Here is a 108,527-nt window from a genome sequence, read left to right as displayed (position 1 = left end):
CGCACCGCGAGCCCCGCGTCCGCCGCCCGCGCCACCAGGACAGGGCCCGCGGGACCACCCGCCGGCAACGCGGCGATCACATGCAACCCCGCGGCGATCCCCGTCACCTCCGTCTCCGGCAGCTCCCTCTCCAGCGCCGCCACCAACGCGTTGCGCCGCTCCCGGTACGTCCGCAGACAGCGCCGCAAGTGCCGGTCGTAGTCGCCGCGTTCGACGAACCGGGCCAGGGCCTCCTGGTCGAGGACCGGATTGCCGAGGTCCATGAGGCGCTTGCGCGCCACGACCGCCTCCGCCAGATCCTCCGGCACCACGAGCCAGCCCAGCCGCATCCCGGGCGCCAGCGACTTGCTCACGGAACCGGCGTACGCCACATGGTCCGGGTCCAGGCCCTGCAGCGCGCCGACGGGCGCGCGGTCGTAGCGGAAGTCCCCGTCGTAGTCGTCCTCGATCACCAGACCGTCCACCGACCGCACCCACGCGAGGAGTTGGGTGCGCCGCTCGGGGGAGTAGCCGATGCCCGACGGGAACTGGTGCGAGGGCGTGGCCACCAAAGTGCGCACACCGTGCTCGCGCAGCCGCGCGAGGTCCGGACCCTCCGCGTCCAGCGGGATCCGTACGGTCCGCATCCCCGAGTGACCGAACAGCTCGGCGTGTTCGGGGCTGCCCGGGTCCTCGGCAGCCACGGTCCGCTCCCCGCGTGCGTACAGCACGAGCCCGAGCAGCGTCATCGCCTGCGACACCCCGGAGCACACCACGACCCGCTCGGGATCGGCGACCACGCCCCGACGGCGGGCGAGCATCCGCGCCACGGCGGTACGGAGCCGGGGCACACCGCGTGGATCCGGGTAGCCGAGCGCGGCGTTCGGTGCCTCGGCGAGCACCGCGCGCTGCGCCGCGGACCACGTCGCCCGCGGGAACAGGGAGAGGTCGGGCACGCCGGGCAGCAGGCTCAGCGGGACGTCGGGCGCCTGCTCGGGGGAGCGCGGCCCGCGAGCCGCCTCGTCCGTGACGGCCACCGCGCCGCCCACCCACGTGCCCGACCCGCGCCCGGCCCGCAGATACCCCTCGGCGGTCAACTGCTCGTACGCCTCCGTGACCAGGCCACGGGAGACCCCGAGGTCCGCCGCGAGCGCACGGCTCGCGGGCAGCCGCGTGCCCGGCGCGAGCCGCCCCGAGCGCACCGCCTCGCGCAGCGCGGCCTGCAGCGCCTTGCCGCGTGAGCGCGCGGGCACGGTGGCCGCAGGGAGCAGCAGCTCCCACGCGGTCGTCCACGCCGATGCTCCCGAAGTGGCGCCCGTCTGTGCCGAATTGGTCCCCGATACCGTCATGAAAGTGGACCTTAAACCGGACCGCACGGCTGCCTAACGTCGGCCTCATGCAACGACCGACCTCCTTCGCCCTCTCCGCCACGGCCCGTGGCGGCCTCCTCGCCGCCTTCGCCTGCTGCCTCGTCGGCGCCTCGTTCACCGCGAACAGCGTGCTCGGCGACTACCCGTACGCGGGTGGCCAGTTCCTGCGCTACGGGCTGGCCTGTCTGCTGCTCCTGCCGCTCCTGGGCCGCGGCGGCCTGGCGCCGCTGCGCCGCCTGACGCGCCGCCAGTGGGGACGGCTGGCCGTGCTCGCCGCGGTCGGCATGGTCGGTTTCAACCTGGCCGTCCTCTTCGCCGAGCGCAGCGCCGAACCGGCCGTGCCCGGTGTCTTCGTGGGCTGCGCGCCCGTCGTCGTGGCCGTCCTCGTGCCGCTGCTCGGCTCCCGCAGGCCGACCCGGCCCGTTCTGTACGGTGCGCTGCTCGTCGCGGCCGGTGCGTTCACGGTGCAGGGCTGGGGCCGCACCGACGCGGCAGGCATCGCGTTCTCGGTGTGCGCGCTGCTCGGCGAGGTGGGCTTCGCGGTGATCGCCGTCCCGCTGGTCCGCCCGCTCGGACCCAAGCTGCTCTCGGCGACGGTCTGCGGCATCGCCGCCGCCGAGTCCCTCCTGATCGGGCTCCTCGCACAGGGCGGCCAGGCGGTACGCGTCCCGACGCAGGCCGAGGCGCTCGCCCTGCTGTGGCAGGCGGTGATCGTGACGGTGATCGGGTTCGTGTGCTGGTACGCGGGGATGCAGCGGATCGGCGCCGAGCGAGCGACGCTCTTCTCGGGCCTCATCCCGGTGGCCGCGGCGGCCACCGCACCACTGGTCGGCACGGGCCAGTACGGCACCGCTCAGGCGCTGGGCAGCGTCCTGGTCGGGCTCGGAGTCGCCCTGGGATCAGGGGTGTTCACCAGGAAGCCCGCGCCCACGCCCGAGGGCGAGTCAGGGCCCGGGGTCTTCCGCCGGGCAGGACATGCGCGAGTGCGGCAGTGATCCGTACAGCAGGAACTCATTCACGTTCTGCTTCGCGCACTTCGACTGGACGTAAGCCACATGCCCGTCACCCTTGAAGTCGAGTACGGCAGCCTGGCCGCCCAGCCGCGCGGCGGTCTGTTCCGTCCATTGGTAGGGCGTCGCGGGGTCTCCTCGCGAACCGACCAGGAGCATGCGCGGAGTGTCGACGTCCTGGATCTGCCGGATGAAGGCGCTGCCTCTGGGCTTGCCGTAGCACATGGCGACCGCCGCGATCAGGCTGTCCCCGAAGACCGGTGAGGCCTGCTCGAACGCGGGCTCCAGGTTCTGGAGGTCCGCGAGGTTCTTGACGGTGAACGGGTCCGGATCGTCAGCACAGTTCACCGCGGTCAGGGCGGTGAGGGAATTGTCGGCGGGTATCTCGTCCGCCTCCGCAGCGGCGGCTTCGGAGGGGGCGCGTCGTAGCGCGGCGCCGTTCCCCTGCGCCCCGAGCATGTCCAAGAACGGCCCCGGGTCCTTCTGCTGGGCCAGCGGCTCCAGGGCGGCGGCCAGCGACGGCCAGGTGCTGCTGCGGTAGAGGCTCTCGCTGAACACACCGACCAGTGCCTCACCGCTCAGTTCCGCACCATCGCTGCCCTGAAACGGCTTCTCGTTCAACTCGGTGACCAACGCGGCCATACGGGCGCGGGCGTCGCGCGTATTGGTACCCAGGCCGCATTCGCCGCGGGCCACACACCAGTTGAGGAAGTCATCCAGCGCGCCCTGCCGGGCTCGGGCCGTGGCCATCCAGCGTTCCGGACGGGTGACGGTGAGCGAGTCGACACCGTCGAGGACCATGCGGCCCACGCGGTCGGGTGCCTGGGCGGCGTAGGTGGCGCCGAGCCGGGTGCCGTAGGAGAAGCCGAGGTAGTTGAGCTTCCTGTCACCAAGGGCCTGCCGGATGACGTCCATGTCACGGGCCACATGGATCGTTCCCATGTAGTCCAGCAAGGGCCCCGAGGCCTTGCGGCACTGCTCCGCGCGTTGGTCGAGGACGCGCGCCAGTCGTTCGGCCGCGGCGTCGTCCGTGCCGTCTGCGCTGTCCGTGTCGTCCGCGTCGGAGTCGACGTCGTCGGCGACCGCTCCGCTGCCGCAGGAGACCGGATGGCTGCGTCCGACCCCACGCGGGTCGAACGACACCACGTCGTAACCCTTGCGCAGGTCGCTGAATTCTTTCGCGCCGTCCATGAGCAGTCCCAGCCCCCGCTCGCCCGGGCCACCGGGGTTGAGCACCAGGGAAGCGCGCTGCGGGCCGGTCGCCGGCAGACGTCCGAGGGCCAGGTCAAGGCTGCCGCGGTCCGGTGTCGCGTAATCGAGGGGGACGGTGACCCGGCCGCACTGCATGTCCTCGGGGACCATGGGTTCGTCGTCGCATGCACCCCATGTGACGGTCTGCCGATAGAAACGGCTGAGGTCAGGGCCATCGTCAAGGGTTTCCGCGCCGAAGGCGGGCAACGCCGGCACCATCACGGCCAGGGAGACAGCTGCAGCAGTGCCTGCCAACGCACAGCGTCGACGCATCGGTGGTCCCTCCAGAGGGTGCCCCCGGACCACTTTAGGCCTGGCCCTATCGCTTCGCCCGTCGGCGCCGGACCGGGCCGGACCTCCTCACTTGACGGGCTGCGGCTTGAGATAGGGCTTGAGGAGCGTCGCCCAGGCCTTGGAGATCTTCTGGAACTCGGTCTCGCAGTTCCCCGCCCGTGAGCTCGGAAGGACGCCGTCAGGGTTGCTGTCGTTCCGCACCACACTCTCGTACGCGGCGGGGTCGGAGCCGTACAGCCAGCAGGCCCAGTTGAAGAAGCGTTGCGCGTTGAGGCTGTGCTCGTCGGCGTACTGGTCGAGCCGTTGGCCGGAGTCCTTGGCCTCGTCGGCGGCCGCGAATCCGCCCCAGGCGTTGATGGTGTCGATGGCGTAGCCGATGTGCTTGTCGTCGCTGGTGGCGAGCAGCAGCACCGAGAGCTGGTCGACGGCGTCCTCTTCCTTGCCGGTGGTCGGCAGGTCGTAGATGTCGATGACGGCGTGGCCCAGTTCGTGGAAGACGATGCCGTTGGTGAAGCCCGCGACAGAGTCGTCGACCTCCTTGGCGGCGGGCTTGTGGCCCTTGTCGTCGGGCTGTTGGAAGAGTTCGCGGGCTTTCGTGGCGAATTCGTAGCAGAAGCGGATCTGGCGCCGGAACGAGTCCCAGTTCGCGTTCTCCTCATCGCAGTTGGTGGCGACGATTCCGATCGGCCCCGGCACCTCGACGCGCGAGTTGGCGTAGGCGGCGATGTCGTCAAGGACCTTGGCCCGGGTGAAGAACTGCTCTTCCTTCTTGTTCTGCGGAGTCATACCCGGCTCGATGACCGGTACGAGCCCCTGCTCGTCGGCCGTGGACGAGGCTGTGCTGGGCGCGGCCTGGACGGCCAGTCTCCGGCTTCCGGGGTCGGCCGAGGCCGGCTCGCCTTGGCCGGAGGAGCAGGCAGTGGCCAGCACCAGCGTGATGGCGACCGCGGCCGGCGCGTACGGGCGATTCCTGTGGACCATGGCGTGCGACCTCGTGCTGTGGAGGACGAACCTGAAGAAATAGTGATGAATGAGTCACTCCACCATCCCTCACGCCCTCGAAGGCCGCCTCCGAAGCGTGGCAACAGATTGCTCAGACGGCCACGGCCCGTCGGCAGGTGTCCTCGATGACCCTCGCCACCAGGGCCGGTTCGTCGCCGTGCGGAACATGCCCGCAGCCGGGCAGCCGGACCAGGCGCGCTCCGGGCAGTGTCTGCTTGGCGCGGATGCCCTGGCGGCGCAGCAGCAGCCGGTCGCGGCTGCCCCAGGCGATCGTGACCGGGATGGCGTCCGTGTCCATGGTGAACGTGTCCCGCAACTGGACGGTCCGCCCGGCGGCGAGCGTCTGGTGGAAGCCGGTGGCCTCGCGCAGCGCCCGCGTCTCGGCGACCACCGCCTCGGGTGAACGGCGGCCGGGCCGGGCGTAGATGGTGCTGGTCAGCGCCGCACGCCCGGCGGCGGACCGCGCCAGCCGCTCGATCGCGGGCCGGGGCAGCAGCGAGGCGCCGCGGTGCATCGCGAGCAGCGTGCCGAACGCGTAGCGGCGTTCGGCCTCCGTCCAGAAGCCGGCCGGAGACAGCGCCGTCACGGACCGTACGAGCTTCTCGCGGCCCATCTCCAGGGCCAGCAGACCGCCGAGCGAATTGCCCACCACGTGCGGACGCTCGATGTCGAGCGCCGTGCACAGCGCGGCGAGGACCGGCACCACACCGGCCAGGTCGTACGCGAGCCCGTCCGGCAGCGCGGGCGAGGCGCCGAAGCCCGGCAGGTCGACGGCTATCACGTCCCGCTCGGCGGCCAGGATCCCGAACACCGGGTCCCAGGCCTGGTGGTGGTGGCCGATCCCGTGCAGGAGCAGCAGCGGATCACCCGCTCCGGCGCGGCGGTACACGACGCTCGCGTCCTTCGGTCCCTGTGCGGTGTCGACACTGAAGGTGACGGTGGCGGACATGCTGCTCCTCGTCGCTGGAGAACGCTGCACGGCGCGGCCCGGTACCGCCGCAGCCTTTTAGACATGATGTCAGCAACAACTACCGTTCGGTAACCCCTTGTTGAATCCGGCTGGACACGGCATGGGGAGCCGGGGTGGGATGGCAGGGTGCCGACCGACACCTTTGTGGACGAATTCGAAGCCTGCCGCCCGGTCCTGACCGGCGTCGCCTACCGCATGCTCGGCCGCGTCGCGGACGCCGAGGACGTGGTCCAGGAGGCCTGGCTGCGCTGGTCGGCGACCGACCGCGCAGACGTCAAGGACCATCGCGCCTTCCTCGTGCGGATCACCACCCGCCTGGCCATCGACCGGCTGCGCCAGGTCCAGGCGCGGCGCGAGGCGTACGTGGGGCCCTGGCTGCCGGAGCCCGTGGTCACCGAGTTCGGCGGGACGGTGCCCGACACCGCCGAACAGGCCGTGCTCGCCGACTCCGTCTCCCTCGCCGTCCTGGTCGTCCTGGAATCCCTGTCGCCCCTGGAACGCGCGGTGTTCGTGCTGCGCGAGGCCTTCGGCCTCCCGTTCGCGCAGATCGCCGAGACCCTCGACCGCTCCGAGCCGGCCGTGCGCCAGCTCGCGGGGCGCGCCCGCCGGCATGTCGAGGAGGGCAAGCCCCGCTATGACGTCGACCCGGTCGAACGCCGCGCGCTCACCGAGCGGTTCCTGGCCGCCGCCGGGGCGGGCGACCTGGACGGACTGATCGGCCTGCTCGCGCCCGACGCACGCCTCGTCGGCGACAGCGGCGGCAAGGCCAAGGCCCCGCTGCGGGTCCTGGAGAGCGCGAGCAAGGTGGCCCGCTTCCTGCACGGCGTGTCCGGGCCGAGCAGCGAGCTGATCGACTCCTTCCGTATCGAGGAGATCAACGGCGGACCGGCCGTCCTGGGTCTCATCGGCGACCGCGTGGAGGTGGTGATGCAGCTCGACATCGCGGACGGCGTCGTCCAGAGCGTCTATGTCATGCGCAACCCGGACAAGTTGGAGTCCCTGACGGCGCAGCTCAAGGGCTGACCCGCCCCGCCGGCCGACCCTCGCGCCAAGCCCCCGCCCAGCCGTGGCGGGGGCTTTGTCGTGCGTCGCTCTCTGTAACGGACCAGGGATTGGTCTTGACCAAGGGTGTGCGCCCACCTATCGTCGCGGATAGTGCAGGAACCTTTAATAAACAAGGCCACGTAAAAGCCGCCAGGGGCTGGGCATTTACGCCAGGGCGATTGCGGAGGACAGGGTGGGGACCACGCAGCTGGAGACGACTCCGGAGACGAAGTACTGGCATCTCAAGACCGTGATCGGTGAGGCGCTGGACTCCGAGTTCGCGGTCGGCGAGATTCTGCCCAACGAGCGCGATCTGGCCGCCCGCTTCGGCGTCGCGCGCGCCACGCTGCGCCAGGCACTGGAACAGCTCGAACTCGAAGGCCGTCTGCAGCGCCGCCGCGGCGTCGGCACCACCGTCGCCCCGCCCCGGATGGGCGTGGCCGTCGGAGCCGCGGGCAACGGCTGGCCGGGCAGCAGCGGTGACGCCTGGCAGGCCGCCGACTCCACCCGGGAGATTCCGCCCGCCACGGTCGCCGAGCTCCTCGGCACGGGCCTCGACGAGCACGTGCACGTGCTGCGCCGCTCGCGCACGTACGGCGGACAGCCCGTCGCCGCCGATCTGCTGTACGTTCCGGCCGGTTCGGTGCCCGACCTCACGGCGATCGACGTCCCGGACGGTGCCACGCGGGCCCGCGCCGTGCTGCGCGAGCTGCAGCGCCTCGGCTTCGAGGGCGAGGACCGCGCGGTCGAGCTCGGCTCGGCGCGCGCCGACGACGCCCGTCAGCTGGACCGTCTGCCCGGCGCGCCCGTGCTCCTCGTGACCACCCGTTACTTCGGCCCCGGCGGGCGTACGGCCGCGGTGTCGGTCGCCACGTACCGCGCGGACACCTGCCGGCTGACGTTCGGCGGCGATGTGGAGTTCCACTCCGGCCCCGAGCGCCAGGCCTCCTGAGCCACGGCTTCACTCCCCCCACGGACCCGGCCCGCCGTACCCCTTCACGGCGGGCCGTGGGGTGTCCGGGTCCCTGCCGGCAAAGAGCCCGGGTCAGCGCCCGGTGACCGTGCCTTCCACCGCGAACAGCTCCTCCTCGACGTGGTCGAGCGCGAGCCGCAGCGCCCCCGTCGCCACCGCCGCCTCGCCCAGCATCGACAGCGCCACCCGCGGCGGCCGCAGACAGAAACGGGTCAACTCGCGGCGCAGTGGTTCCAGTACGTCGTCGAGGCCCGCGGCCCAGCCGCCGATCACCACCAGCTCGGGGTCGAGCGCGAGCACCAGTGCGGCCACGTCGTGCACGAGGCGCTGGATGTAGCGCTCCACCGCGGCCTTCGCGCCCACATCGCCCTCGCGGGCGTGCCGGAAGACCTCGGTGACCGCCTGCTCGTCCAGCGGATGCAGCGGTTCGTCCGTCGTCGAGAGCAGCGTTTCCGGGGTGGCCTCGCGGCCGAGCAGATGCAGGGCGCCGATCTCGCCGGCCGCACCCCCGTACCCGCGGTGCAGCCGTCCGCCGATCAGGGAACCCGCGCCGGGGGAGAGGCCCGCGAGGACCACGACCACGTCGTCCGAGTCGCGGGCCGCGCCCTTCCAGTGCTCGGCGACGGCCGCGGCGTTGGCGTCGTTCTCCACCAGGACCGGGCACCTGAACGAGCGGCGCAGGCGTTCGCCGAGCGGCAGCCCCGTCCAGCCGGGCAGCGCTGTTCCGAGCCGTACGGTGCCGTCCGCCTCGACGATGCCCGGGCTGCCGACGCCGACCGCGCGCAGCGAGCCGCGGGCGATACCGGCGCGGCGCAGCAGCTCGGCGACACAGGTGCGCAGCCGCTCCAGACGCTCGTCGGACGAGGCGGTCTCGTCGACCTCCTTCTGGCCGGTGCCGAGCACCTTGCCGTCGAGGTCGGAAAGGACCGCGGCCACGCGATGCGGGCCGATCTCCAGGCCCAGCAGATGTCCGGCCTCCGCGCGGAACCGGAAGCGGCGCGCCGGCCGGCCCTGACGCCGTGCCGCGCCTTCCTCGACCGGCGCCTCGACGACAAGGCCGGCCTCGATCAGACCCTCGACGACGCCCTCGACCGTCGGCCGCGACAGGCCCGTGACGCGGGTGATCTCGGTGAGGGTCGCGGAGTCGGCGGTGCGCAGGGCGTGCAGCACCACGGCCGAGTTGATCCGTCGTAGGAGCGAGGGATCCCCGCCGGTCAACCGGCTCAACGTACATCCTCCCTGCTCGGCGAGCTGCTTTGGCCGGATCGTACTCGCCGCGCCCCGGCCACGGCGAGTGCCGGGAGGCCCACAGCCCGTGGTCCGAGGTCCGGTCCGGGGCGGGACTGTGATCCTGCGGACCCGATCAGTCCGGATAAGGGCGGCATAGGGGGTGAGCTGGGGCGCTGCGTTCACCCCGAATCAGCAGCACACCCGAGCCGAGCTCAGCCCGGCGACACGAACCCCGACTCGTACGCCGCGATGACCGCCTGCGTCCTGTCCCGCGCCCCCAACTTCGCGAGGACGGCGCTCACATGGGACTTCACGGTCTCGGCGCCGACGATCAGCTCGGCAGCGATCTCGGCGTTGGACATACCGCGCGCCATCAGCCGCAGCACGGCCGACTCGCGCTCGGTCAGCGCCGCGCGCTCCATCGCCGCACGGGCGGGAGCGGCTCCGTACGAGGCCGCGAGTGAGCGGACGGCCGACGGGAACAGCAGGGTCTCGCCCTCCGCGATCAGCCGGATCGCGTGCACGATCTCGGACGGACGGGCGCGCTTGAGCAGGAAGCCGTCGGCTCCGGCGCGCAGGGCGTCGTACACGTACTCGTCGTTCTCGAAGGTGGTCACCACGACGATCTTCGGCGGGTCGTCGACCGAGCGGAGCACGGCGCGGGTCGCCTCGATGCCGTCGAGCAGCGGCATCCGTACGTCCATCGCCACGACGTCCGGCCGCAGCGAACGGACCAGCGGCACCACCGCGGCTCCGTCCGCCGCCTCGCCGACCACCTCGATGTCCGGCTGCGCCTCGAGGACGGCGCGCAGACCGGCGCGGACCAGGGGTTCGTCGTCGACTAGCAGGACCGTGATCGCCATCGGGCCAGCCTAGAGCCTGCGGATCACCGGCCGAGCGGCAGTCCCGGGCAGGTCGCAGCGGTCCCGGGCACACGGTGGCGGTCCGGGGTACGGGGTCCTGTCCGGACCGTTCAATGCGGTCAGGTCCGTTCAGGACACCGGAAGGTCGACGTGCAGCAGCCATGTGCCGTCCTGAGGGCCCGCCTTCGCCTTCCCGCCGAGCAAGGTGGCCCGTTCGCGGATGCCGCGCAGGCCCGAGCCGCTGCCGACGCCGAGCGAGGTGCCGGAGAGCGGATTGCTCACGGTCAGGAGGAGACGCCGCTCCTCGGCCGTGATCCGCACTGTCACCGGCACCGAGCCCGCGTGCCGCAACACGTTCGTGAGGGCCTCCTGAAGAATCCGGTACGCCTCGCGTGTGACCGGACCGGGCAGCCGGTCGACCGGCCCGGTGATCTCCGCGTCGACCTTCGCGCCGGAGGCGCGCGCCGAGTCGAGGAGCCGGTCGGCCTCGGCGAGCGTGGGGCGCCGGTGCGCGGGCTCGCCCGGCTCGCGCAGCACCTTCAGGACCCGGTCGAGGTCCTCCAGCGCGGCCCGCCCGGTGTCCTCGATCGCGGCGAGCGCCTGGTCCGTGAACTCCGGGCTGTTGGCGGCCCGCGCCGCGCCCGCCTGCACGACGGCGACGGTGAGCGCGTGGCCGATCGAGTCGTGCAACTCGCGGGCCATGCGGTTGTGTTCGAGCAGGTGCTCGGTGCGCTCCTCCAGAACGGCGAGGCGTTCGGCGGGGGAGGGGCCCAACGCGCGCAGGGCGGTGCGGGCCATGAGGGCGCCGACGCCCGCCGCCACATACGCGAGCACGAGCAGCGGCAGCGGTACGAGGAAGAGGTACGCCCAGTGCGCGCCGTGCACCGAGACAACTGAGTCCGAGCCGGGGTCTTCGCCGACGACGGCGCCGGCGAAGGTCAGTGTGGTCGCGGCCGCCTGGACCGTCAGATAGGCGACCAGGCTGCCCGCTTCGAGGCGGAGCACCATCCACAGCGCCGTGACGGCCCGGTCGCGCCAACTCTGGGCCGGGCGCGCCACGATGACCGGCTCCGCGCTCTCCTCGCCGACGCGTCGCGCATGCCGGCCCGGGAACAGCATCAGCCGCGCCTGGTGCCCCTCGGCCAGCCGCATCGCCGGCACCAGGCCCACGGCGGCGACCAGCGGGATCGGCAGCAGGGCGAGCAGCGCCCAGCGCGCGGGCGAGTCGGTGTGCACCCCGACGATGAACGATCCGATCACCGTGGGGACGGCCCCCACGACCAGATGGACCCAGCGCGTATAGGTCACCGCACGGGTCAGCGGTCGCAGGAATCGAGGCATGACGCCATCGTGCCAGCCGCCTGTGACAGCCGGTTCCCCCGCGCGGGGGAGAAGATCCCCACCCGCGGGGGAAGCCCGGCGGCCCGCCGCTCGGGAGGCTTGAGCCATGACAAGCATCGAGGTCACAGCACTCACCAAGGAGTACGGCAGCACGCGGGCCGTCGACGGGCTGAGCTTCACCGTGGAGCCCGGCAAGGTCACCGGATTCCTCGGCCCGAACGGCGCCGGCAAGTCCACCACCATGCGGCTCGTCCTGGGCCTTGACCGTCCGACCTCCGGGACGGCCACGATCGGCGGCCGGACCTACGCCTCGCTCCCCGACCCGCTCCGCCAGGTCGGCGCCCTGCTCGACGCCCAGAACGCGCACGCCTCCCGCACCGGCCGCAACCACCTGCGCGCCCTCGCGGTCGGCAACGGCCTTCCGGCGGCACGCGTGGACGAGGTCCTGGAGCAGACCGGCCTCGCCTCGGCGGCGGGCCGGCGCATCAAGACGTACTCCCTCGGCATGCGCCAGCGCCTGGGCATCGCCGCCGCCCTGCTCGGCGACCCGCCGGTGATCATGCTCGACGAGCCGTCCAACGGGCTCGACCCCGAGGGCATCATCTGGATCCGCGAACTCCTGCGCCGCCTCGCCCGCGAGGGCCGCACGGTCCTGGTCTCCAGCCACCTCATGAACGAGACCGCGTCCTTCGCCGACCACCTGGTCGTCCTCGGCCGCGGCCGGCTCCTCGCGGACACACCGATGCGCGCGTTCCTCGAAGAGCACCGCAAGGACCGCGTCCACGTCCGCAGCACCGAGCAGACCCGGCTGCGCGACGCTCTGGTCAGGCAGGGGTACGAGGTCGCGTTCGGCGAGGACGGGCAGCTCACGGTCGAGAGCGCCCGGGCCGCCGACATCGGTCCCCTCGCGGCCCGGGAGGGAGTTCCGGTCCTCGAACTCGTCGATGAGCAGGCCTCGTTGGAGCAGGCCTATCTGGCGCTGACGGCCCAGGAGACCGAGTTCGCCGCAGCACCCTCCAGCTCCTGACGCCGCCCCCTCCAGCTCCTGACGCCGCCCCCTCCCGCTCCTGACGCCGCCTTGCCACCAGCCGCCCAACCCCCTCGCCGAGGAGACCGCTCCATGACCACGTCCGCCGTCCTGCACGCCGAATGGATCAAGATCCGCTCCGTCCGCGCCAGTTGGGGTTCCCTGCTCGCCGTGCTCGGCGTCACCCTCGCCATCACGCTGCTCGCGTTCCCGCTCATCGGCGAGGCCGAGGCGGACAACGCCGACTACGACACACTCCTCGGCGCCTTCTACGCGATGAACTTCGCCCAGATCGCCGCGATCAGCTTCGGCGCCACCGCGTTCTCCAGCGAGTTCGCCCACAACGCGCTGCGTGTCTCGCTCGCCGCGGTCCCGCGCAGAGGGCTCTTCTACGCGGCGAAGACCGCGGTGATCGGTGCCGCCGCGCTCGTCCTCGGCCTGGTCACGTCCTTCGCCACGTTCCTGACCGGTCAGCTCTTCATGGGGGAGTACGCAATCGGCCTCGGCCACCCCGGAGCGCTGAGCGCCTGCGTCGGCGGCGGGATCTATCTGGCCCTGATGGCGCTGCTCGCGAGCGGGCTCACCGCGCTGCTGCGCAGCGGGGTCGCGGTCCTGAGCATCCTCATCCCCTTCGTCCTGATCGTGGGCTTCGTCATCGGCGACATGTCGGCGGGCGTCGCCGAGTTCCTGCCGGACCGCGCAGGACAGGTCGTCCTGCACTCCGAGCACACCGGAACCCTCGGTCCGTGGACGGGACTCGGCGTCACCGCCCTGTGGGCGGCCGCCTCGCTGCTCGCCGGCTGGTGGGCCGTGCGGCGCCGCGACGCCTGAGCCGAAGGCCCGTTGTCAGTGGCGCTTGCTCTACTGGACGCATGACCGAAGCCCGCCCGGTGCACGACCAGTTGACCACCCTGGATCTGCTGTGCTCCCGCGCTCTCGACGCGGAGCACGGCGGTCCGGGGACCGGTGCGTCCGGCCCCGGTTACCGGATCGCCGAGCTGGCCCGCGAGGAGGCCGCGGCGGTCCTCGCGGCGCTGAGGGCACCGCTCGCCCACCGCTGGGGCGAGCCCGAGGCGCACACCCTGGCCGACCGCGACCGCTCGGAGATACCCGAACCCTGGGCGTTCCTGGGGACCTTGGCGGACGAGGCGCTGGTGTGGCGTCTCGTGTCGCACTCGGACGACCGCCGGCTGGCGCTCGCCCTCACCCACGACACACCGACCCGCCTCCTGGCCCTCGTCACCACGGCCGACCTGCCGTAGGACCGGACCGGGTCAGCCTGCGGAGGCCTCCCGGAGCCGTCCGTACTCCTCGGCCATGCGCTCCACCGTCCACTGCGCGTTCAGACCGCTGGGGTTGGGCAGCACCCACACGCGGCTGCCGCCGACCGTCCGCTCCTGCGGCCCGATCTGCGCCTTGCGCTCACCGAACGCCGCCCGGTACGCGGTCACGCCCACGACCGCGAGCCACTCGGGCGCGAGCCGCTCCACCTTCGCCGCGAGGATCCGGCCGCCCGCCACGTACTCCTCGGGGCGCAGCTCGTCCGCACGGGCCGTGGCGCGCGCGACGACATTGGTGATGCCGAGTCCGTACGAGAGCAACTCCCGCTGCTCGGAAGGCCGGAGCTGTCGCGGTGTGAAGCCGGAGAGGTGGAGGACCGGCCAGAAGCGGTTGCCGGGCCGGGCGAAATGGAACCCGGAGGCCGCCGTCAGGAGACCGGGATTGATGCCGCAGAACAGCACACGCAGACCGCCCGCGACCACATCGTCGACGATGCGGTCGCGGGCGGCCTCGAGTTCCTCGCGGCTGAACCTTGTCACTCGTGGCTGTACCAGGTCAGAGGATCGCGCCGGGCGTGTAGGCGGCGGCCTCGGGGTGCTGCTTGACCAGCTCGTCGATCCGGGAGACGACCACGCCGACCTGGCCGGCGGCCGCTCCCGTGAACGACAGCTTGTCCGCCATGAGCTCGTCGAGCTGCGTCCGGTCCAGCGGGATCCGCTCGTCGGCCGCCAGCTTGTCGAGCAGCTCGTTGCGCTCGGCGCCCTGCTCACGCATCGCGAGCGCCGAGGCGACCGCGTGCTCCTTGATCGCCTCGTGCGCGACCTCACGGCCCACACCGCCGCGCACCGCGCCCATCAAGACCTTGGTCGTGGCGAGGAACGGCAGGTAGCGGTCCAGTTCGCGGGCGACGACGGCCGGGAACGCGCCGAACTCGTCGAGGACGGTCAGGAAGGTCTCCAGGAGGCCGTCCAGCGCGAAGAACGCGTCGGGCAGCGCGACCCGGCGGACCACCGAGCAGGAGACATCGCCCTCGTTCCACTGGTCACCGGCCAGCTCACCGGTCATCGACGCGTAGCCGCGCAGGATGACCATGAGGCCGTTGACGCGCTCGCACGAGCGGGTGTTCATCTTGTGCGGCATCGCGGACGAGCCGACCTGGCCCGGCTTGAAGCCCTCGGTGACCAGCTCGTGCCCGGCCATCAGACGGATCGTCTTGGCGAGCGAGGACGGCGCCGCGGCCAGCTGCACGAGGGAGGTGACGACCTCGTAGTCGAGCGAGCGCGGGTAGACCTGGCCGACGGAGGTGAACGCCGTGGCGAAGCCGAGGTGCCGCGCGATGCGCTGCTCCAGATCGGCCAGCTTCGCGTCGTCGCCGCCGAGCAGGTCGAGCATGTCCTGGGCGGTGCCGACCGGGCCCTTGATGCCACGCAGCGGGTAGCGGCCGAGCAGCTCCTCCAGGCGGCCGTACGCGACGAGCAGCTCGTCGGCGCCGGTCGCGAAGCGCTTGCCGAGAGTGGTGGCCTGCGCGGCGACGTTGTGCGAGCGGCCCGCCATCACCAGCTCGCCGTACTCGGCGGAGAGCTTGCCGAGCCGGGCGAGAACGGCGACCGTACGGTCCCGCATCAGTTCCAGGGAGAGCCGGATCTGCAGCTGCTCGACGTTCTCCGTGAGGTCACGCGAGGTCATGCCCTTGTGGACGTGCTCATGGCCGGCGAGGGCGTTGAACTCCTCGATCCGCGCCTTCACATCGTGCCGCGTGACCTTCTCGCGCTCGGCGATCGAGGCGAGGTCGACCTGGTCGAGTACACGCTCGTAGTCGGCGAGCGCCTGCTCGGGCACGTCGATCCCGAGGTCCTTCTGCGCCCGCAGGACGGCCAGCCACAGCTGACGCTCCAGCCTGACCTTCTGCTCGGGGGACCACAGGGCGGCCAGCTCCACGGAGGCGTAGCGGCCGGCCAGAACGTTCGGGATACGGGGCTTCACAGTCACGATCGGTAAGTCTACTGGCCAAACGTGCAGGCCAACGCCGTCGGGGTTTTCGTCGGAAGATACGAGCGCCGTACGAGCGCCGGGCGAGGGCGGTCGCGCCCCCGTTCCCGAAGCCGCCCCCACGCCTCCGAGCACCGCCGCTCAGTCGTACGGCAGCAGCTCCGGCCGCTTCGCCGGACGCCCGTCGCCCGAGCTGCGGCCCGTGAGCCGCCGCCCGATCCACGGCAGCAGGTGCTGCCGGGCGAAGGAGACGTCGGCGGTCCTGCGTGCCATCCAGTTCGGCGGGGCCGCGGGGGCCAGCGGTGCGCGCCAGTCCTCCTCGGGCTCGTAGCCGAGCGCCTGCCAGACCGCCTCGGCCACCCGTCGGTGCCCCTCGCCGGTCAGATGCAGCCGGTCCACGTCCCACATCCGCTGGTCGGACAGGGCCGGGGCGCCGTACAGGTCGACGACGACCGCGCCGTGCCGCGCGGCCAGACCGTCCACGTGCGCGAAGAGCTCCTCCATGCGCGGCCGGAAGCGGTCGAGGACCGGGCCCTGACGGCCGGGGCTGCGCATCAGGACAAGCTGCTTGCACGCCGGGGCGAGCTTCTCGACCGCCTCGGTGAGCCGGTCGCGCACCATGTCCATGTCGCACTTGGGCCGCAGCGTGTCGTTGAGACCGCCGACCAGCGTCACCACGTCGGCGCGCATCGCGGCGGCCGCCTCGACCTGCTCGTCGACGATCTGGCCGATGAGCTTGCCGCGTACGGCGAGGTTGGCGTAGCGGAAGCCGGGTTCGACGCGCGCCATCCGCACGGCGAGCTGGTCGGCCCAGCCGCGGTAGCTGCCGTCGGGCAGGAGGTCGGACATGCCCTCGGTGAAGGAGTCACCGATCGCGACGAGACTGGTGTATGTGGCATTGATCTGCATGGCGCGAGTGATGCTATCCCGCTCCCTTGTGGGCGAGCACGCCGACCGTCTGGCCGCCGCTCGTCTCGCCGGTCGGCTCGAAGCCGAGGCCCAGGTAGAAGCCCTCGGGCCCGTCCGGACCCGGATGCCACGTCACGTACAGCCGCCGCTCGCCGCGCCTGCGCAGCTCGTCGGCCACGGCCTCCACCGCGAAGCGGCCGTATCCGCGGCCCTGGGCCCCGGCGGCGATGTTCAGCCGCCACAGCCCGGACCGTATGTCCGTGCCCTGCGGATCCTCGTCCCAGTGGATGTCGAGGAACGCCATCAGAAAGCCGACCGCCTCGTCACCGTCCATGATCAGCCGGGGCCAGGCCACCTCGCCGTGGACATACGCCTCGGCGAGGGACTTCACGACGCTCTCCACCAGGTGCTCCTGGTCGCTGCGCACCCGGATGGAGAGCGCCGTCTCGAGGTTCTGCGCGGTGACCGGTTCCAGGCGAAGGCTCATGCGGCTCACCCTAAGGACCAGGTCAACCGGTTTACGGCCTCACGCGGGCTGCCCGAACAGCTCCCGCAGTACGTCCTCCATGGTCACCAGACCGGCGAGCCGCCCGTCCGTGCCGATCACCGCGGCCACATGCGTACGGCTGCGGCGCATCGCCGTCAGCACATCGTCGAGCGGGGTCGTCTCGCGGACCCGGGCGATCGTGCGCATGTCCCGCACCTGGAACGGCATATCGCGCGGCTGCACCTCGAGAGCGTCCTTGACGTGCAGATATCCGACGATCCTGCGGGCCTGGTCCACCACGGGGAAGCGCGAGAAGCCGGACTCGGCCGACAGCCGCTCCAACTCCTCCGGCGTCACGCCGAGCCGCGCGTAGACGACCCGCTCCAGGGGCAGCGCGACGTCCTTCACGGGCCGGTTGCCCAGTTCGAGAGCGTCGTGCAGCCGCTCCGTGGCGCGGTCGTCGAGCAGGCCCGCGGCGCTGGAGTCCTTGACGATACGGGCCAGTTGGTCGTCCGAGAACGACGCTTCGACCTCGCCCTTCGGCTCCACCTTGAGCACCTTGAGCAGCGTGTTCGCGAAGGCGTTGATCGCGAAGATCACCGGGCGCAGCGCCCGCGTCAGCGCCACCAGCGGCGGGCCGAGGAGCAGCGCGGACTTCACCGGTTCGGCGAGCGCGATGTTCTTCGGGATCATCTCGCCGAGCAGCATGTGCAGATACGTGGCCACGGCCAGCGCGATCACGAACGAGATCGGATGCACCAGACCGTGCGGCACGCCCACGGAGTCGAAGACCGGCTCCAGGAGGTGCGCGATGGCGGGCTCCGCGACGATGCCGAGCACCAGGGTGCACAGGGTGATGCCGAGCTGGGCCGCGGCCATCAGATGCGAGACGTGCTCAAGGCCCCACACGACACTGCGGGCCCGCCGGTCGCCTTCCTCGGCGTACGGCTCGATCTGGCTGCGGCGCACCGAGATCAGCGCGAACTCGGCGCCCACGAAGAACGCGTTGACGACCAGGGTCGCCAGACCGATGAGGAGCTGTACGGCGATCATCGTCCGTCCTCCTCGGAGGTCTCGTGCAGGGGTGCGTGCATCAGGACGCGGGCGGCGCGCCGCCCCGTCGCGTCGACGACGTCGAGGCGCCAGCCGGCCACCTCGACGCGGTCGCCGACGGCCGGGATGTGGCCGAGCTCGGTGGCCATCAGACCGGCGAGCGTCTCGTACGGGCCGTCCGGGGTGCGCAGGCCGATCTTCTCCAGCTGGTCCGTGCGGGCGGCGCCGTCCGCCGAGAACAGCGCACGGCCCTCGTCGTCCTCGCCGGCCGGGGCCAGATCGCTGGTCTCGTGCGGATCGTGCTCGTCGCGGACCTCGCCCACGACCTCCTCGACGATGTCCTCCAGGGTGGCCACTCCCGCCGTGCCGCCGTACTCGTCGATGACGACGGCCATGGTCCGCTTGCCGGAGAGGCGGTCGAGCAGCCGGTCGACGGTCAGCGACTCCGGGACGAGGAGCGGTTCGCGCATCAACTGCGCCACCGACCGGCGGTGCCGCAGCTCGGCGGGCACCGCGAGGACGTCCTTGATGTGCACGACGCCCACGACCTGGTCGAGGGACTCGCGGTAGACCGGGAAGCGGGACAGGCCCGTCGCCCGCGTCGCCGAGGCGACATCCTCCGCGGTGGCCTTCACGTCCAGGGCCATGACCTGCACGCGCGGCGTCATCACGTTCTCGGCGGTGAGGTCGGCGAGGTTCAGCGTCCGCACGAACAGCTCGGCCGTGTCCGCCTCCAAGGCGCCTTCCTTGGCGGAGTGCCGGGCCAGCGCGGCCAGCTCCTGCGGCCCGCGCGCGGACGCCAGCTCCTCGGCGGGCTCCATGCCGAAGCGGCGTACGGTCCGGTTCGCCGTGTTGTTGAGGTGGTTGATCAGCGGCTTGAACGCCAGGCTGAACCAGCGCTGCGCGGTCGCCACGCGCTTGGCGACGGAGAGCGGGGAGGAGATCGCCCAGTTCTTGGGCACCAGCTCACCGACGACCATCAGGACGATCGTCGACACCATCGTGGCGAGAACCAGGGCGACGCTGTCGGCCGCGCTCCGGGAGAGACCGAGGGCGTCCAGCGGGCCGGCGAGCAGCTTGCCGAGGGACGGCTTCGAGAGCATGCCGATGACCAGACCCGTGACGGTGATGCCGAGCTGGGCGCCGGAGAGCTGGAAGGTGAGCGTGCGCACGGCCTTGAGCGCACTGTCGGCGCCGCGCTCGCCCTCGGCGGCGGCCCGCTCCAGGGTGGAGCGCTCGACCGTGGTCAGCGAGAACTCGGCGGCCACGAAGACACCGCAGGCCAGCGTGAGCAGCAGGGCCACGGCGAGCAGGAGCACTTCGGTCATCGGGTCACCTCCGTCCCATGATCGGCCAGGGACACGGGGAGTGCGCGATGTCGGGTACTGGGAGGCTCGCCCATGGGCGGACGCTCACACCTTTCCTCAGAACGGAACCGGCGCGGTGGCCGGCACGGAATCGGGGGTGCCGCTGTGGATCACAGAGGCACCCCCATCGTAAAGGAATCGCAAAAGGGGCAGAGCGTCACTCGGCGCACGTCGAGCCGCCGGGCGACGCCCCGAGTCGTCTCACTCCCCGAGGGGCTTCACCCAGCGCCGCCACTGCTCCTGCGGCGCGTACCCGCCGGCCTCCCAGGCCCGCTGCCCGGACTCGTTGCGCACGAGGACCATCGCGTCCGCCCGGCGCCCGCCGAGCGCCACGAACCGTTCCTCGGCCGCGGCCAGGAGCGCCGAGCCGATGCCGCGCCGCCGGCGGTCGGGGTGCACGGCGAGCCGGTAGAGGTGACAGCGCCAGCCGTCGAAGCCCGCGATCACCGTTCCCACCAGCTCGTCCGCCAGCTCGGCGAGCAGCAGCGCCTCCGGGTCGCGCTCGACGAGCCGCTCGATGCCCGCCCGGTCGTCGCTGATGCTGGTGCCCTCGGCCGCCGTCTTCCAGAAGGCGAGTACGGCGTCGAGGTCCTCCGGAGTCGCGGCCCGGATCCGCAGTGCAGTCATACGCGCATCCCACCACCGGCCTGCGCGCGCGAGCCACAGGATTCCGCGATACGGACACGGGGCGGGGCCGCGCCTACGCGTCCCGGTGCCGCGCCTACGCGTCCCGCAGCGCCTCGATGACCGGGGCGAAGGCCTCCATGTACGGCTCAAGGACGGTCAGATACGTGAGCCCGAACCGTTCGCGCAGGCCGAGGAGTTGCCGTACGACCTCGTCGAGCTCGCCGATCGCGAGGATCGGCAGGTCGAGGACCTGCTCCGGTGTCAGATGGGTGCTGCGTGCGGCGAGTGCCTCGACGGCCTTGGCGCGGTCATCGGTGAGCTGCACCATCTGCAGCAGCAGATTGCGCTCGGCGGGCTCCTCGGCTGCGCCCCGCCCGGCGCGCTCGAACTCCTCGTACCGCGCGATCCCGGCCGCGAACTGGTCGGCGGACAGGGCGAGAAGAGTGCCGGGCTCCTGGGGGTGCGAGCGCGCTCCGGTGAAGGCCGCGATCCGCGCCTCCTCGGCGGCGAGCCGCAGCATCCGCGTCCCGTTGCCCCCGATCAGGAGCGGCGGACCGCCGTCCTGGGCGAGCTGCCCGCGCAGCGGCTCCTCGGAGCACAGCCTCTTCAACTCGCGCACGGTGCGTACGAGATGACCGACCCGCTCGCCGGGCTTGCCCCACGGCAGCCCGGCGCTCTCGTGCTCGGCCCGTACGTACCCCGCGCCCAGGCCCACCTCCAGGCGGCCGCCGGTGAGCGCGTCGGTGGTGGCGATCTCGCGGGCGAGCAGTGTGGGGTTCCAGAAGCCGGTGTTGAGCACGAAGGTGCCCAGGCGCACCCGCTCCGTCACCGCCGCCGCGGCCACCAGGGCCGGGAACGGGGCGGGCATGCCCAGATGGTCCGGGACCAGGAGCACGTCATAGCCGAGCTCCTCGACCCGGCGGCACTTGGCGCGCCACTCGGCGGCGGGGGAGGGGCTGATGAGGCTGACGCCGAAGCGGAACGGGCGCCGGTTCACCGGACTGTTCAAGGAGACTCCCTGATCACGCGCCACCGAAACTCCTCCTCATGCGCCACGAAAGCCCCTCCTCATGCGCGATGGAAACCCCTACTCATGCGCGATGGCAGCCAGCACATTCATCCGCGCCGCCCGCATCGCCGGCAGCAGCGCCGCCGCGAGGCCCACCACGATGGAGCCGAGCACCACCGCGATCATCGTGCCCCAGGGGATCGCGAACGCGGTCATGCCCTCCAGGGCGAGCACCTGCTGCACCGCCACGCCCCACACGAGTCCGAGCGCGATCCCGAGGAGCGCCCCGAAGACCGAGATGACCACCGACTCCAGACGGATCATCCAGCTCAACTGCCGCCGGGCGAGCCCGATCGCGCGCAGCAGCCCGATCTCGCGGGTCCGCTCGACGACCGACAGTGCCAGCGTGTTGACGACACCGAGGATCGCGATGATGATCGCCAGGCCGAGCAGCGCGTAGACGAGGTAGAGCATCACGGCGATCTGGCCGCGGATCAGCTCCTTGTAGTCCGCCTGGTCGCGCACCTGCACCTGCGGATACGGATCCAGCACCTTCTCCAGGCTCGTCCGCAGGGCGTCCACGTCGACCCCGGAACCCGCGTTGATGTACACCGCCGAGTCCTGGCCGTCCGGCACATACTTGTCGGCGGTCGCGAAGCCGAGGAAGATCCCGCCCTGCGGACCGAACGAGCCGCTGCCGGGCAGATCCGTGAGCGCGCCCACGGTCAGGGTCGCCTTGCGCTTGCCGGGGAACTCGACGGGCAGCCGGTCGCCCGCCTTGATCCCGTGCTCGGCGGCGAACTTGTGGTCCATGCCGAGCGCGCCGTCCGCGAGCGCCGCGTCCGTACTGCCGGTCGTGTACACGACCTTCGCCACCTCGTCGAGCCGCGGCTCGTACGCCGAGGCCGTGGACTCCACGCGGTCGCCGTCCGGCAGATCGAGCGCGATCGGCACGAACCGCTGCCGTACGACGACAGAGGCGCCCTCCGCTCCCTTGGCCGCGTCGGTGACCTCCGTCGGGAACGGCATGAAGTTGCTGTTCTGCACCACGAAGTCCGCGCCGAGCGAGCGGTCGATCTGCTCGTCGAAGGACTTGGTCATCGACGCGCTGGCCACCGAGAGCCCGCCCACCAGGGCGAGTCCGACCATCAGCGCCGCGGCGGTCGCACCCGTGCGGCGGGGATTGCGCAGCGCGTTGCGCTGGCTCATCCGCCCCACCGAACCGAAGAGCGCCGGGAAGGCACCGCCGAGTACCCGGATCACCGGCCGTACGAGCAGCGGACCGGCGATCACCGTGGCGATCAGCGTCAGGACCACACCGAGCCCGAGCAGCGAGCCCGCGCCCGCACTGTCCTCGGCCAGCGCACAGCCGATCAGGGCCGCCGCACCGGCCGCGCCCACGACCGAGCCGACGATCGCGCGCACCGTCAACGGCCGCCCCAGACCCATCACTTCGATGTCCGCGAGCGCCGCCATCGGCGACACCCGCGCCGCCCGCCGCGCCGGAAGATAGGCCGCGAGGAAGGTGACGCCCACGCCGACCGCGTACGAGATGACGGGCGTCGGCCAGCCGATCACCATCTCGGTCGTCTTGAGGTTCATCCCGAGCAGGCCCATCAGCTCGATGAGCCCCACGGCCAGGCCGATCCCGGTGGCCAGACCCAGGGTCGAGCCGACGACGCCGAGCAGCAGCGCCTCGGTGAGGACGGAGCGCCGCACCTGGCGGCGGTCCGCGCCGAGCGCCCGCATCAGGCCCAGTTCGCGGGTGCGCTGGGCGATCAGCATCGAGAACGTGTTGACGATCAGGAAGATGCCGACCAGCACCGCGATGCCCGCGAAGCCGAGCATCACGTACTTGATGATGTCGAGGAAGCCGCCGAGCTCCTCGGCCGCGGACTTCGCCTGCTCGTCGGCGGTCTGCAGCTCGTACGTGCCACCGAGTTCGGCCGCGAGGTTCCGCTTGAGCCGGTCGTCACTCACCCCGTCGGCCGCGTCCACGGAGATCCCGGTGGCCTTGTCCGCGTCGCCGAGGAGCTGCTTCTGGGCGGTCGCGGTGTCCAGGAACACCAGCGCCGCACCGGGGTTGGTGGTGGTGAACGTGGCGATGCCGACGATCTCCACCTTGAACGAACCGGGCCGCGCGAGCACCGTCAGTGAGTCGCCGATCTCCAGGTTCTTCTTGTCGGCGGTGTCGGCGTCCAGGAGCGCCTCGCCAGGCCCCGCGGGCTCGCGGCCGTCGGTCAGCTCGACCGGACTGCGGTCGGTCACGTACCAGTTGGTGGCGATCGTGGGGGCGCCCGTGGTCGATCCGACCGGCTCGTTGTCGGCGTCGACGACCGTGATGTTCTCGACACCCACGTCGAGATGCGTACCGGCCACACCCTCCACCGAGCGGACCTGCTCGGCGAGTTCGGCCGGGACCGTGGCGACCAGGCCGGTGGGGATGCCCTCGTCGATGTCCTCCTTGGCCGTGATGGTGACATCGGCCGAGGTCGAGGCGAAGAGCCGGTCGAAGGTACGGGTCACCGTGTCCGAGAAGATCAGACTGCCCGCGACGAACGCCACGGAGAGGACCACGGCGAGCGCGGAGAGGAACAGACGGCCCTTGTGGGCGAAGAAGCTGCGGAGGGTGGCTTTGAGCACGGACGCCTCAGTCCTTGGTCAGGGGGTCGGCGGAGTCCTGACCGAGGGAACCGTCGGCGTGCGGGCCCGGCAGCGCGCCGAGCGAGTCGAAGCGCTTCATGCGCTCCAGGACCGCGTCCGCCGTCGGCCGCTCCATCTCGTCCACGATCCGTCCGTCGCCGAGGAAGAGCACCAGGTCCGAGTGGGCCGCCGCGCCCGGGTCGTGCGTGACCATGACGACCGTCTGCTCCAGCTCGTCCACGGCCTCGCGCAGGAAGCCGAGTACTTCGAGCCCGGCACGCGAGTCGAGGTTCCCCGTCGGCTCGTCCGCGAAGATCAGCTCGGGCCGTGAGGCCAGCGCCCGCGCGCACGCCACGCGCTGCTGCTGGCCGCCGGAGAGCTGGGCGGGCCGGTGCTTGAGGCGGTCGCGCAGACCGAGCGTGTCGATCACGCGCTCCAGCCACTCCGCGTCGGGTTTGCGCCCGGCGATGTCCATGGGCAGCGTGATGTTCTCCAGGGCGTTGAGCGTGGGCAGCAGGTTGAACGCCTGGAACATGAAGCCGATCCGGTCCCTGCGCAGCCGGGTGAGCTCACGCTCGCGCAGCCCTGTGATCTCGGTGCCGCCCAGCCAGACCTGTCCCGCGGAGACGGAGTCGAGCCCGGCCAGACAGTGCATCAGCGTCGATTTGCCGGAGCCCGATGGGCCCATCACGGCGGTGAAGCGGCCGCGGCCGATGTCGACATTGACCGCGTCGAGGGCGACGACGACCGTCTCGCCCGTGCCGTACGCCTTGGTTAGACCGCGCGCCCTGGCCGCGATGGCGGCCGGCTCCGCGTGGTCGGTGAGCTGTGCTCCTGACGGTGTGGTCAAGGCCGCCTCCCGGGCTTCCAGGCCATCCCAACTCCCTTGCGAACGCCGAGAGTAGCGGCGTCGCGTGTCCGTCCGGTATCCCTCCGAGGTCGGGCCTCGTCAACGCGTGTAAGGGCCATCTGAATAGCAGCCCCGGCGGCCCTTGCCGGTGCTAGCGCTCCGGCGCTAGCTTGGAGGTATGCCGAAGACTCAGCTCAACGTCCGCGTGGACGAGGAGACCGCACGGGCCGCCCGCGAGCGTGCGCTGGCCCGGGGGATGAGCGTGAACCGCTACATCGAGGAGCTGGTCCGCCAGGACGTCGGCGAGGCCGGCCGCACGTTCGTCGACTCGGCGGCGGACTTCATGAAGAACTACGAGTCGGTCTTCACCGAGGAGTTCGGTCCGGAGCGCGGGCGGTCTTGACTCTGAAGATCGACCTCGCCTGGCTCCTGATGATCGCCGAGCAGAAGACACCCGGTGACCCCCAGGTCACCGACTGGGGCTCCCTCGTGGCCGCGGTCGCCCGCCACGAGGCGGAGATATTCGGCGTCCCGGTCTACGACGACCCGCACGAACGCGCGGCCGCCCTCCTCCAGCAGCTCCTGCACATCCCCGCCCTGGAGCGCTCCAACGCGATGTTCGCCTGCGCCGTCGCGTACGGCTACCTCGTGGCGAGCGGCCTCAAGGTCGCGACCTCGGCGGAACAGGTCCGCGACCTGGCGCGCCTGGTGAAGACCGGCGAGGCGGGCATCCAGCAGATCACCGACGAACTGCGGGGCTGGAGCGGCTAGTCCACGTGGGTCACCCCCGGTCCGCACCGCGCGGCTGCGCATACGCCGTCGGCGGCACCCCGACCGTCGCCGTGAAGTCCCGTACCAGATGGGCCTGGTCGGTGTAGCCGAGCTCCGCCGCAAGCTCGGCCCAGCGCACCTGCGCGTCCGACTCCGCACGCTCCAGCGCCTCGTGGATGCGGTAACGCAGGATGACCCACTTCGGTCCGACCCCCACGTACTGCGCGAAGAGCCGCTGCAGCGTCCGCAGTGCCAGCCCCTCGTCGCGGGCCAGCGCCCCGGCGCGCAGGATCGTGCGGTCGCCGCGGATCCGCTCCACCAGCGCCATCGCGAGATCGGCCTGCGGGTCGGGCCGCGGGCCGCGCGCCAGCAGAAAGGTGTCGAGCGCCGCCACACGCCCGGCGTCGTCGTCGGGACCGAGCACGGAGGCGAGGACCTCGGGATCCTCCCGAAGGCCCTCGAACACCTCCCCGAGCGGCAGCCGCCGCCCCGTCCACTCGGCGACCGGTGCCTGCGGGGCGAACGGCCGGAAGCCGCCCGGCCGGAACTGCACCCCGCACACCCGCCCCACCCCTTCCAGCTTCTGCGTGAACAGCCCGAGCCCGATCCCGGCCACCTCGCCGTGCTCGTCACCGCCGGAGCGCTGGAAGACGACGTTGACCGACGGGTGCGGAACGACATGCGAGGCGTACGGCTGCGGCAGATCCCAGTCGATCAGCCAGTAGTGCTCCAGATACGGGCGCAGCGCGGCCGCCGGTTCATGGCGGCGGAAGCGGACCCGCGCCAGCAGGTCGGCCGCGTCGACGATGCCACGGTGATCCCTGCGCGGAGCTGCCATGCCCCGGAGTCTAGGAACAGCAGTGGCGCGTTTCTACAAGATGCGGTGCCGCGGCGGGCCGTACGGTCGCCGTATGAGCAAGGACATCACCGAACTGTTCGAGGCGGCCGGACACCGAGCCGCCGCCGTCCTGGACGGCATCGACGACAGCGCCCTCGACTCACCGACCCCGTGTGCCGAGTACGACGTCCGGGGTCTCGTGAACCATCTGCTGCATGTGGTCGTCCAGTTCCAGGCCCTCGCCGCCAAGGAACCGTCCGACTTCGCCACGACACCCGACTACGTGGCCGACGAGCCCGACTGGCGCGGCCGCTTCGCCAAGGAGACCGCGCGCCTGGGCGAGGCCTGGGCGCGGCCCGGCGCGCTGGAGGGTGCCACCGGTCTGATGGGCATGCCCGCGACGACCGTCTCACGCATGGCGCTCGGCGACCTCGTGGTGCACGCCTGGGACCTGGCGCGGGCGACCGGCCGGACGTACGTGCCCGACCCCGACGTGCTCGCCGACATCGCCCCGGTCTGGGCCGAACTGGTCCCGGGCGGGCGGAAGATGGGGGCGTTCGGCGAACCCGTCGACGTACCCGAGGGCGCCTCGCCGCTCGACACGCTGCTCGCCCTGACCGGCCGCGATCCCCGGTGGCGGCCCTGACCCTCGGTCCTGCCTGCCGCCTCGATCCTCCGTCCTGCGCCCTTAGAGCCTGTTTCCGAACCCCCGCCTGCGCCCCGACGCCCGGCACGCACTCTCGGCGCACGGCGCCCCAGGACAGGTGGCTCCGCCACATGACCTGGAACGCCGCACGCCGAGAGCACGCACCGACCGCCGCTGCGCCGTCCTTCGGACGAACGACGGGGGTTCGGAAACAGGCTCTCAGTCCTGCTTGCGGGCTGTTCCGAGCACGCAGTACGAGGTCGGCAGGCGCAGCCGTGACGGCGGGATGAGGAAGGGGCGGGACGCGGTGATCTCGAAGCCGGCGTCCCGCAGCGACGCGAGCGGCTCGCGTCCCACATGGCAGCCGCCGAAGAGGCGGGGCCACACGGTCGCGTCGAGCCCGCGCTGGAACGCGACCATCGCACGGCCCTGCGGGGCCCGCCCGTGCTCGAAGAACCGCAGCTCGCCGCCGGGACGCAGCACCCGCCGCGCCTCGGCGAGCGCGCGCGGGACGTCGCGCACGCTGCACAGCACGAGCGAGAACACGGCCGCGTCGAAGGCCTCGCTCTTGACCGGCAGCGCCTCCGCCGCGCCCGGCACCACATCCACCGGGACCTCGGCGTGCAGGGCGGCGTCAACCGCCAACTGCCGCAGATGACGCTCCGGTTCGATGGCGACGACCTCGGAGACCGTCGACGGATAGTGGGCGAAGTTCAGCCCGTTGCCCGCACCGATCTCGATCACCCGGCCGGTCAGGCCCGCCAGGAGCTCCTTGCGGTGGCGGGCGATGAGCTTCTCGGCCGCGACGCTCTGCTTCTCGTAGAAGCGCGCGAAGATCGGGTGGTGCACGGCGTCCTTGGGCACGGATCCGGAGCGCGGCATGTTGCCTCCTCGGCCGACGGGTGCGTCACTCTTGATTCTGCCCCTCGTCCCCAGGATTCCGCCCTGCGCGTGCGGCCGTACGGCCGCCGCCCGAGGGAGCGCTACCCGCTGACGAAGCAGAACTCGTTGCCCTCGGGGTCCTGCAGCACCTGGAAGTCCCCGTACTCGTCGGTGACGACCCCGCCCAGGCGCCGTGCGCCCAGCGCCTCGGCCTCGGCGGTCGCGGGACCCAGTTCGCCCGCGTTCACGTCGAGGTGCAGCCGGTTCTTGGCCGCCTTCTTCTCCGGGACGGCCTGGAAGGCGATCCGGGTGAAGCCGGGGACATCGATGTACGACCAGTCCGGCGTCCGGTCCACCGGCTCCACGTCGAGCAACGCGGCCCAGAAACGGACCAGTTGGGCGGGGTCGGAACAGTCGAAGACGATTTCCTCGATACGTGCGCGCATGGCGGTCAGCGTACGTCGTGCCCGCGCCCGTGCCGTGCACGTACCGGTCCGCGTGCCCTGTGCTCAGCCCCGCCGCGTACCGCCGAGGCGCGGCGCGAGCCAGGATGCCGCCCGCGCGCGGAACACGTCCGGTGCGAGCACCCCCGCGCCCTCCGGGACCGCGCCGAGCAGCGGGGCCTCGGCGACGGTGGGCAGGTCGGTGAGGTTGCAGCGTTCGGCGAGGCCCGGCTCGGCGGGCAGGCTGCCGACCACGACGCCCTCCTGCGTCAGACCGCGCGTCCGCAGTGCCTCCCCGGTCAGCGCGGCCGAGTTGAGCGTGCCGAGTCCGGCCGGAGCGACCACCAGGACGGGGGCGCCCAGGAGCCGGGCCGCGTCGGCGAGCGTGGCGCCCGCGTCGTCGAAGCGGACGAGCAGCCCGCCCGCGCCCTCCACGAGCACGAGGTCGTGCGCGGCGGCCAGCTTCTCGGCGGCCTCGGCGATCTCCGAGGGAAGCACAGGGGCCAGGCCCGCGCGCCGCGCGGCGGTCGCGGGCGCCAACGGCTCGGGATAGCGGGCGAGTTCGAGGCCCGTGACCGGGCCCGCGAGCCGCGTCACCTCGGCGACATCGCCCGCCTCACCCGGTGCGACACCGGTCTGCGCGGGCTTGAGCACCGCGACCGAACGCCCCGCGGCGAGCGCCACCGCGGCGACAGCCGCCGTGGTGACCGTCTTGCCGATCTCGGTCCCGGTGCCGGTGACGACCAGTACCGTCATGTCTGTTCTCCTTCGTGCGGTGCACCGCACCACGCGCCCGTGCCTCAGTGTCCTGAACGCCGTCGCGTTCCCCGTGGGCGACGTCCGCCGCCCCGTCCGTGCCTCAGCCCGCGCTCGCGGCCGCGAGCACCGCACGGCAGATCCGGGCCACGTCAGCGTCGCCGGTCACGTACGGCGGCATCGTGTAGACGAGATCGCGGAAGGGCCGCAGCCACACCCCTTCGCGTACGGCCGCGCGGGTCGCCGCCGCCATGTCGATCTCATGGTCGAGCTGGACGACACCGATCGCACCGAGCACCCGTACGTCCACCACGCCCGGCAGCCCGCCCGCCGGTACGAGCCCTTCGCGCAGCCCGTACTCGATGCGCTTGACCTCGCTCTGCCAGTCCTGGCCGAGGAGCAGCTCGATCGAGGCGCAGGCCACCGACGCGGCCAGCGGATTGCCCATGAAGGTCGGGCCGTGCGCGAGCACCGGCACCTCGCCGCGCGAGATGTCCTCGGCGACCCGCGAGGTGCACAGCGTCGCCGCCATCGTGAGGTAACCGCCGGTCAGCGCCTTGCCCACGCACATGACGTCGGGGGTGACCCGCGCATGCCCGGCCGCGAACAGCTCGCCGGTCCGCCCGAAGCCCGTGGCGATCTCGTCGAACACGAGCAGCACGCCGTGCTCGTCGCAGGCCTCGCGCAGTACCCGCAGATACGCGGGGGAGTGGAAGCGCATCCCGCCCGCGCCCTGCACCACCGGCTCGACGATCACCGCGGCCGCCTCGGCGGCGTGCTCGGCGATCGTGGTGCGCAGCAGCTCGGCGTACGTCTCGTCGAACTCGACCGGGGGAGCGGGCGCGAACACCTGGCGGGGCAGCGCGCCCGACCACAGCTCGTGCATCCCGCCCTCGGGGTCGCACACCGACATCGGATGCCAGGTGTCGCCGTGGTAGCCGCCGCGCCAGGTGATCAGGCGCTGCTTCTCCGGGCGGCCGAGCGAGCGCCAGTACTGCAGGCACATCTTCTGGGCGACCTCGACCGACACCGAACCCGAGTCGGCGAGGAAGACGTGCTCAAGGCCCTCGGGCGTGATGTCGACGAGCAGCTTGCTCAGGCGTACGGCGGGCTCGTGCGTGAGCCCGCCGAACATGACATGGCTCATCCGGTCGAGCTGACCGCGCGCCGCCTCGTTGAGCACGGGGTGGTTGTAGCCGTGGATCGCCGACCACCACGACGACATCCCGTCGACGAGCTCCTCGCCGCCGGCCAGCCGCAGCCGCACCCCGTTCGCCGACTCGACGACCAGGGGTTCCTGGCGGCCGGGCATCGGACCGTAGGGGTGCCAGACGTGGCGGCGGTCGAGGTCGAGGAGCTCGGCCGGGGTGAGGTCAGGCATTGGGCGCGAGATCCGTTCCGGCGCCCCGGCGGCGTACCGCCACCAGATCCGTACGGGCTCCGGGGACGGCGGACGGCTCGGACTCCGAAGGCTCCGAGGCCGCCGAGGCGGCGGCGGGCTCCGACGCCGCGACGGACTCCGACGCGGGCTCCGACGAACCGCAGGGACCGCAGCCGCCACCGTGCGCGCCGCACCCGGAGGCGTCCTCCGTGTCATGCGACCCGCACCCGGACGAGGCAGAGGCATGCGAGCCGCAGCCGCCGCCGAGCGCGTCCGCCCGGTGCGCGGGCAGCGTCGTCGTGCCCGCGCCCTCCACCTCGAAGCCGGCGTCCGCGATCATGTCCAGGTCGGCCTGGCCGGCCTGGCCCTCGCTGGTGAGGTAGTCGCCCAGGAAGATCGAGTTGACCAGGTGCAGCGCGAGCGGCTGCATCGAGCGCAGATGGACCTCGCGCCCGCCCGCGAGCCGCACCTCGACGTCGGGGCAGACGAAGCGCACCATCGCGAGGATCCGCAGCGCGCGCTGCGGGGTCAGGTTCCACTCCTTGGCGAGCGGGGTGCCCTCGAAGGGGATCAGGAAGTTCACCGGCACCGAGTCGGGGTCGAGCTCGCGCAGCGAGAAGACCACGTCGACGAGGTCCTCGTCGCTCTCGCCCATGCCCGCGATCAGACCCGAACAGGCCGAGAGACCGGCGGCCTGCGCCTGCTGCACGGTGTCCACCCGGTCCGCGTACGTGTGCGTCGTGGTGATCTCGCCGTACGTGCCCTCGGACGTGTTGAGGTTGTGGTTGTACGCGTCGGCGCCCGCCTCGCGCAGCCGTCCCGCCTGACCTTCGGAGAGCAGTCCGAGGCAGGCGCAGACCTCGACGCCCTCGTTCTGCTCCTTGATCGCCTCGATGGTCTTGGAGACCCGGTCGACGTCGCGGTCCGTGGGACCGCGGCCGCTCGCCACCAGACAGACCCGCTTGGCGCCGCCCGCGACACCGGCCGCCGCGGCCTTCGAGGCGTCCTCCGGCTTCAGCCACGTGTACTTGAGGATCTCGGCCTTGGAGCCGAGCCGCTGCGAACAGTACGAGCAGTCCTCGGGGCAGAGCCCGGACTTGAGGTTGACCAGGTAGTTGAGCTTCACGCGACGCCCGAACCACTGGCGGCGCACCTTGCCCGCGGCGGCGACCACGTCGAGCAGTGCGTCGTCCGAAGTGGCGAGCACGGCGAGTGCCTCTTCGCGGGTCGGCAGCTCGCGCCGAAGCCCCTTGTCCACGAGCGTGTTCAGCAGGTCCATGAGTGCAGATCCTTGCCTACGCGCCCGCCCCCGGCCAAGTAGGAACCGCACAACAGTGGCTCGGTGAGGTGTGGGTATTGCCACACGCTGACCTCGTGTGACTGCCGCTAGGGTCTGTTGACTGCCGACAAAGACCGGCTGACGCCGAGAAACGCCGGCCGACGCCGAAAACGCCGGCAGAGCCAGGCAGAACTCTCCCCAGGACCCGAGGACGGCCGGATGGACACGCCAGCGCACGCTCACGGGAACCGCTCGGCGCCGGGGTCCGGCTCGGTGCCGGCGCCCGGCGACCCCTTCGCCCGGCTGGACGAGCAGGCCGATGCGCGCCGCGCCGCCGGACTCGTCCGCACCCTGCGTCCGCGTCCCGCCGACTCCCCGCTGCTCGACCTCGCGAGCAACGACTACCTGGGCCTGACCCGTCACCCCGAGGTCGTGGCGGGCGCCGCCGAGGCGGCCCGCACCTGGGGCGCGGGAGCCACCGGCTCCCGTCTGGTCACGGGCACGACCGAACTGCACGCCCGATTGGAGCAGGAGCTCGCCGCGTTCTGCGGCTTCGAGGCGGCGCTGGTCCTGTCGTCCGGCTACGCGGCCAACCTCGCCGCCGTCACGGCACTCGCCCCGCACGGCACCCTGATCGTCTCGGACGCCTCGAACCACGCCTCGCTGATCGACGGCTGCCGTCTCGCCCGCGGCACCACCGCGGTCGCCGCGCACAACGACCCCGAGTCCGTCCGCAAGGCGCTCGGCACCCACCAGGGTCCCGCGCTCGCGGTCACCGACTCCGTGTTCTCGGTCGACGGCGACCGTGCCCCGCTGGCGGAACTCGCCGCCGTATGCCGCGAGTCGGGCGCCGGACTGCTGCTCGACGACGCGCACGGGCTCGGCGTACTCGGGGAAGGGGGCCGCGGCGCCGCGCAGGCCGCGGGCCTCGCGGGCGCGCCCGACGTGGTCGCCACGCTCACCCTGTCCAAGTCGCTCGGCAGCCAGGGCGGTGCGGTCCTCGGACCGGCGAAGGTCATCGAGCACCTGGTGAACACGGCCCGTACCTTCATCTTCGACACCGGCCTCGCCCCCGCGGCGGCAGGCGGCGCGCTCGCGGCCCTGCGGCTGCTGCGCCGCGAACCCGCCCGCGCCGAGCGCGCCCGCGAGGTCGCCTCCGCACTGCACTCCGGACTGACCGCGGCGGGACTGCAGGCCGTACGTCCCGACGCCGCCGTGGTCTCCGTCCGCGCGCCCTCGCCGGACGAGGCGGTCGCCTGGGCGGCCGACTGCCGTGCGGCCGGGCTGCGGGTCGGCTGCTTCCGGCCGCCGTCGGTACCGGACGGCATCTCCCGGCTGCGGCTCACCGCGCGCGCGGACCTCACGGACGCGGACATCGAAAGCGCGGTACGGACGATCGTCCGTACCGCGCCGTAGCACCGTTCGCTCGAAGGGCCGGGTGGCACTGTTCCCTCGGAAGGGCCTAGAGCTCCTCGCCTCGGACGGCGTCGAGGAAGGAGGTCCAGGCGGCGGGTGCGAAGAGCAGAGCGGGTCCTTCGGTGTCCTTCGAATCACGGACGGCCAGCAGACCCGACAGGGCGCCCTGGCTGAGCGCCGCCGTCTCCACGCAGTTGTTCATCCCGGTGCTGGCGCTGCTGCGCCGCCACCGGAGGTCGTGCCCGACTCTGTTCAGAGAGGTACTGGAGAGAACGTACCGAGGCAGTGCTGTCATCGTGCCTCCTTACGCGCCATCACCGATCCCGGCGATGTATTCCAGGCTGTCCTCGGCCGAAAGGGCCTGTTCCTGAAGGGAGTTGAAGGCCTCGGTGTAGGCCTTGAGGTCTTCTTTCCGCTCCAGGTAGAGGCTACTCGTCAAATGGTCGAGAACAACCACATCCAGATCAGCAATGTTCGGAAACGAAAAAATAAGAAAGGGACCCGTGAGGCCCACGTGACCGCCCGCTGCGAACGGGAGCACCTGGAGTGACACATGCGGCAGCCGCGCCACCTCGACGAGCTGCCGCAACTGACGCCCCATCACGCCGTAGCCCCCCACCGGCCTGCGCAGCACCGCCTCGTCGACCACCGCGCTGAGCGCGAGCGGCGGCTCACCGCGCAGCACGTCCTGACGGGCGAGCCGCACCTGCACCAGCTCGTCGACCTGGCCTTCCGGCAGCCCGTCGAGCGCCGCCCGGGTCACCGCCCGCGCGTACTCGGGCGTCTGCAGCAGTCCCGGCACCACCGCGGTCTCCAGGGTGCGCACCTGACAGGCCTGCGACTCCAGCGAGATGAAGTCCCGGTAGGCCGGCGGGAGCAGTCCTTTGTAGGCATGCCACCATTGGTGACGCGCCGCACCCTCGCCGTCCGCACCCGCCAACGCCTCGAACAGCGCCCGTAGTTGAGGGTCGCGCACCTCGTAGGTGTCGAGCAGCATCCCCACGTCCGCGGGCTTCGCGTTGCTCGCTCCGGTCTCTATTCGGCTGACCTTCGACTGGTGCCAGCCGACCCGCCGGGCCACCTCGCCACTGGTGAGTCCCGCCCGGTCGCGCAGCGCGCGCAGCTCGGCACCGAGTTTGCGGCGCCGCACCGCAGGCCCGTACTTCATGCCCGGCTCCTCCCGTGCAGTTCGATGGGTCAGTGTCGCTCCCAAATACGGTCTTCCGTAGCAGAGTTCACCGCTTCGAGCGACAGATATATGCATATCTTGGGGGATCGGTACGTGTTGGCGCTTGGGTAGTGGCAGTCTGGCGCGAAGCACCAGTCCGGGGCCCTCCGTGATTCAGGTGATTCGCATTCCGGCCGCCTCGTGCCGGGAGTTCGGCCCCGGTGGGAAAGGGACAGCGTCGCCATGGCAGATCACCAGGAAGCATCCGTCACGCTGCCGAGCGATCCCGCCTCGGTGTCCGCCGCGCGGAACTACGTCCTTCATATGCTCGCGGAGTGGGGTCTGCCGGGCGACACCGAAGTCGCCGACACCGTACGGCTGATCGTCTCCGAACTCGCCACCAACGCCGTCCAGCACACCTTCGGGCAGTCGCCCACGTTCACGGTGGATCTGGAGCTGGAACGCGACGAGCAGCTGCGCATCGGGGTGACCGACAGCCACCCCCGCTTCCCCAAGCGGCTGCCCGCCGCGGTCCAGCAGGACAACGGGCGTGGCATGGTCATCATCCGCTGGCTCACCGCGGAGTGCGGCGGCCGCCTCTCGGTCAACGCGACGGCGGAGGGCGGCAAGACCGTGTGGATCGCGCTCCCGTGGACGGCACCCGTTCAGAGCTGAGCGCTCTGCCTCAGGTCGTACGGGGTGTCACGAGCCCCGAGTCGTAGGCGAAGACCACCAGTTGGGCCCGGTCGCGGGCGTGCAGCTTCGTCATGGCGCGGTTGATGTGCGTCTTCGCGGTCAGCGGACTGATCACCATGTGGTCCGCGATCTCGTCGTTCGACAGGCCCTGCGCCGCCAGCGCGACCGCCTCCCGTTCCCGGCCGGTCAGCTCGTCCAGACCGCTGCCCGCCGCCACCGGCGCCGGTTCACTGACGAAGCGCTGGATCAGACGGCGCGTGACCGACGGGGCGAGCAGCGCGTCGCCGCGCGCCGCGACCCGTACCGAGTGCAGCAGGTCCTCCGGGAGGATGTCCTTCACCAGGAAACCCGCGGCGCCCGCGCGCAGCGCGTCGAGCACGTACTCGTCCATGCCGTAGTTCGTCAGGATCACCACGTGCACCGCGGCCAGGGCGGGATCGGCCGCGATCCGCCGGGTCGTCTCGATCCCGTCGACCACCGGCATCTGCACGTCGACGAGGACCACGTCCGGCAGCAGCCGCCGTACGAGCGCGAGGCCCTCCTCGCCGTCACCGGCCTCGCCCACCACCTCGATGTCGTTCTCGAGAGCGAGCAGTGCGCGGAAGCCGCTGCGGATCAGCGGCTGGTCGTCGACCAGGACGACGCGGATCATCGGGCGCTCTCCGCTCATCGGGCAGCCTCCACCGGCAGTTCGGCCCGGACGGAGAAACCGCCCTCGGCACGGGGCCCCGTCTCGATCCGGCCGCCGAGCGCGGTGACCCGCTCCCGCATGCCGAGCAGTCCGAGACCGGGTTCGTGGGAGCCGGTCGCCCGGCCGTTGTCGTCGATCCGTAGGGTCAGGGTGCCCGGGCGGTGCTCGACTCCGACCGCGGCGGTCGTGGCGTCCGCGTGCCGTACGACATTGGTCAGCGCCTCCTGCACGATCCGGTACGCGGAGCGGCTCACCGCGGCCGGTACGTCACCGCGCCGCCCCTCGACCGTCAGGGTCACGTCGAGACCGCCGCGGCCGGCCCGCTCCACCAGTTCCTTGAGGTCGTCGAGGCCGCGCGGTGGCGCCGTCGCGTCATCGCGCAGCGCCTCCAGGGTGGCCCGCAGCTCACGGGTCGCCTCGCGCCCGGCCTCCTGGATGGCGAGCAGCGCCTCGGAGACCTCCTCGCCGCGCCGCTTCGCCACATGCACCGCGACCTCCGACTGCACCTTGATGATTGAGATCTGATGGGTGAGCGAGTCGTGCAACTCCCGCGCGATGTGCAGCCGTTCCTCGTCGGCGCGCCGCCGCGCGGTCTCCTCCCGGCTGCGCTCCGCCTCGGCCGCGCGCCGCTCCGCCTGCCGCAGCGCCTCGCCCGCCGCGAACGCGGCGATCAGCCAGGCCACTTCGAGCGTGCCGCGCGCCTGACCGAGCGCCTCGCGCGCGGTGCCGTCGTGGAAGAGCAGCGCGCCCACATGCAGGGCCAGGAACAGTGCGACCGTCGTGATCACCGTGAACAGGTGGTGCCCGGCCCGAACGGCGCCGTACACGGCGACGAGGTAGGGGACGGACAGCACCTCGAAACCGGCGGTCTGATAGCCGAGCGCACACAGGGCGGTGACCACGAGTACGGCGAGCGGTGCCCGCCCGCGTGCGGCCAGCGCGAGCCCGCCGCCGGCAAGGAGCACCGCGCCGACGACGCGGGCAGCCCCGTCCGGGCCCGGGCCCGAAAGGCCGGTCCCGAGCAGCAGCGCCGCCACGGCGACGGCGACCAGCCAGGTGGTCACACCTGCCGGGAGTCGGAAGCGCCCAAGGTCCATGCGTCGCACCCTAGCCGCGCGCCGCCCGCGGGGGATCGGTCCGCTGGCGGACCGGGCGGCTACCGCGGGCGCAGTAGGCGCGCGCCCGCTGCCACGGCCGCGGTAGCCGGGTGCGACGCGGGCGGCAGGGCGAAGTGACTGCGTTCGCCGGACGACCGGGTGCGGCGATGACGGCAGTCTCGAAGTCATCGGGAGCCGGGCATCACCGGATCCCTCCGATGACGAAGGAGCCGTCATGAACACAGCACAGACGCTGATGCTGGCCGCCGAAGGCGGAGTCATCGGCGACGGGCGTACCGGCGCCAACCTGGCGCTCGGCGTGGGCTTCCTCGCCGTGGTCCTCGGCCTGCTCGCACTCGGCCGCACCAAGGGGCGCTTCGGTTTCATGAACGCCCGGACCGGCGCGCTCAGCGCGATCCCGGTGGGCCTGGCCGCCACGTTCCTCGCCGTCCTGCACCTGGCCACCTCCGAAGGCGGCCCCGGTACCGGCAACGGCATGGTCGGCGCGGTCGTCGCCATCCCGCTGGGCCTGGCCGGCATGGCCCTCGGCGCCCGCGTCCTCACCCGCTCCGGTGACCGCCGTGCCGTTCAGCACAGCCGAGTCGAGTAGCGCGAAAGGCGGTCTTTGGCCGTGCTCACTCCGACACGGCCCCACCGGTCCGCCCGAACGCCCCGCGCAGCAAGGCCCTCAGCGTCCCCGCCGCCGCGTTCGACTCCTCCGCGCGGTGCACCACCGAGATGGTCCTGCGAAGGGACGGCGGCTCAAGTCGCCGTACGCCCAGGGGAGTCGGCGAGATCCGCGCCACCATCTCCGGAACCACCGCGACGCCCAGGCCCGCACTGGCCAGCGCGCACACCACCGCGTAGACCGGTGTCTCCATCACCACGGACGGTGCCGCGCCCGCCGCCGCGAGCGCGGCCTCCACACCGCGCCGCCGGGGGTGGTCCGGTGCCATGGAGATCAGTGGCTGGCCCGCGAGGTCCGCGAGCGGCAGCCGGTCCGCCCCCGCCGCCAGTACGTGCCCCGGCGCCGTCACCAGGACCAGCTCCTCGACGAGCAGCACCTCCGCCCGTACGGAACGCGGCAGCGGCTCCGGATCGGCGGGCTCGTAGGTGTGCGTGAGCGCCAGGTCCACCTCGCCGTCGGCCACCGCGGTCACTCCGGCCGGCGGCTCGAAGTCCGCGACCGCCAGCTCCACGTCGGGATGGGCGCGCCGGAACGCGCTGAGGGCAGGTGGCAGCAGATGGATCCCCGCCGTCGGGAACGTGCCGATACGCAGCCTGCCCCCGGACAGACCGGTCAGCTGCGCCAGCTCGTGCCGCGCGCGGTCCAGCTCGTCGAGCACCCGCCGCGCCCGCGCCACGAGCAGCTCACCGGCGGCCGTGAGACGTGCGCCGCGATGATGCCGTACGAGCAAGGCGGTACCCGCCTCGCGCTCCAGCTTGGCCAGCTGCTGGGAGAGCGCGGGAGCGGTGTAGCCGAGGCGCTGCGCGGCCCGGGTGATCGAACCGGCCTCGGCCACGGCGACGAGGGCGGCAAGGCGCGTCGGATCGTACATGCTCCCAGCCTAAAGCAGTGCTTAAGGCAGACCCTGAAGATTGCAAGTACCTGGTGAAGGCTCTGCCGGGGCAGGCTGGAGCGCATGGACGCCACGCTGCTCGCCTTCATCCTGCTCGCCGCCGGTCTCGTCGCCCTGCCCGGCGCCGATTTCGCCGTGGTCGTCCGTGGCGCGCTCGTGTCGCGCCGGGCGGGGCTGGCCTGCGCCTTCGGGATCGCGGCCGGGCTCCTGGTGCACACGGTGCTGGCCGTGGCGGGCGTCGCGGCGGTCCTGGCCGCACTGCCGACGCTGTTCCGCGCACTGCAGCTGATCGGCGCGGCGTACGTCCTGCACCTGGGTGTGCAGGCGCTGCTGGCGCTCCGCCGCCCGCGCACCGCATCCGCGGCGGAGGAACCCGACTCCGGCCTCACCGCCGTCGCGGCCTGGCGGCAGGGGTTCCTCACCAACGCCCTGAACCCCAAGGCGTCGATCACGTTCCTCAGCATCCTGCCCCAGTTCGTCCCCGACCGGAGCGCCGCTCTGCCACGCACACTGCTGCTCGCGGCGATCGTGGTCCTGCTCGCGCTGCTGTGGTTCCCGCTGGTTGCCCTGCTCGTCGACCGCCTCGGACGGCTGCTGCGCCGGCCGAAGGCCGCACGCGCCGTGGAGGCGGCCACCGGCGTCGCGCTGACGGCACTCGGACTCGGCCTGCTCATCGCGCCGTTGACGGGCCGATGATCCGTTCCGCCTCCCGGGACGGCGGGAGACGGAACGGAGTACTTCTCAACTTACCGAGCTGCTACGGGTGTTCGGACGCCGGAGCTCAGCGCACCCGCCCGTACCAGACGCTCCGCGTCCAGATCTTCTCCAGACGCACCTTCGAACCGGGCTTCGGGGAGTGCCAGATGCGGCCCTTCCCGGCGTATATGCCGACGTGGTAGACGCTCCGGCCGGAGTGGAAGAACACCAGATCGCCATGCCGGCGCTGGCTCGACCGGATGTGCCGGGTCTTGTTGTACTGGGCCGCTGCCGTACGCGGCAGCTTCTTGCCCGCGCGCTTGTACGAGTAGAGCGTCAGGCCCGAGCAGTCGAAACGACGTGGCCCGGTCGCGCCGTACTTGTACGGTGACCCCTTCTTCGACGCGGCGATCTGAACGGCCTTGGTGGCCACGGCCGCGGCTTCGGCCTCACTTGCTGCACCTGGTACGAGAACGGTGCCGCCGACCACCGCGAGCGTGAGCGCCGAAGCGCTCCCGGCCCGCGCGATCAGAGACGGAACACGGTGACGCGCAGTCATGCGCAACCCTTCGTCAGCCGCCTGTGAAGGATGACCTGTCGGATTCGGGCCAACGAAGAATGCCCGGCCGCCCGATGGTCACGGCGCAACTGCCGTGCCGCCGAGGCGACTTCACCCCAAGGGGCCGTTACCTGTCATGGGCGACAGATCCCGAAGCCCCGTACTGCCTGGGTCCTCCACTCCTGCCGGTCCACCGATGTCGACCTGACATCCGGGCGGCGGCAGGACTCGGCGTCCACCCGGACCGCCCCGCCGCTGTGGCGGGGGCTTGTCGTCGGAAGGGATCTTCACGCACCACCGGTGCGATTTCCGAGTAGAAACGGCTGTTTGTGAGGCTCCTCACCCCTGACCTGTTCGGGTGGACAAGGGGTGGTTACGCGCAGAGACCAGAGCCCCGACGACGCTCGTACCAGCAGCGGAAGAGATCATTCCGGCTCTTGCGTACGTGCGTTACGCAACTCTTCTCGTACGAAAGAAGAGTTGGTGCTTACGCCGGATGGGGGAGCGCGAACGGCCTAGTGCGCGGCGCGTGCAGACGTCTAGTTGCCCTCACGGGCGGGAGGCACCGACACCCGGCCGCTGCGCCGCTCCCCGTCGAGCACCCGCAACGCCCGCGCCAGCGTTGCCGCGTGCACCTCGCTCTCGCCGCGCCGGTGCATCGCATCGAGCGCCTCGCGCAGCTCGACCGCCTTCGCGACCAGGGCCTGCGCGGCCCGCAGCCCGCTGTAGGTGTCGCGTCCGCGCGCCGGATTGATCCGCCCGACCAGATCGACGACTTCGAGATACCGGTCGATCAACTCGCCCTCCGCACGCGTCAGCGCGGGCAGCGGCACCGGCTCGGGCGGCCACATCCCGCTCACCGGCCGCCTCCCGCCGGGGACTTGCGGTGCGGCACGATCCGGTCGGCGATCCCGTACCGCACCGCGGCCGCCGCATCGAGCACGGTGTCGCGCTCCAGATCCGCGGCCACCGTCGCCTGCGGCTGCCCTGTGTGCCGCGCGAGCAGCTCCTCGAACGAGGCGCGCGTCCGCAGCAGTTCACCTGCCCGGACCGCCAGATCGTCGGCCTGACCTTCGACGGGCTCGTCGAGCCGCGGCTGCCGCAGCACGACCCGCGCCCCGGGCAGCACGGCCCGCTTCCCCGGCGCGCCCGCCGCGAGCAGGGCGGCCGCGCAGGACACCGCCTGCCCGAGACAGACGGTCTCCACCTCGCATGAGACGTACCGCATCGTGTCGTACACCGCGCTCATCGCGCTGAACGAGCCGCCGGACGAATTGATGTACAGCGAGATGTCCCGCCCGGGCGCCGCGTGCTCCAGATGCATCAGCCGCGCCACCACCTCTTGGGCCGCGGCGTCATCCACGACCGGCCCGAGGAAGACGATCCGCTCCTTGAGCAGCGCCGCGTACGGATCGTCCGCCGGCTCCGCGGACCACCCCCAGTCACGCACTCCCGCGTCCATGGCAGGCCTCCGCTCGGGCGTGGGTGCGGGCCGGCCTCCCGCACGCCGTTCTGTAAAAAATGTACAGGACGTACGTGACGTTAGAATGGGCGTATGGCCTACGAGATTCCGGTGACGCAAGCCCGGGCAGAGCTCGCCGACCTCATCAACCGTGTGGTGTACGGGGGCGAGCGCGTCGTCGTCACACGGCACGGCAAGCCGCTCGTGGCCCTCGTGTCGGCGGAGGATCTGGCGGAGCTGGAGTCCGGCGCGGAGCCGCGTGGTGAGGAGTCCGTGGTCGGTGCGGTGACGCATGTGCGACCGGGCGAGACGGTGTCCGGCGAGCAGCAGCGGTTCGGGATCGTCGCCGAGCACCGCGGGCGCGGGACCGCTTAGACCACACCCCGGATACGCAAAGACCGTGCACCCTCGTCCGCTACGTCGAGGGTGCACGGTCGTTCTGTGGGGAGTCCGAACCGGTTCGGGGAGTGGGGCCGAAGCGGAGTGCCGTCAGGCGGCCGGGGCCGGCTGCGGGGTGACCTGGGCGGCCGTGTCCTCGCCGGGGCGTGCGGGGCGCCGGCGGGCGCCGCCGATCAGGATCAGCGTCAGACCCGCCAGGGCCCACGCGCCGAGAGTGAGGGCCGGGACCGCCGCCCCCGCGCCGTCGAAGAACGAGACCGACCGCAGCAGCGTTCCGCCCGCCCCCGGCGGCAGCAACTGGCCGAGGAATCCGGCCGGTTCGGGCAGCATCTCGGGTGCGGAGCCGACGCCGGAGAACGGGTTGCCGATGAGGACCACGAGCAGGCCGCCGAGGCCGATACCGGCCGGACCGATGAGGGCCGCGAGTCCCGCGACCGTCGCACTCACCGCGAGCGCCGACAGAGCGAGGACGCCGGCCTCGGTCCACCAGTCGCCGGTGAGCGCCCCGAGCCAGTTGTGCGCGAGGGCCGCGGCGACGATGCCGACCAGGGTGGCCGTACCGACCAGGCCGAGCACGGCCCGTGCCCCGCGCAGCCCCATCATCGTCACCAGCGCGCCGGCCGCGACCCCGGCGATGGCGAGCGGCAGCACGCTGGCGCTGAGCACGCTGCCCCGCGGATCGGCGGCAGGCGCCGGCACCACGTCGTCGGCCTGGACCGGTGCCCCGTCGGGCGCACCGGCGAGCGACTGCTGCAGCAGCTGGGCGACGAGCGGGCTCGCGGCGGTCGAGACGAGGAGCTTCGGGCCGCGCTCGCTGACGGCGACCGCGCCGTATACGGTCCGGTCCTCGATGGCCTCGCGTGCGGCGGCCTCGTCGGCGTAGCGGTGGACCTCGAAGGCGCCGTCCCGCTCGGCCAGCCGCTGCTCGACCTGGGTGACGGCGGTGTCGGGTCCCGCGACGCCGAGCGGGAGGTCGCGCGGTGCGGTGCGGGCGTTGGGCCAGGCGAACGCCCAGAGGGCGAGCGCCACGATCATGGGCACCAGGACGATCACGGCGATCAGCTTGCGGGAGTCCGCGGCGGCCGGGCCCGTCTGTGTAGCGGATGACATGGGGTGCTCCTTCGGTGGAATTTAAAGAGAAGGATCGTTCGTTTTCGTTGTGGCCTCACTTTCCCGCCGCGTCGGTCGCTTGTCAAGAAGGAATGTTCGTTTTAAGTTTGTGGACATGGCCCGCGTATCCCAGGAACACCTCGACGCCCGCCGCCGGCAGATCATCGTCGGCGCCCGCCGCTGCTTCGCCCGCAACGGGTTCCACGCCACGTCCATGCAGGACGTACTCAAGGAAGTGGGGCTCTCCGCCGGGGCGGTCTACCGCTACTTCAGCGGCAAGGAGGAGCTGATCGAGGCGATCGTCCAGGAGGCCTTCGAAGGGATCCGCGACGCCTTCGCGGAAGCCGCCGAGCTGCGTCCCCCGCTCCTGCCCGACGAGTTCCTCTCGCACGTGCTGCGCCGCGTACTCGACGGACCGGGCGAGGGAGACGAGCAGGCCTTCGCCGAACTCGTCCTGCAGGTCTGGGCGGAGACGCTCCGCAACGGCGAACTCTCCGCCAACCTTCGTGCGGGCGTGGTGGGGATGCGGGCTCTGTGGAGCGAAGTCGTCAGGATGTACCAGGCCGAAGGGCTGATGAGCCGCGATGTCGACCCCGACCACGTGGCGCGCACGATGATGGCCATGGCGATGGGTTTCCTCGCCCAGCAGGCGCTGTTCGGGGATGTGAAGCTCGAGCAGCTCGAGGACGGGCTGCGTGCCATCATGCGCATGGAGGTTCCGGACCCGAGCCTGCCCGGCGCCAGTTAACGCGACGGAAAAACTTCGGCACTAGCGTGCAACCTCTTCCCGCGGGGCGGACCTGCCTCCGCCTTACGAAGAGGACTGTGAGGTGCACGCGTGCAACTGACCCCGCATGAGCAGGAACGGCTGCTCATCCATGTCGCCGCCGATGTCGCGGCCAAGCGCCGTGCGCGCGGCGTGAAGCTGAACCACCCCGAGAGCATCGCCCTGATCACCTCACACGTCCTGGAGGGCGCCCGCGACGGCCGGACCGTCGCCGAGCTGATGCGCTCGGGGCGCAAGGTCCTCACGCGCGACGACGTCATGGACGGCGTTCCCGAGATGCTGCACGACGTCCAGGTCGAGGCGACCTTCCCCGACGGGACCAAGCTCGTCACCGTGCACGAGCCGATCGTCTGACGGGGGAGTCCTGCCGATGATCCCCGGAGAGATCCTTCACGCCGAAGAAGCCGTGGTCCTCAACCCCGGCCTCGACGTCACCCGGCTCACCGTCCTCAACTCCGCCGACCGGCCCGTCCAGGTCGGCTCCCACTACCACTTCGCCGAGGCGAACCCGGGTCTGGAGTTCGACCGCCCGGCCGCGCACGGCAAGCGGCTCAACATCGCCGCGGGGACCGCGGTGCGCTTCGAGCCGGGCATCCCGGCCGAGGTGGAACTCGTACCTCTGAAGGGCCTGCGGCAGGTGCCCGGGCTGCGCGGCGAGACGGCGGGAGCGCTCGATGCCTGAACTGACACGTGCCGCCTACGCCGACCTCTTCGGCCCCACGACCGGCGACCGGATCCGCCTCGCCGACACCGACCTCCTGATCGAGATCGAACAGGACCGCGCGGGCGGCCCCGGACGCGCCGGTGACGAGGCGGTGTTCGGCGGCGGCAAGGTGATCCGCGAGTCCATGGGCCAGTCCCGGGTGCCGCGCGCCGAGGGTGCGCCGGACACGGTCATCACGGGTGCGGTGATCCTCGACCACTGGGGCATCGTCAAGGCCGACATCGGGATACGGGACGGCCGGATCACCGGCATCGGCAAGGCGGGCAACCCCGACACGATGGACGGGGTGCACCCGGACCTGGTGATCGGGCCCGAGACCGAAGTCATCGCGGGCAACGGGAAGATCGTCACCGCCGGCGCCATCGACGCCCATGTGCACTTCATCTCGCCGACCCTGCTCGACACGGCGCTCGCGAGCGGCATCACCACCCTCGTCGGCGGCGGCACGGGACCGGCGGAGGGCACCAAGGCGACCACGATCACGCCCGGTTCGTGGCATCTGGAGCGGATGTTCCAGGCGCTCGACTCCACCCCGCTCAACATCGGCCTGCTCGGCAAGGGCAACACGATGTCCCGCGACGCGATGCACGCCCAACTCCGGGGCGGAGCCCTCGGGTTCAAGATCCATGAGGACTGGGGTGCGACCCCCGCCGTCATCGACGCCTGTCTGACGGTGTGCGAGGAGACCGGCGCCCAGCTCGCCATCCACACGGACACGCTCAACGAGGCCGGGTTCGTGGCCGACACGCTCGCCGCCATCGCCGGACGGTCCATCCACGCGTACCACACGGAAGGCGCAGGCGGAGGGCACGCACCCGACATCATCACGGTCGTCTCCGAGCCCAACGTCCTGCCCAGCTCGACCAATCCGACCCGTCCGCACACCGTCAACACCGTCGAGGAGCACCTCGACATGCTGATGGTCTGCCACCACCTCAACCCGGCGGTTCCCGAGGATCTCGCCTTCGCCGAGTCGCGGATCAGGCCCTCGACGATCGCGGCCGAGGACATCCTGCACGACCTCGGCGCCATCTCGATCATCTCCTCGGACTCGCAGGCCATGGGCCGTATCGGCGAGGTGATCCTGCGGACCTGGCAGACCGCGCACGTGATGAAGAAGCGGCGCGGCTTCCTGCCCGGCGACACCCGCGCCGACAATCTCCGGGCGCGTCGCTATGTCGCCAAATACACGATCAACCCGGCTGTGGCGCAGGGCCTCGACCACGAGATCGGCTCGGTCGAGAGCGGGAAGCTCGCGGATCTGGTGCTGTGGGACCCGGCGTTCTTCGGGGTGAAGCCCCGGCTCGTCATCAAGGGCGGCCAGATCGCGTACGCGCAGATGGGCGACGCCAACGCCTCCATCCCCACACCGCAGCCGGTGCTGCCGCGTCCGATGTTCGGTGCGCTCGGCAAGGCGCCCGGGAAGGGCTCGTTCAACTTCGTGGCGCAGGTCGCGCTGGACGCCGGACTGCCCGAACGGCTCGGCCTGGACAAGCAGTTCACCGCCATCGGCTCGACCCGTGGCGTGACGAAGGCCGACATGCGGCAGAACGACGCACGGCCCGCCGTGCACGTCGACCCCGACAGCTTCGCGGTCACCATCGACGGTGAGGCTGTGGAGGCGGAACCGGCGACCGAACTGCCCATGGCCCAGCGGTACTTCCTCTTCTGATCCCGTCCCGATGCCGAGCCCACTCCCGACCGCGGTCCGCCTCCCCGAGGAGCACCCATGAGCAGAGCCGCCTTGCTCGTCCTCGCCGACGGGCGCTTCCCCGCCGGAGGGCACGCGCACTCCGGGGGCGCCGAGGAAGCGGTCGCCGCCGGGCGGATCACGGGCGCGGAGTCCCTCGAGGCGTTCTGCCGCGGCCGGCTCGCCACGGCCGGTCTGGCCGCGGCGGGCCTCGCCGCCGCGGCCGCGCTCGGGCTCGACCCGCTCGCACTCGACGAGGCCGCCGACGCCCGTACCCCCTCGGCGGCCCTGCGCACGGCGGGCCGCAAGCTCGGACGCCAGCTCCTGCGCGCGGCCCGCGCCACCTGGCCCTCACCCGAACTCTCCGCGCTCGCCGCCGCCCGCCCGCGCGGCGCCCACCAGCCGGTGGTGCTCGGGCTCACCGCGAAGGCGGCGGGACTCGGGCCCGAGGACGCCGCGTACTGCGCGCTGTACGAGAGCGTCAGCGGACCGACCACAGCGACCGTACGACTGCTCGGTCTCGACCCGTTCGAGGCCACCGCGGTCCTCGCCCGGCTCGCGCCGGCGATGGACGAGAGCGCGCGGTGCGCCGTGGCGGCGGCGCACCGCGCGCTCGACGTGGGCGTGGACGCGCTGCCGCGGGCCGCCGCACCGCTCCTGGAGACCGGCGCCGAGGCGCACCGCGCCTGGCCGGTCCGGCTCTTCGCCTCGTAGCACCTCGTCCTCGTAGGGCCTCGTCCTCGTAGGAGGACCCCGTAAGACCTCGTAACACCCCTTCACCGCTACGGAGTTGCCCGATGCACCTCGACCACGCAGGCACCTATCCCGAACGCCACACCCACAGCGCCGAACCCATGCGCCCCGACGGCAGCCGCCGCGCCCTGCGCATCGGCCTCGGCGGGCCGGTCGGCTCCGGCAAGACCGCGACCGTCGCCGCCCTGTGCCGTGCCCTGCGCGACACGGTGTCGCTGGCCGTCGTCACCAACGACATCTACACCCGCGAGGACGCGGACTTCCTGCTCCGTGAGGCCGTCCTGCCGCCCGAGCGGATCGCGGCCGTGGAGACCGGGGCCTGCCCGCACACGGCGATCCGCGACGACATCTCCGCCAACCTCGAAGCCGTCGAGGACCTGGAGGAGGCGATCGGGCCGCTGCAGCTGGTCCTCGTCGAGTCCGGCGGCGACAACCTCACCGCCACGTTCTCCAAGGGCCTGGTCGACGCCCAGATCTTCGTGATCGACGTCGCGGGCGGCGACGACATCCCGCGCAAGGGCGGCCCCGGCGTCACCACCGCCGATCTGCTCGTCGTCAACAAGACCGACCTGGCGCCGTACGTCGGCTCCGATCTGCAGCGGATGGCGCGCGACGCGAAGGAGCAGCGCGATCAACTGCCGGTGGTCTTCCAGTCGTTGCGCTCCGAGGACGGTGTGGCCGAGGTGGCGGCCTGGGTGCGGAACAAGCTCGCCGCGTGGACCGAGGCATGACGACCGAGATGCTCGGCACCGCACCGGCGCAGGTCGTTCCTTCGCTGTCCGGTATCGAGGCCACGGCCCGTATCACCGCATGTCCCGGCCCCGACGGCACGACCGTCCTGCCCGTCCTCGAAGGCGAAGGCCCGCTGGCGGTACGGCGCGTCCGTACGGTGGCCGGTGAGGCGCGGGTCGCGCTGGTCGGCGCGATGAGCGCCCCGCTCGGCGGCGACCGGCTCGCGGTGCGCGCCACCGCGGACGACCATGCGCGGCTCCACGTCGCCTCGACCGCCGCGACCATCGCGCTGCCGGGCCCGCGCACCGAACCCGCCTACTACGACGTCGGGTTGAAAGTCGGTCGCGGCGCCATCCTGCACTGGCTTCCCGAGCAGCTGATCAGCGCGCACGGCAGTGATCTGCACGTCACGACCCGTGCCGAGATCGCCGAGGGCGGTGTTCTGGTACTCCGCGAGGAGCAGGTGCTCGGCCGCAGTGGCGAAACACCGGGCCGGCTCACCAGCCGTCTCCAGGTACGCCGCGCGGGACGGCTGCTGCTCGACCAGGAACTGTCCTGCGGGCCCGGCGCCCTCGCGGGCTGGGACGGACCCGCCGTGCTGGCGGGCCTGCGGGCGACCGGTCAACTCCTCGTCGTACGCGATGAGTTCGCCGAGGAGTCGCCCGAGCCGCGGCCGCTGGGCACCCATGCGTCGCTCACTCCGCTCGCGGGGCCCGCCGCCCTCGTCACCGCCGTCGCGGCGGACGCGCTGGCGGTACGGCGGATCCTGGACGAAGCGCTGCTGCTGCTCCTTGCGTGAGCGCGGGCATCCAAGGACGCCTCAGCCCGCGATCGCCTCGGTCCGCGGCTCCGCGATGGCGACGTAGTCGGCGGTGCTCAGGGCGAGCGAGCGGTCGAGGCGGGCCGCGTTGAAGAACAGCTCCTCGTGCTCCAACAGGGCAGGATCCACGACGAGTTGCAGCTCGGGGTCGAACGAGAACGGCAGGATCGTGCCGCTGACGCTCCCGGAAAGACGCTCGGCCACCTCGGGCGTGGCGAAGCCCGCGTACACCCCGCCGAGCAGCGCCTTCACCGCACCCAGGTCGACGCGCCGGTCACCGGGGACGACCGCGAGCACATACGCCTTGGTCTTCTTCGTGAGCTTCACCATCACGACGATGCACTTCGCGGCCTGCGCGAGCGTGTTGCCGCGCAGTGTGCTCACGGCCTCCGTGGCGCCCTCGGGCTCGTGCTCGATCACCCGGTACCGCGCGCCGCGCTCATCGAGCAGCCCGATCAACTTCCCGTACTGCTCGTGCTCGCCCACGCGCCCGCCTTCCGTCCGTGATCCGCGGTGATCCCTCACCCTAACTCAGCGGCATCCGGCGCGACTTCTTCGCCGCCTCCTGCTCCTCAGCCTTCACGACCGCCGCGTACCGGTCCACGTACTCCTGCCCGGACAGTTCGAGGATCGCGTACATGATTTCGTCGGTCACCGCCCGCAGCGCGGCCTTCTGGTTCTCCATCCCCGCGTAGCGCGAGAAGTCGAGGGCCTCGCCGAAGCGGATGGTGACCGGCCGCAGGCTGGGGATCTTCTGGCCGGGCGGCTGCGCCTCGAACGTGCCGATCATCGCGCACGGCACCACCGGCACACCGGCCTTGAGGGCCATCGCCGCGACGCCCACCTTGCCCTTGTACAGCCGCCCGTCGTGCGAGCGGGTGCCCTCGGGGTAGATCCCGAGCAGCTCGCCCTTGGTGAGCACCCCGAGCCCTTCGCGGATCGCCGCCTGGCCGGCCTCCTTGCCGGAGCGGTCGACGGGGATCTGCCCGGCGCTGCGGAAGAAGAACGCCGTGAGCCGGCCCTTCAGGCCCGGCCCGGTGAAGTACTCGGCCTTCGCGAGGAAGGTGATCCGGCGCTTGAGGATCGCGGGCATCAGGAAGTGGTCGGAGAACGAGAGGTGATTGCCCGCCACGATCGCCGCGCCCGTGTCCGGGACGTGCTCGAGCCCTTCGATGCGGGGCCGGAACATCAGCCGCAGCAGCGGTCCGAGCAGCACATACTTCAGGACGTAGTAGAACATTGGCGGCTGTTCCCCGTTTCCGTTGTCGCGGCGCTGTACCTGCTGGTGCGGTGGCCCCGAGCCGACACAGTGTAGATCCCGGCGGGGCACGGCGTAAGTTTCACAGCATCCGCGACAGCAGACCGTCCCGGAGCAGCAGCTGGTGCTTGAGGACGAGGCCCAGATGGAGCGTCAGCGCCGCGAAGAACAGGACGTGTGCGGCGACATGCGGGGCGACGGCCCCGTCGTCCCCGCCGAGCAGCAGCCACAGACCGGTCGCGGGCATCGCGAACGTTGCCAGATGCAGGGCCCGTTCCGTCCAGGTCGCCAGCACCCTCTCGTACGGACGCAGGGTCGGCGCCCACGGCGGCAGCGGCGTCGACACCCGCCAGAGCAGACGCAGCGCGGCGAGTACGAGGATGGTCACGCCGAGGACCACGTGCACGGTCAACAGGGCGTCGTCGCCGAAGACTTCATAGCCGTCCTCGCCACCGCGCCCGCGCCCCCGGCCATGTCCGGACCCCTCGCCGCGGCCCCGGCCCCGGCCGCGGCCATGGCCCGCATCGTCCGGGTCCATGACGTATCCGATGGTGAACTGCACGGCGAGCGCCGTGAACACCAGCCAGTGCAGGGACTTGGTGACCTTGCCGTAGCCGTGCGGCCCGTTGCGCAGCACACGTCCCCCTGACGTCGGGCGGCACCCGGGGCGCCGCCGGTCCTCTTCCGGAGGACGTCACGGCGCGGCCGCTTGGTTCGGCGGCGCGGTTCGGGTGCGCTGGCGGGACGCCTCGCAGATCCCGCCAGCCTTCCCCGTACCGGAGGTTCGATGCGTCCCCGCGCCGCTGCACTGGTCACGCTCACCGCGGCCCTCACCCTGGCCGTCCCCGCGCACGCCGACGAACCCGCCCCGCGTCCCGGTGTCTTCCTCACGGTCTCGGGGTCGGACAACACCTGGATCCGCGGCCTGGAGCTGGCGTGCCCGCCGGAGCCGTCCGACCACCATCCGCGCGCCGCCGAAGCCTGCGCGGCGCTCGACAAGGCCGACGGCGACCTCGACCGGCTCCCGGGCACGGACCCCGTGTGCAGCAAGGAGTACGACCCGGTGACCGTCACCGCGAACGGCACGCACGCTGGCCGGACCGTCGCCTGGGAGCGCACGTACGCGAACGACTGCCTGCGCCGCGCGGCGACCGACCCGGTCTTCGCCTTCTGACCGGGCCGCTCAGACCCCGACGTACTCCGCCAGATGCTCACCCGTCAGCGTCGACTTCTTCTTCACCAGCTCCGCGGGCGTCCCCTCGAAGACGACCTTGCCGCCGTCGTGTCCGGCGCCCGGGCCGAGGTCGATGATCCAGTCGGCGTGCGCCATCACGGCCTGGTGGTGCTCGATGACGATCACCGACTTGCCGGACTCCACCAGTCGGTCGAGCAGCCCGAGCAGCTGCTCCACGTCCGCGAGATGCAGACCCGTGGTCGGCTCGTCGAGCACGTACACCCCGCCCTTGTCGCCCATGTGCGTGGCGAGCTTGAGGCGCTGGCGCTCACCGCCGGAGAGCGTGGTGAGCGGCTGGCCGAGCGTGATGTAGCCGAGGCCGACGTCCTGCAGACGCTGCACGATCTTCAGTGCGGCCGGGATCTGCGCCTCACCCTCGGAGAAGTACGGCCCGGCCTCGGACACGGGCAGCGCGAGCACCTCGCTGATGTCCTTGCCGCCGAGCTTGTACTCGAGGACCGAGGCCTGGAACCGCTTGCCCTCGCACTCCTCGCAGGTCGTCGACACACCGGCCATCATCGCGAGGTCCGTGTAGATGACGCCCGCGCCGTTGCATGTGGGGCAGGCGCCCTCGGAGTTGGCGCTGAACAGTGCCGGCTTGACCCCGTTGGCCTTGGCGAACGCCTTGCGGACAGGCTCCAGAAGACCGGTGTACGTGGCCGGGTTGCTGCGCCGCGAACCGCGGATCGCGCTCTGGTCGACGGAGACGACGCCCTCGGCCGCCGGGATCGAACTGTGGATCAGCGAGCTCTTGCCGGACCCGGCGACACCCGTGACGACGGTGAGCACCCCGAGCGGGATGTCGACATCGACGTTCTGCAGGTTGTTGGCGCCGGCGCCGCGGATCTCCAGCGTGCCGGACGCCTGGCGGACCGTGTCCTTCACGGCGGCCCGGTCGTCGAGATGCCGCCCGGTGACCGTGTCACTGGCGCGCAGCCCGTCGATGTCGCCCTCGTAGCAGACCGTGCCGCCGCCCGTACCGGCGGCCGGGCCGAGGTCCACGACATGGTCGGCGATGGCGATGGCCTCCGGCTTGTGCTCGACGACGAGCACCGTGTTGCCTTTGTCGCGCAGCCGCAGGAGCAGGTTGTTCATGCGCTGGATGTCATGCGGGTGCAGTCCGATGGTCGGCTCGTCGAAGACATACGTGACGTCGGTGAGCGAGGACCCGAGGTGCCGGATCATCTTCACGCGCTGCGCCTCGCCGCCGGAGAGCGTGCCCGCCGGACGGTTCAGCGAGAGATAGCCGAGGCCGATCTCCACGAACGAGTCGAGCGCCTGCTGCAGCGCCGCGAGCAGCGGGGCGATCGAGGGCTCCTTGAGCTTCCGCACCCACTCCGCGAGATCCCGGATCTCCATGTCGCAGGCGTCCGCGATCGAGATCCCCTTGATCTTCGCCGAGCGCGCGCCCTCGGTCAGCCGCGTGCCGTCGCACTCGGGGCAGACCTGGAAGGTGACCGCGCGGTCCACGAAGGCGCGGATGTGCGGCTGCATCGACTCGCGGTCCTTCGACAGGAAGGACTTCTGGATCTTCGGGATCAGACCCTCGTACGTGAGATTGACGCCGTTGACCTTGACCTTGGTCGGCTCGTGGTGGAGGAACGCGTGCCGTTCCTTCTTCGTGTACCGGCGGATCGGCTTGTCCGGGTCGAAGAAACCGGACTCGCGGATGATCCGCACGACCCAGCCGTCCCCGGTGTACGTGGGGATGGTGAACGGGTCCTCGTTGAGCGACTTGGAATCGTCGAAGAGCTGCGCGAGATCGATGTCGGAGACGCTGCCGCGTCCCTCGCAGTTCACGCACATACCGCCGGTGCGCGTGAAGGAGACCTTCTCCGTCTTGGTCTTGTCCGCACCCCGTTCGACCGTGAAGCCGCCGCTCGCCGAGACGGTGGCGACGTTGAACGAGAACGCGCCGGGCGGGCCGAAGTACGGCTTGCCGAGGCGGCTGAAGAGGATCCGCAGCATCGCGTTGGCATCGGTGGCCGTGCCCACGGTCGAGCGCGGATCGGAGCCCATGCGCTGCTGGTCGACGCTGATGACGGTGGTCAGACCGTCCAGGACATCGACCTCGGGCCGCGCCATCGTGGGCATGAAGCCCTGCACGAACGCGCTGTACGTCTCGTTGATCAGCCGCTGCGACTCCGCGGCGATCGTGTCGAAGACGAGGGAGGACTTCCCGGAACCGGAGACACCGGTGAACACCGTGAGCCGGCGCTTGGGAATCTCGATGCTGACGTCCTTGAGGTTGTTCTCACGCGCGCCGTGCACCCGGATCATGTCGTGGGTGTCGGCCGCGTGCACCGCGGGCGACTGCGTCTTCTTCCGCGTGGCCATGTCTGCTCGTTCCCCGGCTTCCTGTAGTGCTGTCAGTCCTGGAGGAGACCGAGGACATTCCCGTCGACGTCGGTCACGGCGGCCACAATACGGCCGCCGCCGACTTCGTGCGGCTCTTCCGTGACGCTCGCCCCGGCGGCCGTGAGTTCCGCGAGCTTCGCCGCCAGATCGGCGACCTTCCAGTAAGCGACCGGCGCGGTCAGGCCCTGCGGGCCACCGCCCGGCACCAGTCCGACGTGCTGGCCGCCGGCCTCGTATCCGACGTAGTACGGACCGTCCACGACCGGCGCGACGCCGATCAGCGCGGTGTAGACCGCCTTGGCCTTCGTGAGGTCGGCGACGGGGTGCAGGACGACGGCGATTCCTTCAGTAGTCATGCAGCCCAAGCTAGCCGCGCTCCCGCGGACCCCGCTTCTCGAAAACTGACCGGTCGCGGCCGCCGCCGCGCGGCCTCAGGAATTACGGGACATCACCATGGCCACCGTGATCAGCCCGAGGACGACCCAGCCGAACCACAGCCAGCCGTTACTGCCGAGCGCCACCGTGTAGGCCGTCACACTGACGAGCCCTGCGACGGTGATCACACCCATCGCCTTCGTGGTTCCGGGCATCGCGACACCCTCCTCACGCCAGGCCGGGGCATATGCCCGGGCTGCCTCCTTGAGGCCATCGTCCCTTGTCGGAGGTGGTTCCCGCCAGCATTCGGCGAAGATCGGCCCCATCCGTACCAGCAAGGTCCTCGGCAACTGGTGAAGCCCCGCAGACGGGGGACGCTGCGGGGCTTCACTGGGTCCAACGGGCGACGCGGGGGAGGAGTTCCCGTCCGGCGCCGTTGGTTTCGGGTCATTCTGCGGGGGTTCGGACGCGGCCGCTAGGACTGCTGACCGCGTGCGTTCAGCGAGGCCAGATAGGCGTTGTACGCCTCCAGCTCCTTGTCGCCGTCGCGGTCGGCGGCGCGGTCCTTGCGCCGGGCCTCGCGCTCCTCGGACTTGCGCCACTGAAACATCAGCGCCACCAGGACGACCACCGAGGGGATCTCGCTGAACGCCCAGGCGATACCGCCGCCCGCCTCCTGGTCGGCGAGTGCGTCGATGCCGAGCGAGGCCGGCGGGTTCATGTACGTGCCGACCATCGGCTGGGACGCCATCATCAGCGCGATCCCGAAGAAGGCGTGGAAGGGCATACCGGCGAACAGCTCCAGCATCCGCATCACGTAGCCGGGGCGGTGCGGACCCGGGTCCACGCCCATGATCGGCCAGAAGAACACCAGGCCCACCGCGAGGAAGTGCACCATCATCGCGATGTGCCCCGGCTTGGACTCCATCAGGAAGTCGAACAGCGGCGTGAAGTACAGCCCGTAGAGGCTCGCGATGAACATCGGGATGGTGAACGCGGGGTGCGTGACCACCTTCATGTAGCGGCTGTGCAGCAGCATCAGGAGCAGCTCGCGCGGCCCCTTGCGGCCCCGGCCCGCCACCGGCATCGCGCGCAGCGCGAGGGTGATCGGGGCGCCGAGCAGCAGCAGGATCGGCGACAGCATGCTGATCACCATGTGCTGCACCATGTGCACGCTGAACATGACCATGCCGTAGTCATTGAGGTTCGTGCAGGTCACCAGAGCGATCGTCAGGACGCCGATGACGAAGGACACGCTCCGGCCGATCGGCCAGGAGTCGCCGCGCCGCACGAGCCGCAGCACGCCGTACCCGTACAGGAGCAGGGCGAGCAGGCAGGAGATGAGGAAGAACGCGTCGAACGACGGCTGCAGCCCCCGCCCCAGCGTGAACGGCGGCAGATCCACCATCGTGCCGTGTCCGCTGTGATCCATCCGCTGACTCCTGATTCGTGCCCGTTGTCCGCACCAGAGTAGAACCGCCCCCGGCCACGTCTGCGGCCGGGGGCGGTCACTTCTGCGAAGCGGCGGAGCTCAGAGTGCGCACGCCTCCACGGAACGGCGGTCGCTCAGAGCACGCACTCGGCCTCGGCGTAGCGCGCCTCGGGAACCGTCTTCAGCGTCTCGACGGCCTGCGCCAGCGGGGCCATCACGATGTCGGTGCCCTGCAGCGCCGTCATCATCCCGAACTCGCCGCGGTGCACGGCCTCCACGGCGTGCCAGCCGAAGCGCGTGGCGAGGACACGGTCGTACGCGGTGGGCGTACCGCCGCGCTGCACGTGACCGAGGATGACGGGCCGCGCCTCCTTGCCGAGCCGCTGCTCCAGCTCGATGGAGAGCTGACGGGCGATCCCGGCGAAGCGCTCGTGACCGTAGATGTCCTTGCCGCCCTCGTCGAACTCCATCGTGCCCGCCCGGGGCTTGGCGCCCTCGGCGGCGACCACGATCGCGAACTTCTTGCCCGCTTCGAAGCGTGCGCCCACGCGGGCCGCCAATTCCTCGATGTCGAAGGGCCGCTCGGGCACGACGATCGCGTGCGCGCCGGCCGCCATGCCGGAGTTGAGCGCGATCCAGCCGGTGTGCCGGCCCATGACCTCGACGATCAGGACGCGCTGGTGCGACTCGGCGGTGGTCTTGAGGCGGTCGAGCGCCTCGGTGGCGACGCCCACAGCCGTGTCGAAGCCGAAGGTCACGTCCGTGACAGCGATGTCGTTGTCGATCGTCTTGGGCACGCCCACGATGGGCAGCCCGTTGTCGGAGAGCAGCCGGGCCGCCTTCAGCGTGCCCTCGCCGCCGATCGGGATGATCGCGTCGAGACCCAGGTCGGCCAGATGCCCCTTGGCCCGCTCGACGCCGTCCCGCAGATGCTCGGGCCGCACCCGCGAGGAGCCGAGGATGGTGCCGCCGCGGGCGAGGATGCCGCTGACCGCGTCCAGGTCGAGCTTGCGGTAATCACATTCGAGGAGACCCTTCCACCCGTCGTGGAAGCCGATGACCTCGTCGCCATGGTCGACGACGGCGCGGTGCACGACCGAACGGATCACGGCGTTCAGGCCGGGGCAGTCGCCGCCGGAGGTGAGGACACCAATACGCATGGCCCAAGAACCTTTGCAACGTGGGCGGATGGCCGGACCACGCTGTCCGACGACAAGACCCCGTCACCCTACTAGTGGGAAGTGACGGGGCCGAATCGGGTCCGCTGGGCGGACGTTGGAGTTCCCTACGATTGCATCCGAGCGTTCCTGCGCTCAGGCGGGCTGCGTCGCGGCCGCGATCCGCTCGTTGCGGAGCGCCTCGTACCACCGGTCGTCGGTGGGCGGCAGCGCGTTCACGTCGAGCGCCAGCTTCAGGAGCAGATCGGCGATCTGCGGGTTCCGCGCGAGCACGGGACCGTGCATGTACGTGCCGAACACCGTGTCGTTGTACGCGCCTTCGGTGCCGTCCCCCGTGCCGTTGCCCTTGCCGAGCCGCACGTGCGCGAACGGCTTGGCGGACGGGCCGAGGTGCGTGATGCCCTGGTGGTTCTCGAAGCCGGTCAGCTGTGGGAGCCCGAGCGGGGCATCGATGTCGGCGAGCACGTCGCCGACGCAGCGCTCGCCCTCGCCGCGCGTGGAGATCACATCGAGCAGACCGAGGCCGGGCTCGCGCTGGCCGAGGTCGTTGATGAACTCGTGGCCGAGGATCTGGTAGCCGGCGCACACCGAGAAGATGATCGCGCCGTTGGAGGCCGCGCGCTGCAGATTGCCGTCGCGGCGCAGCCGCTCGGCCGCGAGCCGCTGCGGCCGGTCCTCGCCGCCGCCGATCAGATAGATGTCGCCGGAGGTCGGCACCGCCTGGTCGCTGCGGACGTCGTAGCGCTCGACGTTGAGTCCGCGCTGACGGGCACGGCGCTCGACGACGAGGGCGTTGCCCTGGTCGCCGTACGTGGAGAGCAGGTCGGGGTAGACCCAGACCAGGCGCAGGCTGTTGTCGCTCATGTTCCTCAAGTCCTTACGCGGGTCAGTTGCCGACGCGGCGGCGTACGTCCTGGAAGGCGGTGTAGTTGGCGATCAGCTCGATCCGTCCGGGCGGCGCCGTCTGCACGGCCTCGTCGACGGTGTCGCAGACGCGGAAGTCGAGGCCCGCGACCTCGAGGCGGACCGCGAGGTCGAGGCGGCGGTCGCCGATCACGAAGATCGGGTGGCCGGCCAGCCGCGTGTAGTCGACGTCCCACAGCCAGGAGGTGTCGGTGCCGTCGGCACCCCGCGCGTTCACCGAGAGGATCACCGGGGTCGGCGGCGGGTCGATCAGCGAGAAGGTCTCCAGCCAGCCGGCCGGGTTCTTCGCGAGCAGCAGGCGTACGTCACGGCCGAGGAAGCTCACCACGTCATAGCGGCCCGCGACGGCCTGGACCTGGTACATCCGCTCCAGGGCGACCTGCGGCGGCACACCGAACACGGCGGCGACGGCGGCCGAGGTGGCGGCGTTGGCCTTGTTGGCGCGGCCCGGCAGCTGCAGGTGGATGGGCCAGGCCGAGCCGTGCGGGTCGAGCACGTAGTCGCCGGACAGTGCCCAGCTCGGCTGCGGACGGCGGAAGCCGCACTCGCCGCAGAACCAGTCGTCGCCGGGGCGCTGCATCACACCGCCGCAGGAGGGGCACGACCAGGCGTCGTCCTTCCACTCCTGGCCCGCGGCGACCCAGACGACGTTCGGCGAGGAGGAGGCGGCCCACACGATCAGCGGGTCGTCGGCGTTGGCGATCACGACGGCCTTGGAGCCGGACAGGCCCTCGCGCCACTTCTCGGCGAGCATCCGGGTCTCGGCCGCGCGGTCGAGCTGGTCGCGCGAGAGGTTGAGGAGCGCGATGGCCTTGGGGGAGACGTCACGGGCCACGCCCGCGAGGTACTTCTCGTCGACCTCGATCACACCGAACTTGGCGTCCGAACCGCCGGCCAGCGCCGAGGTGATGCCCGCCGGCATGTTCGCGCCGAGTGCGTTGGACACGACCGGGCCCGCGGCGCGCAGCGCCTCGGCGATCAGCCGGGTCGTGGTGGTCTTGCCGTTGGTCGCCGAGACGAGCACCACATCGAGGTGCGTGGCGAGCCGGCCGAGCAGGTCGGGGTCGAGCTTGAGCGCCACCCGGCCGCCGATCACCGATCCGCTGCCACGGCCCGCGGCCCGCGACACCGCCGCGGCCGCCTTGCCGGCCGTCACGGCGAGCTTCGACCGGGGCGACAGCGGCTCCGCGCTGCCCGGGTGTCCTGCCTGTGGCTGTGACATGGGGTCCTGCTCCTCCTTGCATCCGGCGCCGCGCCTGCCTTCGGCACTGGTCCGGGTCAGCCTACCGAGATCCCCCGGCGGCCCCGCACGGCGCCACCACCAGGCACGGTGCGCGCAGGCGGTCTTCCCCGAAACGTACGCTTACGGGATGCGACATGGTTCCCTCCCGGGCAGCTCGGGACGTGTACGGCCGATGACCCTGCTCGGCGAGGAGGTCCTGCACCGCCCCTGCGCGGAGGTCACCGAGTTCGGCCCCGAGCTCGACCGGCTGATCGAGGACATGTTCGCGACGATGTACGCGGCGCCGGGTGTGGGCCTCGCGGCCAACCAGGTCGGCGTCGGCCTGCGGGTCTTCGTCTTCGACTGCCCCGACGACGAGGACAACCGCCACCTCGGCCATGTGATCAACCCGCGCCTCGTCGAGACGGGCGGTGTCACCGTCCGTGGCGCCGAGGGCTGTCTGTCGCTGCCCGGCCTCGAAGCCGGGACACCCCGGTTCGACTACGCGGTGGTGGAGGGCGTCGACCGCCGCGGCGAGGAGGTCAGGATCCAGGGCACGGGCTTCTTCGCCCGCTGTCTGCAGCACGAGTGCGACCACCTCGACGGAATGGTGTACCCGCAGCGTCTGGACCGCTTCCGGCGGGGACGGGTCCTGCGTCAGGCGCGCCGGGCTCCGTGGGGATCCCCGGCGCAGTAGTCCGGCCTTACGGCCCAGGAGTCCGGCCCTAGAACCCGGGCCCGCCCACCCGGTCGCCCGCGGCGGCCAGCCGCCCCCAGAGCAGGTCCGCCAGGCTCCGTACCAACTCCGCCCGGGAGCAAGGCCGTTCACCGAGCCACCAGTCCCCGGCCGCGTGCATCATGCCGACGATCCCGTGCCCCCAGACGCGCGCGAGCTGCGCGCTCTCCGGGCCGAGGTCCACGCGCTCCTCGATCACCTGGGCCAGTTCCTCGCCGAGGCGGCGCAGCAGCGGTGCCGAGTGGAGGCCAACGTCGAAGCCGGCATCGGCCTGCGTCGTGCCTTCGGCGGGGTGCATCAGGAAGCGGTAGACCTGCGGGTTGGTCTCGATCGCGGCGAGATACGTGTCGAGGGTCGCCTCGACCCGCTCGCGGCGACCGGCCGGGGCGTCGAGCGCGGCACGCAGCGCGTCGAGCAGGGCGTCCGTGTGCCGTACGGCGAGCGCCTTGTAGAGCCCGCCCTTGTCGCCGAAGTGCCGGTAGAGGATCGGCTTGGTGATCCCCGCCTCGGCGGCGATGGCGTTCATGGAGGCGCCGGGACCGTCCCGCAGCACCACCCGGTCCGCCGCTTCGAGCAGCTCACGACGGCGCCGGTCGGCCGACCGCTCTTGCTCGGTCCGCCCAGTGGTCTCCATAGTTACTCCCCGCCCGTGCAGATTCGGTGACGCACGCGCAACGTAACACCCCGGGCCACTGTGGCATCGAACTGGCTGCCGGGAGTTGACAGCACTTACTCGCGAGTAACAGACTCTCGTTACCGCAAGTAACAACTTTCTGTTCAATTCTCTGTTCACCGCAGTTTTGGTCGCGCAGCTTGGGCAGCGCAGTGCTGGAGGGGTCATGGCCGAGTTCACCATGGAGCTGAACGACGAGCAGAAGGAGGTCAGGGACTGGCTCCACGGGTTCGCCGCCGATGTGATCCGCCCCGCGGCGTCCGAGTGGGACGAGCGCGAGGAGACTCCCTGGCCCGTCATCCAGGAGGCCGCGAAGCTCGGCATCTACTCGCTCGACTTCTACGCCCAGCAGTTCTTCGACCCCACCGGCCTCGGCATCCCGATGACGATGGAGGAGCTGTTCTGGGGTGACGCCGGTATCGCCCTGTCCATCGTCGGCACCGGCCTCGCCGCCGTCGGCGTCCTGGCCAACGGCACCGAGGAGCAGATAGGCACCTGGGTCCCGCAGATGTACGGCGACGCCAACGATGTCAAGGTCGCCGCCTTCTGCTCCTCCGAGCCCGACGCCGGCTCCGACGTGGGCGCGATGCGCACGCGCGCCGTCTACGACGAGGCCAAGGACGAGTGGGTGCTCAACGGCACCAAGACCTGGGCGACCAACGGCGGCATCGCCAACGTCCACGTCGTGGTCGCGGTCGTCGACCCCGAGATCGGCTCCAAGGGCCACGCCTCCTTCATCGTGCCGCCGAACACCCCCGGCCTGTCCCAGGGCCAGAAGTTCAAGAAGCACGGCATCCGCGCCTCGCACACCGCCGAGGTCGTCCTGGAGAACGTCCGCATCCCCGGCCACTGCCTCCTCGGCGGCAAGGACAAACTCGACGAGCGCCTCGCCCGCGCCCGCGAGCGCGCGAAGACCGGCGGCGAGCGCGTGAAGAACGCGGCGATGGCCACCTTCGAGGCCTCCCGCCCCGCCGTCGGCGCGATGGCCGTCGGCACGGCGCGCGCCGCGTACGAGGAAGCCCTCGAGTACGCCAAGACCCGCTCGCAGTTCGGCCGCCCGATCATCGACAACCAGGGCGTCGCCTTCCAGCTCGCCGACATGCGCACCCAGATCGACGCCGCGCGTCTGCTCGTGTGGCGGGCGTCCTGGATGGCCACCACGGGCAAGAAGTTCGAGAACGCCGAGGGCTCGATGTCCAAGCTCTACGCGAGCGAGACCGCCAAGAAGGTCACGGCCCAGGCGATCCAGATCCTCGGCGGCAACGGCTTCACGCGCGAGTACCCGGTGGAGCGGATGCACCGCGACGCCGCGATCTACACGATCTTCGAGGGCACGAGCGAGATCCAGCGCCTGGTGATCGCCCGGACGCTGGCGGGGATGCCGATCCGCTAGTCGCGGCCGGCCTGCGGCGAGGCTTTCGGAGGCGCCCTCCCTGTGTACGGGGAGGGCGCCTCCGTGCGTACGCCTCTGTGGTCTGGTGCCTACGCCCGCAGCTCGGTTCCGAACGCCACCTTCGTGAGCTCCTGAGACACTTCCCAGATACGCCTGGCGTCCTCGGCGCTCCGCAGCGGTCCATAGAGCTTCTGCTCGGCCGGCGGGCCGCCCAGATGCCCGGGCCCGCTCGGCCCGTACAGGCAGCCGCGCGCGGCATCGGGTGAGGTGGCGGCGTACAGCGCGGGCAGCTGCGCGCTCTCGACGGTGCCCACCAGAATCCCGCGCGCCGACAGCGCCCGGATCAGCCGCACCTGTGGTGTGTCCTTGGCACGCCCGACCTCGGGGCGGGCCGCGAGCAGGCTCGTCGGGGCGACGCCCGGGTGCGACAGATTGCTGGTGATGCCCCAGCCGCCCGCCCGGCTGCGCCGGTCCAGCTCCAGACCGAAGAGCCCAAGGGCGATCTTCGACTGCCGGTACGCCTTCATGCCGTCGTACGAGCGCTGCCAGTTCACATCGTCCCAGTTGACCGCGCCCCGGCTCGCCGCGACGCTGACCTGCGAGGTCACCCGCGCCCGGCCGGCGCTCAGGAGCGGGAGCAGATGGGCGGCGAGCGCGAAATGGCCGAGATGGTTCGTGCCGAACTGCAGCTCGAAGCCGCCGGCGGTCGACTGCCGGTCCGGTGGTGTCATGACGCCCGCGTTGTTGATGAGGAGATGGATCGGCCGCCCTTCCGCCCGCAACGTCGCGCCGAGCTCGGCGACCGAACCGGGATCGGACAGATCGAGCGCGCGCAGCGACACCTCGGCGCGTGGCGCCGCGGCGCGGATCGTGGCGAGCGCGGACTCGCCCTTGCGCGGATTGCGTACGGGAAGGACCACCTCGGCCCCCGCGACAGCCAGCCGCGTCGCGATGCCGAGTCCGATGCCGTCACTCGCGCCGGTGACCACGGCGCGGCGCCCGGACAGGTCGGGAACGGTGATGCCGATCGATGTGCGTGCCATGCCCTTCATCATGTGCGGTGACCGGGCGCGGTGCGCGGGCTCAAGGGGGGGATCGAGAGGGCGTGGATAAGCGGCGCTGCGTGCGGCGGGAACTGCGCCCGGGCGTACGAGGATGGCCGGCGGCGTACGTGAGAAGGCGGTGGCCGTGACCGACGCGGAAGGAGACCCCGGGTGATCGACCGTTCCGGACTGGCGGAGTTCCTGCGGCACCGTCGTGAGGCGCTGCAACCCGAGGACGTGGGCCTGCCGCGGGGCAGCCGGCGCCGGGCCCGAGGGCTGCGGCGCGAGGAGGTGGCCGCGCTGTGCCACATGTCGGCCGACTACTACGCGCGCCTGGAACGCGAACGCGGACCGCAGCCGTCCGAGCAGCTGCTCGCCTCCCTCGCGCAGGGGCTGAGGCTCGCGCCGGGGGAGCGCGACCACCTCTTCCGCCTCGCCGGGCACAGCCCGCCCGTGCCGGGCGCCGCCGGTGCGGAGATCGGTCCCGGCATGCTGCGGATCTTCGACCGGCTCCAGGACACCCCCGCCGAGATCGTCACCGAACTCGGCGAGACACTCCGCCAGACACCCCTCGGCACCGCGCTCACCGGCGACCTCACCGGCTTCGAGGGCCCGTCCCGCAGCCTCGGCTACCGCTGGTTCACCGATCCCGCCACCCGCCTGCGGTACGCACCCGAGGACCACCCCTTCCTCGGCCGCCTGTTCGCCTCAGGCCTGCGCGAGGTCGTCACCCTGCGCGGCCCCGGCTCCCGCTCGGCCGGACTTCTCGACCTGCTCCTCGCGTGCAGCGAGGAATTCCGTACGGTGTGGGATCTCCAGGAAGTCGGGCTGCGCCCGCGCGAGACCAAGCGCTTCGTCCATCCCGCCCTGGGTGCACTGGAGTTGACCTGCCAGACGCTTCTCGAACCGGGCCGCTCCCAGTTGCTCCTCGTGTACACGGCGGAACCGGGCAGCGAGAGCGAGACGAAGCTTCGGCGCCTGCCCGCCTGAGCCACCCGCCCCACCACTCACTAGGCTGCAGCCTCATGACGGCCGAACCCTCCTCCGCGGGATACCTCACCAGCACCAAGAACTCCTACGACACCATCGCGGAGGAGTGCGACCGCCGCTGGAAGGACGCGCTCGCGGCGCAGCCCTTCGAGCGCGCGGCGCTCGACGCCTTCGCCGAACTCGCGCGCGGGCGCGGCCCGGTGGCGGACGTGGGCTGCGGAACGGGACGGGTCACCGCGTACCTCGCCGAGCGCGGACTCGACGTCCACGGCATCGACCTCTCACCCGGCATGCTGGCCCGTGCACGGGCGAACCACCCCGGTCTCACCTTCACCGAGGGCTCGATGACGGCCCTCGACCTACCCGACGCGTCGGCGGGCGGACTCCTGGCCTGGTACTCCACGATCCACGTCCCATGGCCCGAACTCCCGTCCGTCTTCGCCGGATTCCACCGCGTCCTGGCACCCGGCGCACCGCTCCTCATCAGCTTCCAGATCGGTGACGAGGACCTGCACATGACGGAGGCCTGGGGGCACGCCTTCGACCTGGTCTTCCACCGCCGTACACCCGACGCGATGGCGGACCTGGTGACCGCGGCCGGCTTCGAGGAGCGGGCCGGCCTGGTCAGACGCCGCGAATTGGAAGGCGACCCCGCCGAACGAACGGACCAGGCCTTCCTGACCTTCCGCAAACCCCTGTCGAACTAGCGGCGGCAGGGCAGCCCTGGGCGGTGGGCTAGGCCCGAAACCCGAGCCCACGCGCCGCCAGGGCCTCGCCCAGAATCCGCACGGCCTTCGGCCCGACCCCATGCATCGCGAGCAGTTCGGCCCGCCGGTACCCGGCCACGTGCTCCAGTGTCTCTACGCCTGCGCCCAGAAGCGCCCGGGTCGCGGGCCTGCCGATGGCGGCGGGAAGGTCACCGACCGGACCACCGGCGGCGGCCCGTTCCGCCTCGGCGAGCGAGGCGACCAGCCGCTTGGGAGCGCGATGCTGCCACGACGCGTACACGAGCGCATTGAGCTGCATGCCATTGACCGCACTCAGCGGTACCCGGAACCCGACCACCTTCCCGGCACGCTCGACCGGCGCCCCACCGGGATACGCCCTCACAGCCTCCTCGACGGCTTCGCCCCCGAGCTGCAGCTGCACGTCACCGTCCTTGGTGACGGACACAAACCCCTTGCCCCGCACAGCAAAGGCCACCACCCCGAAACGCGACCTCTCCTCAACCTCGGCCAGCCCGAACGCGGCCTTGCGAAGCTGGGTGAGAGTGGTCATGGGGGGAGTCTGACACGGCGACTGCGGGATTGCGCCGGGTGCGCGACACCGCGTGACGATCCTCTCCGAGGTGCAGCTGCGACGGTCCGGAGAGACGCTTGAATCGTCACTCCCTCGCACCTGGGGGCGTCATGAGCAAGCCGTCGCCTGATCAACCACAATGGGGACGCCGCGCGCCAACTCCCCCGCAATGGGGTCCGCCCGTACCGCCCCCACCGAAGCGACGCAGGACTGGCCGGACGATCGCCCTCGTGGTCGCAGGCTGCGTCGCACTGCTGGTGGTGCTTGGCGCCCTCGCGTCAGCATTCGGGGACCGCGAGGCCGACGAGACTCCGGAGAAGCGCCCGCCCCCGGCTCAGGAGAAAGACGCGCCGGCCGTGACGGGCGAGCGGGCCGACGTGGAGATCACAAGCTGCGGCATATCCCCGTCGACGTCGTGGCCGAAGGCAGAGATCCGCATCACCAACCACAGCTCGAAGACGTCGGACTACTGGATCAACGTCGAGTTCGTCGATGCCCGCGGCGAGCGCTTCGCCGAGGGTTTCGTGACCGCGAACAACCTTGATCCGGGCAAGGTCTCACGCGAGTCGGCGAGTGGGTTCACGGAGGCGCCGGGATCAGTCACCTGCCGTGTCACGGAAGTTGAGCGCTGGGCTTCGTCCTGAGGCGGCGTCCGACAGAGAGGGCACTGCCTCACCCGGAACGTGTCCTGCGATGATCAAAGAATGAGTGAGCGTGCGTGGGATGCGTTGAGTGCTGCCGAGCAAGCGTTCATGGTCAACTCGCATGAGATCGACATCCTGCCCGGCGTATGGGGAGATCTCGGCGAGGTGGACCAGTCGCGGCCCGTGGCGGAGCTGGCTGAAACCTTGCTGGCACTCGTGGATCGTGAATGGATCGAGGTTCGTCGCATCGCGCCATGGACGTCCCCGACGGGGGAGCAAGGCTTGCAGGCAGGCGAGCTGGTGCCGAGGGAGCAGCTCCGGGCGGTCCTCGAGGACGCAGCCAATTGGGAGTATCCGGCGGAGGACTGGATCGGCGCCGTGACCCTGGTGGAGACCGAGGCGGGGCGCGAGGTCAACCGTCGGCAGGCCCTTTGATCAAGGGCCGATGACGCCTGGGCCGCGTCCGCCGGGCAAGTCACCGTGAAGCGCCCGGCTCAATGTCCATGATCGGCTGGTGGCCTGCCTTCTCATGGAAGTCCAGGATCAAGAGCAGTGCCCGGGACAGTGCTCGCTCGTCCTCGGTCCATCCCGCTTCGAGCATGATCTCGCGCGCGGTGGCGGCCTCGACACCGGTGCTGGCCTTGTAAGCATCTGCGCTGGCCACCAATGCGAAGTTCATCAGGACTTTGATGCAGTACATCGACAGCTCTTCTCCCTGCGGGTGGCCGCTGGCAAGGAGGCGCTTAGCGAGGTCCGTGATCTCGTCATACGACTGCAGCGCGGGATACGGCGTGCCGTCGGGGAAGGCGGTAGGGACGTCAGACCTGAACTCGGCGGCAAGTTCATCCGTCTTGCGCATGCTCTCGGCAAGCGGGTCGACCTGCTTCTTGGAGCGCCTGAACAGGCCCATGCGAGCCCCCTTCGGTTCATCGGAAATTGTGCTGTGCCTGCGGGAAGGACGGCCGAAACGTACCAGGTGATCACCGGCCATGTTGCCGCAGATGCCTGATGCCGGTGGGCACGACGAAGGCGCCCAGCCCTGCGGGCGAGCGCCTTCGGTGTCGGGGTGGATCAGGCGGGAAGCGCTGCCTCGATCGCGGCGATCAGCTCGGGGGCTTCCGGCTCCGTGCGCGGCCGGAAGCAGCCGTTGATCTCGCCGGTCGGGGCGATGAGGAACTTCTCGAAGTTATACGCATATTTTCACCAAAGCAGCCCTGCGCGAGGCCTGGCAGGACTAGCGTCCCGACATGGCCTTACGTGTGTTGGACAGCTACGCGCGGGAGTGAGCCGCAGTTCGGTGATCGTCACGGACTGGAAGGCCACGGCGTCACCTCAGGGTGCGAGGCGTGGCAGGTAACCGCCCGGTCATACGTCGGGAACGCCTTCCCGCAGCCGGGATAGACGCAGTAAAAGGTGTCGGTGAGGGTGGCCGCGGACTTCAGCCACTGCTTGATGCGGGACATGGGTGTCTCCTTCTTCGGGTGTCGGGACATGCGAAGTGCCCCGCTGCGTCGGGCAACGGGGCGCGGGGAACAGGCAGTTGGTTAGGTGCGGGCGGGCACGGCGACGGCTGTCATGCAGCCGCAGCAGACATTTCCTTCGGCGGCCAGGTCGGCGACGCCGGACAGGCGGTACGTGTGGCCGCAAGCGGTGATGATCAGCGTCATGCCGAGCGGCCCCCGCGCGAGCCGCGCGAGGTGCACGAGATGCCCACGCGCGAGGCGGACGCGGTGCGTGTAGTCGGGCACGGGCGGTGGTGGCCTTTCATGCGGAGCGCCCCGCGGCCGGGTGGCCAACGGGGCGCAATGGAATGTCAGTTGGTCATGGCACGATGCCGGGATGAATGAGGGGGTAGCCGCGATCGTGGCGGCGTTCATTGCGGTGTCAGGCGTCGGTCTCGGACTGGTTGGCGCGCGTTGGCAGTACCGCGGGGCGCTGCAGCAGGCGTACGCCGCGCGAGATGCAGCACAGGACCAGGCGAATGGCGCTGTGAGGGCGGCGCAGGAACAGGCCCAGGCAGCAATTGAGGCCGTAAGGGCTCAGGGCCGCGACCAGAACCAGCAGTGGCGCCGAACGATCAGGCGCGATGTTTGGATTGGCTTCCTCGCTGCGACAGATGCGCTGAACGTGGCGATCGAAGAAGTTAGGGTCTTCTCTTCGGCTGAAGCGCATGAGGCCGCCCTTGATCGCTTCGGCGCCACTGGGGTCAAGTGGGGCGAACTCAGGAAGCGAATAGGGGAAGTTGAATTGGAAGGGCCGGAGATGATGATAGAAAGCGCCCGAACAGTCGAGTCCGCTCTAATCCAGCTATCCACGAGGGTCGATATCGGAATGAGGGCCTCGGAGGGGGAAAGTCGCCTCCGGCATGCAGCGCAAGAAGGGGTCCCGGCGGCGATTCAGTTCTTTCGCCTCGTTGAAGAGGTTCCGCCAGGTTTTAAACTTGGGGATGAACCTGAATTTGAACGACGGATTCGGGAGCTTGATCTGCCGAGCATCATTGACCGGATCGCTGTATTCGGTTGGTTGATTGATCGGGAAGATTACTACAATGCTTGGCAATCAGTGCAGGACGCCCGGCGTGCCTTCGTCGACGCTGCTCGCCAACATCTGGACGGCGAGTAGGTGCTTGTGCGAGCTGAGCGCCCCGCGGTCGGTTGTCCAACGGGACACAGTGGGAGGGGAGTTGCTGTGGCACGATGCCGGGATGAATGAGGGGGTAGCCGCGATCCTGGCGGCGTTGATCGCCTTTGGTGGCGTGGGGTTGGGTCTGCGCGGGGCGCGGTGGCAGTACCGCGGCGCACTGGAGCAGGCGAACGCCGCGCGTGAGGCAGCGCAGGAAACAGCGCAGGCCGCGATCGAGGCCGTGAAGGCTCAGGGGCGCGACCAGAACCAGCAGTGGCGCCGCACGGTTCGGCGTGAGGTGTGGGCTCAATTCCTCGCCACTTTGGCGAAAGTGGATCAAGCGGGGGATGCGATGGCCAAGTCCGGACTGGTAGAGGATTATGAGCGCGCCGCAGAATCGCTGGCGGATGCACAGCGGCACCTAGCTGATCTGCGGAATCAGATTGGAGTCATTGAGCTGGAAGGGCCAGCGGAGATTTCTGAGCTGGCCGCTGATGTGGTGAGAGCATACGGGGGTGCGATCAACGATAAAAAGGTCACCATTAGAGGTCAGCAGATGTTCGGTTTCATTGAACAGTTAGCGCATGATGGAAACGCTCACGCGTCTCGTTTGGTGGAGCTGCTCAATGGGCCCGGCCAGGTGCCGCCCAATAGTTGGGCCGAGATGAGGCGAGTCATTGTCCAGATCGGCCCCGAATTTCATACAATTGATGTGCGCTACATTGAACGCTTTCACACGGAACGGGTCACCCTATGGGAGGGAGGAGGGGCTGGACGTGACCGCTTCGTCGATGCCGCGCGTGAACACCTCGACGGCGAGTAGGGCAGTGGTCAGTTCACGGGCCAGAGGAATATGGCCGGGACGGCGTCCTCTGGCGCTTCGGCGTACTCCTCGGGGTCCGGTTTGGCGAGGCGCTCCGCTTCGCTGATGTACCGCTCGCCGCTGTACGTCGAATCGGCCAGGTACATGGCGTGCTCGACCTCGACCAGCGGTGAGAACCGATTGCCCTCGGCGTCCTTCGAGAGGATCACGGGCGTATCGCCGGGCACGCCTTCCAGGCCGGCCAACACTGCGCGAAGGTCGTCAAGGGTCACAGTCACTTCTCCTTCCTCAGGTCGCGCAACAGCGAGCGCAACACGACGACGCAGATCGTCAGGCAGACCGCAACGAGGGCGAGCACGGCCGCCAGGATCGCGAGCCCGATCAAGAGGAAGAGCGCGATCACGGCGGCGAAGCTGCCGATCACGAGCCACGCCGCCCAGGGCCGCGCAACGATGGGGCGTTGCGGTGCAACGGTCTGCGCAACGGGGTATCCGTAGACGGCCTGGCCGCGGTGGTCCGTGCCGAGCCGGACCATGCCGTCGGGCAGGCGCTGCAACGGGTGTTACTCGGGTTCGTTCATCGCCCGTTGCGCCTCGCGTCCTCGCGCTTGCGGGCCGCGGCCGTGATGCGCTCGATCTTCTTCTTCTGCTTCGAGGTGAAGCGCCCGCCGCGGATCATGGCCACGAACGACGTGCCCAGGATCTGGATCAACTCGCTGTGGTTGATGTCGTCTTCGTCGGAGATTCGCATGTCAGTCCACGCCGTCGTCGGCGGGCTCGGGCGGCAGTTTCATCGAGAAGGTCACGGTGTAATCGCCGTCGTCCTCGAAGGTGACTTCGGCGCTACCGTCCTGGTCGGTCTGGCCCATTTGGGGCTCCTGTGGGTGTGATCGGGGCAAGGTCGAAACTCGAAATCACTGCACGTCAGGTGCGTGATCACGTCGATATCGGAGGCGAAACCGGTTTCGGGCGAGGACGAAACCTCAGGCCCCCGCCGAAACCGGTTCGCGGTCGTCTCCTTCGAGCACTCGGGGTGCGGGGAGGTCGGCGTACCTCACCCCCTTCGCGCCGCCGCAGCAGTCGCGGATGGTGAGCTGCCGGGTGGGGATCTTGTGCACCTTGAGCGCGGCCGACAGCGCCGTTGACCGCGCGGCCTGGACGTCGCGCACTTCCTCAGGGGTCATGTCGACCATCGGCTTCTCGGTCTGCATCCACGCCCCGTACAGCTCGGGCAGGTACAGCGCGAGGGACTCGACCAGCCGGTGTGAGTGCACCGCCTCGGTGCCGTCCGGCCAGACCGCGTGCAGGTGGTCCGCGATGGTCGTGCGGTCCGGCTTCTCGATCAGTTGCCCGGCCGCCTCGCCGGACAGCGTCCCGGCCGCGGCGCGCAGGGCAAGCCCCCGCTGGCCGACCTCGCGCATCTCCTGTTGCGGGATGAAGTACGCGCGCACGATGCGGGCGTTGGCCACGGCGCGGACCAGCCAGCCCGTGCCTGAGTCCTTCGGGTCGTCGCCTTCGGCGGGTTCGAAGATCGTGGCGCGCACGCCCCGCCGGTACGCCCCGGTGCTCAGCACCAGGTCATTGGCCGTGTGGCCGCTGATCGCCAGGCAGAAGCGGATGATCGCGTTGTCGCTGACCCGCTTCGGGATCGACTTCGCGTCGGGCCGCTGCGTGGTCAGGATGAGGATGATCCCGTACGCCCGCGCTTTGCGGATCAGGTCACCGAAGATCGCTTCGGCTTCCTTGCCGTAGACGGGGTGCTCGAAGAGCGTGTGCACCTCGTCGAAGATCGCGAGGATGGGATGCAGCCGCAGGTGCGGGTACTTGTCGGCCAGCTTGCGGGTGACCTTGCGGCCGCTCGGCACGTCTTCGATCGGCAGACCGGCGACGATCTTCTTGCGCCGCCGCATCTCCTTGTACAGGGCGTATCCGCCGTCAAGCGCCGCTTCGCAGTGCTCGTCATCGTCGCCCTGGACGTAGCGGTGACACAGGGCCTTGAGCCCTTCCATGTCGCCGGATCCCTTGAGCTCGAAGATCCACTCTTCGCAGGTCGGATCGAGCGCCCCGGCGCACGCGATGGTGCTGACCGCGGACGTCTTACCCGAGCCCATGACGCCACCGATCAGCATGTTGGTGCCGATCAGCGTGAGTGGAACCCGGTCGCCCTTGGGGGTGTAGCCGAAGGGGAAGGCGTCGAACATGTCGACCGTGCCCCCTGCCAGCAGCGGCCACGGGCGCTTGATCGATCGGGGATCGCGCTTGGCGATCCAGATGTTGGCCCGCCCCGGGTGCTCGCTGCCGACCGACGGCCACACGCAGGGGAGCGGGCGACGCAGCGCGGCGGCCAGCTCCTTCCGCTTGTCGACCAGCTGTTCGGCGAGCGCTGCGCCCGGCATGTCGATGGCCGCGAGCCAGCCCGGCCCGTCGATGTGGATCGACTGGTCATAGCGCACCGTGCCCTTGAAGCCGATCGCCTCGATCGCCCGGTAAAGTTCCTCGCTGCGCAGCGGGCGTTGCAGGTTGATCGACAGGTACCGGGTGACGATCGGGCGGTCACCCTTGCGGCCCCATACCCCGATCAGGGCGAGCGCCCCGGTGCCGGTGCCGATCGCCCAGATGGGCACGACGTACGCGGCGACCAGGAACGTCAGCGCGACCGTGCAGAAGACCGTCAGCGAGGCGATGCGGCGCGGCCGCACGCGCCGGGACTTCTCGCGGGACAGCGACAGCCACGCCTCGATGTCGCCCATGGCCGCTGCCCTGGCCTCGACCGGGCGAGTCTCGACATCGGCCACCCACTTGCCCCAACGGACGACCAGCCGGCCGATGCCCCGGGGCGACTGCAGCAGCAGCCGCGCCAGGTACACCGGCGTACGGATCAGGTGGAACGCCCCGAAGTGCAGGTAGAAGGCAACCGTCCAGCGCACCGCCTCGGTGAACTCGGATACGTGACGCAGCCACGACGGCACCACCGAGGGCGCGTCGTCCAGGTAGGCGCGGCGCTGCTGGACCCACGTGCCGGTGTCGGCCGCGACTTCGGGTGTGTCGACGGGCTCGGGCTCGCCCTTCGGGTCGAGCGCGAACGTCTCGCTCTCCTCGTCTTTCTTGATCTTGTTGAACCTGACGGGCTGCTCGGCGCCGTCGATCAGCGCGCCGTCGGTCCCGTCCGGGATGCTCACGGCAGCGCGGCGACGTCGGCCGCCGCGAAGGTGTGGGTTCCGCCGTCGGCGCCGTCGGCGCCGTCTGCAACGGGCACGAGCCGGCCGCGATGCACCCATGACCGCACGGTCGCCTCGGACACGCTCTTGAGGGCGGCGTCCTGAGCTGTCGTGAGGGTGTTGCCACGCTCCTGCGCGGGCACCGTTGCGCGCGCCACGAGCGGCAGCAGCGTGGCCCCCGCGGGGACGGCGTCCGCCCACTGGAAGCGCGGCGCGGGGATCTGGGCGGACGGGGCCGCGGGGGCGGGTGCAACGCCGCGCAACGCGCGGTAGGACTCTGCAACGCGGCCCCATGTGAGGGCCGCGAGATGCGTCCCGAGACCGATGCAGATCACTGGCGCGGCGCTCGCGAGGATCACGTGCCCCCACGTGGGCGCGTCGCTGGACGCATCGATCAGTGCGGCTGCCGAGCCGTGCGCAACGTTGAGCACGAGCGAGATGCCGGTCAGCCCGATCACGGTGCCGATCGCCCAGCGGTAGCCGGACGATCCGTACAGCGCGATGGACGCGACGACGGCGAGCAGGTCGATCACGAGCGGATAGAACTGCCGGACTTCCCCGAGCCCGATGGTGTCCGCGGTGTCGCGCAGCGGCACCCACGAGACGCGCATGCCCACCAGGGCCACGAGCGCGAGGGCTACGAGGATCACGCCGAACCCGACCAGCGAGGCGGGCAGGTTCCAGCGCGCGATGCGGTTGGGTGAGTCGGGGCTCTTGATCGAACGCGGGTGTTCGAACCTACGCTTCTTGAGGGCCATGGAGGATGCATCTCCTGGTCAAGGGGCCCGGCGGCGACTGCAACCGTCCGCCGGGGTCCGCTCATCGGGTGATGCGGGCCCGCTGCAACGGGCCCGATTCCTGCTATACGCGTGAGTTGTAGCGCCCTGCAAGGCGCTATGGCTATTCGCCAGGGCGGGCCAGCCCTGATGGGGCGGGTGATGCCGTGTGCAGCGCAGAGGCCGCTTCACTCCGGTGGCGGCGCTGGTCCGGGTGGCGGAACCACGACGCCCATCATGGCTCGTTTCTTGCCCCCTCAGAACTCCCAGGGGGCGGGATTTGGGAGCCGTTGAACTGTGGCGGAAGAATGGTTTTGTAGGTTGTGAGTGCTGAAGCCAGCTGGGTATGCGTCAGCCCTCTGACTTTCGACATGTTGGCTTCATCGAGGTGCGCTCCTCCAATACGGGCGAACTCCAAATCAGCCGAACCAAGCTGCGCCTTCCAGAGGACGGAACCCTCCATGGAAGCGGAGCGAAATGATGCTCTATGTAGCTTTGCTTCGACGAACCCGGCGATGCGAAGGTCAGATTCGTCAAAGGCGGCGAATTCTAGATCGCATTTGAAGAAGGATGTATCTTCTAGTATGGCCCTTCGGAAAACTACGTGACGTAGATCCCCGCGAGCGAAGTCTGTGAGTCTGAGGTCGAGGCCCTCCAGATTGGCCCGCGGAATGTAGGCGCCGCGTAGGTTGAGCCTTCGTCCCGGCTGCGCGTAGCGATGGGTCCCGAGAACGCGCAGTGCTGCCTGTATGTCTTCCGGTAACTCTAGGATCGCCGGTGTCCTTTCCCTCTTAGGCTTCGTCGAGGTCACCTTTCCGGCGGAGTCCATGGTGTACTGGTCACGCTTCGGAGCCTCGCGTGCTCTCTTAAGTGCGGATGACTTCGTGCGAACGAAAGCAGCCAGTACATCGATGACGGTGTCATGATCTTTTGGGCTGTCATCCATGATGCGCTCGAACGAGTAGATTCCGCAGAGGCGTTCAGTGAGGTTCTCCGATGCCAGTAGTTTGCTCGCCTCGACGTACCTGCCTGTGACCTGCCCGTCGCGCGCGATGGCGGCTTGGTCGCGATCCTTCTCTTGCGTGGCCGTGAACTGCTCCTGCGCGTGCTCGAACTGCCGCTGGGCCAGATCGAATTGATTCTGCGCCTGTTTGAGCTGTTCGCGGTCAAATTCATGCTTTTTGTGCGTGTACCTGAGGCCGATCCCAGCGAACGCACCGGCGATGAGGGCGATGATCATGGATCGAAACCCTGTAATGATCACGCCTGCCGCTGTGGGCAGGTCCTTGTTGAGCCGGTCCTCATCGAACCACCAGGGACCTTCGATAAGGAGCAGGCCGAGCGCCCCGAATGCAAGGAGTGCGGCGACCCCCCAGGCGATCTTGCGTTTCGTCTCCAGTTCCATGCAGCGCATAGTGTCCGGAGGGATGTTTGGGTGACTAGCCAACGCCGGGCTTCAGAGCGGGATTTGAGGTTCCCGATTCCCTCCTTCCGCGATTGGTTTCGATATGCGGAGCGCACCGAGGCCTCCGCCTGGCGGTGCCCGCCGCGGCCGTGAGCGGCCACGTACGCAGCTCCCAGCTGGTTGATGGCTTCCTCTATGGCAATGCCGTCGGAGCACGCCGAACGGGCCGCCCAGAACAGGGCGTTGCCGAGGTTGCCGTCAGGCGCCGTGGCCACGGTGTCGACCAGTCCGGAGATCCCGCCGGACCGCCGGGGCTGCACGAGCAGCGGGCGCTTCGGTGCGGGCTTCTCGCGGACCATCTCGACCAGCCAGCGCGGGGCGGGGCGCACGGGGGTCGCGTTCTCCGCGATGTACCGGCCCTTGGTCGTGACCGAGCCGGCCCCGAGCACGTAGCCCCCTTGCGTGCCGCCGTTGCCGCGCACGTCGACCAGGCCCTTGATGGGCGAGGCCTGCGAGGCGCGGATCCCGGGCGGCCACGAGTAGTACAGGTGCAGGCCCATGGATCCGGTCTGCACCCGGTACGTGTCGTTCAGTTCCTCCCAGTCGCCGCCGCTCAGCTCGCACAGGGCCTTGAGGGCGTCGTGACCGTCGACCAGTGGACCGAGCGTGTCGTGCAGTTGCTCGTACGGAGTGCCGCGCAGCGCGAACTTCTCCTTGGCGATGTCGCAGTCCACGACCAGGAGGCGCGAAGGCGCGCACGCAACACCGATGTTTGCCGCCGGGGAGTAGGACCAGGCCGCGATCACACGGTTCAAATCACGCGTTGCCCACTCCGACCAGCGGATGGAGTACGGCTTGTCTGGCCGGATTAGGTGCGGTGTCTTCTCGTTTGGCTGGACAGGGAATATCGAGAGGCCCTGGTGCAGCGCACCGACGGCGTGGGGGATCAGGTTCGTGTTGGTCAATTGCTCTGTGGTGGACATGGAGTGATGAATCACCAGTTACATCTACTTGCCTGGCTGGACTGCGGACGGACGGATTCCAGCCAGACTGTTTTTGGTCAGGTCGGCCAGGATTCTTTGGCCTGAAGCGAGCGGCTCGCGTGATGGTTGTGTGACTACGATCTGCCAACCTGATCAAGTCTCGCGTGATGCGGGAGAACACGGGGGTGGGGAATGGGTCGAGGGGCAAGAACTGCCGTAGGAAGAGCAGTAGTCGCATGCGCCCTGGTGGTATCTGTGGGGGGGCACTGCGGGGGCTGCACACGCAGCACCGGACCCGGACGGTGTCAAGGAATGTGTCGTTCCTGATGGGGATTTGACGATCGCCGATCTCCCAACCGGCTCAGATGCGCTCGATTGTGAAGTGGTTGGGAGAACGGTCACGTACGACGGTGTCGGCGTTGCCGTCCCTGAGCCGGGAGAAGCGGTGACGGTCAGCGCACTCTCCGTGGACGGGAGTGACCACGGGTTCACACTGCAGGTCGCCGCTGATGGAACCATCAGCTATGAGCTGCCTGGATCCGTGGTGGATGTGGATGTGTCTGGCGCGGACACGCTTGATAGCCCTCGTCAGCCGGCCTATGAGACCTCTGACCTCACGCATGAAGGTGACAGCCACAATGCTGATGCGCCGGATGCGCCCCCGGAGGGAGAGACGGAAGTCGCGGAAGTGGACGCTGCTGTGGCACCCGGTGCCTGCAGCGACGGAACGTACAAGACGCTTGATCTCAAGGAATACGGCACCTACAACTGGTACGTCGGCGACGGTGGCATGCCGGGCGCACTCAGCCGCTCAGCGGCTTCCGTGGCGTTCAGAGATGCGGTGGGAAACATCGTTGGGATGTACAACAACTGCGGTCTCACGGACACCGTAACCGCTCAAGCATCCTATAAGGGCTTCACGGACTACGAGGCCGACATCAGCAGCAGCGGTACGTGTAAAGGCCGCGACGGCCTCAGCACATGGGATGCGGGAGACCTTCCCTCGAACAATTTCGCCATCAGCTGCTCGTGGAGCTATGTGTATGAGGGTAAGAAGAACGACTTGAGGGAAGGGGACGTTCGCTACAACACCACAGACCACGACTTCACGGACTCCCCGACCAGTAGCTGCTACCGGAAGGTAGATGTTCGTGGGCTGGGGACGCACGAGGCCGGCCACGTATTCGGGCTGGCGGATCTGTATGGAGACGACGACAACCTGACCATGTACGGCATCTCGACCTACTGCACCACGAAGGCCAGAACACTGGGCTTGGGTGACGTACGTGGCTTGCGCAGCATCTACTAGAGCGAGGTGAGCCGGATCAAGAGTGCAATGCATCCGAAGCGCATCATGATGGTGGCAGCGGCGTTGCTCGCATCCTCCGCCTGCGGATCTGGTGGGGCGGACGGTGTGTCGGGGACGTCCTGTGCTCGCACGTACACCTTCGAGGATCGGTCGTATCGTGACGTCGAGGAGCTCGACGTGAAGGTGGGGTCGAGGCTTGGGGTCGCGTTGCAGATCCCGTGTAAGGATCAAGGCCAATCCGATCCAGACGTCGAGCCTGTCGGGCCGGACAAGACGGCGTACGAAGTCATCGGGGTGTCTCCGAAAGTCGCGGTTGCTGTTGGGGACTCCCCGGATGACGTTGAGGTGTTCGTTTCCTATGAAGGAAAAAAGCTCCCACCAGAGGTGGAGAAGCTGAAGAAGGGCTGACATGTAGCCGCTGTCCCCAACTTTCATAGTAGGGACAGCGGCCATCTCTTGGGCGGGTCTGCCTGTAGTCGACAGGGGCGCGTCGACCTGCACGCACGACGAAGGCCCGCCGATGCGACGGGCCCCGAGTCCGGACATGAAGAAGGACGCGCCCGCTCGGGTCGCGTCCGTCGTGGTGGTGCGGCGCTGCTACTGCTGGAATGTCACCGCGATCATGGCTGCCTGATCGGGCGTCATGCCCTGCGCGTTGACGCCCTAGCTCTGCAGGAAGGCAACCAACTGCGGGTCAAGCGGAGCAGCGGGGGAAGGGGCCGGGGCAGCCTGCGGTGCTCCCCACTGTCCCGGCGTAGGGCCCGCAGGCGCCGCCTGAGGCTGCGGTGCGGGGACCGTCGGCGTGTTCTGCCACTGGTCGTACGGGAACTGCGGGGCGGCCGCCGCGGGTGCCTGGCCCCACTGCTGAGGCTGCGGTGCGGGGGCCTGCGGGGCGGGCGCCTGCTGCGCGGTCGGCTGCGTGAACTGGTTCCGCGGGTGCGTGTTGATGTGCTGCGTTGCCATCTGCACGTCGGCGTCCGTGTACTCCGCGAGATAGTAGGCACCGGAGTTCCGTCCCTGCGGCGGGCTCTGCGCGAGCCGGCCCAAGACCATGCCCCCGCCGCAGTGCTTCTTGATCTGCGGAACCAGGGCCTTGCTCGCGATGCGGGCATTGGCGAGAGTGGTCGGCTGCCCCGTCTCGGAGTTGATCAGGTCGACGATCGCGACGTCGCTTTCCAGCCCTCGTACGTGGCGGCTGGCCGTTGTCGTCGGTGCCGTTGTACTGGGCGACGTTGTTCGGGTAGATCAGGAACAGCTTGCCCAGCCATTCGGGGTGATCGCGCGGGGTGAACCGGTCGCCCTTGTCGGGCTGTGCGAACTGTGCTGTGGTCACTTGTCCTCTTCCTTGGTCACTTGAAGTTGTTGCGGGGGCCCTGGTCCATCAGGACGCGGACGCTGGCGTTCTTGCGGAAGGCGCCGCCCATCTTCACGGCGGGCGCTGCTCCGAGCCGGGGCGCGAGTACTCCTCAAGGGCGTGCACAAGCACACCGTCCGCCGCGTTCTCGATGAAGCCGGCACGCAGGTGTACACGCGGTCGTTGGCGTCGGCGTTCTTCGCGTCGATGACGACCTTGCTGCCCTGGCCGTTGTCGACTTCGAGCGAGACGGCGTACCGGCGGAAGCTGCCCGTGCCGTTGGGCTGGGCGGAGTAGGCGACCGGGATCACGGCGCGGATCACGTCCGTCATCGTGATCTCTACGACCTCTTCGGCGGTGCCCGCCACCCCGCGGCTCACGTCGCCCAGACCGGACCGGGGCGGGTGGATCAGTCGCTGGTGGTGATCCGATATGCGCCGTACGGCCAGGCGTTGCCGCAGAGCTTGCGGAGCGTGGTGTAGAGGGCGGCCGACTTGTCGCGAAGTAGCCGACGAACTCGTGCCAGTCGCCCTCGGGGTCATCGATGCGCGCCCGGTAGCCGCCCGGATCCCGGGCGAGGTTGGCCACGACACCCAGTCCCGGCATGGCGAGGAACAGAACGCCTTCGTCGGTCCGCTCGCCCCATCGGTACGAGGCGACCGGGACCTTCCGGACGGACTTGCCTTTGGACGTGCCGCCGTAGATCACGGCGTAGACGGTCGTCATGACGCCCCCTCAGTCGCAGGTCGAGGAGCGGGTGATGGATGCGCGGCGCGCGTGGATCGGACCAACCGCCTCGGTCCACGGGTCGACCAGGGTGAACCGGCAGTCACCGATTCCGAGGCGATCCATCGCTTCGCAGATGGAGCACGGGCACGGGACAGCGATCCAAAGTCCGTGATCGGCCTTGATGGAACCGTGATAGATCACGGGGGTCAAGGGGCTCGATGAAGTCGAGCGATCGGAACACGGTGTCGGACATGACTCCCCCTACGGGTGGCTGCGGATGGGTTCGGCGGTGGGCGTCCAGCGCATGGCGTCGCCGCTGACGAAGCGGGTGCGGCGGGGCGCCGGGACGCGGGCGGCGGGGTTGGTGCGGGGGTAGCGGTCCCACGCGATGGCCAGCACCTGCGCCTCACTCGCGCGGTAGGCCATGACGCGGCGGAAGCGGCCGTTGATCAGGCGGAACGCCTTGCGGGGCTCGCGGCCGTAGCGCGCCCGGTAGGTCTCGGCAAGCGACGGTGATCTCCATGGTGTCCTCCCCTTCTCTGCCCTTGTAGCTACAAGAGTGCCGGCATTCGTAGCTGCAAAGGGAGGGGTCGGTCCATGATTTTGTAGCTACAATAGAAGTGGGAAGTCTTGTTCCGTGTAGCTACAAACCGCTACCTTGTTCGCATGGCTGACGAGAGCGACTACTACAAGCCCCGGCAGATGCGCATCCCTGACGGCGAGTGGCTGCCGTTCGAGGACGCGGCCAAGGCCGTGCATCCCGAGGGCCGCGGCCCGCGCGCTGCCGTCGTACGGGAGTTCATCCGCTGGTACATGCGGCGCCCAGGCGCCAAGCTCCCTGAGCGGCCCCCGGCCGGCTCGTGGTCCAAGGCTGACTGATCACGTACGCGAGCAGCCCCGGTCCCGTGGAGGGGTAGGACCGGGGCTGCTCTGTGCTCCCCGCGCGTTCGGTCGCGGGGTCCCCGCCGCTGACCCGGAGTGAGACGGGCCTTGCCCGGGCGGGGGAGTCTGGGCGTGACGAAGGCGCCCAGCCCTGAGGGCGAGCGCCTACGGTGTCGGGGTGAATCAGGCGGGCAGCGCAGCCTCGATCGCGGCGATCAGCTCGGGGGCTTCGGGCTCGGTGCGCGGGCGGAAGCGCAGAATCTGCAGCTCACCGTCACGTGAAAATGCGAGGAACTTCTCGAAGTTCCACTGGATGTCGCCCGCCTCACCCTCCCCATCCGCAGTCTGCGTCAGCACCTCGTACAGCGGGTGCCGCGATGCCCCGTTCACGTCCAGCTTCTCCAGGAGCGGGAACGTGACGCCGTACGTCGTCGAGCAGAACGTTTCGATTTCGTCGGCCGTGCCCGGCTCCTGTGCGCCGAACTGGTTGCACGGTGCGCCGATGACCGTGAAGCCGCGGTCGGCGTAGCGCTTCTGGAGGCGCTCCAGGCCCTCGTACTGCGGGGTGAGGCCGCAGCGGGAGGCGACGTTCACGAGGAGGATCGCCTTGCCCTTGTGGTCGGCCAGGGTGGTGTCCGCGCCGGTGAGGGTGCGCAGCGGGATGTCGTACAGGCTCATCGAGGCTCCAAGTCAGGGCGCGTGCAGGAGGGCGCAGGTGCGCCGTCAAGCATCCTACGCAGCGGGTTCCGTGAGCCCATGTGCCGTTGCGTCTTCCCCATTACTGAAACAAGTTCTACTGTGTGCGCCGCCAAGGACCGTCAGAGCCAGGAGGGGCCGTGCACCTCGAATACACGCCTGAGCAGCAGCAGTTGCGCGCCGAGCTGCGTGCGTACTTCGCCGAGCTGGTGCCGGACCACGCCTACGCCCGGTACGAGGACCCGGCCGAGCAGAAGCGGTTCTACCGCGAGACGATCCGGCGGCTCGGCAGCGACGGGTGGCTGGGGGTGAGCTGGCCGAAGGAGTACGGGGGACGCGGGTTGACCCCGATGGAGCAGTTCATCTTCTTCGACGAGGCCGCGCAGGCCAACGTTCCGCTGCCGATCATGGGGCTCAACACCGTCGGCCCGACGATCATGCAGTTCGGTACCGAGGAGCAGAAGCAGTACTTCCTGCCGAAGATCCTCTCCGGGGAGATCGACTTCGCGATCGGGTACAGCGAGCCGGACGCCGGGACCGATCTCGCCGCGCTGAAGACGAGGGCTGTGCGGGAAGGCGACGAGTACGTCGTCAACGGGCAGAAGATCTGGACCACCAACGGTGACACCGCGGACTGGGTGTGGCTGGCCGTGCGGACCGATCCGGAGGCGCCGCCGCACAAGGGCATCACGATGCTGCTCGTGCCGACGTCCGACCCCGGCTACACCTGCACCATCATCAACACCCTCGCCTCGCACGACACCACGGCCAGCTATTACGAGAACATCCGGGTGCCCGTGAGCAGGCGGGTGGGCGAGGAGAACAAGGGCTGGCGGCTCATCACGAATCAGCTGAACCACGAGCGCGTCACGCTCGCCGCGCACGGCACGATGGCGATCCGCGCGCTGCACAACGTGCAGAAGTGGGCCGAGGAGACCAAGCTCGCCGACGGCCGGCGCGTTCTCGACCTCGGCTGGGTGCGCAAGCGGCTCGCGATGACGCACACCAAACTCGATGCGATGAAGCTGCTCAACTGGCAGATGGTGAACGCGGTGCAGAACGGCACCCTCACCCCGCAGGACGCCTCCGCGGTCAAGGTGTACGGGTCCGAGGCGCGCAGGGACGCGTACGCCTGGCTGATGGAGGTCGTCGGGGCGGCCGGTCCGCTCAAGGAGGGATCGGCGGGCGCGGTGCTCCACGGTGAACTGGAGCGCGGATACCGCAGCGCCGTGATCTTCACGTTCGGCGGCGGCAACAACGAGATCCAGCGGGAGATCATTTCCTGGATCGGGCTGGGGATGCCCCGCGTACGCAGGTGAGGCCGAAGGCGGGGCCCGGCGCGCGTGCTCGCGCCGGACCCCGCCCGGGTGGGCCTGCGCGGTCAGGTGGCGCAGGCCCTCGGGACCAGGACAGCGGGGTGTTGGCTCCTGGACCCGCACGTCCCGGAGCGTCCTAGGGGCGTCGCTCCGGAACGGGTCGTGGTGCGGCGGCCGGCCGGTGGATCCGCGGTGCCCCCGTCGATCCGCGGTGATTCCGCCGGTCTGCAGTGACTCCGCGCGACCGCCGCCTGCGATCAGTGCAACCGCGGCAGCGACTGCTCGTGGCCGAGGCCGCCGAGCCAGTGGGCGGCCGGCTTGGGCGTACGGGCGAAGGTCTCGCCGTCCCAGCCGATCAGGCCGAACGTGGCCTTGTACGTACCCCACTCGTAGTTGTCGAGCGCGCTCCACGCGAGGTAGCCGCGGACGTCGATGCCGTCCTCCATGCAGGCGGCGACGGCGTCGAGTGCGCCCGCGTAGTAGTCGATACGGCGCTGCTCGTCACCCGTGGCGATGCCGTTCTCGGTGACGATCAACGGGATGCCCGGGCCGATGAGTGCGGCGGTGTGCCGGATCGCGTGGCCGACGGCGGAGGGGTAGTACTCCCACTGCGTCAGGGTCCGCTCGGCGTCGTCCGGGGCGGGCACCGGGCCGTCGGCGCCGATCTTCGTACGGGTGTAGGACTGCACGCCGATCCAGTCGTCGCCGCGGGCCGCCTCGATGAAGACGTCCTCGCGCGGACCGCGGTACGCGGCGGTGAGGTCCTCGGCACCGGGAAGGGCCTGGTAGACCTGGTTGGCGATGGTCCAGCCGACCTGGATGCCGGGGTTGATGGAGCGGACGGCCTGCACCGCGGCGTGGTGCGCGGCGATGACGGCGTGCGTCGTCTCCTCCTCGGGGAAGGGCAGCCCGGCGGGCGGGAAGCCCTGCTCGCCGCGCTTGGCGAGACCGGCCATCACGGCGATCATGTTCGGCTCGTTGATGGTGCACACATGCCGTACGCCCTCGGCGATGATCGGCGCGCACTGTTCGACGTACCGCGCGAAGAGCTCCACGGCGCCGTCGGCGGTGAAGCCGCCGAGGTCCTCGAACCACTGCGGGATCGTGAAGTGGTGCAGGGTCACCATGGGGCGCAGGCCACGGGCGATGGCGCCCTCGACCATCCGCCGGTAGTGCGCGATCTCGGCGCGCGAGAAGTGGCCGCGGGCCGGCTCGATACGGGCCCACTCCACGCTGAACCGGTAGTCGGTGAAGCCGAGCTCCGCCAGCAGGTCCATGTCCTGCTCCCAGCGGTGGTAGCTGTCGCAGGCGTCGAGGCTGGGCTCGGCGATCCCCGCCGCCGGGTCGTGCTCCTTGCGCCACCAGTCGCTGTTGACGTTGTTGCCCTCGATCTGGTGGGCAGCGGTGGAGGCGCCCCACAGGAAGCCGTCGGGGAAGGGCGTGCGGGCAGGGGTGGGCGTCATGGCGGTGCCTGTCTTTCTGCGTACGAGGCGTACGAGGGAGGAGTGCGGTGGCGAGGGCCGGTGGGTGCTACTTCATGCCGGCGGTCGCGATGCCCTGGGTGAAGTGCCGCTGAAGGACGGCGAAGACGACGAGGACCGGAAGGACGACGAGCAGCGAGCCGGCCATGAGCATGCCGTTGGCGCCGCCCACCGTGCGGTTGGGGTCGTTGGCGAACGTGGCGAGGGCCACCGGGAGCGTGTACTTGTCCGGGTCGTTGGTCGCGATCAGCGGCCAGATGAAGTTGTTCCACGACCCGAGGAACGTGAAGATCGTCAGCGTGGCGAGCGCCGGCTTGACCAGCGGGATCACGATCCGCCAGAAGATGTACCACTCACCGGCGCCGTCCATCCGCGCCGCTTCGAGCAGCTCGTCCGGGATGGCCTGCATGAACTGCCGCATCAGGAAGACACCGAAGGCCGCCGCCGCGAACGGCAGGACGAGTCCCGCGTACGTGTCGAGCAGGTTCAGCTGGTTGATGAGCACGAACAGCGGCAGGACCATCAGGTTCGCCGGCACCATCAGGGCGGCCAGGACGATGCCGAAGACCTTCGAGCGGCCGGTGAAGTTCAGCTTCGCGAGTGCGTAGCCGAGCATCGAGCAGAACAGCAGATTGCACACGGTCACGAGGACCGCGACGATCAGCGAGTTCAGGAAGTACTGCGGCATGTCCAACTGGTCGAGCAGATCCCGGAAGTTCTGCAGCGTCCACTCGGAGGGCAGCCACACCGGCGGGCTCGCCGTGAGGTCCTTCTTCGTCTTGAAGGCGCTCAGCGCCATCCAGAGGAAGGGCGCGGCCATCACGAGGAGACCGAGCGACGCGATCACGTACAGGACGGGCTTGCTGACGCGACCCTGCTGGCGGCGGCGCTCAGGAGCGACCGGGGGTGCGGCTGTGGGTGCGACCGGGGGTGCGGCGGTGGGTGCGGCGCTCATTTCGTGTTGTCCTTCATCAGTCGCAGCTGCAGCACCGTGATCGCCATGATCACCACGAACAGGACGTACGCCATGGCGCTCGCGTAGCCCATGTTGAAGAAGCTGAAGCCCTGCTTGTACATGTCGAGCGACACGGTCAGCGTGGCGTCGGACGGACCGCCCTGGGTCATCACGAACGGCTCCTCGAAGACGTTGAGATAGCCGATCGTGGTGATGACCGTGGTGTACAGGAGCGTCGGCCTGAGCAGCGGGACCGTGATCCGGCGCAGCTCCTGGAAGGCGTTCGCCCCGTCCAGACGCGCGGCCTCGCGGACCTCCGTGGGGATGGCCTGCAGCCCGGCGATCATCAGGACCATCACGGTGCCGAGGTTGCGCCACACCGCCATCGCGATCAGGGACGGCATGGCCCAGGTCTCCGAGCCGAGGAAGTCCGGTGCGGTGAAGCCGAGTTCGTCACCGAGCCCGGCGATCAGCCCGTCGGACGGGTCGAGCACGAACCGCCACACGATCGCCACGGCGACGATCGTCGTCACCACGGGGGCGTAGAAGCCGACACGGAAGAACGTACGGGCCCGGTCGATGCCGTTGTTGAGCAGGATCGCGATCAGCAGGCCGAGCCCGATGGTCAGCGGCACCCCGACGACCACGAAGTAGGCCGTGTTGAACAGTGCCCTGAGGAATTGCTCGTCGCCGAACAGCTTCACGTAGTTGTCGAAGCCGACGAACCGGGCCTCCAACGGGCGCCGTACATGCCGCTGCCCGAAGTCGGTGAAGCTCATCAGGAGCGTCGCCACGATCGGGAAGAGCATGAAGACGCCGAAGAGCACCAGGAACGGGGTGGAGAACAGCCAGCCGGCCAGGTTCTGCTTCCCCATCGAGCGCCTTCTGCGCCGCCCGCCGCGGCCGTCGGGCCCTTTGGGGGCACCGCCCGGGGTCTTGGCGACCCCGGCGCGTGCGCGGGTGGGTGTCGTCGTCGACATGGTCCGTCCTTCGGGCTTCCGGCGTGCGAGGCGCCGGGGTGGTGAGTGACGTCGTGGTGGCCGCTACTTCGCCACGAGGCCCTCGATCTCCTTCTGCGCGGCGTCGAGCGCGCTCTGCGCGGAGGCCTTGCCCTGGGTGACCTTCTCGACGGCCGTGTCGATCTTCGAGGTGATCTCGGTCCACTTGGGCTGGGCGGGGGCGACCTGGGCCGACTCCATCTGGGTCTTCCAGATCTTCATGTTCGGGTCGGTGGCCAGCTGACCGCGGTCCCACGCGCTCACGTTGGCCGGGAGGTCCTTGGTGCGCTTGTACCAGTCGGCCTGGCCCTTGGTGTCCGTGAGGTACTTGATGAACTCCCCGGCGGCCGCCTTGTGCTCGCTGTCCGCGGAGATCGTGAGGGCGGAGCCGCCGGCCATGGAGGCGGAGGTCTCGTCGGCGGGCACGTTCGCGACGGCCCACTTGCCCTTCAGGTCCGGATAGTTGTCGTCGATCAGGCCCATGATCCAAGGGCCGCCGAAGAACATCGGCACGGAGCCGTTGTTGAAGTCCTTGGTGACGTCGTAACCGGGACGTACGGACTTCTCACTGAGGCCCTTCTCGAAGTAGCCGCCGTAGTTCTCCAGTGCCTTCACGGCCTCCGGGCTGTTCGCCACGGCTTTGCCGTCCTTGGTGACGATCTGGCCGCCGGCCGAGTACAGGAACTGGTAGAAGCTCTGCACGGTGTCGAGGCCGCCGGGCTGGATCGACAGACCCCACTTGCTGCCGGCCTTCTTCTGGAGCTTCTCCGCGGCCTGCCGCAGCTCGTCCATCGTGGCCGGGGCCTTGTCGACGCCCGCCTTCTCGGCGAGGTCGGTGCGGTAGTAGAGGACGCGGGTGTCGACGTACCACGGCACGCCGTAGGTCTCGCCCTCGAACTCGCCCTGGCTCCAGCCGGCGGGGAAGTAGTCCTTCTCCTCGAAGGTCTTCGTGTCGACGGGCTCGAGCGCGCCCATGGAGGCGAACTCGGTCATGTAGCTGCCGCCCATCTGCATCACGTCGGGCAGCCTGCCCGCGGCGGCAGCGGCGACAAGCTTCTGGTGGGCCACGTCCCAGCCGATCGGGGTCACCTTCACCGTGATGTTCGGGTTGGCCTTCTCGTAGACCTTCGCGACATCGGCGAGCTTCTCGCCCTCGGCGCCCATCGCCCACACGCTCAGCGTCTGCTTCGAGTCCGCGGAAGTCTGCGAGCCGCTCGAACCACCACAGGCGGTGAGGGTCAGCGCGGAGGCCAACGTGACGGCCACGGCAGCGGTGGTGGCGGCGCGGTTCATGGACGGCTCCTCTTCGAGCGATTCCGATGTATGCGCTGTCTGTAAGCGCATACATAACTCTGTGGCAACCGCTCGGATGTGACAAGAGGGGTCTTGGTCACACTCCCTCGACGGGAAGTCCGTACCGCTAGTTGTTTGCTAAACGAAACTACCTGGAGACGGCCGTTTCAGTCGAACCTGATTTCTGGCACCTCGCGTTCCCGGCGCACCCCGGCCGACGGGGAACCCCGCCCGGGCTGGCTAGGGTCGGCCGTATGACCCGCACCCGTGCCGACGCCGGCGCCCGCCCGGCCTTCGCCCACGACTTCCCGTTCGATCCTGCCTACGGCTGCACGCTCGACGACCTGTTGGGCATCCCGGCGCCCGCGGGGCCCGAGGATTTCGAGGCCTTCTGGCGCGAGCGCCACGCCCGGGCGCTCGCCGTGCGACCCGAGCCCGAAGCGGGCCGCGTGGTGGAGCAGCGCGACGGCGTACGCATCCACGACGTGACGTACTCCACTATCGGAGGCGTACGGCTCGGGGGCTGGCTGGTCCTGCCCGAGGACGGCGAGGCCGAGCACGGCTTCGTCATCGGCCACGGGTACGGCGGCCGGGACGTGCCAGGCCGCGCCGTACCCCTGCCGCTGCCGCGCTCGGCGGCGATCCTGCCCTGTGTGCGCGGCATGGGCACCCGGAGCCTGCTGCCAGGGGTGCCCTCCATCGCCGACGAGCACGTGCTGCACGGCATCGGCTCACGGGAGTCGTACGTGATCGGCGAGTGCGTAGCCGACCTCTGGTGCGCGGCGACCGCGCTGCTCGAACTCGTCCCCGGCCTGTCGCCGAACCTCGGGTATCTGGGGGAGAGCTTCGGGGGCGGCCTGGGGGCGCTCGCGCTGCCCTGGGACGACCGCCTCGCGGCCGGCCGCCTGACCGTTCCGACCTTCGGCAACCACCCGCTGCGGCTGACGCTCGACTGCGTGGGCAGTGGCGCAGCGGTCCGCCGTCATCACGAGGAACACCCCGAAGTCACCGATGTCCTGCGGTACTTCGACGCGGCGACGGCCGCCGGCCGTATCGACAAGCCGGTGCTGACGGCCCCGGCCCTGTTCGATCCGGCCGTGCCGCCGCCCGGTCAGTTCGCGGTGTACAACGGGCTGCCCACGGGGGCCGGGCGTGAGCTGCACGTACTGGAGGCGGGGCACTTCGAGTGGGACGGGGAGGAGCGGTCCGTCGCCGAACTGGACCGTGCGACAGGGGAGTTCTTCGGGAGGGTGCTGGGGCGGCGGGGCTGAGTCCGGGCGGGATCTGCGACCCTCGCCACCGACTCAGCGGTCGAGCGCCCCGCACCCGCAACTGGCCCGCCGCACCACGGACACGGGCAGCGTCATGGACACCGGCTCCTCGGTCCTGCCCGAGGTCCGGTCGTTCAGGCGGCGCACCAGGAGCTCCACCGCCTCCTCGCCCATGCGGCGCATCGGCTGCCGCACCGTGGTGAGGGCCGGGCGCACCAGGCGGCTCAGGGCGATTCCGTCGAATCCGGTGACCACCACATCCTGCGGCACCCGCACCCCACGGCGTTCCAGGGTGTGCAGCGCTCCGACGGCCATCTGGTCGTTGGCGAACAGGAGTGCCTCGGGCCGTTCCCCGGGCCGGTCGAGGAGCGCGTCGGCCGCCTCCGCACCCTGCGCCTGCGTCATCATCCCGACCCGCAGATCCGGTTCCGCACTCACCGTGAGCCCTGCGGTCCTGCACGCCTCCACGTACCCGCGGAACCGCGCCTCGACGTCCGGCGACTCCTCCGCGGAGCCCACGTAGGCGAGCCGCCGCAGGCCGTGGTCCTCGATCAGGTGCCGGGTCAGCTCGCGCTGGCCGTCGGCGTTGGCGACCTCGATGTGGTCCAGGTGGTCGAGCTGGTTCTCGCGCGGCCCGGCGAGCATCACCACGGGCCGGCGGCGCGACAGCACCTCGAGTTCCTCGGTCGGTACGGTGCGGGCCAGTACCGCGAAGCCGTCGACGCGTCCCGCGACCTTCGCCACGAGGCTCTCCGGGCCGCCCTTCAGCGACGCGGCGATCAGCAGCGCGTAACCATGGCGCCGGGCGGCCCGTTCCATGCCGCGGATGATCTGGTCGGAGTAGAGCATGGCCGCTTCGTCGTCCGCCTCGTCCCCGTACGCGGAGGCGCCCGCCTCGGCACCGGACTCGGCGTCCGGGTCCGAGTAGTCGGGGAAGCAGAGGCCGAGCACGCCCGTGGAACGGCTCGCGAGCCCGCGCGCGTTGCCGCTCGGCACGTAGCCGAGATCCCGTGCGACCGCGAGCACCCGCTCCCTTGTCTGCGCGCGCACCGAGTCGGGGTTGCGGTAGACGCGGGACACGGTGGCGATGGAGACACCGGAACGTTCGGCGACGTCGTACACCGTGGGGGCGGAGCTCACGGAATCGGTCCCCCGAGTCTTGAGCGGAGCGGCATAAAGGATGAAAGCGCATTCAGCCTAGGTGGACCTTGGTATGCGGGCAAGGTCGGGTGTGCGTCGTCGACGGGGCCGCGAAGGTGCGGGCCCGCGTGATCGATTTATGTCGCCGCCCGCCCCTGCCGTAACCGCAGAACCCATGCCACCGTGTCACCGGGCACAAAATACGGGCCGGTAACCAAGTGCGGGCGAGTGGGAGCGGACGATGGCCGGGTACGGCGACTACCAGCTGGAGATCTACCTCAACGGACTGAGCGGTGTCGTGCCCCGCTTCCCCATGACCTTCGAGGGGTGGGAGGAGAAGGCGCGCGCCGCGATGGAGCCGTCGGTCTGGTCGTACGTGACCGGGGGAGCGGGCGACGAGCACACCCAGCGTGCCAACGTCACCGCCTTCGAGAAGCACGGACTGATCCCGCGGATGTTCGTGGGCGCCAAGGACCGCGACCTGTCCGTGTCGATGTTCGGCCTGACGCTGCCCACCCCGCTGATGATGGCGCCCATCGGGGTGCTCGGCCTGTGCGCGCAGGACGGGCACGGCGATCTCGCGACGGCACGGGCCGCGGCGCGGACCGGTGTGCCGATGATCGCCTCGACGCTGACCGTCGACCCGCTGGAGGACGTGGCCGCCGAGTTCGGTGAGACGCCCGGCTTTTTCCAGCTGTACACGCCCACGAACCGCGATCTGGCCGCCAGCCTCGTCGAGCGTGCCGAGAAGGCCGGGTACAAGGGCATCGTCGTCACCCTCGACACCTGGGTCACCGGCTGGCGTCCGCGCGACCTGGCGACCAGCAACTTCCCCCAGCTGCGCGGCCACTGCCTCGCCAACTACACCAGCGACCCGGTCTTCCGCTCGCTGCTGCCGCAGCCGCCCGAGCAGGACATGAACAGCGCGGTGCTGCACTGGGCGGGCGTCTTCGGCAACCCGCTCACCTGGGAGGACCTGCCCTGGCTGCGCTCCCTCACTTCGCTCCCGCTGATCGTGAAGGGCCTGTGCCACCCGGAGGACGTGCGCCGCGCCAAGGACGGCGGCGTGGACGGCATCTACTGCTCCAATCACGGCGGCCGCCAGGCCAACGGCGGTCTCGCCTCGCTCGACGCCCTGCCCGGTGTCGTCGAGGCAGCGGACGGACTGCCGGTGATCTTCGACTCCGGTGTCCGCAGCGGTACGGACGTGGTGAAGGCCCTCGCGCTCGGGGCGACCGCCGTCGCCGTCGGACGCCCGTACGCGTACGGGCTCGCCCTCGGCGGTGTCGACGGCCTGGTCCATGTGCTGCGGGCGCTGCTCGCCGAGGCGGACCTGCTGATGGCGGTCGACGGCTACCCCACGCTCGCGGACCTCACCCCGCAGGCGCTCCGCTCGGTGAGCTGAGCGACGCGCGGGGCCTCCGCGCCACACGCTTGCCCCGTCCGGAGTGCGGCGTGTCGCCCCGGCAGGAAGCCTGGCCTGACGTGGTGACCGACCGGCCGGCAGGGGCAGTCCATGGCAAGCGAGCAGTTCGAGAGCACCGTCGACCAGCTGATGGACGGGCTCACGGCCGACCTTGAACGGCTGGCCGCGATCCCGTCCATCGCGTTCCCCGGCTTCCCGCCCGAGCCGCTGGAGGAGGCGCACGCCCTGCTCGTACGCCTGCTGCGCGAGGCGGGCGTCGAGAAGGTCGAACGCCTCGACCTGCCCGACACCGCCCCGGCCGTCTACGCCGAGATCCCGCCGCCCGACCCGGGCGCGCCCACCGTGCTCCTGTACGGGCACTACGACGTGCAGCCCGCCGGGGACGAAACCCTCTGGAAGTCGCCGCCGTTCGAGCCCACCTCGATCGAAGGCGGGCTGCGGGCGCGCGGGATCGCGGACGACAAGTCGAATGTCATCGCGCATCTGGGGATGCTCCGGGTCTTCGGCGGCCGGCCGCCCGTCGGCATCAAGATGATCATCGAGGGGCAGGAGGAGTACGGCAGCCCCTTCGACGACTATCCGCCCACCGACCCCGGGCGCTTCGCGTGCGACGCGATGGTCATCGCCGACCTCGGCAATCTGCGTCCGGGCACGCCCACCCTGACCACCGGACTGCGGGGCGCCGCCGAGGTCATGGTCGAGGTCCGCACCCTCGCCGAGCCGCGCCACAGCGGGGAGTTCGGCGGCGCGGCGCCCGACGCGCTCCTCGTCCTCCTGAAGGCCCTCGCCACCCTGCACGACGAGCACGGGGACGTCGCCGTCGACGGGCTGCGGCGCGAGGAGTGGAACGGGACCGGATACACCGAGGACGAGTTCCGCTCGCTCGCCGGCGTCGAGGACGGGCTGCCGCTCATCGGCACCGGAGGGCTCGGCGAGCGGCTCTGGTCCGGGCCCGCGATCACCGTCATCGGCCTGGACGCACCGGCCGTCGAAGGCGCGGCCTCCGCCGTCGTCCCGTACGCACGCGCCAAGCTCAATCTGCGCTTCCACCCGCAACAGGACCCGAAGGAAGCCCGCGACCTCCTCGTCGAGCACCTGCGCGCCCAGCGCCCGTTCGGCATCGGACTGACCGTCACACCCGGCGACACGGGACCCGGTTACGAGGCGGCCACCGGCGGGCCCGCGTACGAAGCGGCGCGCAGCGCGCTGAAGCGGGCCTGGGGCAAGGACGCCGACTACGTCGCGACCGGCGGCTCCATCCCGCTCGTGAACGGCCTCGCCAAGGCCGCGCCCGGGGCCGAGGTGCTGCTCTTCGGCGCGCAGGACGGCATGTGCAATCTGCACGCGCCCAACGAGCGGGTCCTCTTCTCCGAACTGCGCAACACCGTCGTCGCGATGGCCGCGTTCGTGACCGAGTACGCCGAGGACTTCCGCCGGCGCGGGGGCCGTTCGTGAGCGTCACCCAGACCGAGGCGCCCGAACAGGAGCCGCAGAAGAAGAAGTTCACGTTCCCGAGCGCGCTCACCGTGCTCGCGATCGTCACCCTCGCGGTCTGGCTGCTCGCGTTCCTCGTGCCGTCCGGAGAGTACGACCGCGACGAGAACGGCTCCCCGGTCGAAGGCACGTACAAGCGCGTGCCGTCCGGGCAGAGCTTCGTCGACCGGCTCAACGACCTGTTCCTGTCGCCGGTCAACGGCCTGTACGGCGTGCAGGACACCAAGACCGGGCAGGTCGGCCCGGACATGGAAGGCGCGCTGTACGGCAGCGCGGGCGTCTTCCTGTTCGTGCTCGCGATCGGCGCGTTCATCACCGTCGTCTTCGCGACCGGCGCCCTCGACCGCGGCATCTCCCGGCTCGCACACCGCCTGCGCGACCGCGGCTGGCTCCTGATCGCCGGTGTGATGGCGGTGTTCTCGGTCCTCGGCACGGTCGAGGGCTTCGCCGAGGAGACACTCGGCTTCTACGGTCTGCTCGTCCCGATGATGCTGGCGCTCGGCTATGACCGGATGGTCGCCGTCGGTACCGCCATCCTCGGCGCGGGCGTCGGCGTGATGTGCTCGACCGTCAACCCGTTCGCGACCGGTGTGGCCTCCTCCGCGGCGGGGATCTCGCTCGGTGACGGGATCGTGCTGCGGTTCGTGATGTGGCTGGTCCTGACCGCGGTGACCATCGCGTACGTGGTGCGGTACGCGACGCGGGTCCGCAAGAACCCCGAGCGTTCCATCGGCGGCTTCCAGCCCGGCGACCGCGACAAGGCCTCCGCGCAGGCCGAGGAGGTGCCCGAGCTCACCCGGCTGCACAAGGCGGTCCTGGTGATGCTCGTCCTCGTCTTCGCGTTCATGATCTTCTCGGTGGTGCCGTGGTCGAGCGCCCTCACCGGCAAGGCCGACGCGACCCCGTACGGCTGGGAACTCGGCTGGTCCTTCCCGCAGCTGGCGGCGCTCTTCCTGGTCGCCGCCGTGCTGGTGGGCGTGGTGGCGCGGATGAGCGAGCCGAAGCTCAGCTCCACGATCATCCAGGGCGCGGCCGACTTCATCTCACCCGCGCTGGTCATCATGCTGGCCCGCGGCGTCACCGTGATCATGAACAACACGAAGATCACGGACACCGTGCTGCACTCCATCGAAGGCGTCGTGAAGGGCACCTCGTCCGCGCTCTTCGCGATCATCGTCTTCCTGGTGAACCTGCCGCTGGCCTTCCTGATCCCGTCCACCTCGGGCCATGCCACCCTCGCCATGCCGATCCTCGCGCCGCTCGCCGACTTCGCGGGCGTCTCGCGCGCCGTCGTCGTCACCGCGTGGGCGGCCGCGAGCGGCTGGATGAACCTGTGGGTGCCGACGACCGCCGTGACGATCGGCGGTGTGGCGCTGGCGAAGGTCGGCTACGACAAGTACCTGCGGTTCGTCTGGCCGCTCCTCGTGATCCTGTTCGTGCTGATCTGCGGTTTCCTGGCGCTGGGCGCGGCCGTGACGTGACTCCTGGAGCTGTGGGAAGCCGATCCGCACGGGAGCCGAACGAAAGCCGTGCGGCCGGCGTCCAAGGGGCATGAAGAAGCACGCGCGCCTCGCTGTCCTGCTGCTGCCGGCGGCCCTGCTGTTCACCGCCTGTGAGGACGGTGGCGACAGCCGGTCGGGCTCGGCCCTGAGCGCGGAACGGGTCAGGTCGGCCCCGACCACGTTTCCGGCGGGCGACGAGACACTTCCGCCCCGAGAACCTGCCGAGGACGGCAACCCCGTCCGCGGCCCGAAGAGGCCGCGGCCCGACACCTGGTACCCCCATGACTTCTTCGCGCACTGCGGCCTCACGTCCACCGAGTTCGCGGGCAGGACCTGGATCCTGCAGACCGTGCACACGGACCTGACATCACCCGTCCCGTACGAGGCCGCCACCGGGCGCAGCAGCAACTACGTCCACGGCTACATCCAGTTGGCCGGCAAGGACCTCGCGGTCTTCGTCTCCGCCGGCCTGCCGCCGCTGGATCTCGTGCCCGGTACATCGAAGCTCGCCTGTGACTGACCCGACGCCGCCGTCTGCGCCTAACCTGTAAGCGGAGGTGGGAGCATGCGGCAGGCGGATCCCGGGCTCTTCGGACCTGATTCGGTGACCTGGCAGATGCACGGCGACCCCATGATGTGGGTGGCCGGAGTGCGCGCCCTGTACCTGCAGGCGCTGCACCCGCGTGCGGTGCGCGGCGTCATGCAGAACTCCGACTTCCGCAAGGACGCCTGGGGGAGGCTGCTGCGGACCGCGAACTTCGTCGGCACCCTCAGTTACGGCACCACCGAGGCCGCCGAGAAGGCCGGTGCGCGCGTGCGCAAGATCCACCGGATGCTCAAGGCCACCGACCCCGCGACCGGCGAAGTGTACGGGGTCGACGAGCCCGAACTGCTGCTCTGGGTGCACTGCGCGGAGATCGACTCCTATGTCGACGTCGTCCGCAGATCCGGCTTCCCGCTCGATGACGCGCTCGTCGACCGCTATATAGACGAGCACCGCGTCGACGCACGCCTCCTCGGCCTCGATCCGGCCCAAGTCCCGTCCAATCAAGCCGAGTTGACCGCATACTTCGAACGGGTGCTCCCCGAGCTGAAGGCCGGACCCGAGGTCCGCGATGTGGACGACTTCCTTCAGCGGCCGCCCACGCATCCGCTCCTCGTCCCGCTGCGGGCCCTCGTCTGGCGGCGCGTGGCGAACCTGGCGTATGCCGCATTGCCGCCGTATGCGCAGGAGTTGTACGGCCGGCGGGGTCCTTCGGTGAAGAGTGCGGACCGCCGGCTGCGGAGCGCGGGCGTCCTCCTGCGGTGCATTCCGTCCCGCGTACGCTGGCAACTACCGCCCAAGCACATTCTGCGTGCCATGGACCGACTGGGCCCGGGCAGCCGCCCGGCCCCGTACAAACTCCGCAGGCGCGCCGCCATACTGGACGGGCCGGGGAGGGCGTAGCGAGACGACGGGGGCGACAGCACGACATGCCAGAGCTGGGGGAGACCAGGCTGATCCAGGGCCGCTACCGGCTGCTCGATCTGATCGGGCGCGGCGGCATGGGCGAGGTGTGGCGGGCGCGCGACGAGTCGCTCGGGCGGCGCGTCGCCGTGAAGTGCCTCAAGCCCATGGGCCCGCAGCACGACGCGTCGTTCACGCGCGTGCTGCGCGAGCGGTTCCGGCGCGAGGCGCGGGTCGCGGCCGCGCTGCAGCACCGCGGCGTCACCGTCGTCCATGACTTCGGCGAGCACGAAGGCGTGCTCTATCTGGTGATGGAGCTGCTCGAAGGCCGCAACCTCAGCCAGCTCCTGGAGGACAACAAGCAGCACCCGCTGCCCGTCCCCGACATCGTCGAGATCACCGAACAGGTCGCGCACGCCCTCGCGTACACCCATGACCAGGGCATCGTGCACCGTGACCTGAAGCCGGCGAACATCATGCGGCTCGGCGACGGCACCGTGAAGATCTGCGACTTCGGCATCGCACGGCTCGGCGCGGACATCGGTTTCACCTCGCGTCTGACCGGCACCGGCATCGCGATGGGCACCCCGCACTACATGTCGCCCGAACAGATCGGCGGCCAGCAGGTCGACCACCGCAGCGACCTGTACTCGCTGGGCTGCGTCCTGTACGAGATCGCCACCGGCGCCCCGCCCTTCGACCTCGACGACGCCTGGGCCGTGCTCGTCGGCCACCGCGACACCGAGCCCGAGCCGCCGCGCACCCACCGCGCCGAACTGCCGGAGTTCTTCGAGCGGATCGTGCTCGACCTGCTCGCCAAGAGCCCCGACGGACGGCCCGAGGACGCCCGCGAACTGGCCCGGCGGGTGACCGAAGGACGCGGCGTCCCCGCGATCCCGGCCATCCCCACCCAGCCGCGGCCCAGCGCCCGCCGCCCCGAGCAGCCGCCGACGAAGGAGCCGCGGCTGCCCTCCTGGACCCGCGGCATGACCACCGGCCACAAGGCCGGTGGCGCCGCGCTGCGCACCACGCCGCCCGACGCCTCCGCCGGTCTGACCGGCGAGTGGGTGCCGCGCGGCGACACCCGCCGCGAGGCGGCTCTGCCCGAGCCCGAGCGGCCCACGCCCTCGCCCGAGCTGCTCGCCGTGCTCGCCGGACGCCACAACGCCGGCCTCAGCCTCGGGCGGCTCGGGCGCTGGGAGGAGGCCGGCGAGGTGCACCGCGCCGTCGCCGCCGAACGCGAGCACGCCCTCGGGCCCGACCACCCCGACACCCTCGCCAGCCGGTACGAGGTGGGCTTCACGCTCAGCCGCACCGGCCGCGCGGCCGACGCGCTGCGCGAGTACACCCGGGTCGCCGAGGGCCGCGAGCGGGCGCTCGGCGCCGACGACGCCGAGACGCTGGCCGCACGCCAGGAAGTCGCCTATGTCCTCGGCCAGTTGGGGCGGCACTTCGAGGCTCACCAGGTCTATCTCGCCGTCCTCGGCTCACGCGAACGCAATCCGCGGCTCGGGCCCGACCACCCGGACACCCTGCGCTGCCGCCACAACCTGGCGTTCAACCTCTCCAGACTCGGCCGCCTCGAGGACTCCTTCCGGATGGCCCGCGATGTGGCCACCGCGCGCGCCCGCGTGCTCGGCCCGGAGCATCCCGACACGCTCGTCACGCGGTACGAAGTGGCGTACGCGCTCGGTCAGCTGGGCCGCTGGGGCGAGGCGCTGCAGACGTACCGCGAGGTCGCCGAGGTGCGCAGGACCGCGCTCGGCGCCGACCACCCCGACACGCTCGCCGCGCGCTACGAGGTCGGCATCAGCCTCGGCCGGCTCGGGCGCAGCGCCGAGGCGCTCACCCTCTACCGCGATCTCGTCGAGGACCGCCGCCGCGTGCACGGGGCCGACCACCCCGAGACGCTGCGCGCCCGGCACGGGCTCGGGGTGAACCTGGGCCGGATGGGCCGCTGGGAGGAAGCGCTCGACGAGTCGCGCGACGTGTGCGCGATCCGCGAGCGCGTCCTCGGGCCCGAGCACCCCGACACCCTGGTCAGCCGCCGCGAGGTCGCCGTCGGCCTGGGCTGGCTGGGCCGCTGGGGCGACGCGCTCGTGGAGTACCGCCGGGTCGCGGCCGCACGCGAACGGGTCCTCGGCGCCGACCACCCCGACGCCCTGGCCAGCCGTAACGACGAGGCGCACTGCCTGGAGCAGCTGGGCCGCTCCGCCGAGGCCGTGGAGCTGTACCGGCGGGTTGCGGCGCTGCGCCAGCAGCGCGGCACGCGCTGACACCGGGCGCCGGACCTCGGCCCGGCGCCGGAGGGCGGCCACGCCGGCCCCAGCCCTGGCGGGCGGCGATCATCCCGTGTTACGAAGAGCCATGGACGCAACGCCCGCCCCCGGAGAGCCGCCCGCCCGCCGCGCCTATGACGCCGTGATCGTCGGCGGCGGGCACAACGGACTCGTCGCAGCCGCCTATCTGGCCCGCGCCGGACAGTCGGTGCTGGTCGTGGAGCGCCTGGAGCACACGGGCGGCGCCGCCGTCTCCACGTATGCCTTCGAGGGCGTGGACGCGCGGCTCTCGCGCTACTCGTACCTGGTCAGCCTGCTGCCGCGGAAGATCGTCCGCGATCTCGGCCTGGACTTCGCCGTCCGTGGCCGCGATGTCTCCTCGTACACGCCCGTCCGGCGCGGTGGCGAAGACACCGGGCTCCTGGTCGGGGGCGGTCGGACGCGCACCCGTGAGGCGTTCGCGCGGTTCACCGGCGGGGAGCGGGAGTTCGAGGCCTGGGAGCGGTTCTACGGGATGACCGGCGAGGTCGCCCGGCGCGTGTTCCCCACGCTCACCGAACCGCTGCCGACCCGGGAGGCACTGCGGGCGCGCGTCGAGGACGAGGACGCCTGGCGGATGCTGTTCGAGGAGCCCGTGGGAGCGGCGGTCGAGGAGTACTTCCAGGACGACGTCGTCCGCGGTGTCGTCCTCACCGACGCGCTGATCGGGACGTTCGCCGACGCGCACGACGCGTCGCTGCGGCAGAACCGCTGCTTCCTGTACCACGTGATCGGCGGCGGCACGGGGGCGTGGGACGTGCCCGTGGGCGGCATGGGCGCGCTCACCGACGCGCTCGCGCGGGCCGCCCGGGACGCGGGCGCCGTCTTCGCGACAGGCTGTGAGGCGACCCGGATCGCCACGGACGGCAAGCACGCGGAGATCACCTGCAGCGGTACGGACACGGAGTTCACGGTCGCCGCCGCGCACGTCCTCGTGGGCGCCTCGCCGCAGGCGCTGGCCGCACTGCTCGGCGAGGAGCCGCCGGCGCCCGCCGAAGGCGCCCAGCTGAAGGTCAACATGCTGCTCAAGCGGCTGCCGCGGCTGCGGGACAAGGACGTCGACCCGCGCGAGGCCTTCGCCGGGACCTTCCATGTCGCCGAGGGATACGAGCAGTTGGCGACCGCGTACGCCGAAGCCGCCTCGGGCGCCCTGCCGTCCGCACCGCCCTCCGAGATCTACTGCCACTCCCTGACCGACCCCAGCATCCTCGGCGACCATCTCGTCGACCTCGGCTACCAGACGCTCACCCTGTTCGGACTGCACACCCCGGCCCGGCTGTTCACGGCCGACAACGACGCGGCACGCGAAGAGCTTCTCAAGGCGACCATCGCCCAGCTGGACTCGTATCTCGACGAGCCGATCGCCGACGTCCTGGCGCTGGACGCGCAGGGGCGGCCGTGCATCGAGGCGAAGACCCCGCTCGACCTGGAACGCGACCTGCGCCTGCCCGGCGGCAACATCTTCCACCGCGACCTCGCCTTCCCGTATGACCAGGACGGCGCGGGCCGTTGGGGCGTGGAGACCGCGCACGCGAATGTGTTCCTGTGCGGCGCGGGTGCGGTGCGGGGCGGCGGGGTGAGCGGGATTCCCGGGCACAACGCGGCGATGGCGGTGCTCGGGGAGTGAGTTTCCGAAGGTCCCCTCGGGCTACGACGCCGTCGTCTCCTCGATCAGGCCCTGGCGGTAGGCGATTCCCACCGCCTCGGTGCGGCTGGCCGCGCCCAGCTTGGCGAGGATGTTGGAGACGTGGACGCTGGCCGTCTTGCCGCTGATGAAGAGCTCCTCGCCGATGCGGCGGTTGGTCATGCCCTGGGCGAGCAGGAGCAGGACGTCGCGCTCGCGCGCGGTGAGCACGGACTCCTCGGGCGCGGCCTTGGCCTCAAGGCGGCCCCGGCGGATCAGCGCGTCGACGTCGTCGAGCAGCGGCAGCGCACCGAGCGCGGCGGCCGTCTCGCGTGCGGCGAGCGCGTGGGCGCTCGCCTCCTCGCGGCGGTCGGCGCTCAGGAGCGCCTCGGCGAGCCGCCGCTCGCAGCGGGCCCGCTCGTACACGTCCCCGTACTCGGCGAAGGCGTCGACGGCCTTGGTCCAGGCGTCCACCTCCGCGCGCCCGGCCGCCCGGCTCTCCTCGGCCTCGGCGCGGGCGAGCCAGGCCCGGCCCTCCGGACCGAACCAGCTGTCGTTGTCCAGATTCGCGGCCTCCCGTGCCAGGTCGGCGAGCTCGCGCGCCGTGTCCGTCCAGCGACGGGCACCCGAGTCGTCACCGGCCAGGCGCAGTTCGCCCGCGGCGTCGGCGACCGCGGCCAGGGCGAGCGCGGAGAGGCGGATCCCGACGTGGGGGCGGCCACGGTCCGTGTCCAGGGTGAGCCGGTCGACCGTGGCGTGGAGGTGAGTGACGGCCGCTTCCGGGTCGTGCTCCATGGCCGCGCTGTCGGTCAGTACGACACCCGCGACGATCCAGGCCATGGAGTCGTAGGGCTGGTCCACGAGCAGCCGGGCGCCTTCCTGCGCGCCCTCTTCGCCCCGGCCCAGCGCCACGTACAGCCCGGGGCCCGTGACGAACGCGCCCGCGGCGGGCATCCGGTCGGCGTCCGCGCGCGCCGTCTCGACGCACTCGTCCCAGCGGCCCAGCGTGTACAGGACCAGGGACTGCAGATAGCGCAGCATCAACGGGTAGTGCGCGGTGAGCAGTCCGACCCGGCGGGCCCTGTCGAGCCCGTCCGTCAGCCAGCTGAGGCACTCGTCCAGGGCGCCCGCCTCGAAGCTGCCGATGGCGAGGTTGAACAGGGCGCGCAGCTCGATCGAGTCGTTCTCCGCGCGACGGGCCAGGTCGCGGGCCTGTCGCAGCCGTTCCCGGCCTTCCGGGGTGCGGCGCTTGAAGTCCCCGAGGCCCACCAGGGAGATGGTCAGGTCGGCCTGCGCGTCGCTCATGCCGAGCGCCTCCGCCTTGGCGAGCGCCTCCTCGCCCACGCTGCGTGCGGTGTCCACGTCGCCCGTGTAGTGGGAGGTCATGACGTGCGTGGCGGCGGCCCAGACCCAGGTGGTCGTGGGCGGCTCCGGCGGGATCATCGCGAGGGCCTCGCTGCTGTGCGTGAACGCGGCGGCCACGCTGTCGATCCCGATGAGGCGCCCGGCCAGGGTGTAGTGGACGCGCGCGGCCAGCTCGGAGTCGGCGTCGGAGCCCACCCGGGCCAGGGCGGCGCGCGTGAGGGTCACGGCGCGATGGTTCTCGCCCGCGTGCGCGGCGGCCGCGGACGCGCGCAGCGTGAGCGTGATCTCGGTGAGCCCCGGGGTGTCGGGACGGTCTCCCGCGGCCACGGCCTGCCACAGGTCGAGGGCGGCTTCGAGGTGGCGGAGCTCCTCCGCCGGCGCGCCCACGCGGTGCGCGTGGTCGGCCGCCTCCAGTGAGGCCTCCAGCGCGCCGGGCAGATCATGGCTCTCGCGGGCGTGGTGGGCGCGTGCCGCGGGGCGGCTTCGGGTGGCGGGCAACTGCGCGAACACACGGTGCAGCCGGACCCGTTCACCGGGCAGCAGATCGGTGTAGACCGTCTCCTGGATCAGCGCGTGCCGGAAGCTGTACGTGTCACGCTCGCCCGAGGTCTCGCCCGCGATACCGCCCGCGACCAGGAGCTGGCGTCCCATCGCCTCCCGCAGGGCCGACTCCAGCTCGTCCGTGGGGAGTTCGACCACCGCGCGCAGCACCTCGTGCCCCACACTGCGGCCCGCCACCGAGGCGGCGCGCAGCACCTCCTGTGCCGTGCCGGACAGCTGCTCGAAGCGGACGAGGAGCACATCGGCGAGACCGCTGGGCACATCCACCGCACCCGAGCCGTTCACATCGTCCGCGGTGGCGGCGAGCAACTCCTCGGCGTAGAAGGCGTTTCCCTCCGCGCGCTCGACGATGCGGCGGACCGTGGCGTCCTCCAGCGGACCCGTCCGCAGCGTCCGTACGAGCTGTTCCACATCGCTGTCGGCGAGCGGCCTGAGTTCGAGCCGCTCGACGGCGGGCAGCCGGACGAGCTCGGCGAGGACCGGGCGCAGCGGGTGACGACGGTGCAGGTCGTCCGTGCGGTACGAGGCGATGACCGCCATCCGCTGGGAGGCACCGCCCGTGCGCTGGAGCGCGGCGCGGCTGAGCAGGAAGCGCAGCAGGTCGCGCGTGGACTGGTCGGCCCAGTGCAGGTCCTCGAGCACGAGCAGCAGGGGCGCTTCGGCGGCCAGGTCGGCGAACAGGCCCGCGATGTCCTCGAAAAGGCGCAGCCGCCCGTCGGCCTCGCGCCCGGACTCGCCCGCGGGACCGCCGCCGACGAGCCGCCCGGCGAGCGGGTGGTCGGCGACGGTGGCCGCGAAGCGCTCGTCGGCGGCGAGCCGGCCCAGGATCTCGGTGAACGGCAGATAGGGCAGACCGACGTCGCCGAGGTCGACGCAGCGCCCCGTGACCACGGTCATCCCGTCAGCGGTCGCCCGCGCGGCGGTCTCGTCGAGCAACCGGGTCTTGCCCACGCCGGCGTCGCCCGCGACGAGGACGGCGCGGGCCTCGCCTTCACGGGCGCGGCCGAGCAGACCGGTGAGACGGGCGAGTTCGTCCTGACGGCCGACGAGCGGAGAGGCGAGGGGCTGGGGCACGGCCCCATCGTGCCATGGGCCGCCGACAGCCGGGCCGCCGCCGACGATCAGCTGTCGCCGGCCGGCACCGGAGCGCTGGCGATCCCGATGGCGCGTCCGCTGAGCGCGGCGTCCAAGGTCGACTGGGCCATGCGCATCGACTCCGCGTACGGCTCCTCGGACATCCGTCGCCACGACGTCTGCGGGTCCACTTCCTCGACCCGGCTGACCACCCACCAGATGTTCCCGAAGGGATCGCGCACGCGGCCGCCGCGGTCGCCCCACGCACTGTCGGAGACCGCGGTGATCACCTCGGCGCCCTGCTCGACGGCCCTCGTCATCGCGGCGTCCGCGTCCGGCACGTAGATCCGCAGCAGGGACGGCATCACCGGCCAGTCCGCACGCCGGTCGAAGGCGAGCACGACGGTGTCGCCGACGCGGATCTCCCCGTGCCCGATGCTGCCGTCCTCGACGGCGACGCGTGCGATCTCCTCGCCGTCGAACGCGGCGGTGATGAAGTCGAGCAGCGCTCCCGTGTCGTCCGTGACGACCCACGGTGCGACGGAGGTGTAGCCCTCGGGTGCGGTGTGCTGCATGGCTCGTTCCCTTTCCTCGGACGGATCGCCCGCGGGTGCGGCGACGTCTTCGACTCTAGGGACCAAGTAGGACAGTTTCTGTCCTTGTTGTAACGGGTGGGGCGCAGGAGGTTGTGGGGTGCCCGGAGACGTATGCGAAGGTGGCGGTCGCACGGGAGGGAGCACGGTATGAGCAGCGGGCAGATCCGCACCATGCTGAACACGATGGCGTACGGGCAGCCGGTCGAGGTGACCAACTACTGGGGGTCGGTGAAGAAGCTCGCGCGGCTCGCCGCCCTCGCGGAGCGCTTCGGCTACCAGTACGCGGACGTCGTCTTCACCATGCAGGGCCTGAAGATGCTGCTGATCCCGGACCCCGATCCGCAGGCGCAGCAGCGGGCCCAGCAGGCCTGGGCCCAGCATCCGCCCGCCCCCAACGGCCCGTTGCCGCAGCTGCCCGCCGAAGTGCCGCAACTGCTGCGCACGCGCATCCGTTTCGACATGTACGCCGCGCAGAACGAGAAGCGGCGCCTGGCCGCCGTCCCCGTCGCGGTGGTCGTCGTCGGCCTGCAGATGGTGCGCGTGCGGGACATGGCGGTGTTCTGGGGTGTCCTGATGGGCATCGCGCTGCTCGTGGCCGGCGGCAGTTATCTGCTGCGGCGCAAGTGGCGGCGCGAGATCGGCGAGCAACTGCAGGGCATGGGGTACGTGCCGCTCACGGAGTCCAACGGACGGCTGCGGCTGGTCCCGCCCGGGAGCCCGTTCGCACCGCAGGCTGCCCAGGCTTACGGCCAGGCGCAGCCCCAGCCGTACGGACAGCAGCCGCATCCGTACGGACAGCAGCCTCAGCCTTACGGTCAGCCGCAGCCCTACGGACAGCCGCAGCCCCAGCCCTACGGCCAGCAGCAGTCGCCCCAGCCGTACGGCCAGCAGCAACCGCCGCAGCCGTACGGCCAGCACGCACCGCCCGCGTACCCGCAGCAGCCGTACGCGCCCCCGCAGCAGCAGCCCTACCAGCAGCCCTACCAGCCCCCGCAGTAACGGCGGCTGCCACTGCCGCGGCAGGAACCACCCGCCGTCCCGCGCTCAGTCGCGCGACACCGTCCAGCCCACCGTCTCGATCCGGTCGGCGTCCTTGGCGCGGGCGGAGTCGAACAGCCGCCGCGGGCCGGCCTGGACGCGGAGTTCGTCGACGTACGCGCCGCGCCCGACGTACAGCTGGTCGGTGGCGTAACGCCAGCGCAGTCGTACGGATGGGCCGCGCAGCGCCGAGAGGTCGGCCGTCGCCCGGTGCCACTTGCGGTGCGACCAGCCCGACACCCGGCCGTCGGGATGGTCGCCCGCGACCGGTCCCTCGGTGGTGAAGGGGAGTGCCGTCCAGGTCGTGCCGTCGTCGGTGGACGCTTCGAGGTGGAGGAAGTCCGAGCCGGGCTCGGTGTCCCACCACAGCGCGCAGCGCAGCCGCGCGTCCGCGGGCACGTCGAGCGCGGGCAGCGTCAGGGTCGCCGAGGTCGAGCCGGCCATCCCGGAGAACCAGGAGCTGCCGCCGCTCGCGGGCCGTACCGGCACCGCCCGCGCCAGCCGGTTCGCGGTGGCGACGCGCGGCGCCGAGCCCGAGCGCCAGCTGCGCACCGGGTGCACGGAGTTGCCGAGCACCACGAGGAACGAGTCCGTGGTGGGGTCGAGGACGAGGGACGTGCCGGTGAAGCCGGTGTGTCCGGCGGTACGCGGTGTGGCCATCGCGCCCATGTACCAGTGCTGGTAGAGCTCGAAGCCGAGGCCGTGCTCGTCGCCGGGGAAGTCCGTGTTGAAGTCCGTGAACATCAGCTCCACGGAATCGGCGCCGAGGATGCGCTCGCGCCCGTACGCACCGCCGTTGAGCAGACAGCGGCCGAGGATCGCCAGGTCCCATGCGCAGGAGAAGACACCCGCGTGGCCCGCGACACCGCCGAAGCTGAAGGCGTTCTCGTCGTGCACCTCGCCCCAGACAAGGCCGCGGTCCAGTCCCGACCAGGGCAGCCGTGCGTCCTCGGTCGCCGCGATCTTCGGCTTCCAGGAGGCGGGCGGGTTGAAGCGGGTGCGGCGCATGCCGAGCGGCGCGGTGATCTCCTCGCGCAGGAGGACGTCGAGCGTGCGGCCGGTGATCTTCTCCAGGACCAGCTGGAGCGAGATGAGGTTGAGGTCCGAGTACAGGTACTTGGTCCCCGGCGCGTTGAGCAGCGTCTCCGCCCACAGGCGCTGGAGCTTGGCCTCGTACGTCGGCTCCTTGAACAGCGGGATCCAGGAGCGGAAGCCCGACGTGTGGGTGAGGAGCTGGCGTACGGTGACGTCCTGCTTGCCGCCGCCCGCGAAGTCCGGCAGATACGAGGCGACTTCGGCCTCCAGTTCCAGCGCGCCGCGCTCGATCTGCTGTACCGCGAGGATCGACGTGAAGAGCTTGGAGACGGACGCGAGGTCGTAGACGGTGTCCTCGGCGGCCGGGATCTGCTGGTCCGCGGGGAACTCGACGGCCGTGTCGGTCTTCTCGTCGTACGCGGAGTAGCGCACCGCCATGCCGATCGGCTCGTGCAGTGCGACCGTCGAGCCACGTCCCGCGAGCAGGACCGCGCCCGCGAACCACGGGTACTTGGGGGACGGGCCGAGGTAGTTCTCGGCGTCGACGACCAGTTGGCGCAGTTCGCCGGGGAGCAGCCCGGCCTGTTCCGCCGAGCCGCGGCGCAGGGTGCGTCCCCCTCCTGTTCCGGCGGCCGCCGCGGGGCCCGCCGGGAACGGGACGAGGGCGACCGCGCCGCCGAGTGCCATCAGGCCCGCCCCGAAGCGGCGCCGGGTCAGGGCCGCTGGTCCGGGAGCCTCGCCGTGGTCGGGGTGCGCCTCGGTCATGCCGTAACTCCTCCGCGTATCGAAACTGAAAGATACTTTCGCGATCTCGACAGCCGAGTGAAACCTTCTTTCGCGGGCGTGCCCCTGTCAAGAGTCCGCGCTCCGAGGCGCCTGGAGTGTCGGCGCGGGCAAAGAATCTGACACCCAGTCAGAAAATCTCTTCCCTCGCCCGCGCGGCTGCGGCATCCTGCCCGCATGCAGACGGAGCTGAGCAAGAAACTCGGAGTCGAGCACGCCGTCTTCGGCTTCACGCCGTTCCCCGCCGTGGCCGCAGCGATCACCCGGGCCGGCGGTTTCGGCGTGCTCGGCGCGGTCCGCTACACGGCGCCCGACGACCTCAAACGCGATCTCGACTGGATGGAGGCGCACACCGACTCGAAGCCGTACGGGCTGGATGTCGTGATGCCCGCGAAGAAGGTCGAAGGCGTCACCGAGGCCGATGTCGAGGCCATGATCCCCGAGTCCCACCGGGAGTTCGTGCGCGAGACCCTCGCCAAGTACGGCGTCCCCGAACTCGCCGAGGGCGAGGCCTCGGGCTGGCGGATCACCGGCTGGATGGAACAGGTCGCCCGCAACCAGCTGGACGTCGCCTTCGACTACCCCATCAAACTCCTGGCCAACGCGCTCGGTTCGCCGCCCGCCGACGTGATCGAGCGGGCGCACGCGAAGGGTGTGCTCGTCGCCGCGCTCGCGGGCAGCGCACGCCACGCGCTCAAGCACAAGGAAGCCGGGATCGACATCGTGGTCGCGCAGGGCTATGAGGCCGGCGGCCACACCGGCGAGATCGCGTCCATGGTGCTCACCCCGGAGGCCGTCGAGGCGGTCGCGCCCCTGCCCGTCCTCTCCGCGGGCGGCATCGGCAGCGGTGAACAGGTCGCCGCCGCCCTGGCCCTGGGCGCGCAGGGCGTGTGGACCGGGTCGATCTGGCTGACGGCCGCCGAGGCCGACATGCACTCGCGCGCCGTCACCGAGAAGCTGCTCGCCGCCGGGTCCTCGGACACCGTGCGCTCGCGCGCCCTGACCGGCAAGCCCGCCCGCCAGCTGCGCACCGAGTGGACCGACGCCTGGGACGACCCGGACGGGCCCGGCACCCTGCCGATGCCGCTGCAGGGGCTGCTCGTCGCCGAGGCGCTGACCCGGATCCAGAAGTACGAGGTGGAGCCGCTGCTCGGCACACCGGTGGGCCAGATCGTGGGCCGGATGAACTCCGAGCGCGCGGTCCAGGAGATCTTCGACGACCTCACCCGCGGCTTCGAGCGCGCCATCGACCGCCTCAACCGCATCGCGGGCCGGGCCTGACCCGCCGCTGAAGGAGCGTATCGACATGTCCCAAGCACCCAACGGCTTCTGGGCGCAGGCGGCGGCCGACCCCGACCGCAGGATCCTCGTCGCGCCCGACGGCGAGGAGTGGAGCGCCGGGCGGCTGCACGCCGCCGTCAACCGGCTCGTGCACGGGCTGCGGGCCGCGGGCCTGGAGCGCGGTGACGCCTTCGCCGTCGTGCTGCCCAACGGCGTGGAGTTCTTCACCGCGTATCTCGCCGCGTCCCAGGCCGGGTTCTACCTCGTGCCCGTCAACCACCACCTCGTCGGGCCCGAGATCGCCTGGATCGTCGCCGACTCCGGCGCCAAGGTCCTGATCGCCCACGAGCGCTTCGCGGAGGCCGCGGTCAACGCCGCCGACGAGGCGAAGCTCCCGGCCGGGCAGCGGTACGCCGTCGGCTCCGTCGCGGGCTTCAGGCCGTACGACGAACTCCTGGACGGACAGCCCGAGTCGGCGCCAGAGGACCGCACCCAGGGCTGGGTGATGAACTACACCTCCGGCACGACCGGGCGCCCGCGCGGCATCCGGCGGCCCCTGTCCGGGAAGCTGCCCGAGGAGACATATCTCGGCGGGTTCCTCGGCATCTTCGGGGTCAAGCCCTTCGACGACAACGTGCATCTGGTGTGCTCGCCGCTCTACCACACGGCCGTGCTGCAGTTCGCGGGTGCGTCGCTGCACATCGGGCATCCGCTGGTCCTCATGGACAAGTGGACGCCCGAGGAGATGCTGCGGCTCATCGACACCTACAAGTGCACGCACACGCACATGGTGCCGACCCAGTTCCACCGGCTCCTCGCACTGCCCGACCAGGTGAAATCCTCGTACGACGTCTCATCCATGCGGCACGCGATCCACGGCGCCGCGCCCTGCCCCGACCATGTGAAGCGCGCCATGATCGAGTGGTGGGGGACCTGTGTCGAGGAGTACTACGCGGCCAGCGAGGGCGGAGGTGCGTTCGCGACCGCAGAGGACTGGCTGAAGAAGCCGGGCACGGTCGGCAAGGCCTGGCCGATCAGCGAGCTGGCCATCTTCGACGACGACGGCAACCGGCTGCCGCCCGGCGAACTCGGCACGGTCTACATGCAGATGAAGACCGGCGGCTTCGCGTATCACAAGGACGAGGAGAAGACGAAGAAGAACCGCATCGGCGACTTCTTCACCGTCGGCGACCTCGGGATGCTCGACGAGGACGGCTATCTCTTCCTGCGCGACCGCAAGATCGACATGATCATCTCGGGCGGCGTCAACATCTACCCGGCCGAGATCGAGTCCGCGCTCCTCACCCACCCCGCCGTCGGGGACGCCGCGGCCTTCGGGATCCCGCACGCCGACTGGGGCGAGGAGGTCAAGGCCGTGATCGAGCCCGCCGAGGGCTACACGGCGGGGGAGGCCCTGGCGACGGAGATCCTCGCGCACTGCGAGCGGCAGCTCGCCGGGTACAAGCGGCCCAAGAGCGTCGACTTCATCGAGACGATGCCCCGCGATCCCAACGGCAAGCTCTACAAGCGGCGGCTGCGGGAGCCGTACTGGGAGGGTCACGAGCGGCCCATGTGAGGCGGCGGGCGCCTTCCCGGGGCGACGGGCTCCGGGGATGCGCTGTGCCGGCTCCGGGAAAGCGCCCCGAGGACGGAGCTGTCAGCGTTGGATCATGGCAGCTGCGAAACCGGGCAGGCTCACGACCATCGGGACGACCGTCGTCCCCTTGGCGGCGCTGGTGGTCCTCGCCCTCACATGGGGCCGTGACCTCTCAGGTCCCGTGGTGGCCGTGGTCGCCCTGTTCCTCGTCGGCGCGGTGCTCTCGGCCGTGCACCATGCCGAGATCATCGCGCACAAGGTCGGTGAGCCCTTCGGCTCCCTGGTGCTCGCGGTCGCCGTCACACTGATCGAGGTGGCCCTGATCGTCACCCTGATGGCGGACGGCGGACCGAAAACGTCCTCACTGGCCCGGGACACCGTCTTCGCGGCCGTGATGATCACCTGCAACGGCATCGTCGGCCTGACGCTCCTGGTCGGGGCATGGCGCAACGGCGTCGCCGCGTTCAACACGGACGGCACCGTCGCCGCCCTGGCCACGGTGGCGACGCTCGCCACGCTCAGCCTCGTCCTGCCGACCTTCACGCACAGCGTCCAGGGCCCGCAGTTCACCTCCGCGCAGCTGGCCTTCGCGGCCGTCGTCTCGATCGGCCTGTATCTGCTCTTCGTGGCCATGCAGACGATGCGCCACCGCGAGTACTTCCTGCCGGTCACCCGGGACGGCGAGGTGCTCGACGAGGAGGCGCACGCCAGTCCGCCGACCGCACGCGAGACCGTGCTCAGCGTCGTGCTGCTCCTAGTGTCCCTGATCGCCGTTGTCGGCGATTCCAAGGGCGTCTCGCCCACCATCGAGAACGTCGTCGACAAGGCGGGACTGCCGGAGTCGGCGGTCGGCGTGGTGATCGCGCTGCTCGTGCTGCTGCCCGAGACCCTCGCGGCCTACCGTTCGGCCCGCAGGGACCGGGTGCAGATCAGCCTCAATCTCGCGCACGGCTCGGCGATCGCGAGCATCGGTCTGACGATCCCCGCCATCGCCGTCGCCTCGATCTGGCTGGACGGCCCGCTGCATCTGGGCCTCGGCGCCACCCACATGGTGCTGCTCGCCCTCACGATGGTGGTGAGCGCCCTGACCGTGGTGCCGGGCAGGGCGACTCTCCTCCAGGGCGGTGTGCACCTCGTGGTGTTCGCGTCGTTCGTGTTCCTGGCGATCAGCCCCTAGGGCCTTTGTCAGTGCCGGCCCTTCTCCCTGACCTTCACCACCTTCAGGTCCGGTGAGCGGCGGATGTCCTTCTCGCAGAAGCGTGAGGTCACCCACTTCTCCTGCGAGAACAGCCGTGTCTGGTCACTGGAGTGTGCCGATGCGGGGTTCTGCGACTGGGAGTACGTGAGGAGGGTGCGGGCGACCGGGCAGCGCGAGCCGTCCCAGCCGACCGCCTGGATGTGGCTCGATCCGGTGGTCACCGAGGTGTAGCCG

General features: G+C 70.6%; 114 protein-coding genes, 1 pseudogene and 1 riboswitch (2 of these 116 cut by a window edge). Of the genes and pseudogenes, 46 read left to right on the top strand and 69 right to left on the bottom strand.

Going from position 1 to position 108,527, the window contains the following annotated elements:
• Window positions 1-1,328, bottom strand: partial view of a PLP-dependent aminotransferase family protein gene (locus tag ACIBI4_RS06610; protein WP_399202503.1) — the 5' portion only. 169 nt of this gene lie to the left of the window's left edge; 1,328 of the gene's 1,497 nt are visible here — the first part of the coding sequence; it begins with the start codon at window positions 1,326-1,328; the stop codon falls past the left edge of the window.
• A gap of 47 nt (window positions 1,329-1,375) precedes the next feature.
• On the opposite strand from ACIBI4_RS06610, the gene ACIBI4_RS06605 reads away from it, so the two are divergent.
• Complete coding sequence (locus ACIBI4_RS06605) at window positions 1,376-2,344, top strand: DMT family transporter (protein WP_399202502.1); 969 nt, start codon at window positions 1,376-1,378, stop codon at window positions 2,342-2,344.
• Here the strand turns inward: ACIBI4_RS06605 and ACIBI4_RS06600 are convergent.
• The 3 genes from ACIBI4_RS06600 to ACIBI4_RS06590 all read right to left on the bottom strand — a co-directional run bounded on the left by ACIBI4_RS06600 (window position 2,294) and on the right by ACIBI4_RS06590 (window position 5,855).
• Entirely contained in the window at window positions 2,294-3,721 is a 1,428-nt protein-coding gene (locus tag ACIBI4_RS06600) for an alpha/beta hydrolase (protein WP_399202501.1), read from the bottom strand. The genes ACIBI4_RS06605 and ACIBI4_RS06600 overlap by 51 nt on opposite strands.
• Window positions 3,722-3,970: 249 nt before the next feature.
• Window positions 3,971-4,885 (bottom strand): DUF4344 domain-containing metallopeptidase, encoded by a 915-nt coding sequence (locus ACIBI4_RS06595; RefSeq protein ID WP_399202500.1) that lies wholly within the window; start codon window positions 4,883-4,885, stop codon window positions 3,971-3,973.
• Window positions 4,886-4,997: 112 nt separating this feature from the next.
• Complete coding sequence (locus tag ACIBI4_RS06590; RefSeq protein WP_399202499.1) at window positions 4,998-5,855, bottom strand: alpha/beta fold hydrolase; 858 nt, start codon at window positions 5,853-5,855, stop codon at window positions 4,998-5,000.
• Window positions 5,856-6,002: 147 nt separating this feature from the next.
• Here ACIBI4_RS06590 and sigJ point away from each other — a divergent pair, with 147 nt between their 5' ends.
• Both sigJ and ACIBI4_RS06580 read left to right on the top strand, forming a co-directional pair.
• The gene (sigJ, locus tag ACIBI4_RS06585) at window positions 6,003-6,899 is read left to right on the top strand and encodes an RNA polymerase sigma factor SigJ (RefSeq protein WP_399202498.1); all 897 of its coding nucleotides are present in this window, start codon (window positions 6,003-6,005) and stop codon (window positions 6,897-6,899) included.
• A gap of 214 nt (window positions 6,900-7,113) precedes the next feature.
• Entirely contained in the window at window positions 7,114-7,872 is a 759-nt protein-coding gene (locus ACIBI4_RS06580) for a GntR family transcriptional regulator (protein WP_399202497.1), read from the top strand.
• Between the two features lie 93 nt (window positions 7,873-7,965).
• Here ACIBI4_RS06580 and ACIBI4_RS06575 read toward each other — a convergent pair whose 3' ends face one another.
• From ACIBI4_RS06575 to ACIBI4_RS06565, 3 genes are all read right to left on the bottom strand, one after another.
• Complete coding sequence (locus tag ACIBI4_RS06575) at window positions 7,966-9,120, bottom strand: ROK family transcriptional regulator (protein WP_399202496.1); 1,155 nt, start codon at window positions 9,118-9,120, stop codon at window positions 7,966-7,968.
• A gap of 215 nt (window positions 9,121-9,335) precedes the next feature.
• Complete coding sequence (locus ACIBI4_RS06570) at window positions 9,336-9,986, bottom strand: response regulator (RefSeq protein WP_399202494.1); 651 nt, start codon at window positions 9,984-9,986, stop codon at window positions 9,336-9,338.
• A 129-nt stretch (window positions 9,987-10,115) separates the two neighbouring features.
• Window positions 10,116-11,327 (bottom strand): sensor histidine kinase, encoded by a 1,212-nt coding sequence (locus ACIBI4_RS06565; RefSeq protein WP_399202493.1) that lies wholly within the window; start codon window positions 11,325-11,327, stop codon window positions 10,116-10,118.
• Window positions 11,328-11,433: 106 nt separating this feature from the next.
• Between ACIBI4_RS06565 and ACIBI4_RS06560 the strand changes: the two genes are divergently transcribed.
• The 3 genes from ACIBI4_RS06560 to ACIBI4_RS06550 all read left to right on the top strand — a co-directional run bounded on the left by ACIBI4_RS06560 (window position 11,434) and on the right by ACIBI4_RS06550 (window position 13,616).
• On the top strand, window positions 11,434-12,354 hold the full coding sequence (locus tag ACIBI4_RS06560) for an ABC transporter ATP-binding protein (RefSeq protein WP_399202492.1): 921 nt from the start codon (window positions 11,434-11,436) through the stop codon (window positions 12,352-12,354).
• A gap of 93 nt (window positions 12,355-12,447) precedes the next feature.
• Entirely contained in the window at window positions 12,448-13,185 is a 738-nt protein-coding gene (locus ACIBI4_RS06555) for an ABC transporter permease (RefSeq protein ID WP_399202491.1), read from the top strand.
• A 41-nt stretch (window positions 13,186-13,226) separates the two neighbouring features.
• On the top strand, window positions 13,227-13,616 hold the full coding sequence (locus ACIBI4_RS06550) for a hypothetical protein (protein WP_399202490.1): 390 nt from the start codon (window positions 13,227-13,229) through the stop codon (window positions 13,614-13,616).
• A gap of 12 nt (window positions 13,617-13,628) precedes the next feature.
• Here ACIBI4_RS06550 and mug read toward each other — a convergent pair whose 3' ends face one another.
• The 10 genes from mug to ACIBI4_RS06500 form a co-directional block, all read right to left on the bottom strand.
• Entirely contained in the window at window positions 13,629-14,174 is a 546-nt protein-coding gene (gene mug, locus ACIBI4_RS06545; RefSeq protein WP_399202488.1) for a G/U mismatch-specific DNA glycosylase, read from the bottom strand.
• A gap of 16 nt (window positions 14,175-14,190) precedes the next feature.
• Entirely contained in the window at window positions 14,191-15,624 is a 1,434-nt protein-coding gene (purB, locus tag ACIBI4_RS06540; protein ID WP_399202487.1) for an adenylosuccinate lyase, read from the bottom strand.
• 141 nt (window positions 15,625-15,765) lie between these two features.
• Window positions 15,766-16,533: an SGNH/GDSL hydrolase family protein gene (locus ACIBI4_RS06535; protein ID WP_399202486.1), complete on the bottom strand. Its 768-nt coding sequence runs from the start codon at window positions 16,531-16,533 to the stop codon at window positions 15,766-15,768.
• Between the two features lie 13 nt (window positions 16,534-16,546).
• Window positions 16,547-17,020, bottom strand: a complete 474-nt coding sequence (locus tag ACIBI4_RS06530; protein ID WP_399202484.1) for a GNAT family N-acetyltransferase — start codon at window positions 17,018-17,020, stop codon at window positions 16,547-16,549.
• A gap of 39 nt (window positions 17,021-17,059) precedes the next feature.
• Entirely contained in the window at window positions 17,060-18,073 is a 1,014-nt protein-coding gene (locus ACIBI4_RS06525; RefSeq protein WP_399202483.1) for a hemolysin family protein, read from the bottom strand.
• Entirely contained in the window at window positions 18,070-19,401 is a 1,332-nt protein-coding gene (locus tag ACIBI4_RS06520) for a hemolysin family protein (RefSeq protein WP_399202482.1), read from the bottom strand. The genes ACIBI4_RS06525 and ACIBI4_RS06520 overlap by 4 nt, the downstream gene beginning before the upstream one ends.
• A gap of 240 nt (window positions 19,402-19,641) precedes the next feature.
• Window positions 19,642-20,106, bottom strand: a complete 465-nt coding sequence (locus ACIBI4_RS06515) for a GNAT family N-acetyltransferase (RefSeq protein WP_399202661.1) — start codon at window positions 20,104-20,106, stop codon at window positions 19,642-19,644.
• A gap of 55 nt (window positions 20,107-20,161) precedes the next feature.
• Window positions 20,162-21,076 carry an LLM class F420-dependent oxidoreductase gene (locus ACIBI4_RS06510; RefSeq protein WP_399202481.1) on the bottom strand — a complete coding sequence of 305 codons (915 nt, stop codon included), beginning with the start codon at window positions 21,074-21,076 and terminating at the stop codon, window positions 20,162-20,164.
• Window positions 21,077-21,154: 78 nt separating this feature from the next.
• Window positions 21,155-23,719, bottom strand: a complete 2,565-nt coding sequence (locus ACIBI4_RS06505) for an ABC transporter permease (protein WP_399202480.1) — start codon at window positions 23,717-23,719, stop codon at window positions 21,155-21,157.
• 7 nt (window positions 23,720-23,726) lie between these two features.
• Window positions 23,727-24,569, bottom strand: coding sequence for an ABC transporter ATP-binding protein (locus tag ACIBI4_RS06500; RefSeq protein ID WP_399202479.1), 843 nt, complete (start codon window positions 24,567-24,569; stop codon window positions 23,727-23,729).
• 178 nt (window positions 24,570-24,747) lie between these two features.
• On the opposite strand from ACIBI4_RS06500, the gene ACIBI4_RS06495 reads away from it, so the two are divergent.
• On the top strand, window positions 24,748-24,972 hold the full coding sequence (locus ACIBI4_RS06495; RefSeq protein WP_399202478.1) for a toxin-antitoxin system HicB family antitoxin: 225 nt from the start codon (window positions 24,748-24,750) through the stop codon (window positions 24,970-24,972).
• Complete coding sequence (locus ACIBI4_RS06490; RefSeq protein ID WP_399202477.1) at window positions 24,969-25,340, top strand: fic family toxin-antitoxin system, toxin component; 372 nt, start codon at window positions 24,969-24,971, stop codon at window positions 25,338-25,340. Before ACIBI4_RS06495 ends, ACIBI4_RS06490 begins: the two co-directional genes overlap by 4 nt.
• A gap of 10 nt (window positions 25,341-25,350) precedes the next feature.
• Here ACIBI4_RS06490 and ACIBI4_RS06485 read toward each other — a convergent pair whose 3' ends face one another.
• Window positions 25,351-26,178: a DUF6597 domain-containing transcriptional factor gene (locus tag ACIBI4_RS06485; protein ID WP_399202476.1), complete on the bottom strand. Its 828-nt coding sequence runs from the start codon at window positions 26,176-26,178 to the stop codon at window positions 25,351-25,353.
• 73 nt (window positions 26,179-26,251) lie between these two features.
• On the opposite strand from ACIBI4_RS06485, the gene ACIBI4_RS06480 reads away from it, so the two are divergent.
• Window positions 26,252-26,824 carry a TIGR03086 family metal-binding protein gene (locus tag ACIBI4_RS06480; protein ID WP_399202475.1) on the top strand — a complete coding sequence of 191 codons (573 nt, stop codon included), beginning with the start codon at window positions 26,252-26,254 and terminating at the stop codon, window positions 26,822-26,824.
• 219 nt (window positions 26,825-27,043) lie between these two features.
• Here ACIBI4_RS06480 and ACIBI4_RS06475 read toward each other — a convergent pair whose 3' ends face one another.
• The 5 genes from ACIBI4_RS06475 to bioB form a co-directional block, all read right to left on the bottom strand.
• Window positions 27,044-27,706, bottom strand: a complete 663-nt coding sequence (locus tag ACIBI4_RS06475) for a class I SAM-dependent methyltransferase (RefSeq protein ID WP_399202474.1) — start codon at window positions 27,704-27,706, stop codon at window positions 27,044-27,046.
• Between the two features lie 101 nt (window positions 27,707-27,807).
• Window positions 27,808-28,152 (bottom strand): VOC family protein, encoded by a 345-nt coding sequence (locus ACIBI4_RS06470; protein WP_399202473.1) that lies wholly within the window; start codon window positions 28,150-28,152, stop codon window positions 27,808-27,810.
• Window positions 28,153-28,215: 63 nt separating this feature from the next.
• Window positions 28,216-28,905: a dethiobiotin synthase gene (gene bioD, locus ACIBI4_RS06465; protein ID WP_399202472.1), complete on the bottom strand. Its 690-nt coding sequence runs from the start codon at window positions 28,903-28,905 to the stop codon at window positions 28,216-28,218.
• 103 nt (window positions 28,906-29,008) lie between these two features.
• Window positions 29,009-30,286 (bottom strand): adenosylmethionine--8-amino-7-oxononanoate transaminase, encoded by a 1,278-nt coding sequence (locus ACIBI4_RS06460; protein WP_399202471.1) that lies wholly within the window; start codon window positions 30,284-30,286, stop codon window positions 29,009-29,011.
• The gene (gene bioB, locus ACIBI4_RS06455; protein WP_399202470.1) at window positions 30,279-31,565 is read right to left on the bottom strand and encodes a biotin synthase BioB; all 1,287 of its coding nucleotides are present in this window, start codon (window positions 31,563-31,565) and stop codon (window positions 30,279-30,281) included. Before bioB ends, ACIBI4_RS06460 begins: the two co-directional genes overlap by 8 nt.
• Window positions 31,566-31,784: 219 nt before the next feature.
• On the opposite strand from bioB, the gene ACIBI4_RS06450 reads away from it, so the two are divergent.
• Complete coding sequence (locus ACIBI4_RS06450; protein ID WP_399202469.1) at window positions 31,785-32,981, top strand: 8-amino-7-oxononanoate synthase; 1,197 nt, start codon at window positions 31,785-31,787, stop codon at window positions 32,979-32,981.
• A 46-nt stretch (window positions 32,982-33,027) separates the two neighbouring features.
• Here ACIBI4_RS06450 and ACIBI4_RS06445 read toward each other — a convergent pair whose 3' ends face one another.
• Window positions 33,028-33,276 (bottom strand): DUF397 domain-containing protein, encoded by a 249-nt coding sequence (locus ACIBI4_RS06445; RefSeq protein WP_399202468.1) that lies wholly within the window; start codon window positions 33,274-33,276, stop codon window positions 33,028-33,030.
• A 9-nt stretch (window positions 33,277-33,285) separates the two neighbouring features.
• On the bottom strand, window positions 33,286-34,149 hold the full coding sequence (locus tag ACIBI4_RS06440; RefSeq protein WP_399202467.1) for a helix-turn-helix domain-containing protein: 864 nt from the start codon (window positions 34,147-34,149) through the stop codon (window positions 33,286-33,288).
• A gap of 243 nt (window positions 34,150-34,392) precedes the next feature.
• Between ACIBI4_RS06440 and ACIBI4_RS06435 the strand changes: the two genes are divergently transcribed.
• Window positions 34,393-34,824 carry an ATP-binding protein gene (locus tag ACIBI4_RS06435; RefSeq protein WP_399202466.1) on the top strand — a complete coding sequence of 144 codons (432 nt, stop codon included), beginning with the start codon at window positions 34,393-34,395 and terminating at the stop codon, window positions 34,822-34,824.
• Window positions 34,825-34,834: 10 nt separating this feature from the next.
• Here ACIBI4_RS06435 and ACIBI4_RS06430 read toward each other — a convergent pair whose 3' ends face one another.
• Together ACIBI4_RS06430 and ACIBI4_RS06425 are read right to left on the bottom strand one after the other, a co-directional pair.
• Window positions 34,835-35,497 carry a response regulator gene (locus tag ACIBI4_RS06430; RefSeq protein ID WP_399202660.1) on the bottom strand — a complete coding sequence of 221 codons (663 nt, stop codon included), beginning with the start codon at window positions 35,495-35,497 and terminating at the stop codon, window positions 34,835-34,837.
• A gap of 14 nt (window positions 35,498-35,511) precedes the next feature.
• Complete coding sequence (locus tag ACIBI4_RS06425; protein ID WP_399202465.1) at window positions 35,512-36,633, bottom strand: sensor histidine kinase; 1,122 nt, start codon at window positions 36,631-36,633, stop codon at window positions 35,512-35,514.
• Between the two features lie 235 nt (window positions 36,634-36,868).
• On the opposite strand from ACIBI4_RS06425, the gene ACIBI4_RS06420 reads away from it, so the two are divergent.
• Window positions 36,869-37,243 (top strand): DUF6223 family protein, encoded by a 375-nt coding sequence (locus ACIBI4_RS06420; RefSeq protein WP_399202464.1) that lies wholly within the window; start codon window positions 36,869-36,871, stop codon window positions 37,241-37,243.
• 25 nt (window positions 37,244-37,268) lie between these two features.
• Here the strand turns inward: ACIBI4_RS06420 and ACIBI4_RS06415 are convergent, their stop codons facing one another.
• Window positions 37,269-38,192 carry a LysR family transcriptional regulator gene (locus ACIBI4_RS06415; RefSeq protein ID WP_399202463.1) on the bottom strand — a complete coding sequence of 308 codons (924 nt, stop codon included), beginning with the start codon at window positions 38,190-38,192 and terminating at the stop codon, window positions 37,269-37,271.
• Window positions 38,193-38,276: 84 nt separating this feature from the next.
• Here ACIBI4_RS06415 and ACIBI4_RS06410 point away from each other — a divergent pair, with 84 nt between their 5' ends.
• Complete coding sequence (locus ACIBI4_RS06410) at window positions 38,277-38,909, top strand: LysE family translocator (protein ID WP_399202462.1); 633 nt, start codon at window positions 38,277-38,279, stop codon at window positions 38,907-38,909.
• A gap of 85 nt (window positions 38,910-38,994) precedes the next feature.
• Here ACIBI4_RS06410 and ACIBI4_RS06405 read toward each other — a convergent pair whose 3' ends face one another.
• From ACIBI4_RS06405 to ACIBI4_RS06395, 3 genes are all read right to left on the bottom strand, one after another.
• A complete protein-coding gene (locus ACIBI4_RS06405) occupies window positions 38,995-39,468 on the bottom strand; it encodes a C40 family peptidase (protein WP_399202461.1) in 474 nt (157 codons plus the stop codon).
• A gap of 3 nt (window positions 39,469-39,471) precedes the next feature.
• Window positions 39,472-39,683: riboswitch (cyclic di-AMP (ydaO/yuaA leader) on the bottom strand.
• 324 nt (window positions 39,684-40,007) lie between these two features.
• Complete coding sequence (locus tag ACIBI4_RS06400) at window positions 40,008-40,319, bottom strand: hypothetical protein (RefSeq protein WP_399202659.1); 312 nt, start codon at window positions 40,317-40,319, stop codon at window positions 40,008-40,010.
• Window positions 40,320-40,324: 5 nt separating this feature from the next.
• On the bottom strand, window positions 40,325-40,930 hold the full coding sequence (locus ACIBI4_RS06395; protein ID WP_399202460.1) for an ATP-dependent Clp protease proteolytic subunit: 606 nt from the start codon (window positions 40,928-40,930) through the stop codon (window positions 40,325-40,327).
• A 93-nt stretch (window positions 40,931-41,023) separates the two neighbouring features.
• On the opposite strand from ACIBI4_RS06395, the gene ACIBI4_RS06390 reads away from it, so the two are divergent.
• On the top strand, window positions 41,024-41,305 hold the full coding sequence (locus tag ACIBI4_RS06390) for a type II toxin-antitoxin system Phd/YefM family antitoxin (RefSeq protein ID WP_399202459.1): 282 nt from the start codon (window positions 41,024-41,026) through the stop codon (window positions 41,303-41,305).
• A gap of 114 nt (window positions 41,306-41,419) precedes the next feature.
• On the opposite strand, the gene ACIBI4_RS06385 is transcribed toward ACIBI4_RS06390, so the two are convergent.
• Window positions 41,420-42,439 (bottom strand): ABC transporter permease, encoded by a 1,020-nt coding sequence (locus ACIBI4_RS06385; RefSeq protein ID WP_399202458.1) that lies wholly within the window; start codon window positions 42,437-42,439, stop codon window positions 41,420-41,422.
• A gap of 115 nt (window positions 42,440-42,554) precedes the next feature.
• On the opposite strand from ACIBI4_RS06385, the gene ACIBI4_RS06380 reads away from it, so the two are divergent.
• The 7 genes from ACIBI4_RS06380 (at window position 42,555) to ACIBI4_RS06350 (ending at window position 47,924) form a co-directional block, all read left to right on the top strand.
• Window positions 42,555-43,187 (top strand): TetR/AcrR family transcriptional regulator, encoded by a 633-nt coding sequence (locus ACIBI4_RS06380; protein ID WP_399202457.1) that lies wholly within the window; start codon window positions 42,555-42,557, stop codon window positions 43,185-43,187.
• 90 nt (window positions 43,188-43,277) lie between these two features.
• Window positions 43,278-43,580 carry an urease subunit gamma gene (locus ACIBI4_RS06375; protein WP_399202456.1) on the top strand — a complete coding sequence of 101 codons (303 nt, stop codon included), beginning with the start codon at window positions 43,278-43,280 and terminating at the stop codon, window positions 43,578-43,580.
• 16 nt (window positions 43,581-43,596) lie between these two features.
• Entirely contained in the window at window positions 43,597-43,908 is a 312-nt protein-coding gene (locus tag ACIBI4_RS06370; RefSeq protein ID WP_399202455.1) for an urease subunit beta, read from the top strand.
• The gene (locus ACIBI4_RS06365) at window positions 43,901-45,622 is read left to right on the top strand and encodes an urease subunit alpha (RefSeq protein WP_399202454.1); all 1,722 of its coding nucleotides are present in this window, start codon (window positions 43,901-43,903) and stop codon (window positions 45,620-45,622) included. The genes ACIBI4_RS06370 and ACIBI4_RS06365 overlap by 8 nt, the downstream gene beginning before the upstream one ends.
• A 57-nt stretch (window positions 45,623-45,679) precedes the next feature.
• Window positions 45,680-46,354: an urease accessory protein UreF gene (locus ACIBI4_RS06360; RefSeq protein WP_399202453.1), complete on the top strand. Its 675-nt coding sequence runs from the start codon at window positions 45,680-45,682 to the stop codon at window positions 46,352-46,354.
• An 83-nt stretch (window positions 46,355-46,437) separates the two neighbouring features.
• Window positions 46,438-47,124, top strand: a complete 687-nt coding sequence (gene ureG / locus ACIBI4_RS06355) for an urease accessory protein UreG (RefSeq protein WP_399202452.1) — start codon at window positions 46,438-46,440, stop codon at window positions 47,122-47,124.
• Entirely contained in the window at window positions 47,121-47,924 is an 804-nt protein-coding gene (locus ACIBI4_RS06350; protein ID WP_399202451.1) for an urease accessory protein UreD, read from the top strand. The genes ureG and ACIBI4_RS06350 overlap by 4 nt, the downstream gene beginning before the upstream one ends.
• A 21-nt stretch (window positions 47,925-47,945) precedes the next feature.
• Here ACIBI4_RS06350 and ACIBI4_RS06345 read toward each other — a convergent pair whose 3' ends face one another.
• The 3 genes from ACIBI4_RS06345 to ACIBI4_RS06335 form a co-directional block, all read right to left on the bottom strand.
• On the bottom strand, window positions 47,946-48,431 hold the full coding sequence (locus ACIBI4_RS06345) for a YbaK/EbsC family protein (protein ID WP_399202450.1): 486 nt from the start codon (window positions 48,429-48,431) through the stop codon (window positions 47,946-47,948).
• Window positions 48,432-48,471: 40 nt separating this feature from the next.
• The gene (locus ACIBI4_RS06340) at window positions 48,472-49,185 is read right to left on the bottom strand and encodes a lysophospholipid acyltransferase family protein (RefSeq protein ID WP_399202449.1); all 714 of its coding nucleotides are present in this window, start codon (window positions 49,183-49,185) and stop codon (window positions 48,472-48,474) included.
• Window positions 49,186-49,285: 100 nt separating this feature from the next.
• Window positions 49,286-49,840, bottom strand: a complete 555-nt coding sequence (locus ACIBI4_RS06335; RefSeq protein WP_399202448.1) for a cytochrome b — start codon at window positions 49,838-49,840, stop codon at window positions 49,286-49,288.
• A 150-nt stretch (window positions 49,841-49,990) separates the two neighbouring features.
• Between ACIBI4_RS06335 and ACIBI4_RS06330 the strand changes: the two genes are divergently transcribed.
• Complete coding sequence (locus ACIBI4_RS06330; RefSeq protein ID WP_399202447.1) at window positions 49,991-50,377, top strand: SSI family serine proteinase inhibitor; 387 nt, start codon at window positions 49,991-49,993, stop codon at window positions 50,375-50,377.
• A gap of 9 nt (window positions 50,378-50,386) precedes the next feature.
• Here ACIBI4_RS06330 and ACIBI4_RS06325 read toward each other — a convergent pair whose 3' ends face one another.
• From ACIBI4_RS06325 to ACIBI4_RS06295, 7 genes are all read right to left on the bottom strand, one after another.
• Window positions 50,387-52,774 carry an ATP-binding cassette domain-containing protein gene (locus ACIBI4_RS06325; protein ID WP_399202446.1) on the bottom strand — a complete coding sequence of 796 codons (2,388 nt, stop codon included), beginning with the start codon at window positions 52,772-52,774 and terminating at the stop codon, window positions 50,387-50,389.
• 32 nt (window positions 52,775-52,806) lie between these two features.
• A complete protein-coding gene (locus ACIBI4_RS06320) occupies window positions 52,807-53,151 on the bottom strand; it encodes a VOC family protein (protein ID WP_399202445.1) in 345 nt (114 codons plus the stop codon).
• A 75-nt stretch (window positions 53,152-53,226) separates the two neighbouring features.
• Window positions 53,227-53,385, bottom strand: coding sequence for a hypothetical protein (locus tag ACIBI4_RS06315; RefSeq protein WP_399202444.1), 159 nt, complete (start codon window positions 53,383-53,385; stop codon window positions 53,227-53,229).
• Between the two features lie 260 nt (window positions 53,386-53,645).
• Window positions 53,646-54,602 (bottom strand): cytochrome c oxidase assembly protein, encoded by a 957-nt coding sequence (locus ACIBI4_RS06310; protein WP_399202443.1) that lies wholly within the window; start codon window positions 54,600-54,602, stop codon window positions 53,646-53,648.
• 134 nt (window positions 54,603-54,736) lie between these two features.
• A complete protein-coding gene (locus ACIBI4_RS06305; protein WP_399202442.1) occupies window positions 54,737-55,762 on the bottom strand; it encodes a 6-phosphofructokinase in 1,026 nt (341 codons plus the stop codon).
• 153 nt (window positions 55,763-55,915) lie between these two features.
• Window positions 55,916-56,644, bottom strand: coding sequence for a type 1 glutamine amidotransferase (locus ACIBI4_RS06300; protein ID WP_399202441.1), 729 nt, complete (start codon window positions 56,642-56,644; stop codon window positions 55,916-55,918).
• A gap of 22 nt (window positions 56,645-56,666) precedes the next feature.
• Window positions 56,667-57,926 carry a MurT ligase domain-containing protein gene (locus tag ACIBI4_RS06295; protein WP_399202440.1) on the bottom strand — a complete coding sequence of 420 codons (1,260 nt, stop codon included), beginning with the start codon at window positions 57,924-57,926 and terminating at the stop codon, window positions 56,667-56,669.
• Window positions 57,927-58,074: 148 nt separating this feature from the next.
• Between ACIBI4_RS06295 and def the strand changes: the two genes are divergently transcribed.
• On the top strand, window positions 58,075-58,623 hold the full coding sequence (gene def, locus ACIBI4_RS06290; protein ID WP_399202439.1) for a peptide deformylase: 549 nt from the start codon (window positions 58,075-58,077) through the stop codon (window positions 58,621-58,623).
• A gap of 28 nt (window positions 58,624-58,651) precedes the next feature.
• Here def and ACIBI4_RS06285 read toward each other — a convergent pair whose 3' ends face one another.
• Entirely contained in the window at window positions 58,652-59,296 is a 645-nt protein-coding gene (locus tag ACIBI4_RS06285; RefSeq protein WP_399202438.1) for a TetR family transcriptional regulator, read from the bottom strand.
• Between the two features lie 205 nt (window positions 59,297-59,501).
• Here ACIBI4_RS06285 and ACIBI4_RS06280 point away from each other — a divergent pair, with 205 nt between their 5' ends.
• On the top strand, window positions 59,502-60,728 hold the full coding sequence (locus tag ACIBI4_RS06280) for an acyl-CoA dehydrogenase family protein (RefSeq protein ID WP_399202437.1): 1,227 nt from the start codon (window positions 59,502-59,504) through the stop codon (window positions 60,726-60,728).
• 89 nt (window positions 60,729-60,817) lie between these two features.
• Here the strand turns inward: ACIBI4_RS06280 and ACIBI4_RS06275 are convergent, their stop codons facing one another.
• On the bottom strand, window positions 60,818-61,771 hold the full coding sequence (locus ACIBI4_RS06275; RefSeq protein WP_399202436.1) for an SDR family oxidoreductase: 954 nt from the start codon (window positions 61,769-61,771) through the stop codon (window positions 60,818-60,820).
• Window positions 61,772-61,942: 171 nt separating this feature from the next.
• Here ACIBI4_RS06275 and ACIBI4_RS06270 point away from each other — a divergent pair, with 171 nt between their 5' ends.
• Both ACIBI4_RS06270 and ACIBI4_RS06265 read left to right on the top strand, forming a co-directional pair.
• Window positions 61,943-62,761 carry a helix-turn-helix transcriptional regulator gene (locus ACIBI4_RS06270; RefSeq protein ID WP_399202435.1) on the top strand — a complete coding sequence of 273 codons (819 nt, stop codon included), beginning with the start codon at window positions 61,943-61,945 and terminating at the stop codon, window positions 62,759-62,761.
• Window positions 62,762-62,796: 35 nt separating this feature from the next.
• Window positions 62,797-63,468, top strand: a complete 672-nt coding sequence (locus ACIBI4_RS06265; RefSeq protein ID WP_399202434.1) for a class I SAM-dependent DNA methyltransferase — start codon at window positions 62,797-62,799, stop codon at window positions 63,466-63,468.
• Between the two features lie 28 nt (window positions 63,469-63,496).
• Here ACIBI4_RS06265 and ACIBI4_RS06260 read toward each other — a convergent pair whose 3' ends face one another.
• Entirely contained in the window at window positions 63,497-64,039 is a 543-nt protein-coding gene (locus tag ACIBI4_RS06260; RefSeq protein WP_399202433.1) for a hypothetical protein, read from the bottom strand.
• 251 nt (window positions 64,040-64,290) lie between these two features.
• Between ACIBI4_RS06260 and ACIBI4_RS06255 the strand changes: the two genes are divergently transcribed.
• Both ACIBI4_RS06255 and ACIBI4_RS06250 read left to right on the top strand, forming a co-directional pair.
• On the top strand, window positions 64,291-64,704 hold the full coding sequence (locus tag ACIBI4_RS06255) for a hypothetical protein (RefSeq protein ID WP_399202432.1): 414 nt from the start codon (window positions 64,291-64,293) through the stop codon (window positions 64,702-64,704).
• Between the two features lie 60 nt (window positions 64,705-64,764).
• Window positions 64,765-65,139, top strand: a complete 375-nt coding sequence (locus ACIBI4_RS06250) for a hypothetical protein (RefSeq protein ID WP_399202431.1) — start codon at window positions 64,765-64,767, stop codon at window positions 65,137-65,139.
• A 40-nt stretch (window positions 65,140-65,179) separates the two neighbouring features.
• Here ACIBI4_RS06250 and ACIBI4_RS06245 read toward each other — a convergent pair whose 3' ends face one another.
• The 4 genes and pseudogenes from ACIBI4_RS06245 to ACIBI4_RS06230 all read right to left on the bottom strand — a co-directional run bounded on the left by ACIBI4_RS06245 (window position 65,180) and on the right by ACIBI4_RS06230 (window position 66,452).
• The gene (locus ACIBI4_RS06245) at window positions 65,180-65,614 is read right to left on the bottom strand and encodes a hypothetical protein (RefSeq protein ID WP_399202430.1); all 435 of its coding nucleotides are present in this window, start codon (window positions 65,612-65,614) and stop codon (window positions 65,180-65,182) included.
• 161 nt (window positions 65,615-65,775) lie between these two features.
• Window positions 65,776-65,895, bottom strand: a pseudogene (locus tag ACIBI4_RS06240) (glutathione peroxidase); the annotation flags it as partial.
• 113 nt (window positions 65,896-66,008) lie between these two features.
• The gene (locus tag ACIBI4_RS06235) at window positions 66,009-66,167 is read right to left on the bottom strand and encodes a hypothetical protein (protein ID WP_399202429.1); all 159 of its coding nucleotides are present in this window, start codon (window positions 66,165-66,167) and stop codon (window positions 66,009-66,011) included.
• 81 nt (window positions 66,168-66,248) lie between these two features.
• Window positions 66,249-66,452: a hypothetical protein gene (locus ACIBI4_RS06230; protein WP_399202428.1), complete on the bottom strand. Its 204-nt coding sequence runs from the start codon at window positions 66,450-66,452 to the stop codon at window positions 66,249-66,251.
• Between the two features lie 91 nt (window positions 66,453-66,543).
• On the opposite strand from ACIBI4_RS06230, the gene ACIBI4_RS06225 reads away from it, so the two are divergent.
• Window positions 66,544-67,326, top strand: a complete 783-nt coding sequence (locus tag ACIBI4_RS06225; protein ID WP_399202427.1) for a hypothetical protein — start codon at window positions 66,544-66,546, stop codon at window positions 67,324-67,326.
• Window positions 67,327-67,408: 82 nt separating this feature from the next.
• The gene (locus tag ACIBI4_RS06220; RefSeq protein WP_399202426.1) at window positions 67,409-68,149 is read left to right on the top strand and encodes a hypothetical protein; all 741 of its coding nucleotides are present in this window, start codon (window positions 67,409-67,411) and stop codon (window positions 68,147-68,149) included.
• Window positions 68,150-68,157: 8 nt separating this feature from the next.
• On the opposite strand, the gene ACIBI4_RS06215 is transcribed toward ACIBI4_RS06220, so the two are convergent.
• From ACIBI4_RS06215 to ACIBI4_RS06185, 7 genes are all read right to left on the bottom strand, one after another.
• On the bottom strand, window positions 68,158-68,421 hold the full coding sequence (locus ACIBI4_RS06215) for a hypothetical protein (protein ID WP_399202425.1): 264 nt from the start codon (window positions 68,419-68,421) through the stop codon (window positions 68,158-68,160).
• Between the two features lie 2 nt (window positions 68,422-68,423).
• Window positions 68,424-68,705, bottom strand: a complete 282-nt coding sequence (locus ACIBI4_RS06210; RefSeq protein ID WP_399202424.1) for a hypothetical protein — start codon at window positions 68,703-68,705, stop codon at window positions 68,424-68,426.
• A 20-nt stretch (window positions 68,706-68,725) separates the two neighbouring features.
• Window positions 68,726-68,899, bottom strand: a complete 174-nt coding sequence (locus ACIBI4_RS06205) for a hypothetical protein (RefSeq protein ID WP_399202423.1) — start codon at window positions 68,897-68,899, stop codon at window positions 68,726-68,728.
• Window positions 68,900-69,131: 232 nt separating this feature from the next.
• A complete protein-coding gene (locus tag ACIBI4_RS06200) occupies window positions 69,132-71,327 on the bottom strand; it encodes a cell division protein FtsK (RefSeq protein ID WP_399202422.1) in 2,196 nt (731 codons plus the stop codon).
• Complete coding sequence (locus ACIBI4_RS06195) at window positions 71,324-72,124, bottom strand: hypothetical protein (protein WP_399202420.1); 801 nt, start codon at window positions 72,122-72,124, stop codon at window positions 71,324-71,326. Before ACIBI4_RS06195 ends, ACIBI4_RS06200 begins: the two co-directional genes overlap by 4 nt.
• 253 nt (window positions 72,125-72,377) lie before the next feature.
• Complete coding sequence (locus ACIBI4_RS06190; RefSeq protein ID WP_399202658.1) at window positions 72,378-72,971, bottom strand: pentapeptide repeat-containing protein; 594 nt, start codon at window positions 72,969-72,971, stop codon at window positions 72,378-72,380.
• A gap of 431 nt (window positions 72,972-73,402) precedes the next feature.
• On the bottom strand, window positions 73,403-74,530 hold the full coding sequence (locus ACIBI4_RS06185) for a bifunctional DNA primase/polymerase (protein WP_399202419.1): 1,128 nt from the start codon (window positions 74,528-74,530) through the stop codon (window positions 73,403-73,405).
• Window positions 74,531-74,864: 334 nt separating this feature from the next.
• Between ACIBI4_RS06185 and ACIBI4_RS06180 the strand changes: the two genes are divergently transcribed.
• Both ACIBI4_RS06180 and ACIBI4_RS06175 read left to right on the top strand, forming a co-directional pair.
• Complete coding sequence (locus ACIBI4_RS06180) at window positions 74,865-75,839, top strand: peptidase M10 (RefSeq protein WP_399202418.1); 975 nt, start codon at window positions 74,865-74,867, stop codon at window positions 75,837-75,839.
• A gap of 6 nt (window positions 75,840-75,845) precedes the next feature.
• Window positions 75,846-76,247, top strand: coding sequence for a DUF6281 family protein (locus ACIBI4_RS06175; protein ID WP_399202417.1), 402 nt, complete (start codon window positions 75,846-75,848; stop codon window positions 76,245-76,247).
• Between the two features lie 255 nt (window positions 76,248-76,502).
• On the opposite strand, the gene ACIBI4_RS06170 is transcribed toward ACIBI4_RS06175, so the two are convergent.
• From ACIBI4_RS06170 to ACIBI4_RS06160, 3 genes are all read right to left on the bottom strand, one after another.
• The gene (locus ACIBI4_RS06170; protein WP_399202416.1) at window positions 76,503-76,892 is read right to left on the bottom strand and encodes a hypothetical protein; all 390 of its coding nucleotides are present in this window, start codon (window positions 76,890-76,892) and stop codon (window positions 76,503-76,505) included.
• Window positions 76,893-77,168: 276 nt separating this feature from the next.
• The gene (locus ACIBI4_RS06165) at window positions 77,169-77,561 is read right to left on the bottom strand and encodes a hypothetical protein (RefSeq protein ID WP_399202415.1); all 393 of its coding nucleotides are present in this window, start codon (window positions 77,559-77,561) and stop codon (window positions 77,169-77,171) included.
• A gap of 622 nt (window positions 77,562-78,183) precedes the next feature.
• Window positions 78,184-78,348: a hypothetical protein gene (locus ACIBI4_RS06160; RefSeq protein WP_399202414.1), complete on the bottom strand. Its 165-nt coding sequence runs from the start codon at window positions 78,346-78,348 to the stop codon at window positions 78,184-78,186.
• Window positions 78,349-78,588: 240 nt separating this feature from the next.
• Here ACIBI4_RS06160 and ACIBI4_RS06155 point away from each other — a divergent pair, with 240 nt between their 5' ends.
• A complete protein-coding gene (locus tag ACIBI4_RS06155) occupies window positions 78,589-78,801 on the top strand; it encodes a hypothetical protein (protein ID WP_399202413.1) in 213 nt (70 codons plus the stop codon).
• A 186-nt stretch (window positions 78,802-78,987) separates the two neighbouring features.
• Here ACIBI4_RS06155 and ACIBI4_RS06150 read toward each other — a convergent pair whose 3' ends face one another.
• Entirely contained in the window at window positions 78,988-79,482 is a 495-nt protein-coding gene (locus ACIBI4_RS06150) for a glutathione peroxidase (RefSeq protein WP_399202412.1), read from the bottom strand.
• A gap of 158 nt (window positions 79,483-79,640) precedes the next feature.
• Here ACIBI4_RS06150 and ACIBI4_RS06145 point away from each other — a divergent pair, with 158 nt between their 5' ends.
• Complete coding sequence (locus ACIBI4_RS06145) at window positions 79,641-80,819, top strand: acyl-CoA dehydrogenase family protein (RefSeq protein WP_399202411.1); 1,179 nt, start codon at window positions 79,641-79,643, stop codon at window positions 80,817-80,819.
• Window positions 80,820-81,073: 254 nt separating this feature from the next.
• On the opposite strand, the gene ACIBI4_RS06140 is transcribed toward ACIBI4_RS06145, so the two are convergent.
• From ACIBI4_RS06140 to ACIBI4_RS06125, 4 genes are all read right to left on the bottom strand, one after another.
• The gene (locus ACIBI4_RS06140) at window positions 81,074-82,279 is read right to left on the bottom strand and encodes a glycoside hydrolase family 1 protein (protein WP_399202410.1); all 1,206 of its coding nucleotides are present in this window, start codon (window positions 82,277-82,279) and stop codon (window positions 81,074-81,076) included.
• A gap of 67 nt (window positions 82,280-82,346) precedes the next feature.
• Window positions 82,347-83,252: a carbohydrate ABC transporter permease gene (locus ACIBI4_RS06135; protein ID WP_399202409.1), complete on the bottom strand. Its 906-nt coding sequence runs from the start codon at window positions 83,250-83,252 to the stop codon at window positions 82,347-82,349.
• Complete coding sequence (locus ACIBI4_RS06130) at window positions 83,249-84,232, bottom strand: carbohydrate ABC transporter permease (RefSeq protein ID WP_399202408.1); 984 nt, start codon at window positions 84,230-84,232, stop codon at window positions 83,249-83,251. Before ACIBI4_RS06130 ends, ACIBI4_RS06135 begins: the two co-directional genes overlap by 4 nt.
• A gap of 63 nt (window positions 84,233-84,295) precedes the next feature.
• The gene (locus ACIBI4_RS06125; RefSeq protein WP_399202407.1) at window positions 84,296-85,543 is read right to left on the bottom strand and encodes a sugar ABC transporter substrate-binding protein; all 1,248 of its coding nucleotides are present in this window, start codon (window positions 85,541-85,543) and stop codon (window positions 84,296-84,298) included.
• Window positions 85,544-85,797: 254 nt separating this feature from the next.
• Here ACIBI4_RS06125 and ACIBI4_RS06120 point away from each other — a divergent pair, with 254 nt between their 5' ends.
• The gene (locus tag ACIBI4_RS06120; protein ID WP_399202406.1) at window positions 85,798-86,814 is read left to right on the top strand and encodes an acetylxylan esterase; all 1,017 of its coding nucleotides are present in this window, start codon (window positions 85,798-85,800) and stop codon (window positions 86,812-86,814) included.
• Between the two features lie 33 nt (window positions 86,815-86,847).
• Here the strand turns inward: ACIBI4_RS06120 and ACIBI4_RS06115 are convergent, their stop codons facing one another.
• Window positions 86,848-87,954: a LacI family DNA-binding transcriptional regulator gene (locus ACIBI4_RS06115; protein WP_399202405.1), complete on the bottom strand. Its 1,107-nt coding sequence runs from the start codon at window positions 87,952-87,954 to the stop codon at window positions 86,848-86,850.
• A gap of 241 nt (window positions 87,955-88,195) precedes the next feature.
• Here ACIBI4_RS06115 and ACIBI4_RS06110 point away from each other — a divergent pair, with 241 nt between their 5' ends.
• The 7 genes from ACIBI4_RS06110 to ACIBI4_RS06080 all read left to right on the top strand — a co-directional run bounded on the left by ACIBI4_RS06110 (window position 88,196) and on the right by ACIBI4_RS06080 (window position 97,768).
• Entirely contained in the window at window positions 88,196-89,359 is a 1,164-nt protein-coding gene (locus ACIBI4_RS06110; protein ID WP_399202404.1) for an alpha-hydroxy-acid oxidizing protein, read from the top strand.
• A gap of 111 nt (window positions 89,360-89,470) precedes the next feature.
• On the top strand, window positions 89,471-90,835 hold the full coding sequence (locus tag ACIBI4_RS06105) for a M20/M25/M40 family metallo-hydrolase (protein WP_399202403.1): 1,365 nt from the start codon (window positions 89,471-89,473) through the stop codon (window positions 90,833-90,835).
• Entirely contained in the window at window positions 90,832-92,355 is a 1,524-nt protein-coding gene (locus tag ACIBI4_RS06100; RefSeq protein WP_399202402.1) for a YfcC family protein, read from the top strand. Before ACIBI4_RS06105 ends, ACIBI4_RS06100 begins: the two co-directional genes overlap by 4 nt.
• A gap of 70 nt (window positions 92,356-92,425) precedes the next feature.
• Complete coding sequence (locus tag ACIBI4_RS06095) at window positions 92,426-92,896, top strand: hypothetical protein (RefSeq protein ID WP_399202401.1); 471 nt, start codon at window positions 92,426-92,428, stop codon at window positions 92,894-92,896.
• A 45-nt stretch (window positions 92,897-92,941) separates the two neighbouring features.
• Window positions 92,942-93,823: an oxygenase MpaB family protein gene (locus ACIBI4_RS06090; protein ID WP_399202400.1), complete on the top strand. Its 882-nt coding sequence runs from the start codon at window positions 92,942-92,944 to the stop codon at window positions 93,821-93,823.
• Between the two features lie 35 nt (window positions 93,824-93,858).
• Complete coding sequence (locus tag ACIBI4_RS06085) at window positions 93,859-96,099, top strand: tetratricopeptide repeat protein (protein WP_399202657.1); 2,241 nt, start codon at window positions 93,859-93,861, stop codon at window positions 96,097-96,099.
• A gap of 91 nt (window positions 96,100-96,190) precedes the next feature.
• Entirely contained in the window at window positions 96,191-97,768 is a 1,578-nt protein-coding gene (locus ACIBI4_RS06080; RefSeq protein ID WP_399202399.1) for a phytoene desaturase family protein, read from the top strand.
• 21 nt (window positions 97,769-97,789) lie between these two features.
• Here ACIBI4_RS06080 and ACIBI4_RS06075 read toward each other — a convergent pair whose 3' ends face one another.
• Both ACIBI4_RS06075 and ACIBI4_RS06070 read right to left on the bottom strand, forming a co-directional pair.
• Window positions 97,790-100,765, bottom strand: a complete 2,976-nt coding sequence (locus ACIBI4_RS06075) for an AAA family ATPase (RefSeq protein WP_399202398.1) — start codon at window positions 100,763-100,765, stop codon at window positions 97,790-97,792.
• A gap of 47 nt (window positions 100,766-100,812) precedes the next feature.
• Complete coding sequence (locus tag ACIBI4_RS06070; RefSeq protein WP_399202397.1) at window positions 100,813-101,340, bottom strand: VOC family protein; 528 nt, start codon at window positions 101,338-101,340, stop codon at window positions 100,813-100,815.
• Between the two features lie 168 nt (window positions 101,341-101,508).
• Between ACIBI4_RS06070 and ACIBI4_RS06065 the strand changes: the two genes are divergently transcribed.
• Window positions 101,509-102,360, top strand: coding sequence for a hypothetical protein (locus tag ACIBI4_RS06065; RefSeq protein WP_399202396.1), 852 nt, complete (start codon window positions 101,509-101,511; stop codon window positions 102,358-102,360).
• Window positions 102,361-102,405: 45 nt separating this feature from the next.
• Here the strand turns inward: ACIBI4_RS06065 and ACIBI4_RS06060 are convergent, their stop codons facing one another.
• Entirely contained in the window at window positions 102,406-104,199 is a 1,794-nt protein-coding gene (locus ACIBI4_RS06060; RefSeq protein WP_399202395.1) for a serine hydrolase, read from the bottom strand.
• Window positions 104,200-104,394: 195 nt separating this feature from the next.
• Here ACIBI4_RS06060 and ACIBI4_RS06055 point away from each other — a divergent pair, with 195 nt between their 5' ends.
• The 3 genes from ACIBI4_RS06055 to ACIBI4_RS06045 all read left to right on the top strand — a co-directional run bounded on the left by ACIBI4_RS06055 (window position 104,395) and on the right by ACIBI4_RS06045 (window position 108,272).
• Window positions 104,395-105,498: a nitronate monooxygenase gene (locus ACIBI4_RS06055; RefSeq protein ID WP_399202394.1), complete on the top strand. Its 1,104-nt coding sequence runs from the start codon at window positions 104,395-104,397 to the stop codon at window positions 105,496-105,498.
• A 25-nt stretch (window positions 105,499-105,523) separates the two neighbouring features.
• Window positions 105,524-107,074, top strand: a complete 1,551-nt coding sequence (locus ACIBI4_RS06050) for an acyl-CoA synthetase (RefSeq protein ID WP_399202393.1) — start codon at window positions 105,524-105,526, stop codon at window positions 107,072-107,074.
• Window positions 107,075-107,168: 94 nt separating this feature from the next.
• Window positions 107,169-108,272 carry a calcium:proton antiporter gene (locus ACIBI4_RS06045; protein ID WP_399202392.1) on the top strand — a complete coding sequence of 368 codons (1,104 nt, stop codon included), beginning with the start codon at window positions 107,169-107,171 and terminating at the stop codon, window positions 108,270-108,272.
• A gap of 8 nt (window positions 108,273-108,280) precedes the next feature.
• Here the strand turns inward: ACIBI4_RS06045 and ACIBI4_RS06040 are convergent, their stop codons facing one another.
• Window positions 108,281-108,527, bottom strand: the 3' portion of a protein-coding gene (locus ACIBI4_RS06040) for a penicillin acylase family protein (RefSeq protein ID WP_399202391.1). It continues 2,171 nt past the right edge of the window; only the last 247 of its 2,418 coding nucleotides appear in the window; its start codon lies off the right edge, out of view; the stop codon is at window positions 108,281-108,283.

It is taken from the genome of Streptomyces sp. NPDC050418 (assembly GCF_044458745.1).
In the GTDB taxonomy this organism is placed as follows: Bacteria; Actinomycetota; Actinomycetes; order Streptomycetales; family Streptomycetaceae; genus Streptomyces.
This window is presented reverse-complemented; position numbering and strand designations above follow the sequence as displayed.

What these genes read in the sequence shown, in the direction of transcription:
- ACIBI4_RS06450 (WP_399202469.1), top strand. Translation starts at nt 31,785, where the DNA reads ATGGACACGCCAGCGCACGCTCACGGGAACCGCTCGGCGCCGGGGTCC.
- ACIBI4_RS06160 (WP_399202414.1), bottom strand. Translation starts at nt 78,348, where the DNA reads ATGGCCTACCGCGCGAGTGAGGCGCAGGTGCTGGCCATCGCGTGGGAC.
- ACIBI4_RS06350 (WP_399202451.1), top strand. Translation starts at nt 47,121, where the DNA reads ATGACGACCGAGATGCTCGGCACCGCACCGGCGCAGGTCGTTCCTTCG.
- ACIBI4_RS06295 (WP_399202440.1), bottom strand. Translation starts at nt 57,926, where the DNA reads ATGTCACAGCCACAGGCAGGACACCCGGGCAGCGCGGAGCCGCTGTCG.
- ACIBI4_RS06060 (WP_399202395.1), bottom strand. Translation starts at nt 104,199, where the DNA reads ATGACCGAGGCGCACCCCGACCACGGCGAGGCTCCCGGACCAGCGGCC.
- ACIBI4_RS06185 (WP_399202419.1), bottom strand. Translation starts at nt 74,530, where the DNA reads ATGTCCACCACAGAGCAATTGACCAACACGAACCTGATCCCCCACGCC.
- ACIBI4_RS06315 (WP_399202444.1), bottom strand. Translation starts at nt 53,385, where the DNA reads ATGCCCGGAACCACGAAGGCGATGGGTGTGATCACCGTCGCAGGGCTC.
- ACIBI4_RS06225 (WP_399202427.1), top strand. Translation starts at nt 66,544, where the DNA reads ATGAATGAGGGGGTAGCCGCGATCGTGGCGGCGTTCATTGCGGTGTCA.
- ACIBI4_RS06570 (WP_399202494.1), bottom strand. Translation starts at nt 9,986, where the DNA reads ATGGCGATCACGGTCCTGCTAGTCGACGACGAACCCCTGGTCCGCGCC.
- ACIBI4_RS06380 (WP_399202457.1), top strand. Translation starts at nt 42,555, where the DNA reads ATGGCCCGCGTATCCCAGGAACACCTCGACGCCCGCCGCCGGCAGATC.
- ACIBI4_RS06400 (WP_399202659.1), bottom strand. Translation starts at nt 40,319, where the DNA reads ATGTGGCCGCCCGAGCCGGTGCCGCTGCCCGCGCTGACGCGTGCGGAG.
- ACIBI4_RS06275 (WP_399202436.1), bottom strand. Translation starts at nt 61,771, where the DNA reads ATGGCACGCACATCGATCGGCATCACCGTTCCCGACCTGTCCGGGCGC.
- ACIBI4_RS06070 (WP_399202397.1), bottom strand. Translation starts at nt 101,340, where the DNA reads ATGCAGCACACCGCACCCGAGGGCTACACCTCCGTCGCACCGTGGGTC.
- ACIBI4_RS06390 (WP_399202459.1), top strand. Translation starts at nt 41,024, where the DNA reads ATGGCCTACGAGATTCCGGTGACGCAAGCCCGGGCAGAGCTCGCCGAC.
- ACIBI4_RS06555 (WP_399202491.1), top strand. Translation starts at nt 12,448, where the DNA reads ATGACCACGTCCGCCGTCCTGCACGCCGAATGGATCAAGATCCGCTCC.
- ACIBI4_RS06320 (WP_399202445.1), bottom strand. Translation starts at nt 53,151, where the DNA reads ATGACTACTGAAGGAATCGCCGTCGTCCTGCACCCCGTCGCCGACCTC.
- ACIBI4_RS06415 (WP_399202463.1), bottom strand. Translation starts at nt 38,192, where the DNA reads ATGTACGATCCGACGCGCCTTGCCGCCCTCGTCGCCGTGGCCGAGGCC.
- ACIBI4_RS06065 (WP_399202396.1), top strand. Translation starts at nt 101,509, where the DNA reads ATGAGCAGCGGGCAGATCCGCACCATGCTGAACACGATGGCGTACGGG.
- ACIBI4_RS06590 (WP_399202499.1), bottom strand. Translation starts at nt 5,855, where the DNA reads ATGTCCGCCACCGTCACCTTCAGTGTCGACACCGCACAGGGACCGAAG.
- ACIBI4_RS06285 (WP_399202438.1), bottom strand. Translation starts at nt 59,296, where the DNA reads ATGGAGACCACTGGGCGGACCGAGCAAGAGCGGTCGGCCGACCGGCGC.
- ACIBI4_RS06565 (WP_399202493.1), bottom strand. Translation starts at nt 11,327, where the DNA reads ATGCCTCGATTCCTGCGACCGCTGACCCGTGCGGTGACCTATACGCGC.
- ACIBI4_RS06530 (WP_399202484.1), bottom strand. Translation starts at nt 17,020, where the DNA reads ATGAGCCTTCGCCTGGAACCGGTCACCGCGCAGAACCTCGAGACGGCG.
- ACIBI4_RS06190 (WP_399202658.1), bottom strand. Translation starts at nt 72,971, where the DNA reads ATGGACTCCGCCGGAAAGGTGACCTCGACGAAGCCTAAGAGGGAAAGG.
- ACIBI4_RS06360 (WP_399202453.1), top strand. Translation starts at nt 45,680, where the DNA reads ATGAGCAGAGCCGCCTTGCTCGTCCTCGCCGACGGGCGCTTCCCCGCC.
- ACIBI4_RS06250 (WP_399202431.1), top strand. Translation starts at nt 64,765, where the DNA reads ATGAGTGAGCGTGCGTGGGATGCGTTGAGTGCTGCCGAGCAAGCGTTC.
- ACIBI4_RS06300 (WP_399202441.1), bottom strand. Translation starts at nt 56,644, where the DNA reads ATGAGCGACAACAGCCTGCGCCTGGTCTGGGTCTACCCCGACCTGCTC.
- ACIBI4_RS06340 (WP_399202449.1), bottom strand. Translation starts at nt 49,185, where the DNA reads ATGTTCTACTACGTCCTGAAGTATGTGCTGCTCGGACCGCTGCTGCGG.
- ACIBI4_RS06435 (WP_399202466.1), top strand. Translation starts at nt 34,393, where the DNA reads ATGGCAGATCACCAGGAAGCATCCGTCACGCTGCCGAGCGATCCCGCC.
- ACIBI4_RS06440 (WP_399202467.1), bottom strand. Translation starts at nt 34,149, where the DNA reads ATGAAGTACGGGCCTGCGGTGCGGCGCCGCAAACTCGGTGCCGAGCTG.
- ACIBI4_RS06410 (WP_399202462.1), top strand. Translation starts at nt 38,277, where the DNA reads ATGGACGCCACGCTGCTCGCCTTCATCCTGCTCGCCGCCGGTCTCGTC.
- ACIBI4_RS06090 (WP_399202400.1), top strand. Translation starts at nt 92,942, where the DNA reads ATGCGGCAGGCGGATCCCGGGCTCTTCGGACCTGATTCGGTGACCTGG.
- def (WP_399202439.1), top strand. Translation starts at nt 58,075, where the DNA reads ATGCGACATGGTTCCCTCCCGGGCAGCTCGGGACGTGTACGGCCGATG.
- ACIBI4_RS06525 (WP_399202483.1), bottom strand. Translation starts at nt 18,073, where the DNA reads ATGATCGCCGTACAGCTCCTCATCGGTCTGGCGACCCTGGTCGTCAAC.
- ACIBI4_RS06430 (WP_399202660.1), bottom strand. Translation starts at nt 35,497, where the DNA reads ATGATCCGCGTCGTCCTGGTCGACGACCAGCCGCTGATCCGCAGCGGC.
- ACIBI4_RS06095 (WP_399202401.1), top strand. Translation starts at nt 92,426, where the DNA reads ATGAAGAAGCACGCGCGCCTCGCTGTCCTGCTGCTGCCGGCGGCCCTG.
- ACIBI4_RS06080 (WP_399202399.1), top strand. Translation starts at nt 96,191, where the DNA reads ATGGACGCAACGCCCGCCCCCGGAGAGCCGCCCGCCCGCCGCGCCTAT.
- ACIBI4_RS06305 (WP_399202442.1), bottom strand. Translation starts at nt 55,762, where the DNA reads ATGCGTATTGGTGTCCTCACCTCCGGCGGCGACTGCCCCGGCCTGAAC.
- ACIBI4_RS06475 (WP_399202474.1), bottom strand. Translation starts at nt 27,706, where the DNA reads ATGCCGCGCTCCGGATCCGTGCCCAAGGACGCCGTGCACCACCCGATC.
- ACIBI4_RS06405 (WP_399202461.1), bottom strand. Translation starts at nt 39,468, where the DNA reads ATGACTGCGCGTCACCGTGTTCCGTCTCTGATCGCGCGGGCCGGGAGC.
- ACIBI4_RS06150 (WP_399202412.1), bottom strand. Translation starts at nt 79,482, where the DNA reads ATGAGCCTGTACGACATCCCGCTGCGCACCCTCACCGGCGCGGACACC.
- bioB (WP_399202470.1), bottom strand. Translation starts at nt 31,565, where the DNA reads ATGGACCTGCTGAACACGCTCGTGGACAAGGGGCTTCGGCGCGAGCTG.
- ACIBI4_RS06120 (WP_399202406.1), top strand. Translation starts at nt 85,798, where the DNA reads ATGACCCGCACCCGTGCCGACGCCGGCGCCCGCCCGGCCTTCGCCCAC.
- ACIBI4_RS06235 (WP_399202429.1), bottom strand. Translation starts at nt 66,167, where the DNA reads ATGTCCCGCATCAAGCAGTGGCTGAAGTCCGCGGCCACCCTCACCGAC.
- ACIBI4_RS06310 (WP_399202443.1), bottom strand. Translation starts at nt 54,602, where the DNA reads ATGGATCACAGCGGACACGGCACGATGGTGGATCTGCCGCCGTTCACG.
- ACIBI4_RS06195 (WP_399202420.1), bottom strand. Translation starts at nt 72,124, where the DNA reads ATGGCCCTCAAGAAGCGTAGGTTCGAACACCCGCGTTCGATCAAGAGC.
- ACIBI4_RS06495 (WP_399202478.1), top strand. Translation starts at nt 24,748, where the DNA reads ATGCCGAAGACTCAGCTCAACGTCCGCGTGGACGAGGAGACCGCACGG.
- ACIBI4_RS06330 (WP_399202447.1), top strand. Translation starts at nt 49,991, where the DNA reads ATGCGTCCCCGCGCCGCTGCACTGGTCACGCTCACCGCGGCCCTCACC.
- ACIBI4_RS06460 (WP_399202471.1), bottom strand. Translation starts at nt 30,286, where the DNA reads ATGCCTGACCTCACCCCGGCCGAGCTCCTCGACCTCGACCGCCGCCAC.
- ACIBI4_RS06260 (WP_399202433.1), bottom strand. Translation starts at nt 64,039, where the DNA reads ATGACCACTCTCACCCAGCTTCGCAAGGCCGCGTTCGGGCTGGCCGAG.
- ACIBI4_RS06365 (WP_399202454.1), top strand. Translation starts at nt 43,901, where the DNA reads ATGCCTGAACTGACACGTGCCGCCTACGCCGACCTCTTCGGCCCCACG.
- bioD (WP_399202472.1), bottom strand. Translation starts at nt 28,905, where the DNA reads ATGACGGTACTGGTCGTCACCGGCACCGGGACCGAGATCGGCAAGACG.
- ACIBI4_RS06560 (WP_399202492.1), top strand. Translation starts at nt 11,434, where the DNA reads ATGACAAGCATCGAGGTCACAGCACTCACCAAGGAGTACGGCAGCACG.
- ACIBI4_RS06485 (WP_399202476.1), bottom strand. Translation starts at nt 26,178, where the DNA reads ATGGCAGCTCCGCGCAGGGATCACCGTGGCATCGTCGACGCGGCCGAC.
- ACIBI4_RS06045 (WP_399202392.1), top strand. Translation starts at nt 107,169, where the DNA reads ATGGCAGCTGCGAAACCGGGCAGGCTCACGACCATCGGGACGACCGTC.
- ACIBI4_RS06535 (WP_399202486.1), bottom strand. Translation starts at nt 16,533, where the DNA reads ATGCAGATCAATGCCACATACACCAGTCTCGTCGCGATCGGTGACTCC.
- ACIBI4_RS06595 (WP_399202500.1), bottom strand. Translation starts at nt 4,885, where the DNA reads ATGGTCCACAGGAATCGCCCGTACGCGCCGGCCGCGGTCGCCATCACG.
- ACIBI4_RS06205 (WP_399202423.1), bottom strand. Translation starts at nt 68,899, where the DNA reads ATGCGAATCTCCGACGAAGACGACATCAACCACAGCGAGTTGATCCAG.
- ACIBI4_RS06055 (WP_399202394.1), top strand. Translation starts at nt 104,395, where the DNA reads ATGCAGACGGAGCTGAGCAAGAAACTCGGAGTCGAGCACGCCGTCTTC.
- ACIBI4_RS06170 (WP_399202416.1), bottom strand. Translation starts at nt 76,892, where the DNA reads ATGGTCTTGGGCCGGCTCGCGCAGAGCCCGCCGCAGGGACGGAACTCC.
- ACIBI4_RS06140 (WP_399202410.1), bottom strand. Translation starts at nt 82,279, where the DNA reads ATGACGCCCACCCCTGCCCGCACGCCCTTCCCCGACGGCTTCCTGTGG.
- ACIBI4_RS06220 (WP_399202426.1), top strand. Translation starts at nt 67,409, where the DNA reads ATGAATGAGGGGGTAGCCGCGATCCTGGCGGCGTTGATCGCCTTTGGT.
- ACIBI4_RS06600 (WP_399202501.1), bottom strand. Translation starts at nt 3,721, where the DNA reads ATGGTCCCCGAGGACATGCAGTGCGGCCGGGTCACCGTCCCCCTCGAT.
- ACIBI4_RS06370 (WP_399202455.1), top strand. Translation starts at nt 43,597, where the DNA reads ATGATCCCCGGAGAGATCCTTCACGCCGAAGAAGCCGTGGTCCTCAAC.
- ACIBI4_RS06550 (WP_399202490.1), top strand. Translation starts at nt 13,227, where the DNA reads ATGACCGAAGCCCGCCCGGTGCACGACCAGTTGACCACCCTGGATCTG.
- ACIBI4_RS06110 (WP_399202404.1), top strand. Translation starts at nt 88,196, where the DNA reads ATGGCCGGGTACGGCGACTACCAGCTGGAGATCTACCTCAACGGACTG.
- ACIBI4_RS06130 (WP_399202408.1), bottom strand. Translation starts at nt 84,232, where the DNA reads ATGTCGACGACGACACCCACCCGCGCACGCGCCGGGGTCGCCAAGACC.
- ACIBI4_RS06105 (WP_399202403.1), top strand. Translation starts at nt 89,471, where the DNA reads ATGGCAAGCGAGCAGTTCGAGAGCACCGTCGACCAGCTGATGGACGGG.
- ACIBI4_RS06265 (WP_399202434.1), top strand. Translation starts at nt 62,797, where the DNA reads ATGACGGCCGAACCCTCCTCCGCGGGATACCTCACCAGCACCAAGAAC.
- ACIBI4_RS06135 (WP_399202409.1), bottom strand. Translation starts at nt 83,252, where the DNA reads ATGAGCGCCGCACCCACCGCCGCACCCCCGGTCGCACCCACAGCCGCA.
- ACIBI4_RS06280 (WP_399202437.1), top strand. Translation starts at nt 59,502, where the DNA reads ATGGCCGAGTTCACCATGGAGCTGAACGACGAGCAGAAGGAGGTCAGG.
- ACIBI4_RS06420 (WP_399202464.1), top strand. Translation starts at nt 36,869, where the DNA reads ATGAACACAGCACAGACGCTGATGCTGGCCGCCGAAGGCGGAGTCATC.
- ACIBI4_RS06480 (WP_399202475.1), top strand. Translation starts at nt 26,252, where the DNA reads ATGAGCAAGGACATCACCGAACTGTTCGAGGCGGCCGGACACCGAGCC.
- ACIBI4_RS06245 (WP_399202430.1), bottom strand. Translation starts at nt 65,614, where the DNA reads ATGGGCCTGTTCAGGCGCTCCAAGAAGCAGGTCGACCCGCTTGCCGAG.
- ACIBI4_RS06385 (WP_399202458.1), bottom strand. Translation starts at nt 42,439, where the DNA reads ATGTCATCCGCTACACAGACGGGCCCGGCCGCCGCGGACTCCCGCAAG.
- ureG (WP_399202452.1), top strand. Translation starts at nt 46,438, where the DNA reads ATGCACCTCGACCACGCAGGCACCTATCCCGAACGCCACACCCACAGC.
- ACIBI4_RS06445 (WP_399202468.1), bottom strand. Translation starts at nt 33,276, where the DNA reads ATGACAGCACTGCCTCGGTACGTTCTCTCCAGTACCTCTCTGAACAGA.
- ACIBI4_RS06470 (WP_399202473.1), bottom strand. Translation starts at nt 28,152, where the DNA reads ATGCGCGCACGTATCGAGGAAATCGTCTTCGACTGTTCCGACCCCGCC.
- ACIBI4_RS06155 (WP_399202413.1), top strand. Translation starts at nt 78,589, where the DNA reads ATGGCTGACGAGAGCGACTACTACAAGCCCCGGCAGATGCGCATCCCT.
- ACIBI4_RS06325 (WP_399202446.1), bottom strand. Translation starts at nt 52,774, where the DNA reads ATGGCCACGCGGAAGAAGACGCAGTCGCCCGCGGTGCACGCGGCCGAC.
- ACIBI4_RS06050 (WP_399202393.1), top strand. Translation starts at nt 105,524, where the DNA reads ATGTCCCAAGCACCCAACGGCTTCTGGGCGCAGGCGGCGGCCGACCCC.
- ACIBI4_RS06395 (WP_399202460.1), bottom strand. Translation starts at nt 40,930, where the DNA reads ATGGACGCGGGAGTGCGTGACTGGGGGTGGTCCGCGGAGCCGGCGGAC.
- ACIBI4_RS06605 (WP_399202502.1), top strand. Translation starts at nt 1,376, where the DNA reads ATGCAACGACCGACCTCCTTCGCCCTCTCCGCCACGGCCCGTGGCGGC.
- ACIBI4_RS06520 (WP_399202482.1), bottom strand. Translation starts at nt 19,401, where the DNA reads ATGACCGAAGTGCTCCTGCTCGCCGTGGCCCTGCTGCTCACGCTGGCC.
- ACIBI4_RS06125 (WP_399202407.1), bottom strand. Translation starts at nt 85,543, where the DNA reads ATGAACCGCGCCGCCACCACCGCTGCCGTGGCCGTCACGTTGGCCTCC.
- ACIBI4_RS06425 (WP_399202465.1), bottom strand. Translation starts at nt 36,633, where the DNA reads ATGGACCTTGGGCGCTTCCGACTCCCGGCAGGTGTGACCACCTGGCTG.